We start from the raw sequence: 115,343 nt of genomic DNA on the forward strand, positions 1-115,343 counted from the left end.
GACCGTATTGGTATAGGGAACCGGCAGCGCGTTCTGGCCGAGGTCCGCGTCACCAGGGGTCGCGTGGTAGCTCACCGAATAGTCCGGGTCGCCCCCAGTTACCTCAGCGTCCTTAAGGCTCAGGTCCATCAAAGTGATCCCGTCTGGGACCCCGTCGTCGCAGACCTCTAAGGGCGTGGGGGCGTTTATAGATGGTAAAGGATTGACAGTAAATTGCACAACATTACTATTAGAACAGCTACCTGAGCTTATGTACTGTATTTCATATGTTTCTCCCGGTGTAGCGTTGGTAACTTCGCCGGTAGTAGGATCAATAACCGCTCCGTCAACGGGAGGGATGTTAAAGCTAAAGCTACCACCGAGAACACCAGTGACCGTAACAATTCCTCCGTCACATGTGGGTGTAACGTTGAAGCTTACATCATCTAAGGATAATGTATTAAACGTTACAACTTCACTAGATGCACAAGTACCATTCGTTGTATAACTCACCGAATAAGACGTATTAGGGCTTGCATTAGTAATTTCACCCGTATTTGTGTCAATTAATGCAGCATCGGTCGGAGCAACATCAAAATTAAAAGTGCCTCCTAGTTCACCTGTAATTGTCATTGTTGCCCCTTCACAAGTTGGATTTACAGTAAAAGACGCATCCTCTCTAGGACTGACGACTAAATTGAAAACTGGAGCTGCCGAAGCGTTATAACAATTAGCATCTGAAACACTTTCTATTCGTACATAAATTTCCTGAGGTGAAGCAGAATTTGTATATGACGTTGGTAATATTCCCGTACCTGCATCGGCATCAGCAAAACTCAAATGATAAGTAACATTAAATGCTGTTGAAGATTGTGCTCCTAAAATACCTAATGTTTGAAGACTTAAATCAAACTCCTCTACCCCATCATTCGATGGGTCGTCACATAATACTAAATCTGCAACAGGGTTAATAACTGGCTGACCAGATACAACTAAGGAAAAAGGTAAAACGTCGTAACAACCCGAGGTCTGATATTCAATCCGCACATAAATTATTTCACCATCAGCACCAGAATATGTTCCTGTCCCCGCAATAGGGGCAATACCTGCTTCAGCATCAGCGAGTGAGTTATGATAGGAGATTTGCAAATCTCCCGGGTTAGGCGCATCTGCCAAGACTACACTTGTATTGGAATCTAAATTGAAAATATAGGGAGGTGACCCTGCATCACAAACTACAAGGTCATTTGGTGCCGCCGTTATAATTTCAGGAAGCACATCTATACATACCTCTTCGGTATATTCACATCCAAAATCGTCCGTAACTCTATAGGTATAACAATACTGTCCTGCATCTGGTGGGGTAACTGTAATAATATTACCGTTTATATTAGTTATGCTTGCATCAGTATCCCAAGCTTCAGCTGTTATAACTGGTGTAAAGGATAATTCTGGTGGTTGTAAATTGGGATCAAATTCTATTTCCCATGAGAAAATATAACCATTATCAATACCCAAATTATCGGTAACTTCTATGGTCCAATCTCCATTTAAAGGGCTCCCTACTAAATTGGTAAAAGATTGCTCCGGCAAATAAGTTCCTGGAGCAATTGAAGGACCAGCGGGAGTTCCAGCTGTTATTGTTGGACCATTTACAAGGGTCTGGGTACCCGTCATGGAGAAGCAATAATCCGCACCTACGCCAGGTGTATTACTTCCATCATCGTTCGCACCACCGAGATAGGTTCCTCCTCCTCCCGGAAAATCCTTTAAAATAGCCTGTTGTCCATTTGGACTTATTATAGTGATTTCCAAATCTCCCAAATAGGAATGTTCTATATTTAAACAAATACTCACTATTTGTAATGGATCCGAAATTGTTGCCGCCGAATCGAAACAATCCACAGGTATAGATGATGTATACGATACCCCGTTCCCATCAGGTAAGAAAGTAGTGTCGGCTACCGGAGGCGTACAATCATTAATAAAAGGAGTAGGCTGAACCACCCCTGTTAAATCCGTGCTTTCCCCAAAACAAATGACCGGACTAGTCGCCCGAGTTCCCGTAAAATCAGGTTCTGTGGCTACCTGTATTACCTGATTAATTAAATTGTTATTTGTACAACCCAATGGGTCTTGACTAGTATTAGTATCCCGAATATTAAGATTAACTATATAAACACCTGGATTCGCATATGAGAAAGTCGCAGTCTGACCTGCTACTGTATTACCATCTCCCAAATCCCATTCATAAGTAGCGCCTGTTCCATCAATTGAAAAAGTTCCGCTACCTGATAGGGTAATATCTTCATTTGGACAAACTCTTATGTAACCATCGCCATTAGGTGCTGGAACAGCGGAGTCAAGCTGTGAATTAATAACCTGACAAGGCGTTAAACAGGAAATATCAGCAGCCCATCCTGCAGTATTTCCAGAGCCATTTGACGTGAACTCAATAGTTATGCATCCCGTTGCATTAGCCGAAGTTGCCTGAACCAAACCGGGACTGCTCCCCCCAGTAAATTGACCAAATGCTGGTGCAGCGGTTGAATCACCATTATAAATGGTCATAAAATCTAAATTCAATTGAATGGTAAATTCTGTAAAATTAATTTGCATACGCTGTCCCGGATTTTCAGGACAAAATGTGAGTACCAAATTTTCATCATCTTCATAATTTCCAAACTCTCCTCCTGAATCATAAAACACACCGCTACATTGATTTACAGTACCATTCTGCATCAACACATCCTGGCTCCATCCCAAACTCGACAAACTGCATAATATGATAAAAATAAAATTCCTCATGTTTCTGAATGTTTACTGGTGTTGGGATTTAATTAATATAACGTAGTCTGAACCGTCCACATTGTAGATTTTGGTTTCTAGGCTATAAAACTCCAATTGGTACTTTAATGGATTAAAATTCCTTGGGTCAAACAGTTCATCGCGACTTAACTCGGGAACATAATTATTGAACAACGGGACTTCAGATAATTTTGTGGCCTCATTACGTTTTTCAAAATTGGATTTTTTCTCTATTAGAATACGGTTTCTCAATAATTGCTTTATAGACTTAAGCATTTGGGGTTTGCTGAATACATATTGTTCTGCATAGTCACCATACGCTTCTATAATATAATTCCGTTCTTTTAATGTTAGGGGCGCACTCACATTATCATCAAAAACCGCAAGGGGAACAGGAACTTTTTTTGGACTTGAGTTTGTCTGGCCAATAGCCAAACCACCCATAAATAGCATAATGCTAATGGATAATATATATTTCATTGCTTAACCAAAATAATTAGTGGGGAAAATTAAGAAAATTTTAATAGAACCTCGTTGAGTTCATCAATGTTATCGGTGTTTTATCGGTTTTTATCGTTAAAGCCTTCGTATTATTATTCGGCTGCATAAAGCATACTATTTTTATTATGTATCTTTGCACCTCCTTTTATGTACATACGATTAAATTATTTTTAGAATGAAAATCGATAGTGATTTTAACGATATAGACGCCATAGGAAACGACCACTTAGGTTCATCAAGTGATACACCTATGCGACCCGATGCTTTTAAGCTTTCCAATACCGATAAAATAGATATCATTAAGGATGATGTTAGGCATATTATGGAAACCCTTGGACTAGACTTAAAAGACGATAGTTTAAAAGGTACGCCAGACCGCGTTGCCAAAATGTTTATCAATGAGATTTTTGCCGGTCTTGACCCTGCAAAGAAGCCTAGTGCATCAACTTTTGAAAACAAATACAAATACGGTGAGATGCTTGTTGAAAAGAACATAACGGTATATTCAACTTGCGAGCATCACCTACTACCAATTGTAGGTCGCGCCCATGTTGCTTATATTTCTAACGGGTCGGTCGTTGGCCTATCAAAAATGAATCGTATTGTAGATTATTTTGCCAAACGACCTCAAGTACAGGAACGATTAACCATTCAAATTGTAAAGGAACTTCAAAACGTTTTGGGGACCCAAGATGTAGCTTGTGTCATTGATGCCAAGCACTTGTGTGTAAATTCAAGAGGGATTCGTGATATTGAAAGTAGTACCGTGACCTCTGAATTTGGTGGGAAGTTTAAGCAAAAAGAAGTCAAAAGGGAATTCTTGGATTATATTCAATTAGACACTCAATTTTAAGCCAAAAGATCATCTCAAGTCATTATAAATGTACCTCATAGATTTTTAATAAGACTATGGCCTTGTATCAACAGCAAACGATTAAAATTTACAACTCACTAAGCGGTAAGAAAGAAGAATTTGAACCTATTCATGAGGGCTATGTAGGCATGTACGTCTGCGGCCCAACGGTGTATAGTAATGTGCACTTGGGTAATGTTAGAACCTTTATGTCCTTCGATGTCGTTAACAGGTATCTGAAGCATTTAGGCTATAAGGTTCGGTACGTGAGAAACATTACAGATGCAGGTCACTTAGAAAATGACGCTGATGAAGGTGAAGATCGTATTGCCAAAAAAGCAAGATTAGAAGCCATTGAACCTATGGAAGTTGTGCAGCGCTATACAGTAGACTTTCATAACATACTGAACAGCTTCAATTTTTTACCACCTAGTATTGAGCCAACAGCAACGGGCCATATCATAGAGCAAATTGAAATTATTAAATGTATTCTTGATAATGGTTTGGCTTATGAAGTTAATGGCTCGGTTTATTTTGATGTATTAAAGTATAACAACAAAAAAACGTATGGCATTTTAAGCAAACGTAATGTTGAAGACTTAATTCACAACACACGTCAACTAGATGGGCAATCAGACAAAAAAAATCCACAAGATTTTGCGCTTTGGAAAAAAGCAGAGCCACAACATATTATGCGCTGGCCTTCACCGTGGAGTGATGGCTTCCCGGGATGGCATTTAGAGTGCACGGCCATGAGCACCAAGTATCTCGGTGAGCATTTTGATATACATGGTGGTGGTATGGACTTAAAGTTTCCACACCACGAATGTGAAATAGCCCAGGCAGAAGCTTGCAATAACGAATCTCCTGTTAATTATTGGATGCACGCAAATATGCTTATTATGAATGGGAAGAAAATGGCAAAGTCTACTGGCAATTTCATTCTACCCAACGAAATTTTTACCGGAGATAATCCGCACATTTCCAAAGCTTATTTACCAAGTGTAGCGCGATTTTTTATGCTACAAGCACATTATAGAAGTATCCTAGATTTTACGGATGACGGTTTACAGGCAGCAGAAAAGGGATTCTTTAGATTGAAGGACGCCATTAATGATATTGATGATTTAAAAACTAGTTCAGCGTCTACCTTTGATGTTAATGCTTGGCGTCAGCGGTGCTTTGATGCTATGAATGATGATTTTAATACACCTATACTTATTGCTCAACTTTTTGAAGCCGTGAAAATAATTAATCAAATAAAAGATGGAAGCGCTACCGTTACTGCAGACGACCTAAACATTCTTAAAACAACCATGACGGAATTTACGTTTGATATTCTTGGTTTAAGCAATACGGCTAAAGAATCGTCAAGCTCTGATAAATTATCAGGTGTCGTAGAAATATTGATAAACCTAAGAAAAGAAGCTCGTCAAAACAAAGATTTTGCACTATCGGATAAGATAAGAGACGAATTGATTGAGGTTGGCATTCAATTACAAGACGGTAAAGATGGCACATCTTTTACGACTAACTAAAAGTGAAAAAACTGCTTATATATCCTTTTCTATTTTTAATAAAAGTCTATCAAACTCTTATTTCCCCTCTTTTTCCCGCGACATGCAGGTACCAACCCACATGTTCCCATTACGCTAAGGAGGCATTAGAAGTCCATGGCATCTTAAAAGGTGGCAAATTAGCTTTAAAACGGGTTTTTAGTTGTCATCCCTGGGGAGGCAAGGGTTTTGATCCAGTTCCCGAAAAGGATGACAACTAAAAATTTTCCCTTAGCGCCACCTCGCCCGTTCGCTAGATATGTACACCGTACATTTCGTTTTTCGCTCCGTCGCCCTGGGGAGGAAAGGGTTTTGATCCAGTTCCCGGAAAGGATGACAACTAAAAAGTTTCCCTTAGCGCCATCTCGCCCGTTCGCTAGAAATGTACACCGTACATTTCGTTTTTCGCTCCGTCGCCCTAGGGAGGAAAGGGCTTTGATCCAGTTCCTAAAAAGGATGACAACTAAAAAGTTTCCCTTAGCGCCATCTCGCCCGTTCGCCAGAAATATATACCGACATTTTATTTACAATTCGTGAGTCTGAGAAGTAAAAAGATTTTGCCCTACACTACTAAAAGGCCATTAATATTCCGTTAATCACGGTTTCAAAACCCTACAAAATAGTATATTTACCGCATAAATATGCAACTATGTTTTTATTACAAATGGAATGGGACCCTACCAAATTCATTGAAATAGGGTTTTTTAAACTTCATTTTTATAGTGTTATGTGGATTGTAGCTTTCCTATTGGGTTTCTATATTATGAAGCGCATCTACAGAAACGAAAAGCAATCCAACGAGTCCTTAGATTCCCTCTTTATTTATTCTGTGCTGGGCATTATGATTGGTGCAAGACTTGGGCATGTTATTTTTTATCAATCCGAACTTATAACAGAGGATTTCTTCAGCATTTTTTTACCGTTTAAATTTAAAGGGGGTATTGAGTTTACAGGGTTTCAAGGTCTTGCCAGCCACGGAGCAGCCATTGGAATGATTATCTCCATGTACCTCTACAACAAAAAAATCTTGAAAAAAACAGTTTTATGGATACTTGACCGTATTGTCGTTCCTGTAGCTCTCGGTGCTGTGTTTGTAAGAATAGGGAATTTTATAAATTCTGAAATCATTGGGAAGTATACCAATAGTGATTTTGGCGTTATCTTTAAACAACTTGGGGAATCGCAACCACGGCACCCCGCTCAATTATACGAAGCCTTTTGCTATATTTTTGTGTTCCTTACCTTATTTTATTTCTACTGGAAAACCAAAAAAGCTGAACAAGAAGGTTTTCTCTTTGGTTTGTTTTTAGTGCTCTTGTGGACCGTAAGATTCTTTGTTGAATTTGTTAAGGAAGCTCAAAACCCAGAACGTGCGGACTGGTTATTGAACACTGGCCAATTATTAAGTATTCCATTTATTGTATTGGGATTATACTTTATGTTTGTTTACCAACCAAAAAAGAAGTTAAAATAGTAATGCGAAGCGCCTTTTTACGATTATTACCCCTTCTCATATTTCTCGTTTTATTCACTAATTGCAAAGAAGATAAGGTTACTAAAACCAGTGAACAGGTCATTATTAAATTTAAGAAGGAAGGCAATCTAAACCTTTTTAAAGCGGATAACGATTCCTTAATCAAAAGCATTGATATTGAAATTGCAGATACGGACTATGAAACCCAAATGGGGTTAATGTATAGAACGGAACTAAAGGATAATCAAGGTATGTTGTTTATTTTTCCAGATGAAGACTATCGAAGTTTCTACATGAAGAATACAAAAATACCACTAGATATCATTTACATTGGCGAGGATAAAAAGATTGTAAGCATTCAAAAAAATGCTCAACCCTTTAATGAAAGTTCCCTCCCATCCGAAGCTCCAGCAAAATATGTGCTTGAAGTTTATGCAGGTTTATCAGAAAAATGGCAATTAGAGGTTGGGGACAAAATGAATTATTCTAAACTCTAATTAAAATTTCCTTTTATTTCAGATTCTACAACAAGGCTTGAAGGCTTCGAAATTACAGGTTATTTTTACCATAAAAAGGGCTATAATTTTAGACGTTACCTGGATATAAAAAGAGCCAAAGCAACCATCAAAATACCAGACCTAATGGTCATTATGATGAATCCCGGGTCTTCCAAACCGCTATACCCTATTATCAATTCTGTAGAAACTACAGCTATTCCCGACCGAACACAATTACAAATTATTAAAGTGATGAATAATTGCAATTTCAATTATGCCAGAATACTTAATCTATCTGATATCAGAGAACCTAAAAGCAAAATTTTCTTTAAGCTTATGAACGGCTTTAATAATGCCAACATACCACATTCTATTTTTTCTAAAACGTATAAGAAGGCGTTTAAAAGACTATTCATTAAAGATGTACCCGTTATTATCGCTTGGGGTGTAAACGAAAAACTAAGCCATCTTGCCAAGCTCGCCTTAAAGAATATAGATGAAAAAACTATAGTAGGCCTTAAGAAACCTGGATCCCTTTACGGCTATTATCATCCGTTACCTCCGAACCATTTCAAACAAAAGGCATGGGTAAATGCCATAACAGAACAATTACAAAATATCATATAAAAAATGCCTTTCTGTGCAGAAAGGCATTTTCATTTCTGAAACACATTCAGAATAAGTATCAAAAAGGCAAAATCTATGCGTCCTCCTCGTCTTTAGGTTTTTTCTTTAAGGACTCGGCCGCATCCCCTTTTTTAGCCGTATCATACATAATTGGCGTTGCAATAAATAGTGATGAATAGGTACCGACCAAAACACCAACGATTAAGGCAAATAATAATCCTCTAAGAGAATCCGCTCCAAAAATGAACATTGCCAAAAGTACTACCAAGGTGGTTACCGAGGTGTTTAAGGTTCTACTCAATGTACTGTTAAGAGACACATCTATGGTTTTATCAAATGTCCAGCTTGTGTGCTCATTTAAAAATTCGCGAATTCTGTCAAATACAACAACTGTATCATTTAATGAGTAACCAATTACCGTTAAGATAGCCGCTATAAAAGCTTGGTCAATCTCCATACTAAATGGCATAAATTTCCATGTCAATGAGAAAATTCCTAAAACAATTAAAACATCATGGAAAACTGCAGCTACAGCACCAAGTGAGAACTGCCATCTCTTAAATCTAAATAAGATATATAAGAACACCACAACCAGTGAACCTAGGATGGCCCAAACTGATGATTTTTTGATATCATCTGCTATGGTTGGGCTTACCTTACTAGAAAGCATTTTACCAATCTTGGCATCTCCAGACCCAGCTAGGAACTCTTCATAGGTAATGCCATCTGGTAAATATTTTCTGGTGACTTCAAATAGTTTAGCTTGCACCTCTTCATCAGCTTCCGTAGAGTTATCCTCTACTTTATATTTCGTAGAAATCTTTAACTGATTTGGACCGCCAATGGTTTTCACCTCGGCACTTCCAAACACTTCATTCAAATCTCCCTTTATTTCTTCCACACTTACCTCTTGGGCAAATCTAACCTGATAGGTTCTACCACCAACAAAATCAATACCTTGATCTAACTTGTTTGTGAATAAAGACCCAATACTTAATACTATTAATGCACCAGAAATAACATAAGCAATCTTGCGCTTTCTTAAGAATCCAATATTGACATTCTTAAACAGGTTTTTGGTAACTGCTGTAGAGAAGTCTAGTTGACCTCCTCGGTTAGCATACCAATCAATTAATAAACGGGTTATGAAAATGGCCGTAAATAATGAGGTTAAAATACCAATGATTAGGGTCGTTGCGAAACCTTTAATTGGCCCTGTGCCGAACACAAATAAAATTAAGGCTGTTAAACCAGTAGTGATATTGGCATCCAAAATAGATGATAAGGCATTAGAGAAACCGTCCTTAATGGACTCCTTCTGGGATTTTCCTTTAGCTATTTCCTCGCGTATGCGCTCAAAAATGAGCACGTTAGCATCAACCGAAATACCAATGGTCAGTACAATACCCGCAATACCAGGTAGGGTCAGTACCGCCCCCAAACTTGCTAAAACACCAAAAATCAATAAGATGTTCAATAACAAGGCAACATCAGCAAAAAGACCAGCTTTTCCGTAATAGAAAACCATCCATACCAACACAAAAGCCAGTGCGATTAAGAAAGATTTCATACCACTATCAATAGCCTCTTGTCCTAAAGAAGGACCAACTTCGTCTGCTTGAACTATTTCCGCTGACGCAGGTAGTTTACCCGCCCTAAGGACGTTTGCTAAATCTATTGCTTCCGTTAGTGAAAATGCACCTGAAATCTGGGAGTTTCCTCCAGAGATTGGACCATTTGACACGCTCGGCGCCGAATATACAATATCATCTAACACAATAGCAATATATCCTTGAGTCTCGTATGCCTCCTTGGTCATCGCTTCCCAAATCTTAGCACCCTTAGCATTCATTTGCATACTAACTGCGGGTCTACTTAACTGGTCGTAATCCTGTCTTGCATCTGTAATTACTGCACCGCTAAGTTGTGGCTCGCCATCTCGATTACCTTGAATAGCATATAATTCTGAAAACTCAGATTCTTCTTGTTGTATTCCCCAAAGAAATTTAACATAGCGCATTTCTGCTGGTAATAGTGATCTGTTTTTTGCGTCATTTAATTGCGCCATAACTTTCTCCCTATCCTTAGCTAAGAATACCGCTACCACGGAACCACCATTTCCATAACTTTGAATACCTAAAGGATTAACTTCAGCCACATTAGTAGAATCTGATTCTATTTGTCCTGTTAGGTCATCAATGACGTTTGAAGTTGAATCTACCACTTCAACAGCATCTTCAATTTCTGAAGCCGCCTCTTCTTTTTCTTTGTTTGCTTCGACTAAAGCTTGGTTAACCTGTAAAATATACGGAAGAACTTCTTGGGTTTTATAGGTTTCCCAGAACTGTAGTTGTGCTGTTTTTGTAATAATATCAACAACCCGTTCCTTGTCCTTTGCACCTGGTAATTCAATTAAAATTCGTCCAGAATTTCCCAATCGTTGAATATTTGGTGATGTTACACCAAATCCGTCGATACGGTTACGCAATACTTCGAACGCAGATACAATAGACTCATCAATCTTTTGCTCTAAAATACCTTTTACCTCGTCATCGGACATATCAAACTTAATGTCATCACTCAAATCCCTGTTGGCAAAAATATCTGGCGAAGCTAATTTGGTATCACCTTTAATGGCGTCCCAGGCTCTAAAGAAGGACTCTAAATAGGATTCTTGGGCATCTTTTTGTAGTTCTTCAGCATCATCGAGCGCTTTATTAAATACAGGGTCTTTACTATTATTAGCTAATCCTTTTAAAATATCTTTAACCGAAATTTGGATTATAGCATTGATCCCTCCCTTAAGGTCTAGGCCCAATTTCATCGCATTTTCTTCAACCTCTGAATAGGTATATTGACTAACACCTAAATTATAGACCTCAATGGGTTCAAATTTTTCACCTACTTTGATTTTAGATGTTTTTAAGGAATCGAGATAGTTGATTTCAGCCTGATTTCGTTTTTCCTGATAATTCTCTTCTGTTTCAGAAAACTGGCTTATTGCTGCCTGTTTTGCTTCATCTTCTATTTGGTTGGCCTTGAACGTGAATGATAACTGATAAATACTCACTAGTCCAAACAAAAGAGCAAAAAGCTTAATTAATCCTTTGTTTTGCATTGTTCTTTTTATTTATGATCGAAAATTTAAATCGCGCAAATATAGAGTTTACGTGATTATTCGACAATTTATTTTTAATGATATACGTCGTGATAAATTTTGAATGAATGAAAACCTCATTCGAAATAAGATGTTGTGAATTATCACTTTAAATAATTCAAGAGAAAAAAGGTCCTGCCCTAACCTGAGGAATTTTGTAGGCGTTTTTCTTTTTATAAACGGTTGAGGGATGGTAAGAAACCAAAGAACCCACTAACCGTTTATTAGAAGTGTCTGAAGGGTTTAGTCGTGCATAAGTCTTTAGCTTAATTGGGCTAAATCTATCACTTTTAAAATTAGGCGTTATTACTTCGGTAGCATCAAAATGCCAAGAAATACCGGTTTCGCCATTTAATTCTGAAATCTTTAATCTATAATCTGTATGGCCCTGCTCTTTTGATGTATGTTTAGAATGCTCTCTATTGTCATCAAGATTAAAATGAAAACCTATTTCACGAGTTAGGGCATTCTTTATCCTGTAAATATCAGTATTGCTATAATACGTAATTTTAAGCTGGCCATTCTGTAATTCACTAATTTGAATTTTTTCAGCACCTTGCAAACCGAGTACGACTTCTATATTCTCAATGGCACTTTTTGTGTCATAAGAAGATATATCAGTAGCGGTAAAATTTACCAAGATTTGCTGATTCGGCGGTGTTGAATGGTTTAGATAAGCACCTAAGCCCGATACAAGCAAAATTGAAAATAAAAACTGTAGAGTCGTTTTCATGTGGCAAATATAAATAAATAAAGGCTTTATCTCTAAAGCCTTTATTTAATGTGTACTCTTAAAATTACATGCCCTCCATCTTGGTATAACCTTCTGGTGGCGTCATGTTAAACTTATCTTCAGATACTGAGGTCTTGTCTAGTTTAGTAACCTCCATGGTCATGGTCATAGCCATACCTTGTTGGTTCATATTCATTACCATATACATAGGATAACCAGAAATTTTGTCGCCTAGCATAGAGGTTTGTTGGGTCATTACAGGTACAATTTCATCGGTTGTAAACATAGACATCTTCACCTCCACGCCATCTTGTACCATAGTGACGATCTTTTCTTTACATTCATATCCTAAAATCGTTTTTGTAGCACTTCCCTCCTCGACGGAAATATTTTCAAGCATTTCAGGAGTCACTTCAACCGTTTTAAGCATAAATTTCTTGCCCCCCATCATTGGACTATCCATCAAAGTTAAGGATTGCATTTTATCCTGATCTGATATCACAACCATATCACCTGACATAGGATTAGACATCTCTACGCGAGACTTAGTTCCCTTAAAATAGGTCGTGGCCATCATATCTCCCATCTGGTCGAATGTGGCTTGCATTTGAGCATTATCAGTAGATAAGGTTTGTTTAGTTGTAATTACACCTTCTGTAATTTTATCTTGGGCAGTTGTTACTAAACTAAACACCACAGCCAGACTAAGTAAGATTAATTTTTTCATTGTATAAATTTTATGTTGGCAAGATAAATACAAAAACCTTACCAACAATACTGCTAGTAAGGTTTTTATAATGATATATTAATTTAATTTTAAAATTCTAAAAGATCATTAGTCTTTTTAACCCCTTCTGCGCTTTCTGCCATATGTGCCTTTTCTGCGTCACTCAATGGTACGTCTACAATCTTCTCAATACCATTTTTACCCAAAATAACCGGCACGCCAATGCATAAATCAGACAATCCATATTCACCATCTAATAATGTTGAACAAGGGAACATTTTCTTTTGGTCACAGGCAATGGCTTGGACTAAAGCAGAAACTGCGGCCCCTGGCGCATACCACGCTGAAGTGCCCAGTAATTTAGTCAATGTTGCACCACCGACTTTGGTATCTTCTTTTACCTGATTAAGTCGTTCTTCCGACATAAATTCAGACACGTTGATACTGTTTCTTGTGGCATGTGAAGTTAAAGGCACCATACCCTTGTCACTATGACCACCTATAACCATACCATCAATATCACTTATTGGAGCTCCCAAGGCTTCTGCTAATCTGTATTTGAATCTAGCCGAGTCCAAGGCACCACCCATACCAATGATTTTATGCTTTGGCAAATCTGTAGTTTTATGCACTAAATACGTCATGGTATCCATTGGATTACTCACAACGATAAGAATGGTATTTGGAGAATGTTCCACCAAACTAGATGAAACCGTTTTAACGATACCGGCGTTAATACCAATGAGTTCCTCTCGTGTCATACCAGGTTTTCTTGGAATTCCGGATGTTATTACACAAATATCACTATTTGCTGTTTTAGAGTAATCGTTAGTACTTCCTACAATTTTAGTATCGAAACCATTTAATGATGCACATTGCATGAGGTCCATGGCCTTACCTTCAGCATAGCCTTCTTTTATATCTAAAATGACCACTTCTGAAGCAAAATTTTTAATTGCAATATATTCAGCACAACTTGCACCAACAGCGCCAGCGCCAACTACAGTTACTTTCATGTTATTTTAATTTTTAGTGTTACTTGAAATCGATTACAAAAATAAGGCTTTGCCTATAATTTACCATGATTTATGTCATGGTATTACCAAATAAAAAAGAGCAACAAGGATGCTGCTCTTTTAAACTATTTAATTCTAACTTTTTTTATCTAAAGCTGAAGGCTATACCAACTGAAGCTGTATTATATTCTTGAAAGGTGTAATCTGCAAAAATCTTAAAAAATCCAAGATTTAAACGAGCCCCAAGTGTTGCATTCATGCCACTTGCCTCAAAATCTAAATTTATAGGGTTAGTTATGGTTTCCTCCACAGAACCAATGGTATTTCCATTACTATCCTCAACATCATACCTCAAGGTATAATCTCCTTTCATTCTTGCCGTGGTTTGGCCGCTATTATAACCAACGCTTCCATACACGGTAACAAGTACAAAATCTAAGGAGCCTATGGCCTGTATGGTCCAAGTATTCATTTTAAATTCAGCTTCACCGTTACTCGTAGAAACGTCCTCATTTAGTTCTTCCTCAGATAAATCCGTGGTAACCTTCATGTTAGAGAAAGCACCCAAAATTGAAATATTCAAAGGCAACTTATCCATAGGTCCAAAATATTGGGTTAAATCATGTTGCAGGCCAAAACCAATTGAACTGGCTTCTACATCATCAAACCTTAAATTAGGTACAAACCTCGCTTTAATATCCGTTTTAAACGGCAAACCAAAACCAACTTGAACAGTAGGAGCGGGCACTGCATTTAAAGGCAAATCTTGGGCGATGCCACCGGGCAATTCAAAACTAGCTACTTTAAATCTATTATCCCCATCGGGAATACTTATATCAATTCTTGTTACTGTATCATCCTCGCTCATAACAGTTCGTATGCGGGTTTCACCGTTAGGCAATGACACAAACTCATAATCACCTGGGTTAAACGCAAAGGTTTGTGCACTCATTGGCACAAAGGATAAATTACCCCCAATGGTTAAATCAAAGCCAAATTTCTTATGTACTTTACCTGTAGTAAACCAACCACTATTCATACTATACATTAATCCCACAATCGCAGGGTTTAAGTAGTTTTCAGTTAACAGGCTCGCATCATCAGCGGCTAATAGAATACCGTCTAAGTCTTGGGCTTTAAGACTATTTATGGTAAAACAAACGGTAATAACAACTATAAGTTTTTTCATGATTAAGTAGATTTATAAGTATAAATCTATAAAAATATTATATAATGAGACTTAACTTCCTCATTATATATAAAAAAAGCAAGTCCAAAACTTGGACTTGCTTTTTTAAAATACCTAATACAATTTATCTAAACATCAATATTGGCGTAGATAGCATTCTTTTCGATAAATTCTCGTCTTGGCGGTACTTCATCGCCCATTAACATAGAGAATATCCTATCAGCCTCTGTTCCGTTGTCTATTTGAACTTGTCGCATTGTTCTGAACTCTGGGTTCATTGTTGTATCCCATAGTTGCTCTGCATTCATTTCTCCTAGACCCTTATAACGTTGAATTTTAGAATTTTCTCCAAATTCGGCTACAATACTATCTCTTTCCTTATCGGACCATGCATACTGCTTCTTGGCACCCTTTTTAATCAAATACAATGGTGGAGTAGCAATATAGACGTGACCTGCTTCAATCAACTCGCGCATATAGCGAAAGAAGAAGGTTAAAATCAAGGTTGCAATATGACTACCATCAATATCGGCATCACACATAATTACGATTTTGTGATAGCGCAGTTTACTAAGGTTTAACGCTTTACTATCTTCTTCAGTACCTATGGTAACACCTAGGGCCGTGAAAATGTTTTTGATTTCCTCATTTTCAAAGACCTTGTGGGTCATAGCCTTTTCAACGTTTAATATTTTTCCACGTAACGGCAAGATGGCTTGAAAATTTCTATCGCGACCTTGTTTGGCAGTACCTCCTGCAGAATCCCCCTCAACTAAGAACACTTCACATTTAGATGGATCTTCTTCGGAACAATCCGATAATTTTCCAGGTAAACCACCAATGCTCATCACGGTTTTTCGCTGAACCATTTCACGTGCTTTCTGAGCTGCATGGCGTGCCTGAGCAGCTAGAATGACCTTTTGCACTATTATCTTCGCATCATCTGGATGCTCCTCCAAATAATCGGTAAGCATTTCAGAAACGGCTTGCGATACTGAGGCCGAAACCTCTCGGTTTCCTAGTTTCGTTTTGGTTTGACCTTCAAATTGCGGTTCTGCAACTTTAACTGAAACGATAGCTGTTAAACCTTCGCGAAAGTCATCACCCGCGATTTCAAATTTTAACTTATCCAACATACCTGAATTATCTGCATACTTCTTAAGGGTATGTGTCAATCCTCGGCGGAAACCTGAAAGATGTGTGCCACCTTCATGTGTGTTAATGTTGTTGACATAAGAGTGTAGATTCTCGGCATATGAGGTATTGTAAACCATGGCTACCTCAACTGGTACGCCATTCTTTTCACCTTCAAAGGCAATGACGTCCTTCATTAAAGGTTCCCGGTTACCATCTAGATACCTCACAAACTCAGTGAGTCCATTTTCTGAGTGAAATGTCTCACCTTCAAATGAACCGTCTTCCTTTTTAAAGCGACGGTCTATTAAGTGAATCGTAATACCCTTATTGAGATAAGCTAACTCGCGCATACGGCTCGCCAAGGTGTCATAATTATATTCGAGGGTTTGGGTGAAAATGGTTGAATCTGGTTTAAATGTGACTATGGTACCTCTTTTATCGGTTTCACCAACCTGTTTTACAGGATATAACGTTTTCCCCCGCTCATACTCTTGCTCCCAAATCTGACCGTTTCTATGAACGGTTGCCTTAAGGTGCTCAGACAGTGCATTTACACAGCTCACTCCGACGCCGTGAAGACCACCAGATACTTTATAAGAATCCTTATCAAATTTACCTCCTGCTCCAATTTTAGTCATGACCACCTCAAGGGCAGATACACCTTCTTTTTTATGTAGATCTACCGGAATACCACGACCATCATCCTCTGTGGTAATTGAGTTATCCTCATTTATAGTAACGGTAATATTGTTACAATGTCCTGCAAGCGCTTCATCAATAGAGTTATCTACAACCTCATAAACCAAATGGTGTAAACCTCTAGTACCCACATCGCCAATATACATTGATGGGCGCATACGCACGTGCTCCATTCCTTCTAATGCCTGGATGGAATCAGCAGAATAATTATGCTTATTAAATTCTTCTTTCTTTTCGCTCATAAAAACGTTTGTTGTTTGTTATTAATTTGCTTGTTGAGCCCATATAGACTTCACAAAAAAAAGATGCTTTAGAGCATCCTTTTGAATACAAACAAATATACGAAATAACGAGGCTTTTTAAAAGCAAATTATTGCCTTAAAAGAATAATTATCAACATTTGTTAATTTCTTAAAAGTGGCTTAAATCGCCTAAAAAGGACCTTAAATTTGATTTTAAGGAATTTTTTTCAATTCAAAAATTAAAAAATCTGGAAAGTGCCTTAAAGACGTTTTTTTTGATTTTAAAATGCCAAAAATAAACTGATTTTCTGCTTATTTGTAGCTATCAAATCTTTTGAAAAAACAACTCAGAGATTCCAATAATTAAAAATTAGGGTTTTTATATAAGGCTTTGGTTTAATTATTCAAAAACTGATATTTTAGACGTTTTGCCAGATTAAATATTATTGAAAAATAACCGACTGGACCTTTAATCACTATGTTGAAAAACATAATAGTTGTATATTTATATTGAAAAAGATTACATATTTCAAAAATTGCTGAATGAAAAAGTGTTTACTTGGCTTCATAGCGTCTTTTATCGTAATTTTCAGTGTTAAAGGCCAAAGTAATTCTAAATTTACTGAGAGTAGACCTACCATCATTGGTGTATCTTTAGATTATGGATTCCTGATTAAACACACCCCCTCCTTACGTGAAATAGAAGATGCCTATCCTTCTGCTATTACGCTCGATTGGAGCAAATTATTATTAACTCAAAATGCTTGGGATTTTTGCAGTTGCTTTCCTAGAGTTGGTGTTGATTTAGCATATTGGAATTGGGACAACCCTGATGTTCTTGGTAATGGAATCTTAGCAATGGGCTATGTAGAGCCTTATTTTAGAACACAGAAACGAACGAATCTATTTTTTAGAATGGGCTTGGGTGGTGCTTACCTCACACAACCATACGATGAGCAAACTAATCCCTTGAACGAATCTTACAGTACCAACCTCAGCTTTGCCTTAGTGGTGGGATTAGGGGTAAATTACAGACTCACTGATTCTTGGAACTTACGCCTAGCAGCAAAATATAACCATACCTCTAATGGTGGAATTAGCACACCAAATAAAGGCTTAAACTTTCCATCCATAAGTTTCGGTGTCAATAAAAGTCTCAAAGACATAACCTATCCAGATTTGGAAAGGATTGATAAACGACATCCGCCAGAGCAAAAAGAACGTATATCCGTAGTTCATTTTTCGGGCTGGAGCAACGCCGCAGTAGGCGATAAGGATAAGTTTTATGTTTTTGGTTTTAATGGTAAATACAGCCGTTGGATAGGTGGACGAAGTGCCCTGACGGGCGGTACGGAGTTGATTTTTGATTATTCTAGAAGAGAACAGATTGAGCTTGATGGTGCTGATGCTGATTTCTTCCAAGCAGCTGCTTTGGTTGGGCATGAATTTTGGTTGGGCAAAGTAACATTTAGCCAAGAACTAGGTGTCTACTATTACAACGACTACCGTATTAATGATGATATTTACCAACGCTATGGACTCACTTATAATTTCAACAAGCACATTTTTGCAGGTTTTAGTTTAAAGGCACATGGGCATGTAGCAGACTTTTTTGATTTGAGATTAGGCTATACATTTTAAAACGCATCAATTAAGAGCTAATAGGCATCCTCATGGACCTTTGCCACAGCTCTTCCTGAGGGATCATTCATATTTTTAAAGGCCTCATCCCATTCTAAAGCAATTTTTGTACTGCAAGCAACACTAGGCTCTTGGGGTACGCTTAGGGCCGCTGCATCACTAGGGAAATGTTCTTCAAAAAGAGTCCTGTAATAATATTCCTCCTTATTCTGAGGCGTTTGTATAGGAAATCTAAAATGGGCACTTACCAATTGCTCATCGGTAATTTCTTTGTCTACCAATTCTTTTAAGGTATCGATCCAACTATAGCCAACCCCATCACTAAACTGTTCTTTTTGTCGCCATGCCACGGTTTCGGGAATCATGTGCTCAAAGGCTTTACGGACAACCCACTTTTCCATGCGATCGCCTGTAATCATTTTATCCTCCGGATTTATACGCATAGCCACATCCATAAATTCCTTGTCCAAAAATGGCACACGACCCTCAATGCCCCAAGCAGCCAAACTCTTATTGGCTCTTAAACAGTCGTACATGTGCAATTTGCTTAATTTCCTAACGGTTTCCTCATGAAAATCCTGAGCACTAGGTGCTTTGTGAAAATAGAGATAGCCACCGAAGAGCTCGTCCGCGCCTTCACCAGACAAGACCATTTTAATACCCATAGACTTAATAACGCGTGCCATTAAGTACATAGGCGTGCTTGCTCTAATTGTTGTAATATCATAAGTTTCTAATTGGTAGATTACATCTCTTATAGCGTCCAGACCTTCTTGAATGGTAAACTCAATTTCATGGTGTACTGTCCCTATATGGTCCGCTACCTTTTTTGCAGCCGCTAAATCTGGGGAACCTTCTAATCCTACGGAGAACGAGTGCAGTTGTGGCCACCATGCCTTTTCCTTATCGTCTGCCTCAATGCGACGTTCAGAATACTTTTTAGCTATAGCCGAAGTAACTGAGGAGTCCAACCCTCCTGACAGCAATACACCATAAGGCACATCGCTCATCAATTGACGGTGTACCGCATCTTCTAAAGCTTGTCTCACCTCAGCAATACTTGTCTGATTATCCTTTACTTCATCGTATGCTTCCCAATCACGCTTGTACCATTGCACCAATTGCCCATCGCTACTACTCATGTAATGCCCAGGGGGAAACAATTCTATTTTAGAGCACACACCTTCCAAGGCTTTCAATTCTGACGCTAGGTAAAATGTACCGTACTTATCCCAACCCATATACAACGGAATAATACCCATATGGTCCCTCGCAATAAAATATTCATCCTTTTCTACATCGTATAAGGCAAATCCAAAAATGCCATTCATATCATCAATGAAGTGAGCACCTTTCTCTTTGTAAAGTGCAAGGATGACCTCACAATCACTTTGTGTTTGAAAATTGTAATCAGGAAATTCAGAACGCAATTCTCTATGGTTATATATTTCACCATTTGCGGCTAAAATCAATTTTTTATCTGCACTAAAAAGGGGCTGTTTACCTGAAGCTGGATCTACAATGGCCAGTCGCTCATGCGCCATTATAACTTTACCGTCGCTATAAATACCACTCCAATCAGGGCCACGATGACGAATAGACTTTGCCATTTCCAATACCTGAGGTCTCAAGTCTTCCGATTTCTGCTTTAAATCAAACGCACATACAATTCCGCACATAATTTTTTATTTTAACATTAATTAAAAGACAAATATGTTAATAAACTTCCATTTATTAAATACATTAAACTATTTTGGTTTAAATTTATAACTATTAATTCTATTTTAATGATAAAACAAAACTTAACCTGCGTGAGATATAGCATTATACTATTGAATTGTAAATTTTAATAATTCTTTACGACAGAGTCACCATAATAACTTCTAATTTTAACCAAATAATTATAACAACACTTATGAAATTAACAAGACTTTTTACAGCAATGGCATTTTCTTTTATGATGCTTTTATCATTTAATGCTAACGCACAGGAATTTAAGGGCCTAGACAAGAGCCCAATGGATGTAGCTGCTTTTCCTAGCGACTACAAAGACGCCAATAAACTCATTAAGATTGTCTACAGCCGCCCACAATTAAACGGACGCTCTGTTGAAAAGCTAGCACCCAATGGCAAAGTATGGCGAACAGGTGCCAATGAGGCAGCAGAATTGACCTTATACGTTGATATGATGTTGGGAAAAACGAAAGTAAAAGCTGGCACTTACACCTTTTATGTTATTCCTGGAGAAAAGGAATGGACAGCTATTATTAATTCTGACCTGAATGTTTGGGGTAGCTATTTCTACAAACCGGAAAATGATGTGGCACGAATAAATGTCCCTGTAAAATCAGATGAAGACTCGCTTGAGGCCTTTTCAATAACGTTTGAAAAAGCTGATAATGGTGTCCATATGTTTTTAGGCTGGGGCAATACGCGCATTGCAGTTCCATTTGTAAAATAAGATCTACATTATTAAGATAAAAAAAGCCTTGAAAGATGTTCAAGGCTTTTTTCATTTAGGGTATATTCAAATACTTATGGGTTTGCAGCGACACCTTCCATTTTGGATTGGCCATCACATAGTCTACAATCTGTGGCATCATTTTATCGCGCTTGCTCCACTCAGGCTGCAGATACAAAATACAATTTGAATTAACTTTGGCCGCTTGCTCTTCTGCAAAACGAAAATCATCTTTATTGTAGATGATGCATTTTAGTTCATGCGCCTTTTCATAAACCTCTTCTGTAGGTAGTTTGTTTTTTTTAGGCGATAGACAAATCCAGTCCCAAACCCCTGTTAGTTTGTAAGCACCAGACGTTTCAATATGTGTCTGAAGGCCCTTTGCTTTTAACTGATCTGTGAGCGGATTCATATCCCACATCAGCGGTTCACCACCGGTAACTACAATGGTATTGCTATACTTCACCGCGTTCTCAACAATTTGTTCAGTGGCTGTCGGTGGGTGTAATTCGGCCAACCAACTTTCTTTTACATCGCACCAATGGCATCCTACATCACAACCACCTATACGAATAAAATAGGCTGCCGTTCCTTTATGATACCCTTCACCTTGAATAGTATAAAACTCTTCCATTAAAGGCAATAAAAGGCCTTTATCAATTAGCTCTTGTTGTTCGCGTCTTGTCATAAGTCGCAAAGATAACTTATATAGTTAGAAGTATAAAGCAATAATCTAAGGACCCCAACTAGAATAGTTTACTTGGCTGCTATAACATCAATCTCTATACTTGCGCCACCAGCTAAATCGGCTGCGGCAAATGTAGTCCTTGCTGGTTTCTTTGTGAAATGGGTGGTATATACCGAATTAAATGCCTTAAAATCATTTATATCTTTTAAAATGACCGTGCACTTTACCACATGGTCTAGAGATAAGCCATGGTACATCAAGACCTCTTGGATATTTTTAATAACCTGTTTGGTTTCGACTTCAATACCACCTTCTACTATTGCACCTGTTTTGTGGTCCTTCCCAATTTGACCTGTTAAAAATAATAAATCACCTGTTTCTACAGCATCACTAAAAGGCGCGTTAGCTCGACTTGTCTCATGAGATTTATGAAAGATTATCTTTCCCTTGGCCTTATTACAAGACAAAAAGAAAACAATACAAAACAAACTTAAAAATACGTGAGAGTACTTCATATACAATGGTTTTAATCTTGACTAAAATTACATTATTTTTATGCAAAATTTGGATGCATGAAAAACAAAGCGGATTTCATTAAACAAATCAACGAAGGCAATAGCTTTAAGGGTGATTTCATAACCTTAGGTGCCGCCATGCTCGAGGGTGAAACCATTACGAATGCCTATGTTAATGTTCCCTTGAAAACCATGAATCGCCATGGATTAATTGCCGGTGCTACGGGAACAGGCAAGACCAAGACCTTACAGGTTCTGGCAGAAAACCTATCTGAAAAAGGGATTCCCGTATTGTTAATGGATATTAAGGGTGATTTAAGTGGTTTGGCCAAACCAAGCCCAGGACATCCAAAAATTGATGAGCGCCACGAGAAAATTGGCTTACCCTTTGAACCAAAGTCCTTCCCTGTCGAAATATTGACCCTGTCTAAACAAGATGGGGTACGATTAAGAGCAACCATAAGTGAGTTTGGACCAGTCTTAATTTCTAGAATTCTAGATGTTACAGAAACCCAAGCCGGAATCATTTCAGTCATCTTTAAATATTGCGATGACCACAAATTACCCCTTCTAGACTTAAAGGACTTTAAGAAAATTCTTCAATACGCAACAGGTGATGGTAAACAAGAGTTTGAAGAAGCCTATGGAAGAATATCAACAGCCTCAACAGGTGCTATTTTGAGAAAATTAGTTGAAATAGAACAACAAGGCGGTGATTTGTTCTTTGGAGAAACATCTTTCGACACGCAAGACCTTCTGCGTATAGATGAAAATGGAAGAGGCTATATAAATATAATTCGACTGACCGACATTCAAGACCGACCCAAGCTCTTTTCGACCTTTATGTTGAGCTTACTTGCTGAAATTTATTCTACATTTCCTGAGCAAGGGGATAGTGGTAGGCCAGAACTTATTATGTTTATAGATGAAGCACATCTTATTTTTAACGAAGCGTCTGATGCCCTTCTCAATCAAATAGAAAGCATTGTAAAACTCATCCGTAGTAAAGGTATTGGACTGTATTTTGTTACCCAAAATCCAACGGATGTTCCAGAGGCTGTACTGGGTCAACTCGGGTTGAAAGTACAACATGCGCTTAGGGCCTTTACGGCGAAAGATAGAAAAGCAATTAAACTGACAGCAGAGAATTATCCAGATACCGACTATTACGATACTGCAGACGTATTAACATCCTTAGGAATTGGGGAAGCTCTAGTCTCTGCTTTAGACGAAAAAGGCAGGCCCACACCACTTGCGGCTACCATGATGCGTGCACCTATGAGCCGAATGGATATTTTAACGGAATCAGAACTTAGTAGTTTATTGTCAGAATCTCAACTCGCCAAAAAGTATAACAAAGAAATAGACCGAGAAAGCGCCTACGAAATGCTTAATGAAAAAATTGAGCAAGCTGAGGCTGAGGAAGCCAAACAAAAAGCCCTCAAGGAAAAAGAAGCTATCGAACGTGCTGAAAGCAAAAAAAGACAAAGCACCAGTAGTAGACAAAGCACACGTCAAAATCCATTTGTCAAAGTGCTTTCTAGTCCAACAGTAATACGCAGTGTTTTGGGCATACTTACCAAAATGCTTAAATAATCAAACCTCAATCTAACATGAAACATCAAAACGTAATTGTGCTTTTTTGCGCCATTTTATTAGCTAGCTGCACAAGGGAAAACCCGGTAAACCCATTTTTAATACAAAAAAATCGAATAGGTCTATTGACCGATTCAACTCAAGTTAAGGATTTAGATGTCATTTTTCCAATGGATTCTGTGGTTAGATATATCGCTGGCGATGAATTTGCAGGTTCTGTAAATATCATAGAGGTCTTTGAAAAAGGAGGTAAAAAGTTACTCGATTTATCGCCTGAAGAGGCTCTTGATTCAACCTCGTTGATTTCATCAGTGCGAATCATTGACCAACGTTACAGAACCGAAAAGGATATTTCGGTGCTCAGTACATTTAAAGATATCAAAGAAAACTACAAAATATCTAAAATCGATAATCTTATTAATTCCATAGTTGTGTCTGTGAACGACATCAACGCCTCTTTCACTATTGATAAAAAAGAGCTACCTGCAAGTTTACGTTTTGATATGGACTTAAACATAGACCCCATTCAAGTTCCAGAAAAGGCAAAAATTAAGTATTTTATGGTGCACTGGTGAATTAGGCAATATATTAAATAGCTATGAAAAAGAACTATACTATACAAAAATCCCCATTTATTGTACCCACTGATGATGGAAAGGAAATCAAAGAACATTTTGGACTAGCCTCAGATGGTACGTCTGAAATTAGCATTGCCCACATGGTGGCACCACCAGGCTGGAGTGAGCCCTTTCAAACACCGCAGTTTGATGAATACACCTTCATTATTAAAGGAAAAAAGCAATTCATTATAGAGGATGAAACGGTAGTTCTGGAAGCCGGGCATTCCATTAAGGTAGAAAAAAACACCAGACTTCAATACTCCAATCCGTTTACTGAACCATGCGAGTATATAGCCATTTGTTTACCGGCTTTTTCAATGGAAGCTGTAAATAGAGAATCGTAGAGCTATGACTAGTTTCGTTGTAAGGTCCATAGGAAATGTACTTAATGCCACTAGCCTTGTCTCAGCGCGTTATGCATCTGATAAAGCCTTAAAATTATTTGCGTCTCCACGAAAAGGAAGATATACCGAAAGCCAAAGAGAGGTCATCGATTCTGCCATTTACCAAGAGCTGAACTATCAAAATTTAAATATTGCTACCTACAGATGGGCTGGAAAGAATAAAACCGTTCTACTCGCACACGGCTGGGAAAGCAATACATCACGTTGGGATTACCTGCTTCACCACTTGAAAGCCGAAGACTATAACATTATTGCATTGGATGCGCCAGCACACGGCCAGTCGGATGGCAAACAATTCAATGCTCTACTCTATGCTGAATTCATAAACCAAGTGGCTCAAGAATTTAAACCTGAAGTTTACATAGGACATTCCGTAGGAGGCATGGCATGCGTATTTTGCCTAAATAAACATAAATTACCCTTTGCTGAGAAATTAGTTTTACTTGGGGCACCTGCCCATTTTACCGGTGTTTTCTCAAGATATAAATCTATGATGGGCTATAATAGCCGTATTTCAAAAGGCTTAGATAAAATTGTGATGGAGCGTTTCGGCCATTCTACGGATTATTTTTCTGCGGCAAACTTCTCATCCAAATTTACACTTAAAGGCCTTATTGTGCACGACAAAAAAGATCGGATAATTCCATATGAAGATGCCCTACTCTTTGCTAACAGGTTTAAAACAGCTGAACTGTTAACTACAGAAGGGTTTGGTCATAGTTTAAGAGACCCATCGCTAACACCAAAAATCATTGATTTTATAAACGGCTAAACTTTATCGTATTTTTACACTATGCCTGAACAGCAAAAACGCCTAAATAAGTATCTCAGTGAAGCTGGATACTGCTCTCGTAGGGAGGCCGACCGCTTAATTGAGGCTGGTCGTGTTACGGTGAATGACGCTGTGCCAGAAATGGGAACAAAAGTTACTTCCGAAGATGTTGTTAAAGTGGACGGAAAAATTATCGGTGAACGAAAACAAGATTTTGTCTACTTGGCATTTAACAAGCCTGTTGGCCTCGTTTGTACAACAGATACGCGTGTTGAAAAAGATAATATCATTGACTTTATCAATTACCCTAAGCGTATCTTTCCCATTGGGCGATTAGACAAACCGAGCGAAGGTCTTATACTTCTTACAGACGATGGTGATATAGTCAATAAGATATTAAGAGCCAGTAATAATCACGAAAAGGAATACGTAGTTACCTTAGACAAGCCCATTTCCCAGACTTTTATCGAGCGCATGTCTGGCGGTATTTATCTCGAAGAACTTGGCCAACGCACAAGAGAATGTAAGGTTGAAAAAATTGATCGCTTTACATTTCGGATTATTTTGACACAAGGACTTAATCGGCAAATTCGCCGTATGTGCGAATACTTAAATTATGAGGTAATAACCCTAAAGCGCATACGCATAATGAATATTGAATTAGATATTCCTACGGGAACCTACAGGGAACTTACAGATGAAGAATTTAAAACCCTGAAACGATTAATTCAAGATTCCACGAAAACCTTTCAACCTAAAACAAGAAACACCAGAAGATAACATGACTCAGCTTTCGCCTTTTCATTTAGCCATTCCCGTACATAATTTAGAAGAATGTCGACGATTTTATACAGATATTTTAAATTTTGAAGAAGGTCGGAGTAGTGACCATTGGGTAGACTATAATTTTTTTGGTCATCAACTGGTCATCCATTACAAACCTAAAATACAAGAGGATAACCATACCAATCTCGTAGATGGAAAGGATGTTCCCGTCCCACATTTCGGTGTAGTATTGCCATGGAGCATCTTTCATGATTTTGCCGAATTACTAAAAACCAAGGGGATTACATTCATTATAGAACCCTACACCAGATTTAAAGGTCAGGTGGGTGAACAAGCTACAATGTTTTTCAAAGATCCTTCAGGTAATGCCTTAGAATTTAAAGCATTTAAGGACATGCGTCAGTTGTTTGCCAAATAGGTAGCCTTACTGTTTATTCTTTCTATGTTGCTCTCTGGCCAATAGAGTATTTTTTAATAACATAGCAATAGTCATAGGACCAACACCACCAGGAACAGGAGTAATAAAACTTGCTTTTTTACTGACATTGTCAAAATCTACATCACCGGTAATATGATAACCTTTTTCTGAATCATCCGCAACGCGCGTAATACCAACATCTATTATTACGGCATCATCCTTTACCATTTCGGCTTTTAGAAATCCAGGAACACCCAAAGCAGAAATAATAATATCTGCTTGTGATGTAATTTGGGTTATATTTTTAGTATGACTATGCGTCAACGTTACGGTTGAATTACCAGGAAAACCTTTACGCCCCATCAGAATACTCATAGGTCGTCCTACAATATGTGAGCGCCCAATAATAACGGTATGCTTACCATCTGTTTCGACATTATAACGATCTAAGAGCTCTAAAATACCAAATGGTGTCGCCGGAATAAAAGTAGACATATCCAAGGCCATTTTACCAAAATTCATCGGATGAAAACCATCGACATCCTTATCAGGATTTACTGCCATTAACACTTTTCGGGTGTTAATCTGTGGAGGTAATGGTAATTGAATAATAAAGCCATCAATATCATCATTGTGATTTAATTCCTCTATCTTATCAAGAAGCTCAATCTCGCTTGTAGTGTTGGACATACGAACCATTGTAGACTCAAATCCTACACGTTCACAAGCTCTTACCTTACTACCAACATAAGTTAAGCTTGCGCCATCATTTCCTACGATTACAGCAGCCAAGTGAGGTACTTTTTCTCCATTAGCTTTCATCTTGTCGACTTCAGCCTTAATTTCATTCTTAATGTCACTACTGATTTTTCTACCGTCTAAAATTGTCATACTAATGGATTTATTCTATTTGATGCCTAACGCGGCATATTTTTCATCATTTGCATCATTCGCTTTCCGCCTCCGCCTTGCATCATTTTCATCATTTTGCTCATCTGGGTGAACTGCTTCAATAGTTGATTGATTTCTTGAACTGAAGTCCCTGAGCCTTTGGCAATACGCTTTTTTCTACTGGCGTTGATTACCGATGGGTTTGTGCGCTCCTCAGGTGTCATGGAATGAATAATAGCCTCAATGCCCTTAAAGGCATCATCATCTATATCGATACCCTTCATCATTTTACTAGCTCCAGGTATCATCCCAATAAGGTCCTTCATGTTACCCATTTTCTTAATCTGCTGGATTTGCTTCAAAAAATCATCGAACCCAAATTGATTCTTAGCAATTTTCTTTTGCAGCTTTCTAGCCTCCTCTTCATCGTATTGGTCTTGGGCGCGTTCAACAAGTGAAACCACATCACCCATACCTAAAATACGATCTGCCATACGTGAAGGATAGAAGACATCTATAGCTTCCATCTTCTCACCTGTACCGATAAACTTAATTGGCTTATCAACTACAGATTTAATAGAAATAGCAGCACCACCGCGGGTGTCACCATCTAATTTAGTAAGAATGACACCATCAAAATTTAAAATATCATTGAAGGCCTTTGCTGTATTAACAGCGTCTTGACCTGTCATAGAGTCTACAACGAACAAAGTCTCTTGTGGCTCAATTGCCTCGTGGATATTTGATATTTCAGTCATCATGGCTTCGTCGACAGCCAAACGACCTGCAGTATCTATAATAACCACATTAAATCCATTAGCCTTTGCGTGGGCAATCCCTGCTTTGGCAATTGCGACAGGGTCATTGTTTCCTTTGTCACTAAAAACCTCAACATTGATTTGATCACCAACGACATGCAACTGATCAATAGCCGCAGGACGGTAGACATCACAAGCTACCAATAGTGGTTTCTTGGTCTTTTTATTTTTTAGATAATTGGCAAGTTTACCAGAGAAGGTGGTTTTACCAGAACCTTGTAAACCTGACATCAGAATAACACTTGGGTCGCCTGAAAGGTCTATTCCTTCGGCATCACCACCCATGAGTTCGGTTAACTCATCCTTTACAATCTTAACCATTAACTGACTAGGTTGCAGGGTTGTTAACACATTTTGACCTAAGGCTTTTTCCTTAACGGTATTAGTAAATTCCTTGGCAATTTTAAAGTTAACATCAGCATCTAAAAGCGCTCGTCTAACTTCCTTCAAAGTTTCGGCCACATTTACCTCGGTAATACTACCATGACCTTTTAATACGTGTAACGCCTTATCTAACTTCTCACTTAAATTATTGAACATAATCTTGATCTAATTTAGAAGTTGCAAATTTAAGAATTTAAGAGAGATAAACGAATGAGGCAAGCGCAATTATGGGTCATTTTTTAATCGCCAAAAGGAAAGACAGCTATTTGGCTGAAAATAGTTCCATGTATTAATTTAAATTCTCTAAATCCTTTTTAAGCAAAAACTTACAATTCTCGTACCCTGATTTATTTAATTATTACATGTCAATCAGCAAATACAAATAATTAATGCTCACAGAATGCAAAAACTGCGTATTAAATCCAGCTAATCTCCTTAGCGTGTTTCATCTAATTTTCTGCTCTGGCTTTCTCTCGCTCTATACTTTTCTGAATCTTTTCTATCGCAGTCTCAATGGACTTGTCTGGTTCAATTAAATTATAGGCACCCCAAAAATCAGGATCGGAAAAGCCTGAAATGGCATCCGCAATTATCACTGAAGGTTTTAGCCTGTCTTTAGCCTTAACTTTTTTGTCGGTTGTATTAATCTCCCAATCTGTTATTGCCATTTCGCTTGATAGCGTATATACCTTATTGAATAATTGGCGTTTTTTATTGATCTTAAAAGTTAAATTGAGATTAGCATAATTGAAATGCCATTTGTTACCACTGATTTTATAATCAACTTTATAATTAGCCTCAAGTGGGTAGACCACAACATCTCTAGGCTTTCTCTTAACAAGAAGGTTTTTTGTCCTTGCCCTATTACTTAAATCCAGATAGTAATCGGCACTGACTAAAGCCAATGTTTTTGAATCGATATATAAGTTGCCATTGTAGTTGATATTAAGCCCACTATCTTTTGTTTTGAAGTACACCACGTAAACGTTCCTATTATCTATGTTTGTTGGATCTTTGAATTCAAAATCATAAAAAGGAATCGTTTCTTCAGTAAAAATATACTCTGGATACTTCATTAAATCTAAGTAGATTGTCGAATAGGGTCCTCCCTGTAGTTTTACAGAGACAGTATCCAATCGTTTATAGTCGGTACTTTTTCTTGCCTTGCTCAAAGCAATTATGTCTTCATCACGCGAGGTGTATGGCTCTTTGTAAATATCAACTACCGCTTCAGTTAGCGATACGTTTCGCTTTCGTCTTTTTATGGTCTCCCTGTAAAACGCTGTCATAATTACAGATTCATTCTGCAGTCTTTCGGCCTTATTTTCAAATACCCTTTCAACTAGGGCTTTTGCATTTTTAAATGCTGAAATATTAACTTCTGACAATTCGGTTACAGCCTTATAAAGCTCTATTTTGATTTTATTATCCTGAAGCTCAGATAGGGATATCATAAAATTCTTGTAGCCCAGATAAGAGGCAACCAAGCGTGGATTTAGTATTTGATTCGGGATTTTTAGAACAAATTCTCCCTCTGAATTTGTCACTGTGCTCAGGTTTTCGTTCAAAATAATTAAACTTACTGCCTCTAGAGGTTTTTTTGTGTTTCCGTCTATGACTATACCACTATATTCTGAAAATACTGTTTGAGCCGCTAGTATTGAGGAAAATACCAAACTAAGAATTAACAAATTAAGTTTTAAACCATATTTCTGATAATGAGTATTTTTCATCTTTCAAGTAAATCTTTTTTATAGCATAAGTAAATATAGTGATTACCAGCAAAAAAAATATTTGAAAACTGTTAAAATGAATTCACTTATTAGTGTAATTTATGCTGTCACTTACATTCTGGAAGGCACCTCAATACCTAATAGGCCAAAAGCGTTCTTAATGGTTTGTCCAACCACTTTGCAAAGCAGCACTCTAAAGGATTTTTCTTCTTTATTATCTGCGCCTAGAATAGACACATTTTGATAGAATGAATTAAAATCCTTAACAAGCTCATAAGTATAATTAGCAATTAATGCAGGACTGTATTGGGATGCGGAATTTTGTACGACTTCAGGGAATTGTTCCAATTGCTTTAAAAGCTGTTTCTCCTTTTCGTGTAATTTAAGTCCTTTGATTACTGTATCTGTAAGGTCAATATCAGATTTTCTTAAAATTGATTGAATCCTGGCATAGGTATATTGAATGAAGGGCCCCGTATTACCTTGAAAATCTATTGACTCTTTTGGGTCGAAGAGAATTCGTTTTTTAGGGTCAACCTTAAGGATGAAATATTTAAGTGCACCGAGTCCTATGGTTTTGTAAAGTAGCTGCTTTTCTGCTTCGGTATAGTCATCTAACTTTCCGAGATTCTCAGATATTTCTTCAGCAGTTGTCGCCATTTCCTCAATTAAATCATCAGCATCCACCACCGTTCCTTCACGGCTTTTCATCTTGCCACTTGGCAGATCTACCATACCATAGCTTAAATGAAATAGATTCTTAGCCCATTCAAACCCCAGTTTTTTTAGGATTAAAAACAAGACCTTAAAATGGTAATCCTGTTCATTTCCCACGGTGTAAACCATACCTCCCACATCTGGATAATCCTTTAGGCGTTGCACAGCAGTGCCAATATCCTGTGTCATGTATACTGCTGTACCATCACTACGCAGAACAATCTTCTCATCCAGTCCTTCATCCGTTAAATCGCACCAAACAGACCCATCATCCTTAGTAAAAAAAACACCCGTTTTTAATCCTTCAGCAATAAACTCCTTGCCCAATAAATACGTATCACTTTCATAGTAATACTTGTCAAAATCAACACCTATGTTTTTGTAAGTTTCTTCAAAACCCTCATAAACCCAAGCATTCATTTTTCTCCAAAGTGCCACAACTTCGTTATCCCCAGCTTCCCAACGTCGCAGCATGTCTTGAGCTTCAAGCAATATTGGCGCATTTTTTTTTGCTTCTTCTTCAGAAACACCCTCACGCATCATTTCAGTGACTTCAGCTTTGTATGCCTTATCGAAAGCTACGTAATAATTCCCTACCAACTTATCACCCTTTAACCCTGCCGATCTCGGCGTCTCGCAATTTCCAAAACGCAGCCATGCCAGCATACTTTTACAAATATGGATTCCTCTATCGTTAATGATTTGGGTCTTGTAAACTTTTTTACCGGAGGCTTTGAGAATTTCTGCCACACTGTAACCTAATAGCACATTTCTAACATGCCCTAAATGAAGCGGTTTATTGGTGTTTGGAGAGGAATACTCAACTATTATGGCCTTTTTGTCAATGTTATGAGAAAAACCATAATCCTTTAGGTCCTTTATGCCATTAAAGAATTGAAGGTAATAGTCATCCGAAATCTCAATATTCAAAAAACCCTTTACAACATTGAACTTTTCTACCAAGGGCATTTTATCGACCAAATATTGCCCTATTTGCTCTCCAATCACTGCTGGATTGCCTTTAACAATCCTTAGCATCGGAAATATCACAACAGTAATATCGCCAGGGAATTCCTTTCGTGTTGCCTGAAATTCGACAGACTCCAACTCTGCATTAAATATTGATTTTACAGCTTCCTTAACCTGAAATTCTAAAGTTTTCTGAAGTTCCATATGGGCTTATTACAAGATGTTTTTTAAACGTCTGCAAAGATAGAAGTTATTATTTTAATTCTTTCTTCAATACTGTGAATTCAACAATTTCAGAACTCTTGATTTTGAGACCAAAAAATTAATCCGGATATTGAAATTAGTGTCGGTCATATCAGTAACTTTTTAAATGTGGGCTACTCGTTTTTGGAAAACAATTCATTTACATACAATTTTCTGATTTTCAAACATTTAAACCATATATGCATTTCATCGAGAATAGTGTAGTTTTCCTATGTTTTTTGCCGTTTGTCGATACATCTTTTTTTTCGTGAATTTCATCTGTCAGTTTATCTAATTTATTGGTATTAAGTCCTAATAATTAGTGTATTTGAGTACATTATGGCATTTTTGGTAGGCTATTAATCAATGTCCCAAACATTAATGAGGCTTAATTATCAAACATTAACCAAGTTGTTATTGTTTTGTGTTAACTTACTTTTTATTTCCCTCCGTAAAAGTTTTTCACATCAAAACAGTGCAATTCATCTTACTGCTATTTTAAGATGAAGCAGCTACTGACCATAACGTTGGTTCTAATGTCTCTTTTCGTTTATTCTCAAAACGAAAAGATAGATAAACTTACCTTTGAATTAGCCTATCACAAACAAGACTCTATTAAAGTTGATCTAGCTTTGAAGCTTATTGAAGAGCTCTATAAGGTTGAAGATTACAAAAAAGCATTGTTATATGTAAATCAAACAACCAAACTCTCCCAAGATTTAAATTACGTAAGGGGCCTTGCCGAAAGCAGTTACTATAGAGCATTAATCTATGCAAAACGCAATGACTATTTCAATGCTATTGACAATTATAACAAATCTAGAAAGTACTTCACACAAATTAAGGATACGCTAGGAGTTGCCAAGGTTAGCAATAGTATTGGCCTCATTGAGATTAAACGTGGCAATTACAGTTTAGGATTAAAAAACTCGCTTGCAGCAATCACCATCTTCGAAGAACGCAATCTTCGCGATGAATTAAGTACCGCATACAATAATCTAGCCGAAGCCTACTTCAAAACAGGTCAACTGGACAAGTCTCTAGATTTTAATTATAAGGCTTTAGAGGTTAGAACACAGATTAATGATAAAAGAGGTATCATACAATCCAATAAGAATATTGCGGAATTATTCTCCATGAGAAAGGAGCACCGTAAAGCCATTGAATATTTTGAAAAAGTACTCAACCTTATAAATCCAGAAACCGATAAAGACCTAAGAGGGGAAATATTACCAAAGCTTGGCATTGAATACTTGGAGTTTAAAGAGTTTGATAAAGCCAGTGAGCTATTGGTAGAAGGACTAAAATACAATAGAAAGCAAGACAACCAAGAGGGCATTTTAAAAGCCCTTAACGCCATAGCAAATTTAAATCTTCAAAAAAGAAAAGTTAAATTGGCAGAACTTCAACTGAACGAAGCCTACGCCATTGCTAAAAAAATCGATAATAAAAAAGCCCTACTGGAAAACTACAAATTGCATATTGCCTTAGATTCCACGAGAGGTTATTTCCAAAACGCCTTCTTTTGGCAGAATAAATATTACGACCTGAAAAGCCTCATAGAACAAGAAGATGAAGATATTTTGAATGTTAGAAATCAAGTTAAGGAAATAGACGACATTTCTTTATTCGATGCCGTTGATAAAGACACCTCTAATCCTTCTAACAAAAATGTAAAGAGAACCTGGTATAGTAACTCCTATATATTTTATGGCCTTATTGCAGCGCTTATAATAGTGCTTGCTCTTCTTTTTTATAGCCTAAATAAAACAAAAGGAATTAAAGATGAACTTTTAAAGCAGGAAGATTTCCTTCGTCAAGAAAAAGCTAAAAATGAGACCATATCAGAACAAATCCAGCATCTTGAGGAAGTCAATCAAGTAAAGGACAAACTTTTCTCCATAGTTTCACATGACTTAAAGGATTCTATTTCCTCAATTAAAGCCTTCCTCGATTTACTCAAGGAAGATAGTATTTCAAAAGAAGAGTTTAGGGATTTAATTCCTGAACTTAGCGAAAATGCCGATAACGCCTCATCTCTTTTGTTCAATCTACTGAATTGGTCAAAGTCTCAAATGCAAAACCTTGAGCCTAAACCAGAGCTTTTTAATATCCAAGATGTATTTCATACTAAAATGGCTTTGGTTGAGCAAAAGGTTGAAGATAAACGCATTGTTTTGATTGACGAGTCACAACGTGACTTTGTTTATGCTGACCGAAGTATGATTGAGATTGTGATTCAAAATTTAATAACCAATGCCGTCAAATTCAGTAGAACCGGCGATGTTATCACCGTTTCTAATCAAGACGCCAAAGGAAAATCTCTCATTTGCGTCGAAGATACAGGAGTAGGAATATCTCCAGAAAATATTGAAAAACTATTTAACGTCAATAAAAACTTCACCACTGTAGGCACTAAAAATGAAAAAGGCACCGGACTCGGATTGACCATTGCTAAAGACCTTGTAGAACTCAATAAAGGCCGAATCTGGGTTGAAAGCACCCCTAATGTAGGCAGTAAATTCTTTATTGAACTTCCTAAGGCTGCACCACAAGCCTAATTATTTTTATTAAATATCCTTGTTCAGATATGAAACATTTATTTAGCAGAGAGATGCGGGGTTATCCTCGCACATATTGCTGCCAAACATTTTAAAGGCAAAACAAGAGATAACAACCGTAAACATTATGTGTTGTACCGCCTTTGCTCACTGTGAAGAAGAAATCTTCGAGGATAAAATAAACTTACAAGAGCATGGATTTAGCGCAGTTGGCCATTGTGTTTGGTAAGCCAAAAAATTAAGTAAATCTTGAATAAGCTCAACTAAGACCTTGGCAAAAATACCTCTGCCATCATGCAGCGTGCACTACCACCTCCACAGGTTTCAATGGTATCAAGTGAGCTATATATAACGGGGCAATGCTTTTCAATTTTAGTTATTTGCCCTTTATCTAAGCTCTTATAAGCCGATTCGCTCATAATAAGATATCGTTGTTGATCATCGCCTTGTAACTGAAGCATATTTCCAGCAAAATTTTGCATTTGGGCTTCAGAAATAGAAATAATTTCTTTCCCATCTCTCTTAAGATGTCCTACAACATTTTTTCGTTCCTTTTTATCATCAATGGCATCCAAACAAATAATCGCAAAGTTTTCAGCGATACACATCATTACATTTGTATGGTATATGGGCAAACGCTTACCGTCCGTAGTCTGATTGGCCCTAAAAATAACGGGTGTATATTCAAAATCCTCACAGAACTCAATGAACAAGTCTTCATCAGCTCTTGGAGATAGAGCACAATACGCTTTTCTATTTACTCGATCCAAAATCATACTTCCGGTCCCCTCTAAAAAAACACCCATGTTTTCGGCAGAGGTATAGTCGATAATATGCTCTATTATAAACCCTTCCTTTTCCAGTCTTATAAATACTTCGTCCCTACGCTCTTTTCTGCGATTTTCAGCAAACATAGGATATATGGCTACATCACCATTACTATGAAAACTTACCCAATTATTAGGAAAAATAGAGTCTGGCGTGTCCATTAGCTTATCATCTTGCTCAACTATGACTTTAATTCCAACCGCTTTTAGTTTGTCCACAAAATCATCAAACTCCTTTTGAGCTTTAGCATTTATTTCAGCGTTTTTTAAGTCTAAATCTTCTTGAAAATAATTATTTACGGCCGTTTGCTCATTCATCCTGAAATTAATAGGACGAATCATTAAAATAGTATCTGTAGTTTGCTGCATTTGTAGAATTTGAAAGATTGGGCAAAATTAATCTATTTTATAATCTCTAGACCTCTTGAAGTAGAGTTTTATAAGTTAAAATCTGTAAGTTTGAAAACATTTTAAAATACTAAAATCGCCAATACAAAAATGAATAAACTATTTCTTGCCCTACTGCTTTTGGCCTCTTGTGCTGAAAATTCCAACACGGAAAAAGAAAACGCGATAAAAAATGATTTCACCACTGTTTTTGAGAAAAGTGAAGGCTTTGAAACAGCAACTTATGAAGAAACCATCGATTTTTACGCACACCTGGCGAAAAACTACCCGGAAATAAGTCTGCAATCTATAGGTGATACCGACGCCGGCAAACCTTTACACATGATTACCTATAATCCGAGCAAAAGCGGCGATAACTTCTCAGAGCTTAGAAAAGAGCACCATATTTTAATGATAAATAATGGCATCCATCCAGGGGAATCAGACGGTATTGATGCCACAATGATGCTGTTTAGGGATTTGGCAAATGGCAAAATAAAAACTAACAATAACACCATTGTTGTGACCATTCCTATTTATAATGTGGGTGGTAGCCTCAATAGAAATTCAACGACTAGAACCAATCAAAATGGCCCAAAGGCATACGGGTTTAGGGGTAATGCCCGGAATTATGACTTAAACAGGGACTTTATAAAATCAGACACTAAAAACGCTAGGACTTTTGCTAAGATATTCCATTTGGTTAAACCTGATGTATTTATTGATAACCATGTTAGCAATGGCGCAGATTATCAATATACATTAACTCATTTATTTACACAGCACAATAAACTAGGTGGCGCTTTGGGACCTTATCTACATACTGAAATTATGCCTCAACTCGAAAGTAAGCTCAGTGACAAATCATGGGATATAACACCGTACGTAAATGTATTCAATAAGGTTCCAGAATCTGGATTCTCTCAGTTTTTGGATACACCGAGATACTCAACAGGTTATACGACTCTATTCAATACCCTGGGCATGATGGTAGAAACACATATGCTTAAACCATACAAACAACGAGTTGAAGGTACATACGAACTTATGAAAAGTATGATTGAAATCGTTGAAGAAAATGGGGCGACTATTAGGCAACTCAAAGATGGTTACAAATGGTCTGTGGGTGATACCTATCCATTATCTTGGGAAGTGGACACCACAAAACACAGTATGTTAAAATTTAAAGGCTTTGAGGCAGACAGGATTACTAGTGATATTACGGGTGCGCCTAGATTAAAATATAACAGGACCAAGCCATTTACCAAGGATGTAGTGTATGAAAATTATTTTAAACCTAAATCTCAAACTACAATTCCTAAAGCTTATGTTATTCCCCAAGGCTGGCACACTATAATTGACTTACTTCAACTAAACGATGTTGTTTTGCAAAGCATTGAAAAAGATACCATAATTAAGGTTGAATCATATCGCATAGCAGATTATGACACTAGAAAAAATGCTTACGAAGGTCATTATATGCATTATAACACAAAAGTTAAATCATCAATAAGGAACATGAAATTTATAAAGGGTGATTATATAGTTTATACCAATCAACCTAGTCTACGCTATTTAATAGAAACTTTAGAACCTATTGCACCAGATTCATTTTTTAACTGGAATTTCTTTGATACGATCCTACAACAAAAAGAGGGGTTTTCTCCATATGTTTGGGAAGATAAGGCTAACTTTCTTCTAAAAACCAACCCTAAGCTTCAAATTGAATACAACATTAAGATGAGTTATGATGAAGAATTTGCAAATAATTGGTATGCACAATTAGACTGGATTCACAAAAAGAGTGAGTTCTATGAAAAAGTGCACTTACTTTATCCCATCTTCAGAATTAATTAAATGGAAGAACCGATAAAATTTTATACATGAAATGGTTAGCTAAAAAATTCAAGGTTTTAAAAGGATGTTGTTTGCCGATAGCTTAAACCAAAACCTTAATGTTTGCATAACTATTTTCAAGTGCTTTTTTAGATGCATTTTTATCCAGCCACTGCACCTTGGTTATACCTTCGTTTTCTTGTGGAAGAAGCTCACCCTCAAAATTGGTTTTCATTTCAAACCAATAGGTCACCTTTATCCTATGTTTTCCATTGCGCTTAAAAATATGATAAGTTGTAGGTAAACTTTTAGTAATAGCCAATCCCTTCACACCCGTTTCTTCTTCAACTTCTCGGATTGCGGTTTCTTCAATAGATTCCTTGCGCTCGGCTTTTCCTTTAGGCAAATCCCATTTGTCGTTTCTATAGATAAAAAGAACCTCATTCTTTTTGTTATAGACTTTGCCTCCCCCTGCCACTACCACTGGGAGTAACTTAAGAAAATGCTTAAGAAGCTTTTCTGGGTTTTTGTGTACTAAATGAACCGCTTTTAAATCTGTTTTATTTAAGGTTTTGATAACCTTACCGATACTAACAGATTTTAGAAGGAACGATTTGAAATCAGTCTCAGGTTGTACTTCTGAGGTTAAAATAATAGGTTTATTACCAACGTAAACCGTGTACATCAATTAGGAAAATTACCACTTCATTAGTGTAAAAGTATTATTTTTTTTATTAAAAATGTTGAATTAAAAATTAATTGTATTTAAAATGAGTGAAGCTACAAAATTGTTTAATTTTGCCGTATGATTTTTAATAAGGAAACCGCCAAGAAAACCGCTGAAGTCTTATTACAGATTAACGCTATTAAATTACAACCTGAGGACCCATTTACCTGGGCGTCTGGATGGAAATCTCCAATTTATTGTGATAACCGAATTGTATTGTCTTTTCCTCTGATAAGGAATTACATTAGGGAAACACTTGCTAAATATATTGAGATCCACTATGGAAAGCCAGATGTTATTGCTGGTGTAGCTACAGGTGCCATAGGAATTGGGGCATTGGTTGCTGAATATTTGAATTTGCCTTTTGTTTATGTGAGACCTGAAGCTAAGAAGCACGGTCGACAAAATCAAATTGAAGGATATTTGGAGCAGGGCCAAAACGTGGTGGTTGTAGAAGATTTAATCAGTACTGGAAAAAGTAGCCTTAATGCCGTAAAAGCATTGCAGGAGGCTGAAGTTAATGTAAAAGGCATGGTTGCAATTTTTTCATATGGTTTTGAAATCGCCGAAAAAAACTTTGAAAAAGCTAATGTTCAATTGCATACACTGAGTAATTATGACAATCTTTTAGAACAAGCCTTGGACACAAATTATATTTCCCAAAAACAACGTTCTATTTTGGCAGATTGGAATGCCAATCCTAGTGAGTGGAACGCGATTTGATATAAACGTATTAGGACAGAAAAAACCAAGTCATGAAATTAGAATCTCCAAAAGTTGTTTTAGATAAAAGTGCAGAAGAAACATTCAATTTTTTGTCTGATGTAAAAAATTTTGAATCGTTAATGCCTGAGAATATTAGTAAATTCGAAGTACTTGACGAGGGGAAATTCTTATTTGCGCTTAAGGGTATGCCAGAAATAATCTTACAAAAAAAGGAAACTATACCTTTTGAAAAGATTGTCTTAGGTGCTGCCGGAGGAAAATTAGACTTCTCATTAACTTGTTTTATCACAAACGTTGATGATAATAAGAGCGAAGCAAATTTGGTGTTTGATGGTGAGTTTAATCCTATGATGTCCATGATGATAAAAGGGCCTATTTCTAAGTTTATAGAAACCTTAACCACGAATATGAAAACTGCCGTTTAATATAAAAGATTGACTTCCTTAAAGTTAAAAGATTTAATAATATCGTCCTCAATCAATATCCTAAGTTTTCCGTCATTATCTATACCTTTTATGATACCAGAAAAGGTCTCTCCTATTTGTGTTTTAAAAGTCGATGGTTTGTGTATTCTAAACAATTGAGACTGATACTCCTCCTTAATAGCGGCCAGTTCACCCGAATCTAATAAACCTAAATATAGTTTAAGCTTATTTAAGACCTCAGAAAGTACCTCATCCTTATCTTGTAAGACACCTGTAAGTAGATATAATGAACTGGCATTGGGTAAATTATAAAAGAACTTTTGATTCACATTTAACCCAAAACCAATAACAGACCCAACGTAAGAGTTGTTTTTAATGACATTCTCTATTAAAATACCACAAATTTTTTTGTCTTCTGACAAAATGTCGTTTGGCCATTTTATCTTAAGTTTAGGTAGACGAAATTTTTTAAGGCCCTGGCAAATAGCCAATGAAACAGCCATACTTACAAAGAATTGCTCATCTATATTTAATGTATTTACCCTCTTGAATACACTAACAGTTAGGTTCTTACCTTTTTCTGATTGCCAAAAAGTTCCCATCTGTCCCCTACCTTTGGTTTGAACTTCACTTGCAACTACCGTAAAATCTTTTGGTAAGGTAACTGATGTCATACTTTTTAAATAGGCATTAGTAGAGTCAATGGCATCAAGTTTGATTATATACATGCAAAGGGCATTTTATTTTATAGTTTTCTTATGAAATATAGGACTTACAAGAACTAAAAAAATAATAACTTTGCATAAAATTAAAACATTTTAATGACGGAACGAAAAACCAATGCTGACCAACTCATTACAACCATAATTAGTGGAATAGAAGACGTAAAGGGAAAAGAAATTACAGTTTTAGATTTAAGAGATATAGAAAACACAGTTTGCGATTATTTTATAGTTTGTGAAGGTACCTCTAACACACAGGTCAACGCAATCGTAAACTCAATCCAAAAACAAGTTAGCAAAACACTTAAGGATAAACCCTGGCATATTGAGGGAACCGATAATGCTGAATGGGTCCTTATGGACTATGTCAACGTTGTGGTCCATGTTTTTCAAAAACAGATAAGAGAATATTACGACATTGAAAGTCTTTGGGGAGACGCTAAGACAACCCAAATAGAAACAAGTTATTAAAAAGACAAAAGCTAAGAATGGCAAAAGACAATAAAAATTCAAATAAAAAACCTAAAGTAAATCCGTATTGGATTTATGGTGTTATTATAGCGGTATTCATTTCAATACAACTATTCTCAGGTGGTTTTGGAGGCTCCACAGGAACTCAAACAACTCCGGCCCAGTTTTTAGACTATTTAAGCAAGGGAGATGTTGAAAAAGTTGAGATTGTAAATAAGAGAGAGGCTCGAGTATACCTTACAAAAGAAGCTCAAGAACAAGAGGTACATAAAAAATCAGTACCCAAAACGATGTTTCCATCGGTAACTCCGGTGCCTAATTACAAGTTTGAGTTTGGTAGCCTTGAAAATTTCGAGGATGATGTAAATGAAACAATTAAGGAAAATAATCTAACTACTGAACTTACCTACGAGACAGAACATAATGTCTGGGGTGACTTTTTATTGACCTTACTGCCTTTTGTTTTAATAATTGGTGTTTGGATATTCATTATGCGCCGCATGTCTTCAGGCGGAGGTGGTGGAGCTGGAGGCCAAATATTTAATATTGGAAAATCCAAAGCAAAGCTTTTTGATGAAAAAACAGATACGAAAACCTCTTTTAAGGATGTTGCAGGTTTAGAAGGAGCTAAAGAAGAAGTTCAGGAAATAGTTGACTTTCTAAAATATCCAGAAAAATATACTGCCTTAGGAGGAAAAATACCAAAAGGTGCTTTATTGGTAGGGCCTCCAGGAACAGGTAAAACGTTATTAGCTAAAGCTGTCGCAGGGGAAGCTAAAGTGCCGTTCTTTTCACTCTCGGGTTCTGACTTTGTGGAAATGTTTGTTGGTGTTGGTGCTTCTCGAGTTAGAGACCTTTTCAAACAAGCTAAGGAAAAGTCTCCTTCAATTATTTTTATAGATGAAATTGATGCGATTGGAAGGGCAAGAGGTAAGAATAACTTCTCCGGCTCTAATGATGAGCGCGAAAACACCTTAAACCAGCTCTTAACCGAAATGGATGGTTTTGGCACCAATACCAATGTGATTGTATTGGCCGCAACTAACCGAGCTGACGTATTGGACAGCGCTCTTATGCGGGCAGGCCGATTTGACCGTCAAATATATGTTGATTTACCAGACGTTAGGGAGCGTAAAGAAATCTTTGAAGTTCATCTCAGACCACTAAAGAAGGAAGAGACACTAGATATTGAGTTTTTAGCAAAACAAACACCCGGATTCTCAGGTGCGGACATTGCAAACGTTTGTAATGAAGCTGCCCTAATTGCTGCTAGAAAAGGAAAAAAAGCGGTTAACAAGCAAGATTTTCTTGACGCCGTGGATAGAATCATTGGCGGTCTGGAAAAGAAGAATAAAATTATAACACCAGAAGAAAAAAGAGCCGTGGCTTTCCATGAAGCAGGTCATGCCACGATCAGCTGGATGTTAGAACATGCCGCCCCGTTGGTAAAAGTGACTATTGTGCCGAGAGGTCGCTCTCTTGGAGCTGCCTGGTACTTACCAGAAGAACGCCTTATTGTTAGGCCGGAACAAATGTTAGACGAAATGTGTGCTGCTTTGGGTGGGCGTGCAGCAGAGCAGGTTACCTTTGGTCAAATCTCTACAGGTGCTTTAAGCGATTTAGAGAAAGTTACCAAGCAGGCAAGAGCCATGGTCACCATTTATGGCCTGAGTAAAAAAGTGGGGAACTTAACTTATTACGATTCATCGGGACAATCTGAATATGGGTTTACAAAGCCATATAGCGAGCGTACAGCAGAACTTATCGATAAAGAAATTTCCGATATTATTGAAGAACAATATGTCCGTGCCGTCAAGCTGTTAGAAGAGAACAAAGATAAATTGACGCAACTAGCAGAAGTACTGTTAGATAAAGAAGTTATTTTTAAAGACAACCTGGAAAAAATATTCGGAAAACGTCCATTTGAAAAACAAGAAAGTTTCGAAGAGGCAGCAAAGGAAGAACCGAATCAGGATATCTCGGAAGAGGAGTGAAATACGCCAAACCTATAAAAAACTTAAATTGACAGTATGTTCGTTTAAGTTTTTTTATATTTGATAAATACCTAATTCCTTATAACAGCACCTATTGAATGAGCTTATTTCGTAAACTCTTCGGTAAAAAATCAGATAAAACTGAAGAAAGCATTCCTAATCAAGAGCGTGGCAAATATATGCCTGAGATTAAGTTGCCTGCAGATGAGCGATTTACCATAAACTTTAAAGCTAACGGAGGTAAATTTCTATATTGTGAAAATATGGATGAAATCAAGGATAGCTTTAATTCCATCTTAGAGGAAAATAACTGGCAAGATGAAAAGGTCTTTCTAATCGATGAGCGACTAAAGGCTCTTTTTAAGGATTTTAATATCAATACCACCAAGCTCGTTTCCGAAAGCGCCTATTTTTTATCAACTTGTGAATACTTAATTTCAGACGACGGCTCACTACTAATATCATCAAATCAAATCGCTGAAAAGAAATTACAAGAACTTCCTGATCATTTTATCATTTATGCCACTACCAGCCAATTTGTTGAAAATATTGGTGAAGGTCTAAAGGGTATCAAGGCCAAAAGTAAATCTACTATACCTACAAATATTACTACCATTAAGCATTTTAAGACGGTTGACGATAAAGACTTCTTAACTTACGGAAGCAGCGCTAAGAATTTGTACTTACTTCTACTTGAAGATCTGTAATGAAAGAGTTATTTACAAGAGCAATTTCTGGATTAATCTATGCCTTGTTATTGATTTGTTCCCTTTATTTTCAGCAAGGTTTATTCCTTGTTCTTTTTGTGTTTGGAATAATAAGCCTGATTGAATTTAATAAACTTATCTCTTTAAAATCTGTAGTTCCATATATCATTTTCACCATCTTTTATATTGTTTTCGGATATTTATGTGTCCAAAATTCAGGTTTACCCGAAAGTGATGAGGTAATTCAAATTTTATTGGTCATCACAATTTTTGTGAATCTTATCTTGATTAAAGATCTATTTACCACCAAGAAAATACCACTCTTTGAATCTAAACGCTTCATAACAACAACCTTTTACCTCTCAAGCGGCTTTATTTTTATGTTGCAAATAGGAAATTATAAAAATGAATTCACACCATTACTTTTACTAGGCAGCTTCATTCTTATTTGGGTCAACGATAGTGCGGCCTATTTGGTTGGTAAAAATTTTGGACATCAAAAATTATTTCCGAGTATTTCCCCTAAAAAAACGGTAGAGGGTTTTTTAGGAGGTTTGCTGTTTGCATGTATTTCAAGCTATTTTATTGCTTTATATACAGAAACATTAAGTTTTAATAGTTGGCTCATCTTAGCCATCATTGTAAGTGTTCTTGGAACTTTTGGAGATTTAATCGAATCAAAATTTAAGCGACAGGCAGGAGTTAAGGACAGTGGAATTATCATGCCTGGCCATGGCGGTTTATTAGACCGCTTGGATAGTCTTATATTTGCCGCACCTTTTATATATTTATTTTTAAGAATTTCATAGTTATGTTTCACAGAGAAGGGCATAAAATCATTTTTACTACACTAGTCTTCGTAGTTGGTTCATTTTTTCTAATAGACGAATTCATGACTATTGAATGGTTGAGAAAGGCTTTAATGATTGCTGTACTTATTATCTTTGTACTCATTCTCCAATTTTTCAGGAACCCTAAGCGACATACACATACTAATGAGAATAATGCACTGTCTCCTGTTGATGGTAAAGTTGTAGTTATTGAGGAGGTTTTTGAAAAAGAATTTCTAAAGGAAAAGTGTATTCAGGTTTCTGTTTTTATGTCCCCACTAAACGTGCATGTAACAAGATATCCTGTAACAGGCACAATTGTTTATAGTAAATACCACCCTGGGAAATATTTGGTAGCTTGGCACCCTAAATCTAGTGAGGAAAATGAACGGACTACCGTTGTAATTGAAAATAATCGTTTTGGTAAAGTGTTATACAGACAAATCGCCGGGGCACTTGCTAGACGCATTGTCAACTATGCAAAAGTAAATACTATGGCCACACAAGGCGCTGATTCCGGTTTTATTAAATTTGGGTCAAGAGTAGATTTATTTTTACCTTTAAATGCTGACATAAAAGTAGAAATTAACCAAAGCGTTCGTGGTGGCGAAACCATTATTGCCGAAGTGAAATGACACCTGAGGAACTCGAAATAGAATTTAGGGATGCCGTTGAGCGCGTTAATTCGCATACAGCTCCTTTTCCTGCTGACTTTTTATTACGATTATATGCCTACTACAAAAAGGCAACAAATGACTACGGTCGACCGAATAGTAAAAAGCAAATTATAAATGCTTTCAAGACCAATGCTCTTTTTCAAGTTCAAGATATTAGTCAAGACCAGGCAAAACAAGAGTATATCAACTTAGTCAAAAATTACTTCTTATATCGCAAATAAGTTAATGCTATCTAAAAAAAGAAATCACCAATTTTATTGGTGATTTCAAAATGATTATAAGTCAAAATAAAATTTATAGTGCGATATCTAGGCTTCAGACTTTGGTAGATTTATGCCTTGCTTTAACACAACAGCGCCCATAGCAATCAACCAAATGACTTTGATATGAAATAATGGTTTGTATATTTCAAAATTATCTGGGATAGCTAAGATGATACCCATCGCAGCAAGACCTAAAAGAGCAGTAAACCAACCCAACCATTTACTCACCATATGCCATTTAATTAAAGCATAGCCCAATAAGACCAAACCAACACCAGAAAAGATACGGCCAAACCTTATAAAACAGGTCACATACTGATTTGTGAACAATATGTCATGCATAAAAGCCTCTATTTCAACGGGCGTTTTCCCTGCAGTTTCTCCAACGCCCCAAGCTCCGAAATTATAGAAATATGCGTTTGCTATGGCCAAGGTAAACGTGCCAATGATTACCATACCTGCACCTGGCAAAATTACGACCCTATAAGGTCTTCGAGCTGTTACAGATACAAGAGCAAATAAAGCAATACCCATAGTCACCCAGCCAAAAATATGTATGCGATACATCCAAATCCAGGTCCATACATTTTCTCCAATCGCTTCAAAATCCGATGCCACGATGTATTCACCTATATGATGTGGGGATAAGGCCCAACCCAGCCATAATAATAATGCTGCCAAAATAAAGGCCCATCCTGTAAACTTTGTTTCGAAGTCTTTTTGTAAACTGTTCATGTTTATATTATTTAATAGATACTAACAATGTAGTAGTATCTATTTTTTTCTTATGTAACATATGTTACACGACTTCATGCCACGTAGCGTTTAAACTGTTCAATTATATAGGTAACTACTTACTAATTCCAATACACAAAAATGAATTATCTATTTTAATTCTATTCAAAAACCCACTTATATGGGCCTTACAAGATAATATTAGTATTTCATATCATTTAAAATATAGTAATGGAGTTGATCATTATGGAGTACTAACTAAAATACCGTTAAAAGGCCTATTTTAAATTCTATTACCTGTAAAATGAATACAAACCTATAACCTTCCAATTGATATTAAACCGATGTGTAACATTGGTTACAAAGACATATTTGAAAAAAATGTATCTTAATTAATTATTTAGGTAGCTTATAAATTCAATATTTTGAAAAGAAGAGATTTCGTTAAAAAAGGGACGCTTAGTTCTATTGCAGCGCTCATAGGAACAGAGGTGGTTTTTGGCTCTAATATGCTAAAAGGTTACACACCGTTAGCTTTACAAGATCCAGATCCTTTCAAACTCTTTAATAAGCACAAGGATATGGTTGTCCTTAATGATAAGCCGTGGAATATCGAATCTCAGGCACACCTATTGGACGATAATATTACACCTAATGCCTCCATGTTTATCAGAAATAATGGTTTGGTTCCAGAGGATATAGATGCTAAAAACTGGACATTGACAATTGATGGCGAATCGGTAAAAAACAAAAAGACTTATACGCTACAAGAGTTAAAGTCTAAATTCGAGCAACACACATATCAATTAACTATAGAATGTGGTGGCAACGGTCGTGCAGAATTTAACCCACCCGCTAAAGGCAACCAATGGACTGTTGGTGCTGTACACTGCGCTTCATGGACTGGCGTTCGTTTGCGCGATGTTTTACAGGATGCAGGCATTAGAAATAATGCTGTTTATATTGGATTTCATGCAGTAGATAAACATCTCAGTTTAGACCCTAATAAAGAACCAATTTCCAGAGGTTGTCCTATGTCTAAGGCATTACAGGATGAAACCCTTTTGGCTTTCAAAATGAATGGAAAGGACATTCCTCTTATCCATGGCTACCCCTTGCGCCTCGTGGCCGGAGGTTGGCCAGCTTCGGTATCTGGTAAATGGGTCAACCGAATCAGTATACGCAATAAAGTACACGACGGAACAAAAATGACAGGTACAGCCTATAGAGTACCTTGCGAGCCTGTGGCTCCAGGAGCTAAGGTCAAGGATGAAGATATGTGCATTATAGAATCTATGCCTGTAAAGTCATTGATAACATATCCTAAATCTGGAGCAATAATCAAAAAAGGTAAATCCTTAAATATAAGAGGGCATGCTTGGGCAGGAGAACTAGAGGTAACTAAAGTAGAGTATTCTATAGATTTTGGTTCAACTTGGAAGGATTGTAAGCTAGAAGCACCTGCAAATAGATTAGCATGGCAACATTTTTCAGCTTCTGTTGATTTACCAAAGTTGGGTTATTATGAAGTTTGGGCAAGAGCCACGGATACAAAAGGAAATGCGCAACCAATGGTATTACCAGGTTGGAATCCGAAAGGGTATTTGAATAACGCTTGTCATCGTATAGCGGTTAAGGTAAGTTAATGAATAAGGAAAGCACATTCAGAAAACAAGTTAGAAGGATATATCACTTATTAATGGTATTATTTGGCTTGTTTGTTGTTACTGGAGGGAGCTTAATTTATTATGTGAATAATCCAGGTGCTTTCGATTTTAAAGCAAAATCAGAAATAGCCTCTATAACCCCTGTTGAAGATGAAGATCGTATAGAAAATGGTATACATGTGAGGACAGGACTAATTGATAGTGAAGGGCTTATGGTAGTTGTTAATAATTGTACCAATTGCCATTCTGCTAAATTAGTCACACAAAACAGAATGACTAAAGAAGGTTGGAATACCACTATTAAATGGATGCAAGAGACACAGAACTTATGGGACTTGGGGGGTAATCAAGAAATTATAGTCAATTATTTAGTCACCAACTATCCGCCAAAAGCAAAGGGAAGACGAATGACTTTAACAGATATTGAATGGTATGAGTTGGAGGATTAATTTTTTAATTTTAGTTGTACTCTCGTGGGCATGTCAGAAAGAGAAGCAGGTCGTAATACCTAATCATAATGAAGGTAATTTAATTGAGGCTGCAGAACTAAAAGCTATAATAAACCAACCAAACATAAAATTGTTGGATTTTAGAAAAAAAGACGAATACGATAAGGGACACATAACTAAAGCTTTGAATATATGGCGAACAGATATAGAGGATAGTTCTTACCCTTATAGAGGAATGATGGCAAGTAAATCGCAGATTCAAGCTGTTTTTGGTCAATTAGGAATCAATTCTAACGATACTATTATAGTGTATGATGACAACGGCATGTGTGAAGCTGCAAGATTATGGTGGGTATTACAAAACTATGACTTTAAAAATGTAAGGATATTAAATGGAGGTATTTCAGCATGGGCGTTAAACAATGGTTCATTGACAACGCAAAAGGTTAAATTCAAGCCTTCCACTTTTGAGCTATCTGATAATGCTTCTATGGTTTATCATATATCAAAAGCGGAGCTTGAACAGGCTTTAAAATCGGACGTAACAGTTATAGATACAAGAACTTTGGATGAATATACCGGTAAGACCCACAAAAATGGAGCAACGAAATCAGGAAGGATTCCAGAAAGTTTACATATTGATTGGGCCGAAAGTATTAATTACGACGGGGACCAACGATTCAAAACAATAGAAGAAATTAAAAAAAAGTATAGAAAGTTAAACATAAAAAAAACAGATTTGATTGTTTTATATTGCCATACTGGTGTTCGATCAGCACATAGTACCTTTGTGTTGACTCAAATATTAGGTCATCAAAATGTTAAAAATTATGATGGCTCTTGGGTAGAATGGAGTTATTTTAACAATTTACCTTTTGAAAATGATCAAGTCTCTCTAATTAAAAAATAAAATGGAAAAGTATTTAGACGCATTCGTAAATGCCTTTGAAGGCACATTAACATGGACCTGGAAATCAATTATTTTTGAAGTGCCTTGGTATACAAATTACTTTTGGGGCCTTATTGCCATCTCCTTAGTTGTTTGGTTTTTGGAAATAGCCTTTCCATGGCGAAAAAACCAATCTATTTTTAGACGCGACTTCTGGTTAGATGCATTTTATATGTTTTTTAATTTTTTCATTTTCGCCATTGTCGTGAGTGGAGTATATGAAGTTTTAGGAGTACTATTTAGTGATATAAACATCACTGCAAAAAGTCTTGCCATTGTGGATATTTCAAATTGGGCACCTGGACTGCAATTATTTGTTTTCTTTATTGTGCTAGACTTTGTACAATGGTTTACACATGTATTATTACATCGTTATGGCTTCCTTTGGAAATTTCATAAAGTACACCACAGTGTTAAGGAAATGGGCTTTGCTGCCCATTTACGATACCACTGGATGGAGAATATTTTATATAAGCCTTTAAAAACCTTTGGGGTTATGATACTTGGAGGGTTTGAGCCAGAGCAGGCCTATATTGTTCATTTTATTGCCATTGCTATTGGTCACCTCAACCATTCTAATATTAAAATTACTTGGGGACCTCTTAAGTATATTTTCAATAATCCGGTTATGCACTTGTACCACCACGCTTACCATTTACCAGAGGGGAAAAATGGCGTTAATTACGGTATAAGCTTAAGTCTTTGGGACTATCTATTTAAAACTGATTATATCCCTGAAGATAGCGGTACTATAGAAATTGGATTTAAAGGTGATGATAAATTTCCTCATGATTTTATTGGCCAAAACACCTACGGGTTTAAAAAAGGTCAACATTAAGGGTTAAGTCTTAGAGTATATTCTTTGGCTCTTGTAAATGGGGATTGAACAACTAGGTTTAATCCCTTATTAAGGGCATAGTAGAGCAACGCAGCAAACCCTCTTGTTTTGCAATTTCTGCATAGGGGACTTCCTCCACAATAAATCCATGGGCTCGTAACCATGAGTTTAGTCTCGTAAAGTTGCGTTCTGAAACAATCACATCTTCTGAAATTGAGAAAATATTACTGTTCATATCGTACATTTCGTCTTTTGTGATTTCAAAAATATTATCCGCACCAAAGTAATCAACGAGCCATTGATATTCACTTTCAACTAAAAACCCATTTTTATGAATTATTGCCTTGTCCTTACCGATGGGCTGAAAGCAACAATCTAGATGAAGGGCATTCTCCTTTGGATCCGTGTTGGACTTCCTAAGTTGGAAGGCCTTTACTTTTTTATGCGGAAATAAGCCTTGTATTGCTCTAACCGCTTGAATATTGGTTCGAGCTGTGATGAAATCAGCATAATCCTCTCCAGTATACGTACCTACAAAAATATAATCATTCCAAGGCATAACATCACCTCCTTCAACATGGCAATCATCTGGTAAGATAATTCTATTGGATTTGTCCACATGAGTCCAAACATATTCGGTGGCCTCAATTTCACGTTTGCGATCTGGTAGGATATTGGCAATGATAATCTTATCTTCAATAACAAAAGAAATATCCCTTGCAAAAATCTGGTTATAGTCTTGTATAACTTTAGGGCGATAGACTTTAACGTCGTATTTTTTCAAGACCTCAGCAAATGCTGCCATTTCCCTTTTCATATCTTCTTCCTTAGGATAAGTACCTGCTAGAACATGTTGTAAACTTTTAGGATCGTAACAGGCTTCTGGTTTTGGCACTGGCCCGTTACTCTCAGCGGTTCCCAAAATTACAGCTCTTAGCCTTGAAGTCTCGTTTTGAATATTTAATTTCATATGTATTCTCATATAAAAAGCCTCATAAAATTATGAAGCTTTTCTTTTGTTTTATATATAAAGACAACTAACGTTTATCTAATGTTTTGAATGCTCTATAGGTCTCACCTATGTAAAGCTGACGAGGTCTTCCAATTGGCTCCTTTCGCAAGCGCATTTCTCTCCATTGAGCTATCCAACCTGGTAATCTACCAAGAGCAAACATTACGGTAAACATTTCTACCGGAATTCCCATGGCTCTGTAAATTATACCAGAGTAAAAATCTACATTTGGGTATAATTTTCTATCTACGAAATACGGGTCTTCTAGCGCTTCTTTTTCCAATCCTTTTGCGATATCCAATATAGGATCTTCAACACCTAAGTTTCCGAGTACTTCATCAGCTGCCTTTTTTATAATTTTGGCTCGTGGATCAAAATTCTTATATACCCTATGACCAAATCCCATTAATCGGAATGGATCATCTTTATCCTTTGCTTTAGACATATATTTCTTAGTATCACCACCATCTTCCTTGATGGCTTCTAACATCTCTAAAACAGCTTGGTTAGCCCCTCCATGCAACGGTCCCCAAAGTGCTGATATCCCAGAAGCTAAAGAAACAAATAAGCCTGCGTGAGATGACCCGGTAATTCTAACTGTTGATGTCGAACAATTTTGCTCATGATCTGCATGAAGTATCAATAACTTATCCAAGGCATCTACCAATATCGGGTTTTGCTCATATTCCCTATTTGGGTTTTTGAACATCATTTTCAGTACATTTTCAACATAGCCCAAGTTGTCATCTCCATATTCTAAAGGTAACCCGTGCTTTTTGCGCATGGTCCATGCCACTAAAACAGGAAACTTACCCAAAATCCGCACTATGGAATTATACATGTCCTCCTCTGAATTAACATCCACAGACGACGGATTGAAAGCTGTTAAAGCAGACGTCAATGAGGATAAAACTCCCATCGGATGAGCTGATTTTGGAAAAGCGTCTAAAATCTTCTTAACATCATCATCAACTACAGAGTGAGACTTTATATCTGTATGAAATTTTTCTAATTGCTCTTTATTTGGCAATTCCCCAAAAATGAGAAGAAATGCTACTTCTAGAAAGTCCGCCTTTTCCGCTAGCTCCTCAATAGAATACCCTCTGTATCTAAGAATACCCTTTTCACCATCAAGAAATGTTATGGCACTCTCACAACTACCCGTATTTTTATAACCAGGGTCTATTGTTATAATACCACCAGTAGAACTTCTTAAGGTTTTGATATCTATAGCAACTTCATTTTCCGTTCCCCTAATAACAGGGAATTCATATTTTTCACCGTTTACTTCTAAGGTAGCTTTGTCTGACATATTGTGAGTGTAATTTTTTGTTTCAAAGAGTTACAAAATTACGAAATCTCAAACGATTTCGAAACTAGAATTAGATTGGTTTTAACAATTGATTGCCAAAAAAACCCCTCACTAGTGAAGGGTTTTTAAATATTTCAATTTGAAGAATTAGTTCTGGACCTTAAATGCTTTTTTCTGTGGAAAATAAGCCACATCCCCAAGTTCTTCTTCTATTCTTAAGAGCTGATTATATTTAGCCATACGATCGCTACGAGATGCCGAACCTGTTTTTATTTGACCAGTGTTTAAGGCTACAGCTAGATCAGCGATAGTAGTGTCCTCCGTCTCACCTGATCGGTGGGACATTACACAAGTATACCCAGCATTTTTAGCCATATTAACAGCAGAAATTGTTTCTGTTAAAGATCCTATTTGATTTACCTTAATTAAAATTGAATTTGCGATGCCGTTTTCAATACCCTTTGATAAGCGGTCTACATTGGTCACAAACAAATCATCACCCACGAGCTGTACCTTATCCCCTATTCGCTCGGTTAAGTCTTTCCAACCATCCCAATCATTTTCATCCATACCATCTTCTATGGAAATTATAGGGTATTTAGAGGCTAGATCGGCCAAGTACTTTGCCTGTTCTGCACTTGTTCTCACAACACCTTTATCACCCTCAAAAATCGTATAATCATACTTACCATCCTTGTAAAATTCTGCAGCAGCGCAGTCTAGGGCTATCATAACGTCGTCACCCAGTTTATAACCAGCCTTTTCAACAGCAGTATTAATCGTATCTAAAGCATCTTCAGTTCCACCAGCTAAATTTGGTGCAAACCCACCTTCATCTCCAACAGCAGTGCTCAGACCTCTATCGTGTAATACCTTTTTCAAATTATGGAAAATTTCAGTTCCCATCTGCATGGCGTGGGTAAAGTCTTCAGCCTTCACGGGCATTATCATAAATTCTTGAAAAGCAATTGGTGCATCGCTATGGGAACCTCCATTAATTATATTCATCATGGGCACCGGAAGGGTATTTGCCGACACACCTCCAACATACCTATACAAAGGCATTCCTAATTCATTGGCCGCCGCTTTTGCAACGGCAAGTGAAACGCCTAAGATGGCGTTAGCTCCTAACTTGGATTTATTAGGTGTACCGTCTATCTCAATCATTAATTGGTCTATCATATTCTGTTCAAAGACAGAAATCCCTAAAAGTTCTTGAGCGATTATCGAGTTAACATTTTCAACGGCTTTTAGAACACCTTTCCCCATATATGTATCACCACCATCCCTAAGCTCAACAGCTTCATGCTCACCAGTGGACGCACCAGAAGGCACTGCCGCCCTTCCCATTATTCCACTTTCTGTGAGGACATCTACTTCTACTGTTGGATTACCTCTTGAATCTAATATTTGTCTTGCGTGTACATTAATTATAATGCTCATTTTTTATGGATTTTTATCGTTGAATACTTTCAAATTTACAAAAAACAAAAGGGTAAAACAGAAGAAAAATCATAAATGCGATTAATTTTTACTATAATGTTTTCGTAGAGCAAAAAACGCAATGATTTTTATTTTTCATTGCGCTTTTTTCCTAATTATTCTTGATGTTTTCAATAAATTGATCAAACAAATAGTCAGAGTCATGAGGACCAGGACTGGCCTCTGGATGGTATTGCACCGAAAAGCAATTTTTATCTTTTATTTTAATTCCCGCTACTGTATTATCATTGAGGTGCACATGAGTAATTTCAACATTGGGGTTGGCCTCAGTTTCTTCTCTGTTAATAGCGAATCCGTGATTTTGAGAAGTAATCTCCCCCTTTCCTGTTAATAAGTTCTTTACAGGATGATTAATGCCCCTGTGACCATTGTGCATCTTGTAGGTTGAAATTCCATTTGCCAAGGCGATAACCTGGTGCCCTAAACAAATACCAAATAAGGGTTTATTCCTTTTTATTATTTCCTTTGCGACCTCTTTAGCCTCAATTAATGGCTCTGGATCACCAGGACCATTGGATAAAAAATAACCATCCGGTTTAAATGCTTCTAAATCCTCAAACTTTGAATTATATGGAAATACTTTGACATAAGCATCTCGCTTAGCCAAATTCCTCAAAATGTTCTTCTTTATCCCAATGTCTAAAGCGGCTATTTTATAAGTTGCATTTTCGTCACCAACAAAATACGGCTCTTTGGTTGAAACTTTTGAGGCTAACTCCAATCCTTCCATAGAAGGCACTTTAGCCAACTGCTTCTTAAGGTCATCTATCTTATCTACCTCTGTAGATATCACCGCATTCATAGCTCCTTTTTCCCTTATGTAACTTACTAATGCACGTGTATCTACATCTGAAATAGCTAATGTATTATATCTCTCAAAAAATGCTTCAAGGGATAAATCTGCAGCAGGTCTGGAGTATTCAAAACTGAAATTTTTACAGATAAGCCCTGCAATCTTAATATCGTCTGACTCTACCTCATCGGCCTTTGTTCCATAATTTCCGATATGGGCATTGGTCGTCACCATTAACTGACCAAAATAAGACGGGTCTGTAAAAATTTCTTGATAGCCAGTAGTACCGGTATTAAAACAAACCTCACCGAAGGCCGTACCTTCTTTACCTATTGATTTTCCGTAAAAAATGGTTCCATCAGCCAATAGGATAATAGCTTTTTTCCGTTGTTTATATTTCATGTTTTTAGTTTGAATGACGTCCTGATCTGCAGGAAGTAAGTTTTACAAAATTCCAAAAAAAAAGGATAAACTTAAAAAGTTTATCCTTGATATTTATAAATGCTTATTAACATTATTCTTCTTCGTTAGTAGCTTTTGGTTCTACTGCCGGTGGTGTAGTTGCTGAGGATTTCTTTCCACCTCTTCTACTTCTACGGGTTGATTTCTTAGCCGTCTTACCAGCATTGTAAAGCTCGTTATAATCTACCAATTCTATCATGGCCATATCTGCGTTATCCCCAAGTCTGTTACCCAATTTAATAATACGGGTGTAACCACCTGGTCGATCACCTATTTTGGCAGCAACGTCTCTGAACAATTCTGCTACAGCTTCTTTTTGTCTTAATTTAGAAAATACAATACGTCTGTTGTGTGTTGTATCCGTTTTAGACTTGGTAATCATGGGCTCGATGAACTGTTTCAAAGCCTTTGCTTTTGCCGTAGTCGTATTGATTCTCTTGTGTTCTATTAAAGAACAGGCCATATTCGCCAACATTGACTTTCTATGTGCCGTTTTACGACTTAAATGATTGAATTTTTTTCCGTGTCTCATGACCTTTGTTTTAAACCTCTATCTTGCTACAACTCTTGTAAGGAGCAAAACTATAAAGGAGTTATAATTAATCTTTATCTAATTTATACTTACTTAAATCCATTCCGAAATTTAGGCCCTTAACACTTACCAGTTCTTCTAGCTCTGTTAATGATTTTTTACCAAAATTTCTAAACTTCATTAAATCATTTTTATTAAATGAAACCAAGTCACCTAAAGTATCTACTTCAGCAGCCTTTAAACAATTTAAGGCACGGACTGAAAGATCCATATCCACTAATTTGGTTTTCAATAATTGTCTCATGTGAAGAGATTCCTCATCATAAGTTTCAGTCTGGGCTATTTCATCAGCTTCTAGTGTGATACGCTCATCTGAGAATAACATAAAGTGATGTATCAATATCTTAGCCGCTTCAGTTAATGCATCCTTAGGATGTATGGAACCATCCGTGATTATTTCAAAAACCAGTTTTTCATAATCTGTTTTCTGTTCCACACGGAAATTTTCAATACTGTACTTTACATTCTTTATCGGCGTGTATATTGAATCTGTAAAGATGGTTCCCATTGGTGCGGAAGCTTTTTTATTTTCTTCAGCGGGAACATAACCTCTACCCTTTTCAATAGTTAACTCCATATTGATATTTACCTTAGGGTCCAAGTTACAGATGACTAAATCTGTATTTAACACTTGAAATCCTGAAATAAATTTTTGAAAATCACCAGCAGTGATTTGCTCTTGACCTGAGATTGAAATTGTGACAGTCTCATTGTCAATTTCATCTATTTGACGCTTAAAGTTAACTTGCTTTAAGTTTAATATCATTTCAGTTACATCCTCAACTACTCCAGGTATTGTAGAAAATTCATGATCTACACCTTCAATTCTAACTGATGTGATAGCAAAACCTTCTAAAGAAGACAACAATACTCTTCTTAAGGCATTTCCTACCGTTAATCCGTATCCTGGTTCTAAAGGTCTAAATTCAAACTTACCTTCAAAATCAGTGGAATCAATCATGATTACTTTGTCGGGCTTCTGAAAATTTAATATTGCCATATTGCGTTTTGTATCAGTTATTAATTATTTAGAGTAAAGTTCAACGATAAATTGTTCGTTGATTTGTTCTGGAATTTGAATTCGCGCTGGAACAGAAACATAAGTTCCTTCCATAGTTTCATTATTCCATGTAATCCATTCATACACATTGCTAGAGTTAGCTAATGCATTTTGAATAGCCTCAAGTGATTTTGATTTTTCTCTTACACCAACAACATCACCAGCATTCAATTGATACGAAGGGATGTTCACCTTTTCGCCATTGACTGTAATGTGTCTGTGAGAAACCAACTGTCTTGCAGCACTTCTAGACGGTGCAATACCCATTCTGTAGACAACGTTATCTAAACGTGACTCACACAATTGTAATAGTACTTCACCGGTAATACCTTGAGCAGCGGTTGCTTTTTTAAACATATTTCTGAATTGCTTTTCTAATATACCGTAAGTATATTTAGCTTTTTGCTTCTCCATTAATTGGATTGCGTATTCAGATTTTTTACCACGACGACGGTTGTTACCGTGCTGCCCTGGAGGGTAATTTCTCTTTTCGAAAGCTTTATCGTCTCCGAAAATAGGTTGCCCGAATTTACGAGCGATTTTAGTTTTAGGACCAGTATATCTTGCCATTTTTAATAAATTATGAGAGTGCTTGCAGAATTAAGGTCTTATTTGTTCTTATCCTTCTGCTTACGTTGACCTCTCGTTGATACTTGTTTATTTTTCAGTTTGCAAATTTACGCATAAAAACCTAATATCAACCATCTATGAGGTTGATATTATTGTAATTAAACGTCTTTTAAACTCTTCTTCGTTTTGGAGGACGACAACCATTGTGCGGTAAAGGTGTAACGTCAATGATTTCTGTTACTTCAATACCTGTATTATGAAGTGATCGGATTGCAGATTCTCTTCCGTTTCCTGGGCCTTTTACATAGACCTTAACTTTTTTAAGTCCTGCCTCTTTAGCCACACCTCCTGCATCTTCCGCTGCTAATTGGGCGGCGTAAGGCGTATTCTTTTTAGAACCTCTAAAGCCCATCTTACCCGCTGATGACCAAGAAATGACATCTCCTTTTTTATTAGTCAAGGAAATGATGATGTTATTGAAAGATGCCGTTATATGCGCTTCTCCAATTGCATCAACAATTACCTTACGTTTTTTAGTACTTGACTTTGCCATATTTTTTAGTTTATAGTTGTTAGCTTTTAGTTGTTAGAATCCTAAACTTTTACATTTCATACAGATTCATCTAACGTCTAATTACTAATGACTGTTGTCTTAATTAATTATTATTTAGTTACCTTTTTCTTGTTAGCAACTGTTTTTCTTCTACCTTTTCTTGTTCTAGAGTTATTCTTTGTGCGCTGACCACGCAACGGAAGACCCGCTCTATGACGAATTCCTCTGTAACACCCAATATCCATTAATCGCTTAATGTTTAATTGAGTCTCAGAACGCAATTCACCTTCAATTTTAAATGAACCCACAGCCTCACGAATGGCACCAATTTGATCATCAGTCCAATCCTGTACTTTTATTCCTTCGTCAACTTTAGCCGTAGCTAAAATTTCTTTGGCTCTACTCTTACCTATTCCATAGATATAGGTTAAGGAGATTACACCTCTTTTTTGTTTTGGTATGTCTACACCTGCAATTCTTGCCATAACTAGCCTTGTCTTTGTTTGAATCTAGGATTCTTTTTGTTAATTACGTAAAGTCTTCCTTTTCGTCGTACCAATTTACAATCGGCACTTCTTTTTTTAACTGATGCTCTTACTTTCATCTGTTTTAATTTTTTTTAAATACTATGATTAGTATCTATACGTTATACGAGCCTTAGTTAAATCATAAGGACTCATTTCTAATTTCACCTTGTCTCCTGGTAACAATTTAATGTAATGCATTCTCATTTTACCAGATATATGGGCAGTCACTATGTGACCATTCTCTAATTCTACACGGAACATGGCATTTGATAATGCTTCAATAATGGTCCCGTCTTGTTCTATTGCTGCTTGTTTTGCCATAGTATTTTTATATTAAGCTACTGCTTTCCTATTTTTACCAGTTTTCATCAAGCCATCATAATGCTTATTTAATAAATAAGAATTAATCTGTTGCATAGTATCAATGGCCACACCGACCATAATTAACAGCGATGTACCTCCAAAGAACAATGCCCATCCTTGCTGCACGCCCATTAACTTGACAATAAATGCAGGAAATACTGCAATCAATGCTAAGAAAATAGACCCTGGTAAGGTTATTTGCGACATTATTTTGTCTAAATATTCAGCAGTTTCTGTACCTGGTCTAATTCCTGGAATAAAACCCCCACTTCGCTTTAAATCATCAGCCATTTTATTGGTTGGAACTGTAATGGCCGTATAAAAGTAAGTGAATATTATAATCAACAGGGCAAATACTACATTGTACCACAAACCGAAGATATCGTTAAATTGTGCTTGCAACCATTGACCTGCCGTTGATCCTTCAGATAAAGAACGCCCTACTAGACTTGGCACAAACATAATAGCTTGTGCAAAGATAATAGGCATTACACCAGATGCATTCAATTTCAAGGGTAAAAACTGCCTTGAACCAAATACATTTTTTTCATAGCCTCCAGATGCCGTACGTCTTGCATATTGAACCGCAATTTTTCGAACTGCCATTACCAAAAAGACAGAGGCTAGAATAATGAGAAACCAAATCACTAATTCGATTAATATCATCATGAATCCTCCATTTCCTTCAGTCCTTGATAATGCATTTTGCATAAAGGATTGCGGCAAGGTGGCAATAATACCAACCATAATCAATAATGAAATACCATTTCCTATACCTTTATCTGTAATTTTTTCTCCTAACCACATAGCGAATACACAACCAGTAACCAGAATAATAACAGAAGAAAAGTAAAAGACCGTTTCACTAAAATTAGGTACCAATAATGAACTCAATGCTGGCGCACCAGACAGAGCCGGAATACTAGCTAAATAACCTGGAGCTTGAACTAAACAAATCCCGATAGTTAACCATCTGGTAATTTGTGTTATTTTCTTTTGTCCACTAGCACCCTCTTTCTGCAATTTTTGTAAATAAGGAATTGCAATACCCATTAATTGAACAACAATAGAGGCTGATATGTAAGGCATGATACCCAATGCAAATACTGAAGCATTCGCAAATGCACCTCCTGTAAATGCATTTAACAAGCCTAAAAGTCCACTATTAGTTCCATCTTGTAAACCACCTAGGGCATTAATATTGATACCAGGTAACACTACTTGAGCACCAAAACGATAGACCAACAACAAACCAAGGGTTAGCATAATCCTATCCTTAAGTTCCGTGATTTTCCAAACGTTTTTTAATGTTTCTATTATCTTCATCCTTATAATCTTATAAAGTTACGGCTTCACCACCAGCAGCTTCAATAGCAGCCTTTGCTGTAGCAGTAAATTTATGAGCAGTGACGTTTAACTTGGATTTTAATTCACCTCTACCTAAAATTTTAACTAAATCGTTTTTTCTAGCTAATCCTAAAGAGACAAGTGTTTCAAAATCAACAGTATCTTTTATTTTCTTAGCATCTACCAATTCTTGAAGGGTGTCTATATTCACCCCTTGGTACTCAACTCTGTTGATATTTTTAAAACCAAATTTAGGAACTCGTCTTTGTAGTGGCATTTGCCCACCTTCAAATCCTAATTTTTTAGAGTATCCTGAACGCGACTTAGCACCTTTGTGTCCTCTAGTGGCCGTGCCACCTTTACCAGATCCTTGACCACGACCAACGCGTTTACCTTGACTTTTTACTGAACCTTCTGCAGGTTTTAAATTACTTAAATCCATTTTAAGTTATTATTTTTAAGCTTCCTCTACAGAAACTAAATGTTCTACTTTCTTAACCATACCAAGGATATTTGGTGTGGCGTTGTGCTCAACGACTTGACCAATTCTCTTTAAACCTAGAGCTTCTAATGTAAGCTTTTGGGTTTTGGTACGATTGATTGCACTTTTTACCTTCGTTACTTTAATCTTTGCCATCTTATCCTTTAGATTATCCGTTAAAAACTTTTTCAAGCGAAATCCCACGCTCTTTAGCCACTGCTCTTGCGTCTCTTAATTGTAATAACGCATCAAACGTCGCTTTTACAACGTTATGAGGATTTGAAGAGCCTTGAGACTTAGAGAGTACATCATGCACACCAACAGCTTCTAGAACCGTTCTCACAGCACCACCGGCTATAACTCCAGTACCAGGGGCAGCAGGAATAATATTTACCCGCGCACCACCGTACTTGCCCTTTTGTTCATGCGGAAGCGTTCCTTTTATGATAGGAATTCTAACTAAATTTTTCTTAGCATCTTCTATCGCTTTAGCTATCGCAGTTGCCACGTCTTTAGATTTTCCTAATCCATGACCAACCACGCCTTCCTCATCACCGACAACAACTATTGCAGAGAAGCCAAATGCTCTACCACCTTTCGTTACTTTGGTTACACGCTGTACACCTACTAAGCGGTCTTTTAGTTCTAGTCCACCTGGTTTAACTAATTCTGCGTTTTTATACTTTTGATACATAATGTCTTAAAATTTAAGTCCTGCTTCTCTAGCGCCTTCCGCTAATGATTTTACTCTTCCGTGATATAAGTAACCACCTCTATCAAAAGAAATAGTCTCAACACCAGCCTTCATAGCCTTTTCTCCAACAGCTTTACCAACTAAAGCTGCGATTTCGGTCTTGTTTCCTTTAGCCTTTGCAATGTCTTTATCTCTAGAGGACGCTGCAGCTATAGTTTTTCCAGTTAAATCATCTACAACTTGAGCATAGATTTCCTTATTGCTTCTAAAAACAGATAATCTCGGTCTAGCTTCCGTACCAGAAACTACTTTACGAATTCTGTTTTTTATGCGTATTCTTCTTTCGTTCTTTGTTAGTGCCATAACTTAACTATTAAGCTGATTTACCTGCTTTTCTTCTGATTTGTTCACCAACAAACTTGATACCTTTTCCTTTGTAAGGTTCTGGTTTTCTGAAGCCTCTAATTTTAGCTGCTACCTGTCCAACCAATTGCTTGTCGTGCGATGTTAATTTCACTATAGGATTTTTACCTTTCTCAGTAACCGTCTCTACCTTTACTTCTGGAGCTATGTCCATAACGATATTGTGAGAGAAACCTATTGCTAAATCTAATTTTTGTCCTTGATTAGACGCTCTATAACCTACACCAACCAATTCTAATTGTTTAGTCCATCCGTTAGAAACACCTTCTATCATATTGGCAATTAAAGCTCTGTATAAGCCGTGCTTTGCCTTAAATTCATTTTTTTCTGAAGAGCGCTCTAATGTTATTGTACCGTCTTCTACTTTTATTTCAATTTCTGAATACTCTTGGGTTAATTCTCCTAACTTGCCCTTGGCAGTTATCATATTATCCTTAACCTCTACAGTTACACCTTCAGGAATTGTTATTGGGTTTTTACCTATTCTAGACATTTTTTCCTGTTTTTAGTATACGTAACACAATAGCTCGCCACCAACGTTTTCTCTCTCCGCTTGTTTTCCAGTCATCACACCGTGTGACGTAGAAACAATTGCAATTCCTAGACCATTTAAGACCCTAGGCATTTCGTTAGCACTAGCATATTTACGTAAACCTGGTTTACTGATTCTTTGAATTTTCTTAATGACCGACTCTTTAGTGTCTCTGTTGTATTTCAAGGCGATTTTAATAGTACCTTGGGCAGACGAATCGTCAAATTTATAACTTAGAATATAGCCCTGATCGAACAATATTTTAGTTATTTCTTTTTTTAAGTTAGACGCCGGGATTTCAACCACACGGTGGTTTGCTTTCACAGCATTTCTAACTCGCGTTAAATAATCCGCTATTGGATCTGTGTACATAGTTATTAATTTGCGGTAACGGTTTTCAGACGTTGGTACAGCCTGAACCTGAGACCAATTTATAATTTTACCAACTTGCTTTCTTAACTCCTGGAATCAGCCCTTTATTAGCCATTTCTCTAAACATAACTCGAGAAATACCAAACTGTCTCATATAACCTTTTGGTCTTCCTGTAAGTTTACATCTATTGTGCATACGTATAGGTGAGGCGTTCTTTGGAAGCTTTTGCAATGCTTCATAATCACCAGCTTCTTTTAAAGCTTTGCGTTTTTCTGCATATTTAGCAACCGTTTTAGCACGCTTAACCTCACGGGCTTTCATTGATTCTTTAGCCATAATTAATTCTTTTTAAATGGTAAACCCAATTCTGCTAATAACGACTTTGCTTCCTTATCCGTTTCAGCAGTAGTTACAAACGTAATATCCATACCAGAGATTTTATTGATCTTGTCAATATCAATTTCTGGGAAAATAATCTGTTCGGTTATACCTAAATTATAATTTCCTCTTCCGTCAAAACCTGTAGCCTTAATCCCATTGAAATCTCTTACTCGTGGCAAGGCTGAAGTTACCAAACGATCTAAGAACTCATACATACGTTCTCCTCGTAATGTCACTTTAGCACCAATGGGCATGCCCTTACGTAATTTAAATGACGCCACATCTTTCTTAGAAATTGTAGCCACAGCTTTTTGACCAGATATATTTGTAAGCTCGTCCACTGCATGATCAATTAATTTCTTGTCAGCAACAGCAGCACCCACTCCTCTAGATATTACTATCTTTTGAAGTTTTGGCACCTGCATTACATTTTTATATCCAAATTCTTCCGTTAGAGCAGGAATTACTTTGTCCTTATACTCTTTTTTTAATCTTGCAACGTAAGCCATAATTAAATTACTTCATTAGATTTTTTAGAAAATCTCACTTTTTTATCGCCTTCCATTCTAAAGCCAATTCTAGTTGTTTCCCCTTTATTGGTTAACAAGGATAGATTAGACATATGAATAGCTGCTTCTTTTTCAACAATGCCACCTTGAGGGTTCTGCGCACTTGGTTTAGTGTGTTTCTTAACCATGTTAACACCTTCTACGATAGCTTTGTTCTTATCTCTCAATACCGTAAGGACCTTGCCTTCAGAACCTTTATGATCCCCAGCTATGACCTGAACGGTATCTCCTGTTTTTATTTTAGACTTTATCATCTTATTTATCAATTAAAGCACTTCTGGTGCCAATGATACGATTTTCATAAATTGCTTATCGCGAAGTTCTCTTGCTACAGGACCAAAAACACGCGTACCTCTCATTTCTCCCTGTGGGTTTAATAATACACACGCATTGTCATCGAAGCGGATGTATGATCCGTCAGGACGTCTTACCTCCTTAGCAGTTCGCACAACAACAGCTGTTGATACAGCACCTTTTTTTATACTTCCGTTTGGCGTTGCATCCTTAACTGAAACAACTATTTTATCTCCAACTGAAGCATATCGCTTTTTTGTCCCACCTAATACTCGGATAGTTAATACTTCCTTTGCACCAGTGTTATCAGCTACTTTTAATCTTGATTCTTGTTGTACCATAATTACTTCGCTCTTTCAATTATTTCTACTAATCTCCAACACTTGGATTTACTTAAAGGTCTTGTTTCCATAATCTTTACAGTATCACCTTCGTTGCAGTCGTTTTTCTCATCGTGCGCAACATATTTTTTTGTCTTTAACACGAATTTTCCATACATAGGATGCTTTACTTTTTTCACCTCGGAGACCACAATTGATTTCTCCATTTTGTTACTGGTAACAACTCCTACGCGTTCTTTTCTTAAGTTTCTTTTTTCCATCTTTCAGCAGAATACAATTATTGTCCTTCTCTATTAGTTAATTCCGTCGCCAATCTAGCTACCGTACGTCTTACTGAACGAAGTTGAATTGGGTTTTCTAAAGGAGAAATTACGTGAGCCATTTTCAGGTCTGCATAACTCTTTTTAGTCTCACTAAGTTTTTCTTGTAACTCAGCCGTTGAAAGCTGTTTAATTTCTGATTGCTTCATAATTTTATGTTATTAAGCTTCGTAATCCCGAGCTATGATAAACTTAGTTTTTACTGGAAGCTTTTGGGCCGCCAAACGAAGTGCTTCTTGAGCAACTTCAATTGGTACTCCACTTACTTCAAACAATATACGTCCTGGTTTTACAACAGCTGCCCAATATTCAACGGCACCTTTTCCTTTACCCATACGTACTTCAAGAGGTTTTTTGGTAATCGGCTTGTCTGGAAAAATCTTAATCCACAACGAACCTTCTCTTTTCATGTAACGTGTAGCGGCAATACGTGCTGCTTCTATTTGACGCGCAGTTATAAAACATGAGTCTAATGACTTTATACCGAAGGTACCATTTGATAACAAATGACCTCTTCCGGAATTACCCTTCATTCGACCCTTTTGCTGCTTTCGAAATTTTGTTCTTTTAGGCTGTAACATTTTCTCTTTTCTTTAAAAAATTACTTTCTACGACGTGATTTATTTCCACCTCGTCCACCTTTTCCTTGCTTCTTAGAAAGGCCAACTAATGGAGAAAGTTCTCTTTTTCCATAAACTTCACCTTTCATAATCCACACTTTCACACCTAATCTACCATAAGTAGTATGTGCTTCAACAAGAGCATAATCTATATCTGCTCTAAATGTAGATAACGGAATACGTCCTTCTTTATAGTGCTCAGAACGCGCCATTTCAGCACCGTTTAAACGACCACTAATTTGAATTTTAATTCCTTCAGCATTCATACGCATTGCAGCAGCAATGGCCATTTTTATTGCACGTCTGTAAGAAATTCGGCTTTCTATTTGACGGGCAACACTTGCAGCTACTAAATGTGCATCTAGTTCAGGTCTTTTAATTTCAAAGATGTTCAATTGAACCTCTTTACCAGTAATTTTCTTAAGCTCTTCTTTTAACTTATCTACCTCTTGACCACCTTTTCCGATAATAATACCAGGTCTAGCAGTAGTGATAGTAACGGTTACAAGTTTAAGCGTACGCTCAATAATTACTCTACTCACACTAGCTTTTGATAAACGTGCGTGAACATACTTTCTAATCTTATCGTCCTCGGCAAGCTTATCTCCATAATCATTGCCACCATACCAGTTAGATTCCCATCCTCTGATAATACCTAAACGATTTCCGATTGGATTTGTCTTTTGTCCCATATCTCTATCTTAGCTTTGTGTTTTATTTAACGAATCTACCACAACTGTGACGTGATTTGATCTCTTTCTGATTCTATGTGCTCTCCCTTGAGGTGCAGGACGCAAACGCTTTAGCATGGTTCCTCCGTCTACACGGATTTCCTTGATAAATAAATCTGCCTGCTCAATATCAGCATCTTCATTTTTAGCCTGCCAATTAGCTATGGCAGATAAAACTAGTTTTTCTAAACGACGCGATGCTTCCTTTGGGCTAAATCTAAGAATCGATAATGCCTTCTCAGCCTTCTCACCTCTAATTAAATCTGCGACTAAACGCATTTTTCTTGGAGATGTAGGACAGTTATTTAGCTTAGCAAAAGCAATCTGCTTTTTCTCAGCCTTAATGGCTTCTGCCATCTGTTTTTTACGACTTCCCATGATTCTTATTTTTTACCTTTATTCTTAGCACCAGCGTGACCTCTAAAAGATCGTGTTGGTGAAAATTCTCCTAACTTGTGACCTACCATGTTTTCAGTTACATAAACTGGTACAAATTGACGACCGTTGTGAACTGCGATAGTCTGACCTACGAAATCCGGAGATATCATTGATGCTCTCGACCAAGTTTTAATAACCGTCTTTTTGTTAGCTGCAACATTTTCTGCAACTTTCTTTTCTAATTTATAGTGGATATAAGGTCCTTTTTTTAATGAACGTGCCATACTTTCTTAATTATTTCTTTCTACGTTCTACAATATACTTGTTGCTCGCTTTGGTCTTAGAACGTGTTCTGTAACCTTTAGCAGGTATGCCGTTCCTAGATCTTGGATGACCACCTGAAGACTTACCTTCGCCACCACCCATTGGATGGTCTACTGGGTTCATTACCACTGGTCTTGTACGTGGACGTCGTCCTAGCCATCTGCTTCTTCCAGCTTTACCTGATACCACCAATTGGTGATCCGAGTTTGAAACAACACCTATGGTTGCCATACAAGTTGCAAGAATCATTCGCGTTTCTCCAGAAGGCAATTTTACCGTTGCAAACTTACCATCTCGCGCCATTAACTGAGCAAAAGCACCGGCACTACGAGCCAATACGGCACCTTGACCTGGATGAAGTTCTATACAGGACACAATGGTACCCAATGGTATTTCACTTAGCGGCATAGCATTTCCAATCTCTGGAGCTATACCTGAAGTACCAGACACTACATTTTGCCCTACCTGTAAACCATTTTGCGCAATCACATATCGCTTCTCACCGTCTTGGTAATTAAGCAAAGCAATAAATGCTGTTCTGTTTGGATCGTATTCAATAGTTTTAACCTCTGCTGGAATTCCAGTTTTCTCACGTTTAAAATCTATGATACGATACTTTCTCTTATGACCTCCGCCTTTATAGCGCATAGTCATTTTTCCTTGACTGTTTCTACCACCAGACCTTTTTTTCGGAGCAAGTAAACTTTTCTCCGGCTTATCAGTAGTAATGCTGTCAAATCCATTAACTACTCTAAAACGCTGGGCTGATGTAATCGGTTTTAATTTTCTAACTGACATTCGTGTCTAATTACATGTTAGCGTATAAATCTATTGTTTCACCTTCCGCCAGCTGTACAATTGCCTTTTTAACGGCATTTGTTTTACCATGCTGAACACCCGTTTTTGTAAAACGGGTCTTTCGTTCTGGACGGACATTTATCGTACGAACTTTTTCAACAGAAACACCATAAGCGGCCTCTACAGCCTTTTTGATTTCTACCTTGTTCGCCTTTGTATTCACTTCAAATGCATAGGCATTTAGCAACTCGCTCTGCGTTGTTGCTTTTTCAGTGATAATAGGTTTTAATAAGATACTCATTGTTGATCTATTTACTTAAATTCGATTCAATCCCTTCTAATGCACCTTCTAAAAGAACCACTTTATTCGCGTTCATTATCTTGTATGTGCTTAATTCAGAGCTTTTTATAACTTCGGAGCCCTTGAAATTGCGGGACGACAAATATACATTATTATTTGTGTCACCCAATACAAACAAAGACTTTTTATTATCTATCTCCAAGGCTTTCAATACATCGATAAAGCTTTTAGTTTTTGGAGCCTCAAAATTAAAGTCCTCTAAAACTACTATTGATTTATCATTTGCCTTTATACTTAATGCAGATTTACGTGCTAAGCGCTTAAGGTTTTTATTTAATTTAAAACCGTAATTTCTTGGTCTTGGACCAAACATACGTCCACCTCCTTTAAATACCCCAGACTTGATACTACCTGCTCTCGCAGTTCCAGTACCTTTTTGTTTCTTAATCTTACGTGTACTACCAGTAATCTCTGCTCTTTCCTTAGCCTTATGCGTTCCCTGTCTCTGATTAGCTAAATATTGCTTAACATCTAAATAGACAGCGTGATTATTAGGCTCTATAGCAAACACTTCTTTAGAAAGCTCAGCTTTTCTACCCGTGTCTTTTCCGTTTATATCTAAAACTGCTACTTTCATTACTTCTCAATGATTACATAAGAATTTTTGTGTCCAGGTACACAACCCTTAACAACCAGTAAGTTCTTTTCAGGAACTACCTTGTAAACTCTTAAATTTTGAACTTTAACTGTTTCACCACCCATTCTACCGGCCATCTTCATCCCTTTGAATACTCTCGCAGGATAAGAAGCAGCACCAATAGAACCAGGAGCTCTTAAACGGTTGTGCTGACCATGCGTTGCTTGACCTACACCTCCGAATCCGTGGCGCTTAACAACACCTTGAAAACCTTTACCCTTAGAAGTACCGGAAACATCCACGAACTCTCCTTCAGTAAACTGCTCTACAGTGACAGCGTCACCTAATTTGTACTCCTTATCAAAACCATTAAATTCAACAACTTTGCGTTTTACAGAAGTACCCGCTTTCTTAGCGTGGCCTATGGCCGCCTTGGTAGCGTTTTTCTCTGTCGCGTCATCGAAACCTAATTGAAGTGCTTTGTAACCATCCACTTCTTCAGTTCTGACTTGGGTAACGATACATGGTCCAGCTTCGATTACTGTACATGGAATGTTCTTTCCATTTTCATCGAAAATGCTGGTCATACCGATTTTTTTTCCAATTAACCCAGACATATTTATTATTTATTAATTATTAACGTTTTGTTCTTTTAAAAACTCAAGGCCGAAAAATACGTTTCAGCCTTGAATTGTATTTTTAACCGTTTTTCCTTCGCGCGCAGCTCCGGACATGTTGTTGAGCACTTGACTCAGTTTTTCGTTACACCTTAATTTCAACCTCTACTCCACTTGGCAATTCAAGTTTCATCAAAGCATCAATAGTTTTAGAAGATGATGAATAAATATCAAGTAACCTCTTGTAAGAGCTTAATTGAAATTGTTCTCTAGACTTCTTATTTACGTGCGGTGAACGCAATACAGTAAAAATCTTTTTGTGTGTTGGTAAAGGAATAGGACCCGTTACAACCGCACCTGTACTTTTAACCGTTTTTACGATTTTATCAGCAGACTTGTCTACTAAGTTGTAATCGTAAGACTTTAATTTTATTCTGATTTTCTGACTCATTTTCTTAAGATTTACGATTCAACTCCTTTTGCTGCTTTGATTACTTCTTCCGAAATATTAGAAGGTGTTTCAGCATAGTGAGAAAATTCCATAGTTGATGTTGCTCTACCTGAGGATAAAGTTCTCAATGTGGTTACATAACCAAACATTTCTGACAATGGTACCGTAGCTTTTACAGTTTTAGCACCAGCTCTATCACCCATATCACTTACTTGGCCTCTTCTTCTATTTAAATCACCAACGATATCACCCATATTTTCTTCCGGAGTAATAACTTCAAGCTTCATGATTGGTTCCATAATTACAGCTTTTGCTGCTTTTGCGGAGTTTTTAAAACCTAATTTTGCTGCTAATTCGAATGATAATTGATCAGAATCCACGTCGTGATAAGAACCATCAGTTAAGGTTACTTTCATAGCATCTACCTCGTAACCTGCAAGAGGACCGTTTTGCATAGCCATTTTAAATCCTTTTTCAATTGAAGGGATAAATTCTTTAGGAACATTACCACCTTTAATTTCAGAAACAAATTCTAAACCTACTTTTCCTTCTTCAGCTGGTTCAAGTGTAAATACAATATCAGCAAATTTACCGCGTCCACCAGATTGTTTTTTGTAAACTTCTCTGTGTTGCGCTTTTTGGGTAATAGCCTCTTTGTACTCAACTTGTGGTTGACCTTGGTTAACCTCAACTTTGAACTCACGACGTAAACGGTCTACGATAATATCTAAGTGAAGCTCCCCCATTCCAGAAATAATCGTCTGTCCAGATGCTTCATCAGTTCTAACCGTAAATGTTGGATCTTCTTCAGCTAATTTAGACAATGCCATGCCTAATTTATCAACATCGGCCTTAGTTTTTGGTTCAACCGCAATACCGATAACCGGATCAGGGAAGTTCATTGATTCTAAGACAATTGGATGTTTTTCATCAGTAAGAGTATCTCCAGTCTTTATATCTTTAAATCCAACAGCCGCTCCAATATCTCCAGCTTCGATGAAATCGATAGCATTTTGTTTGTTAGAGTGCATTTGGTAGATACGAGAGATACGTTCCTTTTTTCCAGAACGATTGTTCAGTACATAGGAACCTGCATCTAAACGCCCTGAATAAGCTCTAAAGAATGCTAAACGCCCTACGAAAGGATCTGTAGCAATCTTAAATGCCAAGGCTGCGAAAGGTTCTTTCACATCTGGCTTACGAAGTTCTTCTTTTTCAGTATCTGGATTAATACCTTTTATACCCTCTTTATCTACTGGAGAAGGCAAATAGCGACATACAGCATCTAATAAAAACTGTACCCCTTTATTCTTAAAGGCAGATCCACATATCATTGGAATAATAGACATGTCCATTACAGCAGCTCTTAGTGCAGCATGCACTTCATCTTCTGTAATAGAATCTTCGTCTTCCATATATTTCTCTAGCAGATTCTCATCATAAGCGGCAACCTCTTCAATAAGCTTACCTCTTAACTCAGCCGCCTCTGCTTTCAATTCCTCAGGAATATCAACAACATCAAATGTTGCACCTTGAGTCTCATCATGCCATATAATAGCACGGTTCTTAACCAAATCTACAATACCTTTAAAATCGATTTCGTCACCAATATTCATTACAATTGGCACGGCATTAGAGCCTAACATGTCTTTAACCTGCTGACATACATTCATAAAATTAGCACCTTGGCGGTCCATTTTATTTACGAATCCAATACGTGGAACTTTATAATTATCAGCAAGTCTCCAGTTAGTTTCAGATTGAGGCTCAACACCGTCAACCGCACTAAATAAAAATACCAACCCATCCAATACACGTAAGGAGCGATTTACCTCAACGGTAAAATCTACGTGGCCCGGAGTGTCAATGATGTTAAAATTATAATCCTTGGTTTCTGGTAATGGCTCTGCATTTTCCATTGGGAACTTCCATGTACATGTTGTAGCAGCAGATGTAATAGTTATACCTCTCTCCTGCTCCTGCTCCATCCAGTCCATCGTTGCAGCACCATCATGAACTTCACCTATTTTGTGCGATACACCGGTGTAATAAAGGATGCGTTCTGTGGTAGTAGTTTTCCCAGCATCAATATGCGCTGCAATACCTATATTTCTTGTATATTTTAAATCTCTTTGTGCCATTCTAATTAAAATCTAAAGTGTGAGAATGCCTTGTTTGCCTCTGCCATTTTGTGAGTATCAACTCTTTTCTTAACAGCAGCACCTTCTTCCTTAGCAGCAGCTAAAACTTCTGCCGCTAATTTTTGAGCCATAGATTTCTCGTTTCTTTTACGAGCATAACTAATCAGCCACTTCATAGCTGTAGAAACTTTCCTGTCAGGACGAATTTGCATAGGGATTTGAAAAGTTGCACCACCTACTCGGCGACTGCGCACTTCTACGTGAGGCATCACGTTAGATAAGGCTTCTTTCCAAACTTCCAAAGCTGTTTTTTCCTCGTCATTCTTTTTCTCCTCAACGATATCAATCGCATCGTAGAATACTTTAAACGCCACAGACTTCTTTCCGTCCCACATCATCATGTTAACGAAACGCGTCACTAACTGATCATTGAATTTTGGGTCTGGTAAAAGAGGCCTTTTTTTCGCTTGTCTTTTTCTCATGTCTTCTTCTTAAAGTTTTTTAATTACTTCTTAGGGCGTTTGGCACCATACTTAGATCTTCGTTGGGTTCTTCCGGCTACACCTGCTGTATCCAAAGCACCACGAACGATGTGATATCTAACACCTGGTAAATCCTTTACCCTTCCACCTCTAACCAATACTATCGAGTGCTCTTGGAGATTGTGACCTTCACCACCGATGTATGCATTGACCTCGTTACCGTTTGTTAAACGAACCCTTGCTACCTTACGCATTGCTGAGTTAGGCTTTTTAGGTGTTGTTGTATAAACACGAGTACATACACCACGTCTTTGCGGACACGAATCCAAAGCAGCCGATTTACTCTTCTTGGTTATTTTGGCTCTTCCTTTTCGTACTAATTGTGAAATTGTTGGCATATATTTTTACTATATAATTTTGATAACCCTCTCTTTTGAGGGCTGCAAAGGTAGAAATATATATTTATAATTCAAATACTTGATAATTAATTTTTGAAAGAAATAAAACAATTGGTTTCCTGCAAATACAATTAGGTCTATTTTTACGTTACATTAAGAATGAAAATCAACACTATTTTATATCAGGTTTGAACCGCTGCACGATTATTTTTCTAATTCTTATTTTTCCTAATCTTAGTATAGGCCAAACCCTTTTACTCAATATAAAGACCGAAAAAAAAACAAACTCAATTATTATTGATTCTATAGGTTACGCCAAAAGATTCAACAACTATAACGCCCTAGAAAACGAAATAAATGAAATGGTTAATACCTTATGGAGAAGTGGATACATTGATACCACTATTGAATCTATTGCCAAGTCCAATGACTCCATATTCGTGGCAAACCTGAGATTGGGTAAACCACTTAAGCGTATCCAAATTTATTACGACAATAATTTTAATTCTGATTTATTGAAATTTATAAATCACAAACCGGGCGAGGGTTTCTTTGAATTGGCCATTAATGGTCTCGAAAACTCCTTAAATGAACTCAATTCAAAAATAGCCGAACTAGGTGACCCTTTTTCTTCACTGCAGCTTATTGAGATTGAAAAATACAATGACCTCCTTATTTCTGCGCGTCTCAAGATTGTGAGTAATCAAAAACGAAGAATTGATAAAATTGTAATTAAAGGCTACGAAAAATTCCCAAAATCTTATCTTAGATGGTTTTTAAAATTACAAAAAGGCAAATCCTTCAATTTAAATGAAATTAAGAAAAAGGTAGAACTTTTGGAAGACCTAAGGTTTGCTAAAAAAATAAAAGATCCGGAGGTGCTATTTACGTCAGACTCTACGACATTATATTTGTACATAGAAAAAAACAGAAGTAATAATTTTGATGGGTTTTTAGGGTTTGGAACCAATGAAAACACAAATAAAATAGAATTCGACGGTTATTTAGACCTAAGACTTATCAATAACCTTAACTATGGAGAAACCTTAAATCTTTTTTATAAAAGTGATGAGATAGATCAGCAAACCTTTAGAATTGATGCTGAGTTACCATATTTATTTAGGTCACCTGTTGGATTGCAAGTTGGGCTTAATATTTTTAGAAAAGACTCCACCTTTCTCAATGCCAGCCAATATGCCAAATTAAATTATCAAATAAATGCCCAACATAGAATTGGTGCAGGAATTAGTCTTACAAATTCTACTAACCTTTTAGAAAACAATACAACTGTTTTAAATGACTACACCACTAATTATTATACTGTAAACTACAATTACACCAAACCTCAGTTTTATGACCCTTTGTTTCCTATTAATTTCTTGTTCGACTTTTCCTTTGGTATCGGCCGTAGAGAAAATGACTTTGGCAAACAGTCACAAAACATAGCCAGCCTCAATACATATAAGATTTTTGTCCTCAATAATAGAAACAATATTTTTTTGCGGGCCAATGGTGCCATGCTCACATCAGACGACTATTTTGATAATGAACTGTTTCGTTTTGGAGGTATTAATTCCATAAGAGGTTTTGAGGAGAATAGCTTAGTAGCAAATATGTATGGGGTAATCAACACAGAATACAGGTATCGCTTGAGTCGCAGCGTATATGTCCACTCGGTTTTTGACGTAGCGTATTTTGAAAACGAACTAACAGATACTAAAGAGAAACTATTTGGTTTTGGATTTGGATTTGGATTACTCACAAACGCAGGACTATTCCGACTGAATTATTCTAGTGGCAAAACTGAGAATAGCCCTTTTAAATTATCTGACTCTAAAGTGCACATTAGTTTAACGGCGTCCTTTTAGTTTTTCTCATAATTTGTATTTAGGTTTGTAAAAAAATCTAAAAATGAGAAAGACATTTGTAAAAATCATTGCAATTGCATCGCTTTGGTTTTCTCATGGCCAAGATAATACGATAGGAACCATCAGTTTAACAGAAGATGCTTATGAAGGCCTAACCTTAATCACGGTTAACCAAAAGACCTATCTATTTGATAATTGTGGTCAAGTGATTAACGAATGGACAAGTCAATATCTACCTGGAGTTTCGGTGTATTTACTTCCAAATGGCAATCTCTTAAGGCCAGGTAGGTTAAATGATGGTAGTAGCAATATAGGTTTTGGCGGACAAGGAGGTATCGTTGAATTGTTTGACTGGGAGGGCAACCTTATTTGGTCATTCACAGATAATTCAATGGAATCCCGACAACATCATGATGTTTACCCAATGCCCAATGGAAACGTATTGATTTTAGCTGTTACGGTAGTAAATGCCGCCGATGCCATCCAAGCGGGACGAAATCCTGACTTATTAATTGATAATGAAATTTATAATGAACGTATTTATGAAGTTGAGCCTGTTGGTGCGAATGGTGGCAATGTTGTTTGGGAATGGAATGCTATTGATCACCTTATACAGGATTTTGATGCTACAAAAGATAACTTTGGTGTAGTACAAGACAATCCACAAAAAATTGACTTTAACTTTTTAAATGGCTTTGAACCCGAAAATAATTGGCTGCACATTAACTCTATCCAATACGATGAGGAATTTGATCAAATTGTCATAAGCTCAAGGCGTTTTAGTGAACTTTGGGTCATAGATCACAATACAACCACTGCAGAGGCTACCGGAACTGCTGGTGACCTTCTTTACAGATGGGGAAATCCTCAAGCCTATCGACAGGGTACGTCTGGTAATAGAGTACTTTATGCTCAACATACACCGTACTATATTCCTTCAGGATTACCTAATGAGAGAAAAATTATGGTATTCAATAATGGCTTCGGACGCTTACCTCTTTATTCTGAAGTAATGATAATAGATCCTCCTGTAGATGCAAATGGCAGCTATACCTATACGCCAGGGACCTCTTATTTACCTGAAAGTCCAGAGTATACATTCCCAGAAACACCTCCAACAGAGGATTCAGAATTTTATTCTGCCATTATCAGCAACGCACAACAATTGCCTAATGGAAATATATTGGTTAACGAGGGTAGAGAGGCGATTTTTTTTGAACTTGACAGCAACAACAATGAAGTTTGGAGGTATGTGAACCCTATTAGCAATGCTGATGGGTCTTCATATGAACAGGGCGGGCCACCGCCTATCAACAGTTTTACATTTAGAGCAATAAAATATGGCTTTGATTATCCTGCTTTTGTTGGCAGGGACCTTACACCTGGACCACCCTTAGAAACCAATCCTAATCTCACCGCATGTCTTGACGTGTTGAATGTTGACGACTTTACAAATATTGAAATGTCGGTATATCCAAATCCCAGTCATAATTTTATAACTGTAAGTTATGATGGCACAATTGACAAAATTGAAGTCTTCGCGGTAAATGGCGTGAAAGTGGCAGAGTTTGGGGCCACTAATACAGTCAATATCGAAGATTTAACTAAAGGAATATACTTTATAAAGGTTTGGTTTGGGGGTCGTTCCCAAAACATGAAGATAATAAAAGATTAAACTTTTTTTTGAATAAAAATTTACGTCGCAATTACAATTTCGGTTTAAAAATTAAATTTAAATGGATAAAGACACTACCATTTTTGGAATACACTCTATTATTGAAGCAATAAAATCTGATAAAACCATCGACAAGGTGTTTATTCAAAAAGGGTTAAGGGGTGAGTTATTTCATGAGCTCGAGAAACTTCTCAGGGCAAAAGGCATTAATTCCTCATATGTTCCTGTGGAGAAACTCAATCGTCTATCAAAAGGAGGAAATCACCAGGGTGCTGCTGCCCAAATTTCACCGATTGAATTTCATAACATTGACGATTTGGTTATGGCTTCATTAGAGAGCGACAGAATGCCATTATTTCTATTATTGGATCAAATTAGCGATGTAAGAAATTTTGGAGCTATTGTAAGAACTGCTGAATGCACCGGCGTGTCGGGAATCATTATTCAAAAAAAAGGTGGCGCCCCTATTAATGGAGACACCATTAAAACCAGTGCTGGTGCCATATTTAAAATTCCCATCTGTAAAGTAGACCATATAAAAGATGCTGTGTTCCACATGCAATCTTCGGGCATAAAAGTTATTGCTGCTACTGAAAAAGCCGATGACTATTTGTACGACTTATCCTTTAAGGAACCTTGTGCAATTATTATGGGTTCTGAAGGTAAGGGTATAAATCCATCCGTGTTAAAAGTTGTTGATGAAAAAGCCAAGCTTCCCATTTTGGGAGATATTGCATCTTTAAATGTCTCTGTTGCTTGCGGTGCCTTCTTATATGAAGTTATGAGACAACGTCTTTAATCCTTATTTTCTTTAAAAATATATTTTACGTCGGTAGTGTCCTCAGTTTTAGAATCTTCATCTTGAAGATGTTCAATGAAATTGCCATTTTCATCAAAATGACGCATGAACGGATCATCTTCCTCATTATAATTGGGTTTTTCCCAATGATACCGCTCTGGCTTTGCCACGCGCTTTCTGAAAATAATCGCAAAAATCAAACCTGTTATTAAACCACTGAGATGACCCTCCCAGCTCATACCGTCTTTTATTGGAAAGACATACCAAATCAAACTGCCGTAAAGAAAAATTACAATTAAGGATAGCGCTATTAGCCTATAGTGTTTGGCAAAAATACCTTTAAAAAAAATAAAACTTACCAGAACATAAATTAACCCACTAGCGCCAATATGATTTCCCTTTGATGCGATTAACCAAGTAAAAAACCCTGAAACTAAGATGCCATAAAAGATAACCTTCCATGCAATTTTATTGTAAAAGTAAAACAAAGCCAGAGACAAGACAAAAAGAGGAATTGAGTTATTATACAGATGCTCTATATCACCATGAATGAAGGGACTCGTAAACACCCCTAAGAGACCTTCTAATTTATGTGGTCTAATACCAAGGGATTTGATACCATAGTCAACTCTTACCTGATACCAAAAGACGAGCCAAACCATAAAAAGCATCAGGAGCGGATAGGCTATAACACTATTGGAATATTTAAATTGTTGAGTAGACATGTATGTAATATGTATTCAAAATCGCTTCCAATGTACAAAAGCATGCAATATTGTCATAACTACTAATAACCTTATCCGTATTAATCATAGACATTTTGTAATTTTGAAACATGAACATTCCCTTAGCAGAGCGACTTAGGCCTAAAAGTCTAGATGACTATTTGAGTCAACAACATCTGGTTGGGACTCATGGTATATTGTCACAACAACTTAAAAGTGGTGTAATCCCATCAATGATTTTCTGGGGCCCACCTGGAATTGGCAAAACCACATTGGCTAATATCATTGCCAATGAATCTGAACGTCCTTTTTATAAACTAAGTGCCATTAATTCAGGCGTAAAAGATATAAGGGAAGTTATTGATAGAGTAAAGAAGAGCGGTGGCCTATTTACATCAAAAAACCCAATTCTTTTTATAGATGAGATTCATCGATTTAGTAAATCCCAACAAGATTCACTTTTAGAGGCTGTTGAAAAGGGTTGGATAACCCTAATTGGCGCCACGACTGAAAACCCCAGTTTTGAAGTCATCTCTGCATTATTGTCCAGATGCCAAGTTTATACTTTAAACCCATTCAGTAAAATAGATTTAGAGGCTTTATTGCAGCGTGCTCTTCAAAAAGATACCCTTTTGTCCAAACGACATATTGAACTGAAAGAAACAGACGCGCTATTAAGATTATCTGGGGGTGATGCGCGTAAGTTGTTGAATATTTTTGAGCTATTAGTGAACTCTTTTGACGATGACCCAATTGTTATAACGAACGATATGGTCATGCAAAAAGTTCAAGATAAAACGGTACGTTATGATAAGACAGGTGATCAGCATTATGATATCGTTTCAGCGTTTATAAAATCCATTAGAGGAAGTGACCCAAACGCTGCGGTGTATTATTTAGCACGAATGATTGAAGGTGGCGAAGATGTTAAATTCATAGCTAGACGACTGTTGATTCTCGCCAGTGAAGATATTGGCAATGCCAATCCTACTGCACTGGTTATAGCCAATAACACGTTTCAGGCGGTGTCCGTCATTGGCCATCCTGAATCAAGAATTATTCTTAGTCAATGTGCTACCTATTTAGCCAGTTCACCCAAAAGCAATGCATCATATAATGCCATTAACAAAGCGCAGCAACTCGTAAAGCAAACCGGTGATCTTTCAATTCCGCTTTCCATACGCAACTCACCGACACAACTTATGAAAGAATTGGGGTATGGTGAAGACTATAAATATGCCCATGACTACGAAAATAACTTCGCAGAACATGAATTTATGCCAGAGGAGCTTATTAATACGACTCTATATAACCCTGGAAATAATAGCAGGGAACAGGCACAACGCAACTATTTGAAATCGCTTTGGAAAGAAAAATATGGCTATTAAAACTCAATATTTAGCTCTTTTTCAATTGTAGTTTTACCATCGTTTTCAGAATAAATCCATTTGCCATCCTTCTTAAAAACTGTGGCAGTCTTTCCCTTAACCATAAATACATTTTCGGCTGATGTTTTCAACAATATCATAACAACTTCCGGAACCGTATTTACGACTTGATATCCTTCAGGTATAGCTTGCGCATAGTAAACTATGCTTTGGCTCAATTGAGATTTACTTTCAGCCTTTCTAGTTTCGCTGCCAGTTAAATTGGCTCCTTGAATTAATTTAGATTTTGTTTGTATTGATTCTTCTTGTTGAATTACCTGATTGCTCGTCTTAACGTTCCCAGCTTCATTATTTACCTTTTGCATTGGTTCATACCTATAATTTAAACCCATAAAACTTTCAAATGCTTCCCTTACAGCTTCATTATAGGCCTGCTTATGATCTTTTTTCTTAGATTCACCAACCTTCGACAACATTACTTCTTTTCCCTTACAATTCAGCAAGGATATTTGCATTCTATTCTTTAAAAAGCCACCCTCTATCTTATTAACATCAACATAAAGTGCCAAACACCTATCCTTAAATAAATCTTCTGGTAGTTTTTCCTCATCAAAATAAACATTAAACCCTTCCTCTTTGAATAGGTAACGCACCAAGGTATTCAATCTCCAAGCATCTTTTCCATTTGAAAATTCCCATTGAAGCGGCACGACCAAATATTTATAATTATTGATGCTTTTTTGTGCAAACGTTGATAAGGTTGTTAGAAAGACGGTTAAAATTATTATTTTCTTCATTAGAGATAATTTTTTAATTCTTCTAAATGTGAAATTGTTGTGATATCGTCAAACAAGTTCTGCATTTCACCATTATTGAACAAAATACCGCTCATACCAACTTTATGGGCCCCTTCAATATCAGCCTCAAGACTATCACCTATCATGATACTTTCTTTTGGATCGGCCTTTGCTAATTCTAAGGCAAATTTAAATATTTTTGGGTTGGGTTTTTTTACACCTACCATTTCAGAATTGGTAATCGTTTTAAAATAATGCTTAATTTCTGAATTGGTCATTTTTCGCTCTTGGGCCTCTTCAAAACCATTGGTAATGATATGTAATTCATATTTTTGCCTTAAATACTCCAAGATGTCTTTGGTGCCATCAAAGAGATGTTTAAAAGTAGTCAAGTGACCTATGTAATCTACAGACAGTTTATTTATAGTCTCATCATCAACTTTAAACTCTAAATAGTCAAAAGCCTCTTTTAATCTTCCGTAACGCAAATCTGGTTTTGAAACTCGTTCCTCTCTGTAAAGCTTCCAGTATTTCAAATTTATGGGTTTGTAGACCTCTAAAAATTCATTCAGGTTGATATCAAGCCTATGGACTTCAAAAATTTTCTTGAATGTTAGTCCAGAATTTCTGTCAAAATCCCATAAGGTGTGATCTAAATCAAAAAATACGTGCTTTATAGTCTTCTTCATTCTGTTGATTCAAGTATAAGATTGAATAATGGTTTAAAATCTTTCCAACGGTCTAAATCACTAAAGGTGTAATTATGAAAAATAGGAATAAACGTTCCATTAACAGCTCTTATTTCGCTCATCAATTTTTCAAGGTGCTCTTTCTTATCCAAATAAGAATTGTATTTCAACAGGGCAAAATCCAAACATTGGTAAGGGTTTATTTGCAAGGGTGTCTGTATTTCATAGTCTAAATCATAAAATTGAAAAGGCGTACAGGTTCCCGCCCTAAATCCTAGGGTATCAATGTAACCCATTGAAAAATCTTGATGAATTTCCAATTCGACCAAATTTCTGTAGGATTTTGGTAAATTTAATTTTGAAAAAGAATTCCTCACTGCGACCAACTCTCTGTTGATTATCCCTTCCATCTTTATTTTTTCCTGTTTCAAAATACTGATGTCATCTAAAGCAAAGTAAGAAGCTTTGAGCCCGACATTACAATAATCAGCAACCGATTTGATTAAAGATACAAATGCCTTTTTATTGGTATTTATATTTTTATCATAGGTTGAGTAATTCCCTATCAAAAATAAGACTGTAAATTTAAAGTTATGTTGTTTTTGTTTGGTAATAACCCATTTAAATGTATCATACGGATCGCGTTTAAAGCCCATTAAAACCGAATACCGCTCATAGAGTTGCCTCAACTTAAATCTAGCAATATCATTAAGCGTTCCTCCTAGTGTCCTAAGTAAGCCTTTTTGCCTAAAATAATAGGCCATTGGCACATCTATTACCGGCCATACCTGATACTCTCGCTTTGAAAATTGAAATTCAGGAAATCGTTCTTTGAGTATATCTTTTAGCTTGTAGGCCCAAATATCAATTACCGGTTGATTTAAAAATCTGTTTTTATAAGCCACACTTTCCTTGACCGTATACCTGCCATAAGCATCCTTTACATGCGGTAGATACTCTTCATACCTGCTAAGAAGAAAAAAGGAAGCTGCAAAAATATCATAGGGTAAATCACTGCGCTCACTGGTCACAAAAAAGCCCTTGGTATTATCCCATTGATGCACATTGATATCAAAATCTGAAAGACCTTGCTCAAATAAGAGCTCATTACTTTTAACAAACAATTCATTGGATAGGGCTTGTTTGGTATAGGACATCTTAAGGCTGTCATGTGCAATAAAATCCTCCACTTTAGATGTAAACCTAACTTCTAAACCTAATATACGCTTGCATATATGCTTAAACGTATATGTAAGTCGCGGGGTAATTTTATGAGTATAAACTAATAACATGAATCTTCTATAGTAGGCCTTCGTCAGCGAAACTTAAATAGTCTTTCTCTGTAATGATAAGGTGGTCGAGAACTTTTATGTCCAAGCTTGATGATGCCGTTCTTAATTTTTGTGTAATCTCCTTATCGGCACGGCTTGGTTTTAAGGTCCCTGATGGATGGTTATGGCAAAGCACCAAAGCTGTTGCCCCAACCTCAAGGGCCTTTTTTAGCACCAACCTCACATCTACTAAAGTACCTGTTATGCCGCCTTTACTCAATTGATTTTTTACGAGTATTTTATTGGAATTATTTAAATAAAGAATCCAAAATTCCTCATGTGGTAATTCACCCAGAATGGGTTGCATAACCTCAAATACAGAACGACTCGATTGAATTTTTTTTAACCCAGAATTACTTTCATCTCGTCTGCGCCTGCCCAACTCAAGAGCTGCTGCAATAGTTATGGCTTTAGCCTCACCAATACCTTTAAAGGCCATGAGTTGTTTTATTGATAACTTACCTAAAGCATTTAAGTTATTATCAACACTTGCCAAAATACGCTTACTCAAATCAACAGCACTCTCCTCCCTGCTTCCGGAACCTATCAAAATCGCAACCAACTCGGCATCGCTTAGAACAGTTCTACCCTTATCCCTAAGTTTTTCTCTGGGCTGGTCATCTTGGGACCAATTTTTTATTGAAAACGACGATGTGTGTTCAGACATGGTCTAAAGATAAAAATTGTAAATTTAAGCCACCATATAATTTCACAAAATCGTACTAATATGACATCCTGCACTACGTTCAGGACAAGAACCATGAACTATCCACCACAACACCATCAAGATAACGACATCAATCACATGATTGAAGTTATGAAAACTTACCCATTAGCTACGCTTATTTCTGTAGAGAATAACGCTCCTCTGATAACGCATTTGCCATTGGTCTATGAGGAGGGTAAATTAATTGGCCACATTGACATCTATAATCCACAAGCTAAGGTTTTAAAGGATAATAAGGATGTGACCATCATTTTTGCCGGACCTGAATGCTACATTTCACCCAGCATTTATAGCACAACTCAATTACCTACCTGGAACTACATTAAGGTACACCTCAAAGGGACGGTAAGAGCCATTGAGAGCAAGGCGGCCTTAAAACAGTCCCTAATAACTATGACGGAATTTTTAGAGGCCCCAGACCATAAGTACGAGCTGAAACCTGATAATCCAAGACTTGATAAAAATCTCAATTATATTGAAATGTTTGAAATTACCATTACCCATTGGGAAGGTAAATTTAAACTGTCTCAAGATAAAAACCCAAAAGACAAAACAGCCGCAAGGGAAGAACTCATAAGAGCTAACCAAGAGAACTTACGGCAATTCCTAGATAAAGTATTTTAAAATCCGTAATTTCAACATCTATTTGTTTCAATCATTAGCAATATGAAAGACTTAAAAAAAGAAGACATTAAACAAGAGGTATTTGACCTCTATGATGACTACGCCCATAACAAATTAAATAGAAGACAATTTGTAGAAAAACTATCGCTTTATGCTGTAGGTGGAGTAACAGTCTCTTCACTACTAAGTTTTATGTCTCCTAATTATATAGATACATTACTCGTAAAACCCGATGATCCAACTTTAGATTCAGACTATATTACCTATGAATCTCCAAAAGGAGGAGGTACCATAAAAGGGCTTTTATCCAAGCCTAAAGATGCCACCATATTACCGGGAGTCATTGTTGTTCATGAAAACAGAGGTTTAAATCCATACATAGAAGATGTAGGCAGACGCACTGCCAAAGCCGGCTTTATTAGTCTTGCTCCTGACGCACTAACCCCACTTGGCGGATACCCTGGTAACGATGATGACGGCAGAGCCATGCAAAGAAAACGTGATAGAAATGAAATGCTTGAAGATTTTATTGCGGCCTATCACTATCTCAAATCACACAAAGATTGTAACGGTACTGTGGGCGTTGTAGGATTTTGTTTTGGTGGCTGGATTTCTAACATGATGGCCGTAAAACTGCCAGATTTAGGAGCAGCTGTTCCTTATTATGGAAGACAACCAGAAGCAGAAGATGCGGCAAAAATCAAAGCACCGCTATTACTTCAGTACGGGGAATTAGATACCAGAGTTAACGCAGGTTGGCCGGCATTTGAAAACGTTTTAAAAGCAAATGACATCACTTACGAAGCCTATATCTATCCAGGCGTAAATCATGGATTCCATAACAACACAACACCACGATATGATAAAGAGGCTGCTAACCTTTCGTGGGACCGCACCATTGCATTTTTTAAAACGCATTTAAAATCTTAGACCTTATTAGGATTCCTAATTCTAAAATATTGAAAATTTAACAATGCGCAGGAATGCAATTATTTTGGTCATAATTGTCATCGCCCAATTCTGTTGCACCTCACTTTGGTTTGCTAGCAATGCCGTCATAGATGCTATTGCTAATGCCTTCTTCCTCCAAGATAGTGCTATCGGTTATTTGACCTCGGCCGTGCAGTTTGGGTTTATCATTGGCACCCTTGTTTTTGCAATACTCACAATAGCAGACCGGTTTTCTCCGTCTAAGGTGTTTTTTATCTGCGCTGCAATTGGCTCATTTTTTAATCTTTTGATGGTGATGGAGAGCCATTCTTTACAGTCCTTGTTACTTTTAAGGGCGTTGACAGGCTTCTTTTTGGCAGGGATTTATCCTGTCGGTATGAAAATCGCTGCAGATTATTTCAACAAAGGCCTTGGATTATCCTTGGGGTTTTTAGTTGGAGCATTAGTGGTGGGTACTGCCTTTCCGCATTTGCTTTCAGACATAGTACCTTCAAGCCAATGGCGTTTGGTTGTTTATATCACTTCAATAGTCGCTATATTCGGCGGACTATTGATGTTAGCCTTTGTACCCAACGGGCCACATAGAATAGCGTCCAAAGGATTTGACTTTAAGGCATTTTCTAAGGTCTTCAGAAATGTGCCTTTTAGAGCAGCAGCTTTCGGTTATTTTGGTCATATGTGGGAACTCTATACCTTTTGGGCTTTTGTTCCGGCAATACTTGCGACGTATAATAATTTAAATGCTAATGCGGAATTCAATATCCCCTTGTGGTCCTTTATAATAATTGCTGTCGGTGGCCTCGCCTGCGTTATTGCAGGACTTGTATCAAAAAAAATAGGTGTAAAAACTACGGCATTTAAAATGTTACTTTTATCGGGACTGTGCTGTATGCTATCGCCACTAATGTTCGGTCTAGCAAATCCTATAGTCTTTATAGTGTTTCTTATATTTTGGGGTTTTGTGGTCATTGCCGATTCACCTCTGTTTTCAACTCTGATAGCCCAAAATGCAAATCCACACTTAAAAGGTACTGCATTGACTATTGTAAATTGTATAGGATTTTCAATAACCATTATCAGTATTTTACTTCTGACCACTATGAGTAAATTTTTCGATAATACCAACATTTACAGCATTTTGGCCATTGGACCCTTATTTGGCCTATGGGCCCTAAGAAAAAAAGATAATAAACTGATATAAATGGTATTATTGCAAGCATTCTTTACTATTGACATAAAGTTTGTCTATGGATAATATCAAAAGTGATACGTAAAACATTCCTAAGAAGGATTAGACAGGGGGCTTTAGTCAGTAGAACCACTCAGAATTGATTGAAATCATTTCTTAAGGCAACATCATCTAACAAAACATCCTATAAGCTTTTAATAAAAACCTTACTAATGTATCTTTACAAGTCATTAGTCAATGCTAATTATGACAGACAAAAAGATACTAGATTATATCAAAGATGTTTTAAAAAACGTACCGACCGATTGGTTGGGACTCACGACACATCGCCTAGATATTTACGATGAAAAATTGGCCAAAACTGAATTTACAGAGCAGTTTGACACCTTATATCAAAACGATAATTCAAAAACTTCTGCATTAGCTAAATTACCAACGGCATACGATTACATAAGATTAGGTCACCCATTATCATGTATACTGGAATGGACAATAGCTAAATTGAATCATCTCAAACCAGAACATGTCATCTGTTTTTCGTCTAGAACTATGCCTGTCTTAGCAGTTTTAAGAAAAAATTTATTAGATAACAAAAAGACGCGCATTGCCTATTCAGGTAAATTGCCAGATGCTTTGAATGTTTCGATTTTAAGGCGTGTTTATGGTTACAATTTTGAATTAAATAAAGTAGATGCCATAGAGCACATCACCAAGTTTGATGGTAGTACCATATTTATTTCACTACACGATGAAATTGAAATTTCAGATTTACACTCAAACGTGGACTTCTGTGTTAATATTTATTCGCATTTAGGAAGTGTTTTATTAGTTAATGGTATACAAAATAAAGATTACATCCCAGATATTCAGCATGTGCGCCGTCGAGAAACCATTGCCATGACGCCTATTAATTGTCTCAAGGCATTAGAGGCATTAACAACGTCTTCTGTTTTAGGTCAGCAGGATAAAGCTGTTTCGAACAATAAAGCGCAAGTTCTAAATGCTATACGAGACATAACTGGTACCACTTCCAAACCACTGGTTGGCTCTAGTGGATTATCTGTTCAATATGCTATTATGATGGGCTTAATTGATGATGCTCAAAAGCATCACCAAGGTAAGGCGATTAAATTTCTAGTGCCTCCGAATTGTTACGGTGGGACCAATGACCAAGCAAGGCGTGTTGCAGCATGCTCTCCTAATGTAGAGATTGTGGATTTACCAGTAGATGGTGATAACGATATGGTACAAAGCGTACATACCGTTTTGGACAAAATTGCTTTTGACGATGCCATCCCTTATATCATTGCTGAAATTCCAACAAATCCAAGAGTTGAAGTACCTAACCTTCAAGAACTTAAAGACGCTTTAACTAAAGAACGAAAAACATCAACTGGTGAGGTAGCCGTTGATCCAGTCTTTATTTTAGACCAAACCTTTTGTCCTAATGTTCACTTTTTAGGCGAGGGTGAAATACTTTCAATCCTAAGGGCTATTTCTTACGCTAGTGGCTCTAAATTTCCAAGTGGCGGAAAATGCACTGCAGGTTATTGTGTGGCAAATGATAAAGCCAACGCTTTGATGGGCTCTATAGAAGAACACTTGCTGCTTTGTGATAACGAGGCGACGGCACTTCAATATAAACTATTAGCACAACAATTGCCCTCTATGAACCAACGAATTATTGAGGCTTATAATAATACACGTGACTTCATTAACTTCATAAAAAAAACCTTACCCGAAGCTAAGATTAATTTTGTGTCAGAGGCTCTTGCGGCAAAAGGCTTCACTCCATCTGTGTTTTCATTGGATCTGCCCACTAAAGGCAACACCGCTGAGGAAAAAGAGGCCTATAAAAGAGCACTAAATCATAAATTAATCAATTTAATGATTACTGAAATCCCTAATGAAAGTAAGTACTGTGTTAGCTACGGACAATTAAAGGGCTGTTACTGGACCATACCTGCTACCTCAACCCAAGGCACCACAAAAGAAGGTGATAAAGACTATATTGTGCGCGTCTCACTATCACCTGATATGGATTTAGAACGCCACAAGGACGTCTTTTTAGATTTTGTTAAAAGTAATTAGAAATCAAGAAAAAGAGACGTTAGGTCTAGTTTTTATTGAATTCAAGAGCTGTTGAAAATAATGTAACATGAATAGATTGCCTAACTAAAATAAGGATGGCAATACAATTTTTTGAAAGAATAAATCACTCAAACTGAGGATAAAAACATAAACCTATAAAGTAATCAATTTTAATACAAATGGAAATTTTAGACTGGATACAAAATTGGTTCAAAGATAATTGCGATGGCGAATGGGAGAAAAACGACATAATTCAAATTACCACCTTAGATCATCCTGGTTGGGAAGTTGAAATTGATATTTCAAAAACATCAGTCGCCAATTTAGAAATAAAGTGGATTCTTAACGAAATCAATCGGCAAGATTGGTACGGCGTCAAAGTTGAAAATCAGAAATTTCTAGCAGCTGGAGATACAGGGAAACTCACCTTTCTATTAAACTTGTTTAGGCAGATGATTGATAAGGTTGAGAATGTGTGACGATGCCAAATAAAGACCCTGAAACACGTTGATGATGATGATATAAACCTAAAATAATTTTGTGACCTCATCAAAATCCAATCCGCCATAATTCCCTGAACTCATTAATAACAGAGATTTGTTATCAAAACTTTGAGAGAATAAGAAGTTTTTAAAATCATCTGGATTGGTGTAAATGATTAAATCATCACGTTCAAAAGCTTCAGCTATTTGGCCCTTTGTGACCTCTTCCAATTTCTTAATTTCAACGGCATGAGGTGAGTAAAACACCACAGCCACATCAGCTGCATCTAAAGCGCCTTTATATTCTTTTAAAAATTCTGCATTTAGGCTACTGTACGTATGCAATTCTAAACAGGCGACTAATGTCCTGTCGCTAAATTGTTCTTTCAAGGCTTTGGTAGTGGCTTTCACCTTACTCGGTGAATGCGCAAAATCCTTGTAAGCTATGCTTGTGGGAGATTCAGCTATTTTCTCCAAGCGTTTGCTTGCCCCTTTAAACGTAGCGATGGCTTCGTAGAAATCGTCTTCATCGATTCCCATATGCTGACAAATCCATTTGGCACCTGCTAAATTATTAAGATTGTGGGCTCCAAAGACCTCAATAGGCATTGGTCCTTCTGGTGTTTCCAATAAGGTCTGCCCATTTTCAACCGTATACTCAGGTGTGCCATATCGTAGTTTTCTTATCTGATTTTCTGAGGCTTCTACCACTCGTTTAACCTCTTCATCTTCTTCATTATAATTAATGCTTCCACCTCTAACAATAGAATCCACAAAAATGCTAAACTGCTCTACATAGTTGTCATAGGTTGGAAATACATTAATATGGTCCCAAGCAATTCCGCTCAACAGAGCAATATTGGGTTTGTATAAATGAAATTTTGGTCGTCTGTCTATTGGTGAACTCAAGTACTCATCCCCTTCTAGAACGATGAAGTCATTATCTTCTGTGAGCTTAACCATAACATCAAACCCCTCAAGCTGCGCACCAACCATATAATCTACATCCCTATCATGGTAATGCATAACGTGGAGAATCATTGAGGTAATGGTTGTTTTTCCATGACTCCCACCAATAACTACGCGTGTTTTATCTTTGGATTGTTCGTATAAAAATTCCGGATAACTATAAATTTTCAATCCTAGTTCCTGGGCTTTCAGTAACTCAGGATTATCAGCTTTAGCATGCATCCCTAAGACAATGGCATCTAAATTAGAATTAATCTTGTCTGGATACCATCCAAAAGCCTCAGGCAATAAACCCTTTGCTTCTAATCTTGATTTTGAAGGTTCAAAAATGGTATCATCACTCCCCGTAATACTGTAGCCTTTATTATGCAAAGCAAGGGCTAGATTGTGCATAGCTGCACCTCCAATGGCAATAAAATGTACGTTCATACGACAAATATCAATTTCGTAATTCCAAATTCCAAATGATTACATCAGAAGTTATAATCAAAAAAAGATGATTTTTTTATAAATCAGGATTTATAGCTAAGCTATTAAATAGCTTTGCTTTGGTCTTAAAGAATTTGTTTTGAATATCTATGGCTTTAAGCCTGCCATCAATCAATTTAGATTCACGCGAATTAACTAAGAACAATGAACTTTCTCCCAATCTGAATTTCTGTTCCTCGGCCTTTAGCAATTCGGCTAAGTCAGTCACCATTTCCTCAGTAATATCATTTTGATTCACATAAGAATTGAGCTCTTGCTTTAGCGCATCTATTTTATTGATTAAATTCACACGTGTTGAATTGATTTCAAACTCTGTGTCTTGAACCTTTAACTTAGCCAGCCTCAAGTCACCGCGTTCCTTTCTCAAAAATAAGGGAAAACTAATATTAACACCTCCTTTGTATTCAGCTGTATTAAATGTTCTAGCGATTTCAGGAGTTTCAGTTAGGAAATTATACTCTACATCAAATTGTGGCAAAAGTCGGTTGGCACTTAAGCGCCGTTCTACATCTAAACTCTGCAATTTATACTCGAGGGATATCATCTTTGGATGTTCATCAATAATTACCTCATCATCACGAAGTTGGTTAATATTAAATATGGCATCTACTATGGGTTCAGTGTAGACATCTGGAATCACATCTGGCTGTAACTCTACTGGGATATTATTCTCCAACCATAAAAAGGTCGATAATTCCAAAGAGGCATTAGTTAATTTAACAATAGCCTGTTCCAAGCTCAAGCGTCTGCTATTAACAGCAATACGTGCCTCTACAACATCAATTTGGGCGTTCTCACCAACTTCTTCACCTCGTTCTATACCGCGCAGTCTAAATTGCGCATTGGTTAAGAAATTTTCAAATAGTTTAAACTCATTATAGGCCTTTAACCACTCAAAATAGACCAGTGAGGCTTCAAACAAGATGTTGTTGACAAAAATATCCCGGTCTGCTTTAGCCTGTTCTCTGAAGAGCCTAGCTTGCTTTAAGGAGGCCATACGATCATTAATCAATAAATCCCTACCTATTGGGACTGATACACCGGCACTGTATAAGCCATTGTCTGGGACGAAAGCTTCAGGATTTAAAAATTCTCCTGTGTTTTCTTCAAAAGTGCCTTTGAGCTCAATACCAAACCAAGTAGGTACTTTGAAGGTGCCATTAAGCTGATCAAAATACTCTGTGCCCTTAAATTTTTTGCGGTCATAATCTACTTCTAACTTGGGATCGAAGGCGCCTCGAGATTTCATCAATTTAGCTTGGCTTTCATCAATAACAAGTTCGGCCTGCTTCACAATAGGGTGAAACTTTTTGACATAGCCCAAATACTCATCAAAGCGCAAGACGTTTTGTAAACTGTCCAATTGTGCAAATCCGGAAATACTGTAGACTAGAAGCACTATGCATAATAGACCTCTCATATTATTTCTTTTTAGCATTTTCAGCACCTGTAGGCTGGTAGTAATTTGGGGGGAATCCGTTGAGCTGACGCCATAACTCGAACCAGATAGGAACATCTTCCAACAAAGCCATTGTAAAGGCGCCAGAACCAGCTCTAATATCTTTTGGCCATGGATGATCTGTTGGATCTGGCTTTAACAAGATTCTAAATTTACCGTTATCACTAATAAAATTTTCTATAGCCACAACTTCACCCCCATAAGTACCATAGGACACATTGGGCCAACCGCTAAAAATTATGGCAGGCCAACCGTCAAACTGAATACGTACTTTTTCTCCAATATGCATTAAAGGTAAATCGATAGGCTCAATAAAGGTCTCGACCGCCAAGTCTACATTAGCTGGCATAATACCCACTAATTCTTCTCCTTCCTTAAAGGTTTGGCCCACCCCACCACGCAGCGCTTTGTTAATGTAACCGTCATATGGTGCGGTAATGTGTAAGAGCTTATTTCTTATAATATAATTTGAAACTTCATTTTGCAGTTTTTGTACTTGGGCCTCAGAATCGAATTGGCTTGACTGAGCCGAAAACTTCTCGCTTTGTGCTTTTGAAATCTTATCGGCGTATTCTGCATTTATTCTCGATATATCAATTTTAGCATTAATCACCTCGTTTCTACTCGCTAATAGTTTAGCCGCTTGAGAGACCTGTTTGGCTTGGGCTTCTCGCAACTTAATCCTAGCATCTTCAACATTCTTAAGAGCCGTATAACCATCTTTAAACAGTGTATCCGCACGTAAATATTTAGTCTGGGCAATGGTATAGTTGGTTTTAAAGGCTTCTAAATCAATACTATCTGCCTCCACTTTTAACCTAGACTGTAAAAGTTTATTTCTTGCTTGTTCTAATTTTAACTTGCGCTCTTCAATTAAGGCAGAAATACTTACCTCTTGTGCCTTGACCTTTTGTCCATAAGACTGCACGGCAAAAGATTTCGCATCACGCTGTTGCTCTGTGCGCTGAACCAAATTAGGGTCAAAGTATTCGCTTTTAACTTCAGCTATTTGCATAATTGTATCCCCTTTTCTAACAAAGTCGCCTTCGCGCACATACCATTCTTGGATACTCCCTGGAATAGGTGATTGAATGGTCTGGGGACGCTGGCCCGGGGTAAGTGTGGTTACATTCCCACGCCCAGATATATTCTGTGTCCAAGGCAGAAAAAGAATAACCAAACCCGCAATAGCAAATGCTGTTAAAAATCGCCTTCCGTATTTATAATAATCTTTAAAAAAGACATGCTTGGCCGATTTATAATGGGATAAATCTATTTTAGAGTTTATTGGATTTCGAGATATGTTTAGCATGATTCTGGGCTTTAAATAATTTCACCTTTTTTAAGTGTTATAACTTGTGAGCAGTTATTGGCCCACTCCTTATTGAAACTTACTACAACCAAGGACCAAGGTTGACTCGGGTCGGTTAAAAACTTAATAATGCGCTTGGCTTCAACTTCCTCGAAATGTTCCAACGGCTCCTCCAAAATTAAAAGCTTTGGCTTTTTGAGAATAGCCCTTGCTAGAATTATTTTCTTAGCAACGGTAAATGAAATTTGTTTGCCTTCAGGATAAATAACCGTATCAATACCACGCTCGGTTTCCTTTAAATAATTAATCAAACCGACTTTTTCAGTGATATTTTCTATATCCTCTGTGGTTATTGATGCATCGCCTAAAGTCAAATTATCTCGGATGGTCCCTTCAAAGGGCGTCTCATCTGCAAGTGACAATCCTAATAAGGATCGATAACTATTAATTTGAATATTGTTTAAAGCTTGGTCATTTAGAAATATACGACCAGTATTTGGTTTTAAAATTCCAGAAATAATCCTAATGAGACTAGATTTTCCAGAGCCACTTTCACCTTGAATTAATATCCTGCTTTTTTTATCAACCTTAAATGAAATATTATTTAAAATATGAAGGTTACGGTCTGGCACATTATACGACACTTTTTCTAACTCAATCACGAAATCATCGTCCATTCTAGCCATCTCTCCTGTCTGCGGCTCAATTTTTTTATCGACCACCTGACCCATTTTTTCCAATGAGGTTAAGACATCATAAAAAGATTCTAAACCAAGAATCAATTTTTCTACAGAGTTGATCACAAGAAGAATAATAATCTCAGCGGCAACAAATTGCCCTATGTTCATTTCTTGACTTAGTACCAAAAGACCTCCAATAACCAATAAGCCAGCTGTTACGATAACCTTAAATCCAATCATTTGGACAAATTGAAGGATTAAAATCTTAAAGTGACTTTCTCTGGCTTCTAAATAGCCCTCTACAAGTTTGTCGTTCTTATCTAAAGCGAGTGAAGTTTTTCCGGACACCTTAAAACTCATTATGGAACGTGCCACCTCTTGTATCCAATGCGCTACGATATATTTCTTTTTAGATTCTTTTAAACTAGTCTTCATACCACGCTGTATGGTGTACTTAAAGACGATATAAATGAGGACAATCAAGAGTATACCAAAGGCTATAAAAAATGGATGGTAAAATGACAGTAATATAAGCGCAAAAACAATTTGAAGGGTTGCTGTGGGTACATCCAACAATAGTTTTGCAAGGCCTTTTTGCACGGTTAGTACGTCAAAAAATCTGTTGGCCAACTCCGGTGGATAATAATTGTAAAGTTCGCTCATTCTTATTTTAGGAAACCTGTAGGTAAACTCAAATGAAGCGCGCATAAATAAACGTTGCTGAACGGTTTCTATGATGCGCATCTGCATAAGTTGTAAAACACCAACAAAAGCGACTCCGATAGTGACAAGTACAACTAAGACAATCCAAGAGGTACTTACCTGAGCACCTTGAATCAGGTTTATAATCGCTTGAATCCCCAATGGCAAGGTTAAACTTATCAAACCTGAAAATACGGCATAGTAAATAACCTGCAGTAAATCTTTCTTTTCTAGCCTAAGAAGGCCAAGAAAGCGCTGCCAAGGGGTTAATATTGGTTTATTATCGTCCATTTTTGGTTGAATTTAATAAAGTTAGGGTGAGATTGGTAAAAAATTGGGTCGGCGTTACACTTTCGTCGCAATCGGTTATAGAACTAAAATGTTCTTTTAAAAAGTGCTGATGCAAAGATCCTTCTAATATGGTACTGGCCAAACTGGCTGGATATTGGTAATCGGAATTTAATTTTGAAATCATATCCCTAAGTCGTTTAATCAAACGCTTATAAACTTCAAAATAGCCTTCTTTGTTTTCGCTATCCACCTCTTTGGTGAGGTAGGATTTTGAATATTCGTTTATTATAATCCTATTTAGCACGATTTCATTGATATGAGAAAAGGTCATATCCTGCTCTATTGTTCTTGTAAGTACCTCAATGGCTTTCAAAAGCTGTTTCTCCTTGTCAGGAATGTTGTAAGTGGTAAATACCATTTGATATTCAATCCAAGCCCAATACCACGACGTTAAATAAAGCAGCAGTTTATGCTTACTTTCAAAATAGCGATAAATAGAACTCTCATTAGAACCGATTTTTGCTCCTAATTTTTTAAAAGTAAAACTGTCGAAACCAATTTCATCAATCAGTAAAATACTGTGCTCAATAATCCGTTTGCCTAAATCCGAAGACTCCGGATCCTTGATGAAAATCTTATCTGGTACGGATATTTTTAAATTTGATAGTAAATTTACCATTATTAAAACATTTGTTTGCAAACATAATAGTAATACTATCATTTTTAAAAAAATTAACAAATATTTAGTACCCTAAACACTCTTGCTCTTGGTGACTGAACCTTAAGTTAAATTTTCGAAATGAGTAGCTTTTCTTTTAAGGCTTGTTTGAAGTCCGCTCGTATGGCCAAGGCTTTATCTATATATTCAAGTGCCTTTTCTTTATTTTTCCGATGCTTGTAAATTTGGGCTAATCTATAATAGGCCCATTCTTTGGGTACACCATCCGTTACCGCATAATTTGCAAGATAGGCCTTTAAACACTTTTCACCTTTATCGAGCTGTATGTTATAATCGGCACAGACTTTACCTATTTGATAATGCATAGCATTACGTTGATGTTTTTGCTGACCTTTTTCTAGAGTGCTTATAGCCTCAATTGGCTGATTTTGAGCTTCGTAAAAACCTGTTAGTTTATCATAACAGGTTACGGAACCACCTACTCTTATGGCCAATTTATAATACTTTTCAGCTAGTTTAGGCTCTTCATCGTATTCATATATATAACCTTTAGCCAAATAGCCATCAACCTCAGAAATCTTCTCCAGGCTATCTGCGTATTTAAGTGCCTTGGAAAAACTGCCACCAACAATTCCAGGCAATGTTACGTAAAGATCAACCAAGGCCCAGTGCGCATCAATATGAGCTGGGTCCAAAGCAACGGCATTTAAAAAAGAGCGTTTCATGGCACCAATAAGACCAAGTGCTTCAAGTTTGCTCCCACTTTGGGCTTTCATAGCCAAAGCTCCACCATATTTGTAGTGATAATTAGCTTTATCGGGTACCTTTTCTACTAAGATTTCATATTGTTCAATTGCTTTATCCCATTCTTTCTGATAACTGTAAGCGTCTCCCAAAAGCTCCAAAGCCTTGGAATCGTTTGGTTGCGCCTCTAGGTATTTCAACATCTCCTCCTCCGCTTGTTCATATTCCTTGATATCCATAAAAGACCTTGCCCTTTCCATATTAGACTGAGAAAAGCTTATAGAAGAGAACAGAAAAATACAGATAAACCTAACCATGGCTAAAACACTTTGTACAAAAATAGGACATAGAATCTAGTGCCAAAAACTTCTTCGCTTTACAAATACATTTGACACTTAAATTGATTAAATTAACTCAGTAAAATTTGGGGTTTTATATAAACATCCTATTTTTTGGAACACCTTTTGAAGGTAAGTTTGAACAAAGAGAATTTCTTATGAAAAATTATATACTAACTTCTGTACTTCTATGTTTTGCGATGTTTTCCAATTCTCAAAATAATTTAGACCGTCAATGGAAAAAAGTAGCAGAATTAGAACAGGAAGGGTTGACAAAAAGTGCAGCTCAGATAGTGGACAGGGTGTATAAAACGGCTAAAATAAATCATAACCACCAACAATTGATTAAGGCCTTACTTTATAAGAGCAAATATATGATGACGCTCGAGGAAGAGGCCCAGCTTAGCATTGTTAAACAATTTAAATCTGAAATTGACAGCACCCAGTCCATAGTCACCAAACATCTTTTAGAAAATATGCTAGCTACAATGTATTGGCAATATTTTCAACAGAATCGCTATCGGTTTTATAACCGCACAACAACCTTTGAAAAACAAGGCGATGATTTTAGAACTTGGGATTTAAAAACCTTGTTTAACGAAATTCACACCTATTACCAACGCTCTCTTGAAAATGGACTTCTATTACAGCAAGAACCTATAGGTAATTATAAAACACTCATTACTGAATCTAAAGGGTCTAAAGATTTTCGCCCTACGTTATATGATTTACTCAGCCACAATGCCCTGGATTTTTATAAGACGGATGAAAATAGCATCTCGCAACCCTCGTATAAATTTGTGATAGACGATGAAAACTTCTTAAAAGAAAGTGAGACGTTCATCATTTTAGATTTAGAAGCAAAAGATTCGCTATCTCTGCAACTTAACGCATTAAAGATTTATCAGAACCTCTTAAGGTTTCACGTTAAGGACAAATCCTCCATAGCATTTGTGGATGTTGACATCGAGCGCCTTCGGTTTGTGAACCAGAACGCCTCTTTTAAGAGTAAAATACAAGTCCTTCTTAAAACTTTAAAGACTAGTGCAGCTGCCCTAAAACCGTCTTCATTATCTGCTATTTACAATTTTGAAGTAGCATCCGTCCTTGCGCAACAAGGCTATCAGTTCAATCTCGTTGAAACCGATAACGAAAATAACATAGCCCTAAGATGGAAACTAAAAGAGGCTTATGACCTTTGTGACAGCGTTATAAAAGAATACCCAAAAAGCAACGGTGCTGAAAAGTGCAAGATACTGCAAAGCCAAATTCTGCAACCAGAATTAAGGTTGCTCACTGAGGGCTTTGTTGCTAACAATAAACCTTCAAAACTATTAGTTACCTATAAAAATTTAGAGGCCTTAGAAATCAGCGTATACAAGGTAACCAAAGCACAATTGGATACTTACAATAGCACTTACGGAAATAACGATCAAGCAAATTTTTTCGAAGATTTAAAGATTTACCAACAATTTAGTAGCGCTCTAAAAAATGAAGGCGATTTTCAAAGGCACAGTACAGAAATTGTCCTCCCTAAATTACCAAATGGTGTTTATCTCATAAAAGCACAAACAAAAACACCAAACAAGGTATTTGCAGCAGCTCATGTTCAAGTCACAGATTTTGCACTGGTTGAAAATTTCGAAAAAAATCGATATTACTATCAATTGATTAACCGATTGGATGGAGAACCCATTGCTGATGCCAATATCTTAATTGAATATGAAACTAATCGAGGAAAAACATTTTCAAAAAATTTGATTTCTAACTCGTATGGGAAATTTGAGTTTTTAAGAGACAACAATTATTACAGACGGATAAAAATAAAGGTGAACTACCAAAATGAAACAGCCTATTTTGGGGACTATTTCATCTCACGGAAATTTAGGGAGACAGACCAAAAAGATATAAGCTATAATTCATTTGTATTCACCAATCGCAGCATATACCGACCAGGTCAGACGGTCTATTTTAAAGGTATCATTACCCAAACCCACACAAAATCCAATAAAACCTCAATCGTGGCAGATGAAACCATCAAGGCCACACTTTATAATGCAAATGGAGAGGAACTAAATGAACAGCAATTTACAAGTAATACATTTGGCTCCATTCAAGGAGAATTTGTACTTCCTAACGACGGTCTAACCGGGCAATTCTATATTATGCTCAAATCTGATAAAATAGGTGAAGGCTCTGCTTTTTTTTCGGTTGAAGAATACAAAAGACCGAAGTTTAAAGCATCTTTTGAACCTATTTCAGACACCTTTAAAGTCAATGACAGCATTAGGGTGAAGGGAAAAGCCATAGCTTTTGCAGGTAGCACTATTACAAATGCCAAGGTGATTTATATGGTGAAACGTCAAATACAGTTTCCTCCATGGTATTATTGGAGAAACCCGTACTTTATGAGTGAACCTCAAGAAATTACCTTCGGAGAAACAAAAACGAACAGCAACGGTGAGTTTGAAATTCTCTTTAAAGCCCTACCCGACCAAAGTTTAGCAGAAGAAGAACTTCCTGTATTCAGATATGAAGTGACGGCTGATGTTACTGATATCAATGGAGAAACCAGAACAGCTGCAACAGTAGTAAATGTAGGTTACCACGCCATGACCATTAATGTATCCGCACCTCTTCAAATTGAGAAGACTGCAAATAAAACAAAATTAGAAATTTCAGCTAAGAATCTGAATGGCGAAACCATTAGTGCTACCGGTCGTTTAAAAATATTTAAACTCGTACCACCACAGGAAGTTCTGAGGCAGCGTCCATGGAATGCCCCAGATTATCAAACTATGAGCGAAGAGGAGTTTAAAACACTTTTTCCTCATGAGCCTTATACCAACGAACACCTTGTTACCAATTGGAAAAAAGGCAAACAAGTCTTTTCAACATCATTTAATACGGAAGAAAACAGTGTCATCATTATAAAAAGAATAAAGAAATGGGTATCTGGCAAGTATTTAATTGAAGTTGAAAGCACCGATAAGTTTGGTCAAGAAGTCGAAAATAAAACATTTACGAATGTCATTAGTAACAATGATAAAACTGTAGCCGATAATGCGCTTTTTGAAGCTCGTCTTGATAAGAAAAGCTATAAGCCTGGCGACGTAGCCATACTTACCGTGGGTTCAGCGGCAAAAGATATAACAGTTACTGTTGAAATAGGAAAGGATGATCAGATTATTTCAACACAACTTGTAAAGTTGAACAACTCAAAACAAACCCTTAGTATCCCTATATTGGAAAATGATTTGGGAGGTTTTGAAGTTTATTGCAGTTTCGCTGCTTTTAATAGTTTCGAGACACAAGGATTAAGAATCAATGTGCCTTTTCCTAAAAAAGACTTAACCATTGAAACTAAAACCTTTAGAGATATGCTCCAACCTGGTGAAAACGAAACTTGGAGTTTCACCATCAAAGGCGCAAAAGGCGATAAAGTTTCCGCAGAACTACTAGCGAGTATGTACGATGCTTCTTTGGATGAATTTAAATCACACGAGTGGCGTTTTAATCCTGTACGTACATCAGCATCCTTCAGTAATATTGTAAAGACTGCTAGGAATAGTTTTGGCATTACGGATTTCAGATTATTTCGACGTTTCTCGACACCACAAGACTACAACGTCCAAAGCTATGATCGATTAAATTGGTTTGGGTTTTATTTTGGGAGTTCCAATCGTTATTACTATGCCAAAGGTGTTAGGGGACAGGCTAGCGGCATAGTAGCCATGGAGGAAGACTCGTTAGAAGAAGTTGTCATGACCACTGGTGCCCCAGGGGCGTCTGAAGACTTAGAGAATGAACAAGCTGACCTATTGATGGAAAACACAATTGACCAATCCAATGAGGGTACAATTCAAATTAGAAAAAACCTTCAAGAAACCGCATTCTTCTTCCCAGAATTACGAACTGATGAAGAAGGCAATGTCAGTTTCAGTTTTAAGGCGCCTGAGGCTTTAACCAAATGGAAGCTGCAATTGTTAGCACATACCCAAACTTTAGAAAGTGGGATGACAACGTTAGAAGCCATAACCCAAAAAGAACTCATGGTCATACCCAATGCACCGCGATTTCTTAGAGAAGGTGATGAGATAACCATTAGCACCAAAATTGCAAATCTTACTAGTACACCAATTGTAGGTAAGGCAGAATTACAATTGAAAGATGCGTTATCTGGTCAATCTATAGATGCTCTACTTTCAAATACTGAGAACAGTGCTGAGTTTAGCATTGAGGCTACCGGAAACACCCAAGTATCTTGGACATTGAGTATCCCTCTGAGCATTCAGGCTGTGGAATATACCATAATCGCAACATCTGATGATTTTAGTGACGGTGAGCAAAACACAATACCTGTTCTATCTAATAGAATGCTTGTTACTGAGACCTTACCAATGTGGGTAAAGTCTAATGAAACCAGAACCTTTTCCTTAGATAAGCTGAAGACCAACACATCTTCTACGTTAAAACATCACATGCTGACCCTGGAGATGACTTCTAATCCGGCCTGGTATGCTGTGCAGGCTTTACCCTATTTGATGGAATATCCATACGATTGCAACGAGCAAATCTTTGCCCGTTATTATGCCAATACCTTGGCACATCATATCGTAAAATCAAACCCGAGAATAGAAGCGGTCTTCAACCAGTGGAAATCTCACGAATCACTTTTATCCAATCTTGAAAAAAATCAAGAATTAAAGTCTATGTTAATTCAAGAAACCCCATGGTTGCGCGATGCACAATCTGAAACCGAGCAGAAAAAACGTATTGGTCTGTTATTCGACCTCAACACAATGACTAATGCATTACAGTCAACCCAAAGGAAACTGAAAAACAATCAATTACCTTCTGGTGCTTGGTCTTGGTTTAATGGAGGTAGAGATAATCGCTACATTACACAGCACATTATCGCAGGATTTGGACATTTAAAACATCTTGGTATCCAACAGAGTAGCGAGAATATGGCTATGGTTCAAAGTGCCTTTAACTATTTAGATAAGGCATTTATAAAGACTTACGAGGATTTAAGAAAATATGATAAGGATGTGGATTTAACCAAAGACCACTTGTCTTACATACAATTACATTACCTCTATGTTCGTAGTTTTTATCCTGAATTGAAACCACAAAAAGAGGTTCAAGCTATTATAGATTTTTACAAGGACCAAATAAAGCGGTATTGGTTAAAACGGTCACTTTATGCTAAAGGGCTGATGGCCTTGACCATGAATAGAATGGAGCAAAACGCAACTGCAACAAAGATTTTGAAATCGCTAGAAGAAAATAGTATTACCTCTGAAGAACTCGGCATGTACTGGAAGGAAAATACGGATTCCTGGTATTGGTACCAAGCGCCAATTGAGACACAGGCCATACTGATTGAAGCCTTTTCAGAAATTGAAAATGACAAAAATATTATTGACAATCTTAAAATTTGGCTTCTCAAAAACAAGCAGACCAATCAATGGAAAACCACCAAGGCAACTACTGAAGCCGTTTACGCATTGTTGCTGCAAGGAAGCGATTGGTTGGATGTTACGGAAATGGTCGATGTAAAGGTTGGAAGCAAAACTATTTCGCCAAAAACTTTAGAAAATGTAAAACTTGAAGCAGGCACTGGCTACTACAAAACCTCTTGGGCAGGTACTGAAATAACTCCAGAAATGGGTACTGTGACCATCGATAAAAGTGGAGAGGGTATCGCTTGGGGAAGCCTGTACTGGCAATATTTTGAGGATTTAGATAAAATCACCTCGGCTGAAACACCATTAAAACTAAGTAAGACACTTTTCTTAAAATCAAATACTGACAAGGGTGAAATGATTGCCGAGATTACTCCTGAAACGACACTAAAGGTGGGTGATTTGGTGCGCGTTCGAATAGAATTGAGAACGGATCGTCCCATGGAGTTTGTACATCTTAAAGATATGCGCGCTGCAGGTTTTGAGCCAATTAACGTTTTATCTCAGTACAAATGGCAAGATGGTTTAGGTTATTATGAAAGTACCAAAGATGCGGCCACCAACTTTTTTATAGACTATCTGCCTAAAGGTATTTATGTGTTTGAATACGACCTTAGAGTCAATAATGCTGGTGACATGAGTAATGGCATTAGCACTGCTCAGAGTATGTATGCACCAGAATTTAGTAGCCATAGTGAAGGCACCAGGGTCTCTGTTGAATGATTAACTAGCCATTAATATGCAGCAGATACCGCTACATTATTTAATATTTTGGCATTTACTAAATCCTAAAGGCTTTTGGTATTTCTATAACTTTTGCTGTAGGGACTTACAGGCGATACGGATGTATTGTATTCTCCTTAAAGCCTAATAGCTAAACTATCTTGGCTATCTATTATAAGGAAACTCACTTATCCAATTGAATTCCCTTTCGGATAATATAAAATCTTTCTTGGTAAGTTTTTTAGTAAAGACATTAATTGTGTCATTTTTATCCAAGTATTCAAAATGGACACTAGCACTATCAATCTCTTTAAAATTCATGTAAAATGTCTCCTCTGGTGTGCCCCAACTTGTTAATTTAAATCTATCCTGTAAGCTATCCTTTTCTATACCGTAATATCTGGTTTTTGGGGCACTATATCTTTGTATTCTTAGAGAGCCTTGCCATTGTACACCAATATTTTTCCATAAACGATAATCCTTGTAATTATATAGCGTATCACCATTAACTGTTACTCCGGTCACCTTATATGCACCATACAGAATTGGTTTTTCTGATTTGGATCCGTATAGTTTTTCTGCTTCACGTGCGCTTATAAAACCATATATAAGAACATACCCAACTAAAAGAGCCTTAATACTATTTAAGGCAATACTAATACCTTTATTATATTTTGGTCTTTTTAAAACCGAAAGTGCTGTTTTAGTGTGAGAAAAGAAAAACAAAACCAATTTCTTAAGGTCCCTAGACAATAAAAACAGCGTCATTAAAACCAGATGGGTAGACACCAATTTAACCGGTACGTCAAAAAAGTAATTTACCGCCATAACGTTGAGTGTGGTCATTAAGGTTAGAATTGCACCGAAAGTTAATGTCCTTCTAAACAAAAGAAGACCAGCCAATAATTCCGCGATACCCATAAATATATTATAGCCCTTTGAAAAACCTAAGAAAGTCCAGGCCAAACCCATAGGTGACGTATTACCGATTTCACTTAACATTCTGTAAGGCCCAGGATATGCGAATTGTAGTTGAATAACTTTACTAAAACCGTAAGATATAAGCATCAACCCTATATAATATCTTAATGCTACTGTAAGCCAATAATAAAGCCTTTTATAGTTTAACGCTTTTCTGTCGATCAATGACCAAATTGCAGAACCTATTAAAGCAATAATAAATATGGTTAGGGTTGTAACATAATCAAAAAGGGTGTCCCCGCTTCCGGTATTTGCTCTATACGTTATTTCAGAAATACCATATATGTTTTCCCCCAACCAAGGAATGAGTTTTTGCACCCATTTTAGAGGAACTGAAAAAATTTTATACCAAAATGGGTATGCACCATTATTTTGGAATAACACGAATAAACCGAAGTAGATAAAAACAAATCTAAAACCTATCTTCTCAACGGCAGACCATGAAACTTTCGAAATGGATGTCAAGGTGAAAGAAATTAATTAATAACCCTATTCAACACGTTTGGTAATTAATGCCAACTGGCCCATGTGGTTGGCTTGGTGTTCCATAACGTGAAACCACGCCCAATGGTTACTCATAGTTCCATTATCTTCAGCAAACCACTCATCGTCTTTCTCCTTTAACAACATTTTGGTTTTTGCTCTAACCTTATCATAAATATCGAGATAATATTGTATGGGTTTACCTTTAAATTCTTCTCTTGCTTTATCACCCAAACTAAGTGCCGTCCCCCACATTTTTTCTTCTTCATCGTTAAATTGCCTACCTTCAAACGTATAGATTTGATAATAGGCCTCAGTTGCTGCTAAGTGATAAATTATTGCCCCCGGACTATTAGCCTTTTCATCTAACAAGTAATCGGTACCATCAACATCTAGGTTCTTTACGTTTCGCTCTACTCGACCTTTTAAATTATCTAACATAGATACCATATTTCCTATGTCGTTAGAATAGTCTTTCGGTGGCTCTATTTTGTATTGAGAGTAACTAAACGACGAGCTAAAGACCATAAAAATTACTGCAATTCTATAATACCTTTTCATTTGATGGGTTTTTAAGTTTCAGTAAATTAAGGGATTTTACTCAAAAGAAGCATTATGTTTAATGGAAAATTAAGGGTGAGGGTCTAAAAACTATAGAATTACTATTTTGAGGGTGGTGTAGTTGGCCTTACCTCAATTTTACTCGGTAAGGTTCTAGGATTCATCTTTAATAAGTCTACCACCAATTCTCCTATATCTTCAATCTGAATTTTCCATGCTCCCTTGTCACTTGGCTCGTTACCATTGAAATAGGTAGACACCGATCCTGGCATAATAGTGCTCACCTTTACACCATATTTACGCAAGTCTAACATTACTGCTTGTGTAAATCCAGTTACCCCAAATTTACTTGCATTGTAGGCAGAACCACCTGCAAAGAAATTTGTACCTGCTAAGCTAGAGATTGTGATATAATAACCTTTAGATTTTTTAAGTGCGTCTACACTTGCTTTTATAGAATTGAAAACGCCAGTTAGATTTGTATCAATAACGTCATTCCATTGCTGGGTTGTGAGCTCCTCTATGCTTCCAAAATGACCTAGACCAGCATTGGCAACTACAACATCTAAACTTCCAAAAATTTCCACTGCCTGCTTTACTGCATTTTGTTGACTTTCTAAATATCTAACATCAGCCTCAACCCCTAATATGGCATTCGCAGTGTTTGTTTTAGCGGCTAACTCCGACGCTGCCTTATTTGCTGCGGCCTTACTCCTACTGGTTATAATCACCTTTAATCCTTGATTGAGCAGGGCCTGTGCCACACCATAACCAATTCCTTTAGTACCTCCCGTAATAAGTGCTACTTTACCTTCTAAATTCCTCATAATTTAAATGCTTTAATTCGTATCAAAATTACGAAAGCTAAGCACAATGTCGAAGGGAAAACTGTTAGGAAATTGGTAAAATTAATTTTGAGTTTTGGGCGGGTACGCCGAGAATATCCTTTCAACTAAATTCTTAAAATCGAGTTCGCGTTTCTCTGGTGTTGCATCGGGTCTATATGAACTTTCTGCTATAGCTTGCCAAAACATACCGAGTTTACTGTCATCCACAAATTCAATAACAAGCTCTCGCGTATTTTGGTTTGTTCCCAAGGGAATCCCTACAGACACACCTCCACCTACATTAGAACCAGTTCCACCGACGCCAACACCAACATTCGAATTAGTTCTATTCATGATGTCCTGACTTTGGATATCGATATAAAAATCGGCATTATTGGTACGTTCAAAACCCATTGATTGCAATTTGGCATCAATAGCCCGAATTAAGCGCTTGGTATCGAGCTCACTTAAACCGGTTTGCATATCGTCAAAATAATTGTAGGTTTTGTACTGACTGAAATCAGTTGACTTTTCGTAATCGTAATTGATTACGGCGCCGCAGGACGATAGTAAAAATAAAATAAAAAGAGATTTAAAGGCTTTCATGTTTTTATTTTAAAGATATTAAAAAATTACCTGGATGGAAAGTTTTAACTATTCCCGCTCTGATTCTAGTTCAACAGCTTTCGTAAGAGAAGAAGATATAATGCCTGTTGGTACAGCGACAATTCCTAAACCAATAAGTAAAATAAAAAACGTAAAAATCCTACCACCTAAAGTAATGGGATAAACATCACCATAACCTACCGTTGTCAGCGTTACAATAGACCACCACAGACTGTCAAAAATTGATGCAAAATGATCTGGTTGGGCTTCGTTTTCAAAGTAATAAATGCCCACGGCGGCAAAGTAAATTAGCACTAGGGTTACCGCCATAAAGAGAATAATCTGTTCCCGCGCCATGAGCATGGCTCTTGTAAAATGCCGCATGGCTTTGTTGTAACGCACCAATTTTAACAGCCTAAACAGCCTAAACATTCTCAGAACCCGCAGAGAGCGTAAATCAACACCAAATGATAAATAAAATGGAAGGATCGCTAATAAATCTATAAGTCCAAAAAAGCTAAATACAAATTTTAGCTTTTTATCAGCAACATAAATCCTAGCTATGTACTCTAGTGAAAAAATAACGACACAAAAAATCTCCAAGGAATTTAAGATCTCTCTCGTTTGAGGTTTTAATTTAGGTAAGGTCTCAATGGAAAATGTGATAATGGATAGAACAATTAAAAACTGAATAAACAAAGCAAATATCCTGCTGCGCTTTGTGTTATTATATTCCACTATACTTTTTATAAAATCCTTCATGAATCTGGCAGATTAATCATTAAGCATTTGCCATAATTTATCTTTCAATTCGGTTAATCCCTGTTGGGCCACCGAAGAGATAAACATATAGTCCACTTCTAAATCTCTATCTAAAATAGTAGAAATTTCAGATTTTAGTTCCTCATCGAGCATATCCGATTTTGAAACGACCACAAAACGTTCCTTATCTAACATTTCAGGATTATAGCGTCGCAATTCATCAAGTAAAATCTCATACTGCTTTACAATATCCTTAGCATCAGCGGGAATCAGAAATAAGAGAATAGAGTTACGCTCAATATGCCTTAAAAAATAATACCCTAGCCCTTTACCTTCAGCCGCACCTTCAATAATACCAGGAATATCCGCCATTACAAAAGACTGAAAATCACGGTACTTAACAATACCTAAATTGGGCTTTAAGGTTGTAAATTCATAATCGGCAATTTTTGGTTTTGCAGATGTTAAAACAGATAACAACGTAGACTTACCTGCATTTGGAAAACCTACCAATCCAACATCTGCAAGTACTTTCAGTTCAAGTGTGATATCTTTTTCCTCCAAAGGAATACCTGGCTGGGCATATCTTGGTGTTTGATTGGTTGAACTTTTAAAATGCCAGTTTCCACGACCTCCTTTACCGCCTTCTGCAACAATTTTTTCTTCACCATCTTCTGTGATTTCAAAAAGGATATCGTTTGTATCGGTATCTCTTACTACAGTACCCAATGGCACTTCAATTATGGCATCTTCGCCATCAGCACCCGTACTTCTGCCAGAGCTACCATGCGCTCCATGACCAGCTTTTATGTGCCTTTTGAATTTTAAGTGAAGAAGGGTCCATAAATTAGAATTCCCTTTAATAATAACGTGACCGCCTCTACCGCCATCACCTCCATCAGGCCCACCCTTTGCGATATATTTTTCACGATGAAGATGGGTAGAACCTTTGCCTCCATTACCTGAGGTAACGTGCATTTTTACATAATCAACAAAATTTCCCTCAGTCATTTTTGAGTTTAAATTTTTAGATTTTAATATTAAATTTTAAACTCGTAGCAAAAATTAAAGCTTATCAATCACAGCACTTAAGCGCACTGTTATTTCTTCAATACTGCCCACACCGTTAACACCAAAGTATTTGTTTTGATCTGAATAGTAATCCTTTAAAATCGCTGTTTTATCGTAATATTCCTTAATCCTGTTTCTAATAATGCCTTCATCAGCATCATCTGCTCTACCACTTGTTTTTCCGCGTTCTAGAAGACGTTTAACCAAAACCTCATCATCGACCTCTAAGGCCACCATAGCATTAATCTGAGAGTCCTTAGAATCCATCAGCTGATCTAATGCTTTTGCCTGGGCGTTTGTTCTTGGGAAACCATCGAAAATAAAACCTTTGGCATCTGTATTTTTCTCAACTTCCTTATTGAGCATATCAATCGTAACCTGATCTGGAACCAATTCGCCCTTATCCATATACGACTTGGCAAGCATGCCTAGGGCTGTTTCATTCTTTATGTTATATCTAAAAACATCTCCTGTAGAAATATGTACCAAGTCATATTTTTCTTTTAGGAAATTTGCCTGTGTTCCTTTTCCTGCACCAGGAGGTCCAAAAAGCACTATATTAGTCATATGTTGTGTAGTTTTTAATTGATAAACGCTAGGTAAATCCCTACCCAGTCCATTGTAGTCCAAACCATAGCCCACAATAAACTTATTGGGAATTTCTTTACCCACATAATGGAGTTTAAAATCCTTGTCGTATGCTTCCGGTTTATAAAATAGTGTAGCTATACGAAGGTCTTTAACCTTCTCATTTTTAAAAATCCTGTGAACTTCTTCAAGGGTATTACCTGAATCAATAATATCTTCCAATATAACGACGGTCCTACCTGTTAAGTCTTGGGTTAGACCAATGAGTCGCTGTATATCTTCAGAGGACTTAACGCCTTCGTATGAGGCTAATTTTATAAAGGTGACTTCACAAGGTTTAGGGTACTTTTTAACGAAATCGCTAACCAACATAAAGGACCCATTCAAAATCCCAACAAATACAGGCATTTCATCCCCTAGGTCAGCCACAATGGCATCCACCATGCTCTGAACAGCATTTTGAATTTCTTCCTCTGAGATAAATGGTTTAAAATATAAATCGTGAAGCTTTAGCACCATCGTAATAATTATCGAAAAACAAAGATAAAAATTTGTTGCAGCTATGGCCACATTGTATCCACGATTTTAAACACACTTCTATTATTTACCTTATTTTTGTATGTATTTTCAAAAAAATGTTTAATTAAGTTCCCGTGTTTATGGGAAAGGAGTATGAACTATTTTTCTTCTAATTTTAAACTTGGTATTCTCGGTGGTGGACAACTTGGTAAAATGATGTTATATCACACCCGAAAGTATGATATTTACACCTGTGTTATAGACCCCAGTAAAGATGCTCCTGCTCGGTTAGCCTGTGACGAATTTAGGGTGGGTGATTTACTCGATTACGATACGGTACTTGACTTTGGAAAACATGTGGATGTCTTAACCATTGAAATTGAAAATGTTAATATCGATGCTTTAGAAACACTCGAGGATGAGGGCATTAAAGTATTTCCCTCAGCTAAAACCCTCAGGTCTATTCAAAATAAGGCGCAACAAAAACTGTTCTATCGCGACCATAATATACCAACCGCTGATTTTTCAAGATTTGCCTATACCTCAGAAATTGAGGAAGCTGTTGAAAATGGTGGTTTAAGTTATCCCTTTGTGTGGAAAAGTGCTCGTTTCGGATATGATGGGATGGGCGTAAAAATCGTTAAGCGTTATACCGACCTTATAGATTTGCCCAATGTAGAATGTATAGCTGAAAAACTTATACCATTTAAAAATGAATTGGCGGTTATTGTAGCGCGAAACAGAAATGGAGATTTAAAAACCTATCCTGTAGTTGAGATGGAATTCCATCCAGAGGCCAACCAAGTAGAATATGTGATTTGTCCAGCGAGAATAACCACTGAAGTCGCCAAAAAAGCAGAACTGATTGCCTTAAAAGCGGCATCAGCATTTAAACATGTTGGCTTACTCGCTGTTGAAATGTTTCAGACAGAAAACGATGAAATTCTTGTAAACGAGGTTGCCCCAAGGCCTCACAATTCTGGACATTATAGTATAGAAGCGAGTTATACGGACCAATTTGAACAACACCTTAGAGCCATCTTAAATTTACCACTTGGCAAAACCGAGAACAAAGTAGCTGGCGTTATGGTTAATTTAGTCGGTGCCGAAAACCACGAAGGCAATGTCGTTTATAAGAATATTGAAAAAATTATGGCAATGGATGGTGTGACGCCTCATATTTATGGAAAAAAACAAACGCGACCATTTCGAAAAATGGGCCATGTTACCATTGTTAATGCGGATATTAGTGAAGCTAGAAAAATTGCAGAAAAAGTAAAACGAACAATAGAAGTAATTAGTGATTAAATTATGAGTAAAGTTGGTGTTATAATGGGAAGCAAAAGCGATTTGCCTGTAATGCAAGACGCGATTGATATATTAAAAGGATTTGATATTGAGGTAGAAGTGGATATAGTATCTGCACATCGTACACCGGACAAATTATATGACTACGGTAAAAATGCACATGGCCGCGGTATAAAGGTCATCATAGCTGGCGCTGGAGGTGCTGCTCACCTGCCCGGAATGATTGCATCCCTATCGCCTCTGCCCGTAATTGGCGTGCCTGTTAAAAGTAGTAATTCTATTGATGGCTGGGATTCAGTTTTGTCTATTTTACAAATGCCTGGAGGTGTTCCTGTAGCGACCGTTGCTCTTAATGGTGCGAAAAATGCTGGGATTTTGGCCGCCCAAATCCTCGGTAGCTCTGACCAATGTATTCTCGATAAAATCGTGGTGTATAAAAAAGGACTAGAAGCAAAGGTTAATGAGTCAGCTCAAGACCTTTAAAAGCCCTGACCGAAGTCAAGGCTTAAAGCTATTAATCAACCTTATCCACACGATATTTGTGCTTTTAAAGATGCACAAAGGTAACTAAAATAGGACCACTTTCTGAGTTTTTAAATTCATAAAAATCCGTTAAAATTCAGAATATCAGTAATGTATGTAAGAAATTTATGACCAATAAAATCATGACCATTCTAAATAAACCTTTTGAAACGCCCTATAATTCGGCGCCTTTCAGTCAAATAAAAAATGAAACGTTTTTACCCGCCTTTCAAAATGCAATAGCTAAAGCCAAACTTGAAATTGACGCTATTGCATCCAATAACGAGGCTCCAACTTTTAAAAATACCATTGAAGCCCTTGATTATGCAGGTGAAGAATTAGATAGAATTTCAAGTATATTCTTTAATCTCAATTCCGCCGAAACCAATGACGCCATACAAAAAATTGCGCAAGAAGTATCACCTTTATTATCAGAGTTTAGCAACGATATCACCTTAAATGAAGCCTTGTTTAAACGCGTTAAAGCAGTCTACGATTCTAGGGCTACTTTACAATTGAGCACGGAACAAGAGACCTTACTTGATAAAAAATATAAAAGTTTCTCTAGAAATGGGGCCAACTTACCTGAGGATAAAAAGAAAACGCTTCGTGCTATTGATAAAGAATTGAGTCAACTAAAATTGAAGTTTGGCGAGCATGTCTTAGCCGAAACCAATAAATTTGAAATGCACCTCACTGAGGAGTCTGATGTGGAAGGACTACCAGAAGGGGCTAAAGAAGCTGCAAAACATCTCGCTGAAAGCAAAGGTAAAACTGGTTGGATTATTAGTCTTGACTACCCCAGTTACATTCCGTTTATGACCTATGCAGATAACAGAATCCACAGAGAAAATTTATCAAAGGCCTTTGGAAGTAAATGTTTTAAAAAAGACTCCTTAGATAATCAAGATATTGTAAAACGAATTGCCCAGTTGCGATTTGAGCGCGCTCAGCTATTGGGTTATAAAACCCACGCCCATTTTGTTTTGGAACAGCGAATGGCCGAAACACCAGAAAAGGTTACGGATTTTTTAAATGACCTGTTAGAAAAGGCGAAGCCTGCAGCGCTAAAAGAATTTGATAACCTCAACGCCTTTGCCAATGAGTTAGATGGCATTGACCAACTTCAAAAATGGGATTCGGCGTATTATTCCGAAAAACTGAAGCAAAAATTATTCAGCTTAGACGATGAACAATTAAAACCTTATTTCAAACTAGAAAATGTCATAAACGGTGCCTTCACAGTTGCTGAGAAGTTATTTGGACTAAGATTTGAAGAAATACATTCTATTGATAAATACCACAAAGAGGTGTCCACCTTTAAAGTTGTAGATGCGGATAACGCCTTGGTTGCTATTTTTTATGCTGACTTTTTTCCGAGAGCTGGCAAGCGTGATGGTGCATGGATGACCTCCTTTAAACCACAATATATTAAAAACGGCACTAATGAGCGACCCCATATTTCCATAGTCTGTAATTTTACCAAACCAACGGAAACAAAACCTTCACTATTAACTTTTAATGAAGTTACAACACTGTTCCATGAATTCGGCCATGCTTTGCACGGCATGTTAGCGAATACGACCTATCCTAGTTTATCCGGAACTAACGTCTACTGGGACTTCGTTGAATTACCAAGTCAGATTTTAGAGAACTGGTGCTATGAGGAAGAAACCCTAAAACTATTTGCTAAGCATTATGAAACGGGTGAGGTGATTCCAATTGCTTTAGTTGAAAAAATAAAGGCCTCTGCAAACTTTTTAGAAGGAATGAAAACCTTAAGGCAATTGAGCTTTGGGCTACTAGACATGGCCTGGCATGGTATAGACCCAAGACCTTATAATGATGTTAAGGCCCATGAGCTAGAGGCTTTCGGTGACACTAGTCTATATCCAGATATCGAAGAAAATTGCATGAGTACATCCTTTGCCCATATTTTTCAGGGCGGTTACTCTTCGGGCTATTATAGTTATAAGTGGGCTGAAGTTTTGGATGCTGATGCATTCGAGTACTTTAAACAAGAAGGTATTTTCAATAAAACGGTGGCCGATAAATTTAAGACTTATGTGTTATCTCAGGGTGGCACTGAAAATCCAATGACCTTATATAAAAAATTTAGGGGCCAAGAACCAAAGCCAGATGCCTTATTGAGACGTGCAGGCTTGTTAAAATAGACTACAGAATGTCGTTTATTTAATCTATTTTTGAAAAAGGAAGGACATTAAAATGCCAAAGCATCAACTAGACCCTAATACTTGGATACAGTTATATTCAGACTACCTCTTTAATTACACAATTTCTCGTGTCAACGACAAGGAAGTTGCTAAAGATTTGGTCTCTGAAACCTTCTTGGCCGCACTTAAGTCTATGAAAAACTTTAAGGGCGAAGCAAGTGAACGCACTTGGTTAACCTCTATATTAAAACGCAAAGTAATAGACCATTACCGCAAAATAAATTCCAAAAAAGGCAAAGCTGAAGTACGTATGGCCTTAAATGATAATCTTGAAAATGACGGAGGTGATTGGCTTGAAGAACGCGTTGCAGACCCTTTCGATAAAACTGCTGAAGATAAATTAGAAAATTCTGAATTGAAAGATGCTATATTTAATTGTCTTGGTAAACTTCCTGAAAAACAAGCAGAGGTATTTAAGATGAAGACAATCTTAGGATACGAAACAGAAACGATTTGTAATGAATTGGACATCACTGCGTCTAATCTTTGGGTGCTTATTCATAGGGCAAGAACATCCCTAGCTAGTTGCCTAGAAAAAAATTGGTTTTAATTTATGGGGTTATTTAACATAAAATGTAATCAGGCTGGACACATATGCGATAAGAGCCAATACGACGAGGCCAAATTTTGGGAGATCCTCAAACTTAAGATTCATCATCTCTATTGTGAGGTGTGCAGAAAGCATTCCAAGCGCAATGCAACATTGACCCAACTTGTCAAATCCTCTAAAATCGAGATACTAGACCAACAAACCAAAGAAGATATTCAACGTCAATTCCAAAAAGAATTAGCCAAGCATCAATAAAACTATAAGCCACAGTATAGGAAGACCCTCTACCCAAAATGCGCTGTAGTATTTCGATTGACTTTTATTAGAAAACACCAACAGCACAAGCGTGATTGCTGTTATCAGCACGATGGAGATTACATCAATTCTAGACAGGTTTTTTTTCAAAAATTCTAACATTAAAAACACCATTAACATAAAAACACCTATAATCTTCGTATTTCTTACACCTATTTTCTGAGGTATTGTGGCCAGCCTTAAATTATCATAATTTAAATCCCTAATCTCAAAAGGGAGCATTAATACCAAAACGAATAAAAAGCGCTGAACCATAGTTGTCACAATATTTGAATCGATTGCAACTGAGGCATTCATTACAGGTATGAGAACTGTAGCCATTGTCCAAACCAGGGCAATTACATAAATTTTGATACCACTTATTTCTCTCAAATTTCTATGATCGTCAAATAATAGTCTTTTAGGTATTAAAGGAATAGCATAAAGAAAAGTAATTATGCCCAAAACACCTATTAAAACAAAGGTTTGACTCTGTAGTCTAGCCAAGTAAAATAACATAGCACCCAAAGCCACTAAAGATAAAAATTGAATAGCCCCAAGCGAGGTGGCTAACTTTCGATGATGAAATTTTACAAAACCAAAATACTTCACAAAATTATAAGCCACAATAGTCGCAAAAAACACAAAATACAAGCTGTTTTCATCATAGGATAAATTAAACCGAATAAGGGTAATCCGCGTAAGCGCATAAACTGCTATTGCTACATGTATACTGCTATTGATATAAAAATTAAATAAGCCTTTCAAATACTTCACTTGGTAAAAGTAATTAAAGTGTTAATAAGAGCCGGTTTCGGTTAAAAACTTTAGTATTCCTTAACGAAATAAAATAGGTAAATGCGTATTTTTGCACTTTAAAAAATTAAGCGAATAAAAGGAATGGATACAACCTCTTTTGCATTAAGACACATTGGCCCACGTCGGGAAGAACAAAAAGCCATGCTCAACACCATTGGTGTTACTAGTATAGAACAATTGGTATCTGAAACTGTACCTTCTGAAATCCGTCTGAAAAAAGACTTAGACTTAGATGAGGCCATGAGTGAGCAAGAGTATTTAGAGCACATTTATGAACTGTCCCAGCTTAATAAAGTCTTTAAAACCTACATTGGACTGGGATATCATCCTACAAACTTACCCGCGGTAATCCAACGTAACATCTTGGAAAATCCGGGTTGGTATACGGCTTATACACCTTACCAGGCAGAAATAGCCCAGGGAAGACTTGAGGCTCTTTTAAATTTTCAGACCATGGTTATTGACCTAACTGGGATGGAAATTTCCAATGCGTCATTACTTGATGAAAGTACTGCGGCTGCGGAAGCCATGGCGTTGTTATTTGCTGTAAGAGAGCGTGATCAGAAGAAAGATGGCGTCAATAAATTCTTCGTTTCAGATACAATTTTACCACAAACGCTATCACTATTAGAAACACGAGCTACGCCTATAGGCATTGAATTAGTTATTGGTAATGAGACAGAGTTTGACTATTCTAACAAGTACTTCGGAGCTCTTTTGCAGTACCCGGGAAAAGATGGCCAGATTACAGATATTAAAACCTTTATAGAAAAAGCAAATGCTGCTCAAATTAAAGTGGCAGTAGCAGCCGATATTTTAAGCTTAATTAAACTAGAAGCACCAGGTAAATTTGGAGCCGATATCGTTGTTGGCACCACCCAACGTTTTGGGATTCCAATGGGTTACGGCGGGCCACATGCAGCTTATTTTGCTACAAAAGAAGCCTATAAGCGTTTCCTACCTGGACGCATCATCGGTGTTACACGAGATATGAATGGCAACC

118 protein-coding genes (1 of these 118 running past the window's edge) are annotated in these 115,343 nt (G+C 37.0%); 44 read left to right on the plus strand and 74 right to left on the minus strand.

The window, feature by feature from the left end:
• Positions 1-2,787, minus strand: a 2,787-nt coding sequence (locus tag CA834_RS13160; protein WP_133085505.1) for a PKD domain-containing protein, incomplete at its 3' end; no start/stop codon positions are given.
• 12 nt (positions 2,788-2,799) lie between these two features.
• Positions 2,800-3,267: a hypothetical protein gene (locus tag CA834_RS13165; RefSeq protein ID WP_133085506.1), complete on the minus strand. Its 468-nt coding sequence runs from the start codon at positions 3,265-3,267 to the stop codon at positions 2,800-2,802.
• A gap of 196 nt (positions 3,268-3,463) precedes the next feature.
• Here CA834_RS13165 and folE point away from each other — a divergent pair, with 196 nt between their 5' ends.
• From folE to CA834_RS13195, 6 genes are all read left to right on the plus strand, one after another.
• Complete coding sequence (gene folE, locus CA834_RS13170) at positions 3,464-4,141, plus strand: GTP cyclohydrolase I FolE (RefSeq protein WP_094969190.1); 678 nt, start codon at positions 3,464-3,466, stop codon at positions 4,139-4,141.
• A gap of 56 nt (positions 4,142-4,197) precedes the next feature.
• Positions 4,198-5,679 (plus strand): cysteine--tRNA ligase, encoded by a 1,482-nt coding sequence (gene cysS, locus CA834_RS13175; protein WP_094969191.1) that lies wholly within the window; start codon positions 4,198-4,200, stop codon positions 5,677-5,679.
• A 2-nt stretch (positions 5,680-5,681) separates the two neighbouring features.
• Positions 5,682-5,918 (plus strand): membrane protein insertion efficiency factor YidD, encoded by a 237-nt coding sequence (gene yidD, locus CA834_RS13180; RefSeq protein WP_094969192.1) that lies wholly within the window; start codon positions 5,682-5,684, stop codon positions 5,916-5,918.
• A gap of 428 nt (positions 5,919-6,346) precedes the next feature.
• Positions 6,347-7,171 carry a prolipoprotein diacylglyceryl transferase gene (gene lgt, locus CA834_RS13185; RefSeq protein WP_094969193.1) on the plus strand — a complete coding sequence of 275 codons (825 nt, stop codon included), beginning with the start codon at positions 6,347-6,349 and terminating at the stop codon, positions 7,169-7,171.
• Positions 7,172-7,173: 2 nt separating this feature from the next.
• Entirely contained in the window at positions 7,174-7,668 is a 495-nt protein-coding gene (locus tag CA834_RS13190; protein ID WP_094969194.1) for a DUF192 domain-containing protein, read from the plus strand.
• Between the two features lie 153 nt (positions 7,669-7,821).
• Positions 7,822-8,295, plus strand: coding sequence for a hypothetical protein (locus CA834_RS13195; RefSeq protein ID WP_165764804.1), 474 nt, complete (start codon positions 7,822-7,824; stop codon positions 8,293-8,295).
• 73 nt (positions 8,296-8,368) lie between these two features.
• Here the strand turns inward: CA834_RS13195 and secDF are convergent, their stop codons facing one another.
• From secDF to gyrB, 6 genes are all read right to left on the minus strand, one after another.
• A complete protein-coding gene (gene secDF / locus CA834_RS13200) occupies positions 8,369-11,413 on the minus strand; it encodes a protein translocase subunit SecDF (RefSeq protein ID WP_094969196.1) in 3,045 nt (1,014 codons plus the stop codon).
• Positions 11,414-11,570: 157 nt separating this feature from the next.
• Positions 11,571-12,185: a hypothetical protein gene (locus tag CA834_RS13205; RefSeq protein WP_094969197.1), complete on the minus strand. Its 615-nt coding sequence runs from the start codon at positions 12,183-12,185 to the stop codon at positions 11,571-11,573.
• A 64-nt stretch (positions 12,186-12,249) separates the two neighbouring features.
• Positions 12,250-12,912 (minus strand): hypothetical protein, encoded by a 663-nt coding sequence (locus CA834_RS13210; protein WP_094969198.1) that lies wholly within the window; start codon positions 12,910-12,912, stop codon positions 12,250-12,252.
• Positions 12,913-13,001: 89 nt separating this feature from the next.
• Entirely contained in the window at positions 13,002-13,928 is a 927-nt protein-coding gene (locus tag CA834_RS13215) for a malate dehydrogenase (RefSeq protein WP_094969199.1), read from the minus strand.
• 145 nt (positions 13,929-14,073) lie between these two features.
• Positions 14,074-15,117, minus strand: coding sequence for a DUF6588 family protein (locus CA834_RS13220; RefSeq protein ID WP_094969200.1), 1,044 nt, complete (start codon positions 15,115-15,117; stop codon positions 14,074-14,076).
• Between the two features lie 128 nt (positions 15,118-15,245).
• Complete coding sequence (gene gyrB / locus CA834_RS13225; RefSeq protein ID WP_094969201.1) at positions 15,246-17,195, minus strand: DNA topoisomerase (ATP-hydrolyzing) subunit B; 1,950 nt, start codon at positions 17,193-17,195, stop codon at positions 15,246-15,248.
• 543 nt (positions 17,196-17,738) lie between these two features.
• On the opposite strand from gyrB, the gene CA834_RS13230 reads away from it, so the two are divergent.
• The gene (locus CA834_RS13230; protein ID WP_094969202.1) at positions 17,739-18,836 is read left to right on the plus strand and encodes an acyloxyacyl hydrolase; all 1,098 of its coding nucleotides are present in this window, start codon (positions 17,739-17,741) and stop codon (positions 18,834-18,836) included.
• A 17-nt stretch (positions 18,837-18,853) separates the two neighbouring features.
• Here CA834_RS13230 and asnB read toward each other — a convergent pair whose 3' ends face one another.
• Complete coding sequence (asnB, locus tag CA834_RS13235) at positions 18,854-20,515, minus strand: asparagine synthase B (RefSeq protein ID WP_094969203.1); 1,662 nt, start codon at positions 20,513-20,515, stop codon at positions 18,854-18,856.
• A gap of 236 nt (positions 20,516-20,751) precedes the next feature.
• Here asnB and CA834_RS13240 point away from each other — a divergent pair, with 236 nt between their 5' ends.
• Complete coding sequence (locus CA834_RS13240) at positions 20,752-21,297, plus strand: DUF2911 domain-containing protein (RefSeq protein ID WP_094969204.1); 546 nt, start codon at positions 20,752-20,754, stop codon at positions 21,295-21,297.
• 55 nt (positions 21,298-21,352) lie between these two features.
• On the opposite strand, the gene CA834_RS13245 is transcribed toward CA834_RS13240, so the two are convergent.
• Positions 21,353-21,985 carry a 7-carboxy-7-deazaguanine synthase QueE gene (locus tag CA834_RS13245; protein ID WP_094969205.1) on the minus strand — a complete coding sequence of 211 codons (633 nt, stop codon included), beginning with the start codon at positions 21,983-21,985 and terminating at the stop codon, positions 21,353-21,355.
• Between the two features lie 68 nt (positions 21,986-22,053).
• On the minus strand, positions 22,054-22,500 hold the full coding sequence (locus CA834_RS13250) for a Rid family detoxifying hydrolase (protein ID WP_094969206.1): 447 nt from the start codon (positions 22,498-22,500) through the stop codon (positions 22,054-22,056).
• A gap of 57 nt (positions 22,501-22,557) precedes the next feature.
• Between CA834_RS13250 and CA834_RS13255 the strand changes: the two genes are divergently transcribed.
• From CA834_RS13255 to CA834_RS13280, 6 genes are read left to right on the plus strand one after another with little or no spacing between them, the layout of a single operon-like run.
• Positions 22,558-24,096, plus strand: a complete 1,539-nt coding sequence (locus CA834_RS13255; protein WP_094969207.1) for a helicase HerA-like domain-containing protein — start codon at positions 22,558-22,560, stop codon at positions 24,094-24,096.
• Between the two features lie 17 nt (positions 24,097-24,113).
• Positions 24,114-24,671: a hypothetical protein gene (locus tag CA834_RS13260; protein WP_094969208.1), complete on the plus strand. Its 558-nt coding sequence runs from the start codon at positions 24,114-24,116 to the stop codon at positions 24,669-24,671.
• A gap of 23 nt (positions 24,672-24,694) precedes the next feature.
• On the plus strand, positions 24,695-25,060 hold the full coding sequence (locus CA834_RS13265; protein WP_094969209.1) for a cupin domain-containing protein: 366 nt from the start codon (positions 24,695-24,697) through the stop codon (positions 25,058-25,060).
• Between the two features lie 4 nt (positions 25,061-25,064).
• Positions 25,065-25,892, plus strand: coding sequence for an alpha/beta fold hydrolase (locus CA834_RS13270; protein ID WP_094969210.1), 828 nt, complete (start codon positions 25,065-25,067; stop codon positions 25,890-25,892).
• A 21-nt stretch (positions 25,893-25,913) separates the two neighbouring features.
• Complete coding sequence (gene rluF, locus CA834_RS13275) at positions 25,914-26,672, plus strand: 23S rRNA pseudouridine(2604) synthase RluF (protein WP_094969211.1); 759 nt, start codon at positions 25,914-25,916, stop codon at positions 26,670-26,672.
• A gap of 1 nt (position 26,673) precedes the next feature.
• On the plus strand, positions 26,674-27,096 hold the full coding sequence (locus CA834_RS13280; RefSeq protein WP_094969212.1) for a VOC family protein: 423 nt from the start codon (positions 26,674-26,676) through the stop codon (positions 27,094-27,096).
• Positions 27,097-27,102: 6 nt separating this feature from the next.
• On the opposite strand, the gene CA834_RS13285 is transcribed toward CA834_RS13280, so the two are convergent.
• The 4 genes from CA834_RS13285 to argS all read right to left on the minus strand — a co-directional run bounded on the left by CA834_RS13285 (position 27,103) and on the right by argS (position 32,812).
• Complete coding sequence (locus CA834_RS13285) at positions 27,103-27,987, minus strand: bifunctional 5,10-methylenetetrahydrofolate dehydrogenase/5,10-methenyltetrahydrofolate cyclohydrolase (RefSeq protein WP_094969213.1); 885 nt, start codon at positions 27,985-27,987, stop codon at positions 27,103-27,105.
• A 26-nt stretch (positions 27,988-28,013) separates the two neighbouring features.
• A complete protein-coding gene (gene ffh / locus CA834_RS13290) occupies positions 28,014-29,345 on the minus strand; it encodes a signal recognition particle protein (protein WP_094969214.1) in 1,332 nt (443 codons plus the stop codon).
• Between the two features lie 293 nt (positions 29,346-29,638).
• Positions 29,639-30,922, minus strand: coding sequence for a carboxypeptidase-like regulatory domain-containing protein (locus tag CA834_RS13295; protein WP_094969215.1), 1,284 nt, complete (start codon positions 30,920-30,922; stop codon positions 29,639-29,641).
• 111 nt (positions 30,923-31,033) lie between these two features.
• A complete protein-coding gene (gene argS, locus CA834_RS13300) occupies positions 31,034-32,812 on the minus strand; it encodes an arginine--tRNA ligase (protein ID WP_094969216.1) in 1,779 nt (592 codons plus the stop codon).
• Positions 32,813-33,387: 575 nt separating this feature from the next.
• On the opposite strand from argS, the gene CA834_RS13305 reads away from it, so the two are divergent.
• Complete coding sequence (locus tag CA834_RS13305) at positions 33,388-35,412, plus strand: ATP-binding protein (protein WP_240507613.1); 2,025 nt, start codon at positions 33,388-33,390, stop codon at positions 35,410-35,412.
• Between the two features lie 263 nt (positions 35,413-35,675).
• On the opposite strand, the gene ctlX is transcribed toward CA834_RS13305, so the two are convergent.
• On the minus strand, positions 35,676-36,608 hold the full coding sequence (ctlX, locus tag CA834_RS13310) for a citrulline utilization hydrolase CtlX (RefSeq protein ID WP_094969218.1): 933 nt from the start codon (positions 36,606-36,608) through the stop codon (positions 35,676-35,678).
• A 129-nt stretch (positions 36,609-36,737) separates the two neighbouring features.
• On the opposite strand from ctlX, the gene CA834_RS13315 reads away from it, so the two are divergent.
• Positions 36,738-38,483 (plus strand): M14 family metallopeptidase, encoded by a 1,746-nt coding sequence (locus CA834_RS13315; RefSeq protein ID WP_094969219.1) that lies wholly within the window; start codon positions 36,738-36,740, stop codon positions 38,481-38,483.
• Positions 38,484-38,565: 82 nt separating this feature from the next.
• Here CA834_RS13315 and CA834_RS13320 read toward each other — a convergent pair whose 3' ends face one another.
• The gene (locus CA834_RS13320) at positions 38,566-39,147 is read right to left on the minus strand and encodes an NUDIX hydrolase (RefSeq protein WP_094969220.1); all 582 of its coding nucleotides are present in this window, start codon (positions 39,145-39,147) and stop codon (positions 38,566-38,568) included.
• A 120-nt stretch (positions 39,148-39,267) separates the two neighbouring features.
• Here CA834_RS13320 and pyrE point away from each other — a divergent pair, with 120 nt between their 5' ends.
• Positions 39,268-39,912: an orotate phosphoribosyltransferase gene (gene pyrE, locus CA834_RS13325; protein ID WP_094969221.1), complete on the plus strand. Its 645-nt coding sequence runs from the start codon at positions 39,268-39,270 to the stop codon at positions 39,910-39,912.
• Between the two features lie 32 nt (positions 39,913-39,944).
• The gene (locus CA834_RS13330) at positions 39,945-40,340 is read left to right on the plus strand and encodes an orotate phosphoribosyltransferase (RefSeq protein ID WP_094969222.1); all 396 of its coding nucleotides are present in this window, start codon (positions 39,945-39,947) and stop codon (positions 40,338-40,340) included.
• On the opposite strand, the gene CA834_RS13335 is transcribed toward CA834_RS13330, so the two are convergent.
• Positions 40,337-41,068, minus strand: a complete 732-nt coding sequence (locus tag CA834_RS13335) for a biotin--[acetyl-CoA-carboxylase] ligase (protein ID WP_094969223.1) — start codon at positions 41,066-41,068, stop codon at positions 40,337-40,339. The genes CA834_RS13330 and CA834_RS13335 overlap by 4 nt on opposite strands.
• Positions 41,069-41,161: 93 nt before the next feature.
• On the opposite strand from CA834_RS13335, the gene rsfS reads away from it, so the two are divergent.
• The 6 genes from rsfS (at position 41,162) to CA834_RS13365 (ending at position 45,962) form a co-directional block, all read left to right on the plus strand.
• Positions 41,162-41,533 (plus strand): ribosome silencing factor, encoded by a 372-nt coding sequence (gene rsfS, locus CA834_RS13340; RefSeq protein WP_094969224.1) that lies wholly within the window; start codon positions 41,162-41,164, stop codon positions 41,531-41,533.
• Positions 41,534-41,550: 17 nt separating this feature from the next.
• On the plus strand, positions 41,551-43,527 hold the full coding sequence (gene ftsH, locus CA834_RS13345; protein WP_094969225.1) for an ATP-dependent zinc metalloprotease FtsH: 1,977 nt from the start codon (positions 41,551-41,553) through the stop codon (positions 43,525-43,527).
• 98 nt (positions 43,528-43,625) lie between these two features.
• Positions 43,626-44,234 (plus strand): LUD domain-containing protein, encoded by a 609-nt coding sequence (locus tag CA834_RS13350; protein ID WP_094969226.1) that lies wholly within the window; start codon positions 43,626-43,628, stop codon positions 44,232-44,234.
• Positions 44,234-45,043: a phosphatidate cytidylyltransferase gene (locus tag CA834_RS13355; protein ID WP_094969227.1), complete on the plus strand. Its 810-nt coding sequence runs from the start codon at positions 44,234-44,236 to the stop codon at positions 45,041-45,043. The genes CA834_RS13350 and CA834_RS13355 overlap by 1 nt, the downstream gene beginning before the upstream one ends.
• 2 nt (positions 45,044-45,045) lie before the next feature.
• Positions 45,046-45,699, plus strand: coding sequence for a phosphatidylserine decarboxylase family protein (locus CA834_RS13360; RefSeq protein WP_094969228.1), 654 nt, complete (start codon positions 45,046-45,048; stop codon positions 45,697-45,699).
• The gene (locus tag CA834_RS13365; protein ID WP_094969229.1) at positions 45,696-45,962 is read left to right on the plus strand and encodes an acyl-CoA-binding protein; all 267 of its coding nucleotides are present in this window, start codon (positions 45,696-45,698) and stop codon (positions 45,960-45,962) included. Before CA834_RS13360 ends, CA834_RS13365 begins: the two co-directional genes overlap by 4 nt.
• Before the next feature lie 87 nt (positions 45,963-46,049).
• Here CA834_RS13365 and CA834_RS13370 read toward each other — a convergent pair whose 3' ends face one another.
• On the minus strand, positions 46,050-46,739 hold the full coding sequence (locus CA834_RS13370) for a hypothetical protein (protein ID WP_094969230.1): 690 nt from the start codon (positions 46,737-46,739) through the stop codon (positions 46,050-46,052).
• A gap of 425 nt (positions 46,740-47,164) precedes the next feature.
• On the opposite strand from CA834_RS13370, the gene CA834_RS13375 reads away from it, so the two are divergent.
• Genes CA834_RS13375 through CA834_RS13390 form a run of 4 tightly spaced genes read left to right on the plus strand, consistent with a single transcriptional unit; the run spans position 47,165 to position 50,642 of the window.
• Positions 47,165-48,385 carry a sulfite oxidase gene (locus CA834_RS13375; RefSeq protein WP_094969231.1) on the plus strand — a complete coding sequence of 407 codons (1,221 nt, stop codon included), beginning with the start codon at positions 47,165-47,167 and terminating at the stop codon, positions 48,383-48,385.
• Entirely contained in the window at positions 48,385-48,855 is a 471-nt protein-coding gene (locus tag CA834_RS13380) for a monoheme cytochrome C (RefSeq protein WP_094969232.1), read from the plus strand. Before CA834_RS13375 ends, CA834_RS13380 begins: the two co-directional genes overlap by 1 nt.
• Positions 48,839-49,765, plus strand: a complete 927-nt coding sequence (locus tag CA834_RS13385; protein WP_094969233.1) for a sulfurtransferase — start codon at positions 48,839-48,841, stop codon at positions 49,763-49,765. Before CA834_RS13380 ends, CA834_RS13385 begins: the two co-directional genes overlap by 17 nt.
• Position 49,766: 1 nt before the next feature.
• On the plus strand, positions 49,767-50,642 hold the full coding sequence (locus CA834_RS13390) for a sterol desaturase family protein (RefSeq protein ID WP_094969234.1): 876 nt from the start codon (positions 49,767-49,769) through the stop codon (positions 50,640-50,642).
• Between the two features lie 58 nt (positions 50,643-50,700).
• On the opposite strand, the gene CA834_RS13395 is transcribed toward CA834_RS13390, so the two are convergent.
• The 36 genes from CA834_RS13395 to rpsL all read right to left on the minus strand — a co-directional run bounded on the left by CA834_RS13395 (position 50,701) and on the right by rpsL (position 73,022).
• Complete coding sequence (locus CA834_RS13395; RefSeq protein ID WP_094969235.1) at positions 50,701-51,612, minus strand: dimethylarginine dimethylaminohydrolase family protein; 912 nt, start codon at positions 51,610-51,612, stop codon at positions 50,701-50,703.
• A 67-nt stretch (positions 51,613-51,679) separates the two neighbouring features.
• Positions 51,680-52,966, minus strand: coding sequence for a citrate synthase (locus tag CA834_RS13400; protein ID WP_094969236.1), 1,287 nt, complete (start codon positions 52,964-52,966; stop codon positions 51,680-51,682).
• A 147-nt stretch (positions 52,967-53,113) separates the two neighbouring features.
• Entirely contained in the window at positions 53,114-54,409 is a 1,296-nt protein-coding gene (gene eno, locus CA834_RS13405; RefSeq protein WP_094969237.1) for a phosphopyruvate hydratase, read from the minus strand.
• Between the two features lie 151 nt (positions 54,410-54,560).
• Entirely contained in the window at positions 54,561-55,664 is a 1,104-nt protein-coding gene (carA, locus tag CA834_RS13410) for a glutamine-hydrolyzing carbamoyl-phosphate synthase small subunit (RefSeq protein ID WP_094969238.1), read from the minus strand.
• Between the two features lie 112 nt (positions 55,665-55,776).
• Positions 55,777-56,256, minus strand: a complete 480-nt coding sequence (gene rplQ / locus CA834_RS13415) for a 50S ribosomal protein L17 (protein WP_094969239.1) — start codon at positions 56,254-56,256, stop codon at positions 55,777-55,779.
• A 67-nt stretch (positions 56,257-56,323) separates the two neighbouring features.
• Positions 56,324-57,316, minus strand: coding sequence for a DNA-directed RNA polymerase subunit alpha (locus CA834_RS13420; protein ID WP_094969240.1), 993 nt, complete (start codon positions 57,314-57,316; stop codon positions 56,324-56,326).
• 24 nt (positions 57,317-57,340) lie between these two features.
• Positions 57,341-57,946, minus strand: a complete 606-nt coding sequence (gene rpsD, locus CA834_RS13425) for a 30S ribosomal protein S4 (protein WP_094969241.1) — start codon at positions 57,944-57,946, stop codon at positions 57,341-57,343.
• 169 nt (positions 57,947-58,115) lie between these two features.
• Positions 58,116-58,499 (minus strand): 30S ribosomal protein S11, encoded by a 384-nt coding sequence (gene rpsK, locus CA834_RS13430; protein ID WP_094969242.1) that lies wholly within the window; start codon positions 58,497-58,499, stop codon positions 58,116-58,118.
• A gap of 110 nt (positions 58,500-58,609) precedes the next feature.
• Complete coding sequence (gene rpsM / locus CA834_RS13435; protein WP_094969243.1) at positions 58,610-58,984, minus strand: 30S ribosomal protein S13; 375 nt, start codon at positions 58,982-58,984, stop codon at positions 58,610-58,612.
• Positions 58,985-58,986: 2 nt separating this feature from the next.
• Positions 58,987-59,103 carry a type B 50S ribosomal protein L36 gene (gene ykgO / locus CA834_RS13440; RefSeq protein WP_008269159.1) on the minus strand — a complete coding sequence of 39 codons (117 nt, stop codon included), beginning with the start codon at positions 59,101-59,103 and terminating at the stop codon, positions 58,987-58,989.
• 28 nt (positions 59,104-59,131) lie between these two features.
• Complete coding sequence (gene infA, locus CA834_RS13445; RefSeq protein ID WP_007094967.1) at positions 59,132-59,347, minus strand: translation initiation factor IF-1; 216 nt, start codon at positions 59,345-59,347, stop codon at positions 59,132-59,134.
• A 12-nt stretch (positions 59,348-59,359) separates the two neighbouring features.
• Positions 59,360-60,715: a preprotein translocase subunit SecY gene (secY, locus tag CA834_RS13450; protein ID WP_094969244.1), complete on the minus strand. Its 1,356-nt coding sequence runs from the start codon at positions 60,713-60,715 to the stop codon at positions 59,360-59,362.
• A gap of 10 nt (positions 60,716-60,725) precedes the next feature.
• Complete coding sequence (gene rplO / locus CA834_RS13455) at positions 60,726-61,178, minus strand: 50S ribosomal protein L15 (RefSeq protein WP_094969245.1); 453 nt, start codon at positions 61,176-61,178, stop codon at positions 60,726-60,728.
• Positions 61,179-61,193: 15 nt separating this feature from the next.
• On the minus strand, positions 61,194-61,373 hold the full coding sequence (gene rpmD, locus CA834_RS13460) for a 50S ribosomal protein L30 (RefSeq protein ID WP_094969246.1): 180 nt from the start codon (positions 61,371-61,373) through the stop codon (positions 61,194-61,196).
• Between the two features lie 13 nt (positions 61,374-61,386).
• Positions 61,387-61,911, minus strand: a complete 525-nt coding sequence (gene rpsE, locus CA834_RS13465) for a 30S ribosomal protein S5 (protein ID WP_094969247.1) — start codon at positions 61,909-61,911, stop codon at positions 61,387-61,389.
• A 6-nt stretch (positions 61,912-61,917) separates the two neighbouring features.
• Positions 61,918-62,274, minus strand: a complete 357-nt coding sequence (gene rplR, locus CA834_RS13470; protein ID WP_094969248.1) for a 50S ribosomal protein L18 — start codon at positions 62,272-62,274, stop codon at positions 61,918-61,920.
• A 10-nt stretch (positions 62,275-62,284) separates the two neighbouring features.
• Positions 62,285-62,827 carry a 50S ribosomal protein L6 gene (rplF, locus tag CA834_RS13475; protein WP_094969249.1) on the minus strand — a complete coding sequence of 181 codons (543 nt, stop codon included), beginning with the start codon at positions 62,825-62,827 and terminating at the stop codon, positions 62,285-62,287.
• A gap of 12 nt (positions 62,828-62,839) precedes the next feature.
• Positions 62,840-63,238: a 30S ribosomal protein S8 gene (rpsH, locus tag CA834_RS13480; RefSeq protein WP_094969250.1), complete on the minus strand. Its 399-nt coding sequence runs from the start codon at positions 63,236-63,238 to the stop codon at positions 62,840-62,842.
• A 67-nt stretch (positions 63,239-63,305) separates the two neighbouring features.
• Positions 63,306-63,575 carry a 30S ribosomal protein S14 gene (gene rpsN, locus CA834_RS13485; RefSeq protein WP_076620346.1) on the minus strand — a complete coding sequence of 90 codons (270 nt, stop codon included), beginning with the start codon at positions 63,573-63,575 and terminating at the stop codon, positions 63,306-63,308.
• 2 nt (positions 63,576-63,577) lie between these two features.
• Positions 63,578-64,129 carry a 50S ribosomal protein L5 gene (gene rplE, locus CA834_RS13490; protein WP_094969251.1) on the minus strand — a complete coding sequence of 184 codons (552 nt, stop codon included), beginning with the start codon at positions 64,127-64,129 and terminating at the stop codon, positions 63,578-63,580.
• 2 nt (positions 64,130-64,131) lie between these two features.
• Positions 64,132-64,443, minus strand: coding sequence for a 50S ribosomal protein L24 (rplX, locus tag CA834_RS13495; RefSeq protein ID WP_094969252.1), 312 nt, complete (start codon positions 64,441-64,443; stop codon positions 64,132-64,134).
• A 12-nt stretch (positions 64,444-64,455) separates the two neighbouring features.
• Positions 64,456-64,824, minus strand: a complete 369-nt coding sequence (rplN, locus tag CA834_RS13500; protein ID WP_094969253.1) for a 50S ribosomal protein L14 — start codon at positions 64,822-64,824, stop codon at positions 64,456-64,458.
• A 2-nt stretch (positions 64,825-64,826) separates the two neighbouring features.
• A complete protein-coding gene (gene rpsQ / locus CA834_RS13505) occupies positions 64,827-65,084 on the minus strand; it encodes a 30S ribosomal protein S17 (RefSeq protein WP_094969254.1) in 258 nt (85 codons plus the stop codon).
• A gap of 17 nt (positions 65,085-65,101) precedes the next feature.
• The gene (rpmC, locus tag CA834_RS13510; RefSeq protein WP_094969255.1) at positions 65,102-65,293 is read right to left on the minus strand and encodes a 50S ribosomal protein L29; all 192 of its coding nucleotides are present in this window, start codon (positions 65,291-65,293) and stop codon (positions 65,102-65,104) included.
• 12 nt (positions 65,294-65,305) lie between these two features.
• Positions 65,306-65,725, minus strand: coding sequence for a 50S ribosomal protein L16 (gene rplP / locus CA834_RS13515; protein ID WP_094969256.1), 420 nt, complete (start codon positions 65,723-65,725; stop codon positions 65,306-65,308).
• 20 nt (positions 65,726-65,745) lie between these two features.
• The gene (gene rpsC, locus CA834_RS13520; RefSeq protein ID WP_094969257.1) at positions 65,746-66,456 is read right to left on the minus strand and encodes a 30S ribosomal protein S3; all 711 of its coding nucleotides are present in this window, start codon (positions 66,454-66,456) and stop codon (positions 65,746-65,748) included.
• Positions 66,457-66,465: 9 nt separating this feature from the next.
• Positions 66,466-66,873: a 50S ribosomal protein L22 gene (gene rplV / locus CA834_RS13525; RefSeq protein WP_094969258.1), complete on the minus strand. Its 408-nt coding sequence runs from the start codon at positions 66,871-66,873 to the stop codon at positions 66,466-66,468.
• Between the two features lie 5 nt (positions 66,874-66,878).
• Positions 66,879-67,157, minus strand: coding sequence for a 30S ribosomal protein S19 (gene rpsS, locus CA834_RS13530; RefSeq protein WP_094969259.1), 279 nt, complete (start codon positions 67,155-67,157; stop codon positions 66,879-66,881).
• A 10-nt stretch (positions 67,158-67,167) separates the two neighbouring features.
• Entirely contained in the window at positions 67,168-67,995 is an 828-nt protein-coding gene (gene rplB / locus CA834_RS13535) for a 50S ribosomal protein L2 (protein WP_094969260.1), read from the minus strand.
• Positions 67,996-68,005: 10 nt separating this feature from the next.
• Positions 68,006-68,296 carry a 50S ribosomal protein L23 gene (gene rplW, locus CA834_RS13540; RefSeq protein ID WP_094969261.1) on the minus strand — a complete coding sequence of 97 codons (291 nt, stop codon included), beginning with the start codon at positions 68,294-68,296 and terminating at the stop codon, positions 68,006-68,008.
• Positions 68,297-68,303: 7 nt separating this feature from the next.
• Positions 68,304-68,933, minus strand: a complete 630-nt coding sequence (gene rplD, locus CA834_RS13545; RefSeq protein ID WP_094969262.1) for a 50S ribosomal protein L4 — start codon at positions 68,931-68,933, stop codon at positions 68,304-68,306.
• On the minus strand, positions 68,933-69,550 hold the full coding sequence (rplC, locus tag CA834_RS13550) for a 50S ribosomal protein L3 (RefSeq protein WP_094969263.1): 618 nt from the start codon (positions 69,548-69,550) through the stop codon (positions 68,933-68,935). Before rplC ends, rplD begins: the two co-directional genes overlap by 1 nt.
• A 145-nt stretch (positions 69,551-69,695) precedes the next feature.
• Complete coding sequence (rpsJ, locus tag CA834_RS13555; RefSeq protein ID WP_026753806.1) at positions 69,696-70,001, minus strand: 30S ribosomal protein S10; 306 nt, start codon at positions 69,999-70,001, stop codon at positions 69,696-69,698.
• Positions 70,002-70,012: 11 nt separating this feature from the next.
• Positions 70,013-72,142 (minus strand): elongation factor G, encoded by a 2,130-nt coding sequence (fusA, locus tag CA834_RS13560; RefSeq protein ID WP_094969264.1) that lies wholly within the window; start codon positions 72,140-72,142, stop codon positions 70,013-70,015.
• 5 nt (positions 72,143-72,147) lie between these two features.
• Entirely contained in the window at positions 72,148-72,624 is a 477-nt protein-coding gene (rpsG, locus tag CA834_RS13565) for a 30S ribosomal protein S7 (protein WP_094969265.1), read from the minus strand.
• Positions 72,625-72,647: 23 nt separating this feature from the next.
• Entirely contained in the window at positions 72,648-73,022 is a 375-nt protein-coding gene (rpsL, locus tag CA834_RS13570) for a 30S ribosomal protein S12 (RefSeq protein WP_008269190.1), read from the minus strand.
• 362 nt (positions 73,023-73,384) lie between these two features.
• On the opposite strand from rpsL, the gene CA834_RS13575 reads away from it, so the two are divergent.
• From CA834_RS13575 to rlmB, 3 genes are all read left to right on the plus strand, one after another.
• The gene (locus tag CA834_RS13575) at positions 73,385-74,890 is read left to right on the plus strand and encodes a POTRA domain-containing protein (RefSeq protein WP_240507614.1); all 1,506 of its coding nucleotides are present in this window, start codon (positions 73,385-73,387) and stop codon (positions 74,888-74,890) included.
• A gap of 43 nt (positions 74,891-74,933) precedes the next feature.
• Complete coding sequence (locus CA834_RS13580) at positions 74,934-76,565, plus strand: aryl-sulfate sulfotransferase (RefSeq protein ID WP_094969266.1); 1,632 nt, start codon at positions 74,934-74,936, stop codon at positions 76,563-76,565.
• A gap of 61 nt (positions 76,566-76,626) precedes the next feature.
• Positions 76,627-77,364: a 23S rRNA (guanosine(2251)-2'-O)-methyltransferase RlmB gene (gene rlmB, locus CA834_RS13585; RefSeq protein ID WP_094969267.1), complete on the plus strand. Its 738-nt coding sequence runs from the start codon at positions 76,627-76,629 to the stop codon at positions 77,362-77,364.
• Here rlmB and CA834_RS13590 read toward each other — a convergent pair.
• Positions 77,361-78,089 (minus strand): rhomboid family intramembrane serine protease, encoded by a 729-nt coding sequence (locus CA834_RS13590; RefSeq protein WP_094969268.1) that lies wholly within the window; start codon positions 78,087-78,089, stop codon positions 77,361-77,363. The two genes, rlmB and CA834_RS13590, sit on opposite strands and share 4 nt — an antisense overlap.
• A gap of 110 nt (positions 78,090-78,199) precedes the next feature.
• Here CA834_RS13590 and CA834_RS13595 point away from each other — a divergent pair, with 110 nt between their 5' ends.
• The gene (locus tag CA834_RS13595; protein WP_094969269.1) at positions 78,200-79,477 is read left to right on the plus strand and encodes a replication-associated recombination protein A; all 1,278 of its coding nucleotides are present in this window, start codon (positions 78,200-78,202) and stop codon (positions 79,475-79,477) included.
• Here the strand turns inward: CA834_RS13595 and CA834_RS13600 are convergent.
• Genes CA834_RS13600 through radC form a run of 4 tightly spaced genes read right to left on the minus strand, consistent with a single transcriptional unit; the run spans position 79,474 to position 82,961 of the window.
• Positions 79,474-80,274 carry a hypothetical protein gene (locus CA834_RS13600; RefSeq protein ID WP_094969270.1) on the minus strand — a complete coding sequence of 267 codons (801 nt, stop codon included), beginning with the start codon at positions 80,272-80,274 and terminating at the stop codon, positions 79,474-79,476. The genes CA834_RS13595 and CA834_RS13600 overlap by 4 nt on opposite strands.
• Entirely contained in the window at positions 80,274-80,963 is a 690-nt protein-coding gene (locus CA834_RS13605) for a YjjG family noncanonical pyrimidine nucleotidase (RefSeq protein ID WP_094969271.1), read from the minus strand. The genes CA834_RS13600 and CA834_RS13605 overlap by 1 nt, the downstream gene beginning before the upstream one ends.
• Positions 80,960-82,255, minus strand: a complete 1,296-nt coding sequence (locus tag CA834_RS13610; RefSeq protein WP_094969272.1) for a polysaccharide deacetylase family protein — start codon at positions 82,253-82,255, stop codon at positions 80,960-80,962. The genes CA834_RS13605 and CA834_RS13610 overlap by 4 nt, the downstream gene beginning before the upstream one ends.
• A gap of 7 nt (positions 82,256-82,262) precedes the next feature.
• Positions 82,263-82,961, minus strand: coding sequence for a RadC family protein (gene radC / locus CA834_RS13615; RefSeq protein ID WP_094969273.1), 699 nt, complete (start codon positions 82,959-82,961; stop codon positions 82,263-82,265).
• 60 nt (positions 82,962-83,021) lie between these two features.
• Here radC and CA834_RS13620 point away from each other — a divergent pair, with 60 nt between their 5' ends.
• The 5 genes from CA834_RS13620 to CA834_RS13640 all read left to right on the plus strand — a co-directional run bounded on the left by CA834_RS13620 (position 83,022) and on the right by CA834_RS13640 (position 88,355).
• Entirely contained in the window at positions 83,022-83,645 is a 624-nt protein-coding gene (locus CA834_RS13620; RefSeq protein ID WP_240507615.1) for an FMN-binding negative transcriptional regulator, read from the plus strand.
• A 42-nt stretch (positions 83,646-83,687) separates the two neighbouring features.
• Positions 83,688-84,575 carry a dienelactone hydrolase family protein gene (locus CA834_RS13625; RefSeq protein WP_094969274.1) on the plus strand — a complete coding sequence of 296 codons (888 nt, stop codon included), beginning with the start codon at positions 83,688-83,690 and terminating at the stop codon, positions 84,573-84,575.
• 43 nt (positions 84,576-84,618) lie between these two features.
• Positions 84,619-85,797, plus strand: a complete 1,179-nt coding sequence (locus CA834_RS13630) for an MFS transporter (RefSeq protein ID WP_094969275.1) — start codon at positions 84,619-84,621, stop codon at positions 85,795-85,797.
• Positions 85,798-86,031: 234 nt separating this feature from the next.
• Complete coding sequence (locus CA834_RS13635; protein WP_094969276.1) at positions 86,032-87,876, plus strand: PLP-dependent aminotransferase family protein; 1,845 nt, start codon at positions 86,032-86,034, stop codon at positions 87,874-87,876.
• 179 nt (positions 87,877-88,055) lie between these two features.
• A complete protein-coding gene (locus CA834_RS13640; RefSeq protein WP_094969277.1) occupies positions 88,056-88,355 on the plus strand; it encodes an immunity 53 family protein in 300 nt (99 codons plus the stop codon).
• Positions 88,356-88,403: 48 nt separating this feature from the next.
• Here CA834_RS13640 and CA834_RS13645 read toward each other — a convergent pair whose 3' ends face one another.
• The 6 genes from CA834_RS13645 to CA834_RS13670 form a co-directional block, all read right to left on the minus strand.
• The gene (locus CA834_RS13645; RefSeq protein ID WP_094969278.1) at positions 88,404-89,756 is read right to left on the minus strand and encodes a UDP-N-acetylmuramate--L-alanine ligase; all 1,353 of its coding nucleotides are present in this window, start codon (positions 89,754-89,756) and stop codon (positions 88,404-88,406) included.
• 76 nt (positions 89,757-89,832) lie between these two features.
• Complete coding sequence (locus tag CA834_RS13650; protein ID WP_094969327.1) at positions 89,833-91,236, minus strand: TolC family protein; 1,404 nt, start codon at positions 91,234-91,236, stop codon at positions 89,833-89,835.
• 1 nt (position 91,237) lies between these two features.
• Entirely contained in the window at positions 91,238-92,587 is a 1,350-nt protein-coding gene (locus CA834_RS13655) for an HlyD family secretion protein (protein WP_094969279.1), read from the minus strand.
• 11 nt (positions 92,588-92,598) lie between these two features.
• A complete protein-coding gene (locus CA834_RS13660; RefSeq protein ID WP_094969280.1) occupies positions 92,599-94,260 on the minus strand; it encodes a peptidase domain-containing ABC transporter in 1,662 nt (553 codons plus the stop codon).
• Positions 94,250-94,939, minus strand: coding sequence for a TetR/AcrR family transcriptional regulator (locus CA834_RS13665; RefSeq protein ID WP_094969281.1), 690 nt, complete (start codon positions 94,937-94,939; stop codon positions 94,250-94,252). Before CA834_RS13665 ends, CA834_RS13660 begins: the two co-directional genes overlap by 11 nt.
• A gap of 107 nt (positions 94,940-95,046) precedes the next feature.
• Positions 95,047-95,943 carry a tetratricopeptide repeat protein gene (locus CA834_RS13670; RefSeq protein WP_240507616.1) on the minus strand — a complete coding sequence of 299 codons (897 nt, stop codon included), beginning with the start codon at positions 95,941-95,943 and terminating at the stop codon, positions 95,047-95,049.
• A gap of 236 nt (positions 95,944-96,179) precedes the next feature.
• Between CA834_RS13670 and CA834_RS13675 the strand changes: the two genes are divergently transcribed.
• On the plus strand, positions 96,180-102,215 hold the full coding sequence (locus CA834_RS13675; RefSeq protein WP_094969328.1) for an alpha-2-macroglobulin family protein: 6,036 nt from the start codon (positions 96,180-96,182) through the stop codon (positions 102,213-102,215).
• 165 nt (positions 102,216-102,380) lie between these two features.
• On the opposite strand, the gene CA834_RS13680 is transcribed toward CA834_RS13675, so the two are convergent.
• The 7 genes from CA834_RS13680 to CA834_RS13710 form a co-directional block, all read right to left on the minus strand.
• Entirely contained in the window at positions 102,381-103,661 is a 1,281-nt protein-coding gene (locus CA834_RS13680) for a hypothetical protein (protein ID WP_133085507.1), read from the minus strand.
• Positions 103,662-103,685: 24 nt separating this feature from the next.
• The gene (locus CA834_RS13685) at positions 103,686-104,240 is read right to left on the minus strand and encodes a mycothiol transferase (protein ID WP_094969284.1); all 555 of its coding nucleotides are present in this window, start codon (positions 104,238-104,240) and stop codon (positions 103,686-103,688) included.
• A 101-nt stretch (positions 104,241-104,341) separates the two neighbouring features.
• A complete protein-coding gene (locus tag CA834_RS13690; RefSeq protein WP_094969285.1) occupies positions 104,342-105,067 on the minus strand; it encodes an SDR family oxidoreductase in 726 nt (241 codons plus the stop codon).
• Positions 105,068-105,148: 81 nt separating this feature from the next.
• Positions 105,149-105,673: a DUF4136 domain-containing protein gene (locus CA834_RS13695; protein ID WP_094969286.1), complete on the minus strand. Its 525-nt coding sequence runs from the start codon at positions 105,671-105,673 to the stop codon at positions 105,149-105,151.
• A 48-nt stretch (positions 105,674-105,721) separates the two neighbouring features.
• Positions 105,722-106,435 (minus strand): ion transporter, encoded by a 714-nt coding sequence (locus tag CA834_RS13700; protein ID WP_094969287.1) that lies wholly within the window; start codon positions 106,433-106,435, stop codon positions 105,722-105,724.
• Between the two features lie 12 nt (positions 106,436-106,447).
• On the minus strand, positions 106,448-107,446 hold the full coding sequence (obgE, locus tag CA834_RS13705) for a GTPase ObgE (RefSeq protein WP_094969288.1): 999 nt from the start codon (positions 107,444-107,446) through the stop codon (positions 106,448-106,450).
• Positions 107,447-107,500: 54 nt separating this feature from the next.
• Positions 107,501-108,610: an adenylate kinase gene (locus CA834_RS13710; protein WP_094969329.1), complete on the minus strand. Its 1,110-nt coding sequence runs from the start codon at positions 108,608-108,610 to the stop codon at positions 107,501-107,503.
• A gap of 156 nt (positions 108,611-108,766) precedes the next feature.
• On the opposite strand from CA834_RS13710, the gene CA834_RS13715 reads away from it, so the two are divergent.
• The 5 genes from CA834_RS13715 to CA834_RS14720 all read left to right on the plus strand — a co-directional run bounded on the left by CA834_RS13715 (position 108,767) and on the right by CA834_RS14720 (position 113,482).
• Entirely contained in the window at positions 108,767-109,921 is a 1,155-nt protein-coding gene (locus tag CA834_RS13715) for a 5-(carboxyamino)imidazole ribonucleotide synthase (protein WP_094969289.1), read from the plus strand.
• A 3-nt stretch (positions 109,922-109,924) separates the two neighbouring features.
• Positions 109,925-110,404, plus strand: a complete 480-nt coding sequence (gene purE / locus CA834_RS13720; protein WP_094969290.1) for a 5-(carboxyamino)imidazole ribonucleotide mutase — start codon at positions 109,925-109,927, stop codon at positions 110,402-110,404.
• Positions 110,405-110,586: 182 nt separating this feature from the next.
• The gene (locus tag CA834_RS13725) at positions 110,587-112,617 is read left to right on the plus strand and encodes a M3 family metallopeptidase (RefSeq protein WP_094969291.1); all 2,031 of its coding nucleotides are present in this window, start codon (positions 110,587-110,589) and stop codon (positions 112,615-112,617) included.
• Positions 112,618-112,669: 52 nt separating this feature from the next.
• Positions 112,670-113,227: a sigma-70 family RNA polymerase sigma factor gene (locus CA834_RS13730; RefSeq protein WP_094969292.1), complete on the plus strand. Its 558-nt coding sequence runs from the start codon at positions 112,670-112,672 to the stop codon at positions 113,225-113,227.
• 3 nt (positions 113,228-113,230) lie between these two features.
• Positions 113,231-113,482: a hypothetical protein gene (locus tag CA834_RS14720; protein ID WP_094969293.1), complete on the plus strand. Its 252-nt coding sequence runs from the start codon at positions 113,231-113,233 to the stop codon at positions 113,480-113,482.
• Here the strand turns inward: CA834_RS14720 and CA834_RS13740 are convergent.
• Positions 113,465-114,298 carry a UbiA prenyltransferase family protein gene (locus tag CA834_RS13740; RefSeq protein WP_094969294.1) on the minus strand — a complete coding sequence of 278 codons (834 nt, stop codon included), beginning with the start codon at positions 114,296-114,298 and terminating at the stop codon, positions 113,465-113,467. The two genes, CA834_RS14720 and CA834_RS13740, sit on opposite strands and share 18 nt — an antisense overlap.
• Positions 114,299-114,421: 123 nt before the next feature.
• On the opposite strand from CA834_RS13740, the gene gcvP reads away from it, so the two are divergent.
• Positions 114,422-115,343, plus strand: partial view of an aminomethyl-transferring glycine dehydrogenase gene (gene gcvP, locus CA834_RS13745; protein ID WP_094969295.1) — the start only. It continues 1,928 nt past the right edge of the window; the window shows 922 of its 2,850 coding nt (coding positions 1-922); it begins with the start codon at positions 114,422-114,424; its stop codon lies off the right edge, out of view.

Source organism: Winogradskyella aurantia (assembly GCF_002266855.1).
Classification (GTDB): Bacteria; Bacteroidota; Bacteroidia; order Flavobacteriales; family Flavobacteriaceae; genus Winogradskyella; species Winogradskyella aurantia.

What these genes read in the sequence shown, in the direction of transcription:
- CA834_RS13685 (WP_094969284.1), bottom strand. Translation starts at nt 104,240, where the DNA reads ATGAAAAGGTATTATAGAATTGCAGTAATTTTTATGGTCTTTAGCTCG.
- rpmC (WP_094969255.1), bottom strand. Translation starts at nt 65,293, where the DNA reads ATGAAGCAATCAGAAATTAAACAGCTTTCAACGGCTGAGTTACAAGAA.
- asnB (WP_094969203.1), bottom strand. Translation starts at nt 20,515, where the DNA reads ATGTGCGGAATTGTATGTGCGTTTGATTTAAAGCAGAAATCGGAAGAC.
- CA834_RS13700 (WP_094969287.1), bottom strand. Translation starts at nt 106,435, where the DNA reads ATGAAGGATTTTATAAAAAGTATAGTGGAATATAATAACACAAAGCGC.
- CA834_RS13280 (WP_094969212.1), top strand. Translation starts at nt 26,674, where the DNA reads ATGACTCAGCTTTCGCCTTTTCATTTAGCCATTCCCGTACATAATTTA.
- CA834_RS13640 (WP_094969277.1), top strand. Translation starts at nt 88,056, where the DNA reads ATGGAAATTTTAGACTGGATACAAAATTGGTTCAAAGATAATTGCGAT.
- rpsE (WP_094969247.1), bottom strand. Translation starts at nt 61,911, where the DNA reads ATGTATCAAAAGTATAAAAACGCAGAATTAGTTAAACCAGGTGGACTA.
- CA834_RS13395 (WP_094969235.1), bottom strand. Translation starts at nt 51,612, where the DNA reads ATGAAATTAAATATTCAAAACGAGACTTCAAGGCTAAGAGCTGTAATT.
- rpsG (WP_094969265.1), bottom strand. Translation starts at nt 72,624, where the DNA reads ATGAGAAAAAGACAAGCGAAAAAAAGGCCTCTTTTACCAGACCCAAAA.
- CA834_RS13190 (WP_094969194.1), top strand. Translation starts at nt 7,174, where the DNA reads ATGCGAAGCGCCTTTTTACGATTATTACCCCTTCTCATATTTCTCGTT.
- CA834_RS13385 (WP_094969233.1), top strand. Translation starts at nt 48,839, where the DNA reads ATGAGTTGGAGGATTAATTTTTTAATTTTAGTTGTACTCTCGTGGGCA.
- rluF (WP_094969211.1), top strand. Translation starts at nt 25,914, where the DNA reads ATGCCTGAACAGCAAAAACGCCTAAATAAGTATCTCAGTGAAGCTGGA.
- ftsH (WP_094969225.1), top strand. Translation starts at nt 41,551, where the DNA reads ATGGCAAAAGACAATAAAAATTCAAATAAAAAACCTAAAGTAAATCCG.
- CA834_RS13625 (WP_094969274.1), top strand. Translation starts at nt 83,688, where the DNA reads ATGAAAGACTTAAAAAAAGAAGACATTAAACAAGAGGTATTTGACCTC.
- CA834_RS13365 (WP_094969229.1), top strand. Translation starts at nt 45,696, where the DNA reads ATGACACCTGAGGAACTCGAAATAGAATTTAGGGATGCCGTTGAGCGC.
- CA834_RS13665 (WP_094969281.1), bottom strand. Translation starts at nt 94,939, where the DNA reads ATGGTAAATTTACTATCAAATTTAAAAATATCCGTACCAGATAAGATT.
- CA834_RS13610 (WP_094969272.1), bottom strand. Translation starts at nt 82,255, where the DNA reads ATGTTATTAGTTTATACTCATAAAATTACCCCGCGACTTACATATACG.
- CA834_RS13260 (WP_094969208.1), top strand. Translation starts at nt 24,114, where the DNA reads ATGAAACATCAAAACGTAATTGTGCTTTTTTGCGCCATTTTATTAGCT.
- CA834_RS13675 (WP_094969328.1), top strand. Translation starts at nt 96,180, where the DNA reads ATGAAAAATTATATACTAACTTCTGTACTTCTATGTTTTGCGATGTTT.
- purE (WP_094969290.1), top strand. Translation starts at nt 109,925, where the DNA reads ATGAGTAAAGTTGGTGTTATAATGGGAAGCAAAAGCGATTTGCCTGTA.
- CA834_RS13360 (WP_094969228.1), top strand. Translation starts at nt 45,046, where the DNA reads ATGTTTCACAGAGAAGGGCATAAAATCATTTTTACTACACTAGTCTTC.
- rpsJ (WP_026753806.1), bottom strand. Translation starts at nt 70,001, where the DNA reads ATGAGTCAGAAAATCAGAATAAAATTAAAGTCTTACGATTACAACTTA.
- CA834_RS13590 (WP_094969268.1), bottom strand. Translation starts at nt 78,089, where the DNA reads ATGTCTACTCAACAATTTAAATATTCCAATAGTGTTATAGCCTATCCG.
- CA834_RS13315 (WP_094969219.1), top strand. Translation starts at nt 36,738, where the DNA reads ATGAATAAACTATTTCTTGCCCTACTGCTTTTGGCCTCTTGTGCTGAA.
- CA834_RS13575 (WP_240507614.1), top strand. Translation starts at nt 73,385, where the DNA reads ATGGTTAATACCTTATGGAGAAGTGGATACATTGATACCACTATTGAA.
- rpsQ (WP_094969254.1), bottom strand. Translation starts at nt 65,084, where the DNA reads ATGGAAAAAAGAAACTTAAGAAAAGAACGCGTAGGAGTTGTTACCAGT.
- carA (WP_094969238.1), bottom strand. Translation starts at nt 55,664, where the DNA reads ATGAAATATAAACAACGGAAAAAAGCTATTATCCTATTGGCTGATGGA.
- rpmD (WP_094969246.1), bottom strand. Translation starts at nt 61,373, where the DNA reads ATGGCAAAGATTAAAGTAACGAAGGTAAAAAGTGCAATCAATCGTACC.
- rplD (WP_094969262.1), bottom strand. Translation starts at nt 68,933, where the DNA reads ATGAAAGTAGCAGTTTTAGATATAAACGGAAAAGACACGGGTAGAAAA.
- CA834_RS13305 (WP_240507613.1), top strand. Translation starts at nt 33,388, where the DNA reads ATGTCTCTTTTCGTTTATTCTCAAAACGAAAAGATAGATAAACTTACC.
- CA834_RS13195 (WP_165764804.1), top strand. Translation starts at nt 7,822, where the DNA reads ATGATGAATCCCGGGTCTTCCAAACCGCTATACCCTATTATCAATTCT.
- CA834_RS13695 (WP_094969286.1), bottom strand. Translation starts at nt 105,673, where the DNA reads ATGAAAGCCTTTAAATCTCTTTTTATTTTATTTTTACTATCGTCCTGC.
- CA834_RS13350 (WP_094969226.1), top strand. Translation starts at nt 43,626, where the DNA reads ATGAGCTTATTTCGTAAACTCTTCGGTAAAAAATCAGATAAAACTGAA.
- CA834_RS13245 (WP_094969205.1), bottom strand. Translation starts at nt 21,985, where the DNA reads ATGACAAGACGCGAACAACAAGAGCTAATTGATAAAGGCCTTTTATTG.
- secDF (WP_094969196.1), bottom strand. Translation starts at nt 11,413, where the DNA reads ATGCAAAACAAAGGATTAATTAAGCTTTTTGCTCTTTTGTTTGGACTA.
- CA834_RS13650 (WP_094969327.1), bottom strand. Translation starts at nt 91,236, where the DNA reads ATGAGAGGTCTATTATGCATAGTGCTTCTAGTCTACAGTATTTCCGGA.
- CA834_RS13630 (WP_094969275.1), top strand. Translation starts at nt 84,619, where the DNA reads ATGCGCAGGAATGCAATTATTTTGGTCATAATTGTCATCGCCCAATTC.
- CA834_RS13730 (WP_094969292.1), top strand. Translation starts at nt 112,670, where the DNA reads ATGCCAAAGCATCAACTAGACCCTAATACTTGGATACAGTTATATTCA.
- CA834_RS13265 (WP_094969209.1), top strand. Translation starts at nt 24,695, where the DNA reads ATGAAAAAGAACTATACTATACAAAAATCCCCATTTATTGTACCCACT.
- ffh (WP_094969214.1), bottom strand. Translation starts at nt 29,345, where the DNA reads ATGTTCAATAATTTAAGTGAGAAGTTAGATAAGGCGTTACACGTATTA.
- CA834_RS13320 (WP_094969220.1), bottom strand. Translation starts at nt 39,147, where the DNA reads ATGTACACGGTTTACGTTGGTAATAAACCTATTATTTTAACCTCAGAA.
- CA834_RS13420 (WP_094969240.1), bottom strand. Translation starts at nt 57,316, where the DNA reads ATGGCAATATTAAATTTTCAGAAGCCCGACAAAGTAATCATGATTGAT.
- rpsK (WP_094969242.1), bottom strand. Translation starts at nt 58,499, where the DNA reads ATGGCAAAGTCAAGTACTAAAAAACGTAAGGTAATTGTTGATGCAATT.
- cysS (WP_094969191.1), top strand. Translation starts at nt 4,198, where the DNA reads ATGGCCTTGTATCAACAGCAAACGATTAAAATTTACAACTCACTAAGC.
- rpsC (WP_094969257.1), bottom strand. Translation starts at nt 66,456, where the DNA reads ATGGGACAAAAGACAAATCCAATCGGAAATCGTTTAGGTATTATCAGA.
- CA834_RS13715 (WP_094969289.1), top strand. Translation starts at nt 108,767, where the DNA reads ATGAACTATTTTTCTTCTAATTTTAAACTTGGTATTCTCGGTGGTGGA.
- CA834_RS13250 (WP_094969206.1), bottom strand. Translation starts at nt 22,500, where the DNA reads ATGAAGTACTCTCACGTATTTTTAAGTTTGTTTTGTATTGTTTTCTTT.
- CA834_RS13655 (WP_094969279.1), bottom strand. Translation starts at nt 92,587, where the DNA reads ATGCTAAACATATCTCGAAATCCAATAAACTCTAAAATAGATTTATCC.
- rpsL (WP_008269190.1), bottom strand. Translation starts at nt 73,022, where the DNA reads ATGCCAACAATTTCACAATTAGTACGAAAAGGAAGAGCCAAAATAACC.
- CA834_RS13230 (WP_094969202.1), top strand. Translation starts at nt 17,739, where the DNA reads ATGAAAAAGTGTTTACTTGGCTTCATAGCGTCTTTTATCGTAATTTTC.
- CA834_RS13595 (WP_094969269.1), top strand. Translation starts at nt 78,200, where the DNA reads ATGAACATTCCCTTAGCAGAGCGACTTAGGCCTAAAAGTCTAGATGAC.
- rpsD (WP_094969241.1), bottom strand. Translation starts at nt 57,946, where the DNA reads ATGGCAAGATATACTGGTCCTAAAACTAAAATCGCTCGTAAATTCGGG.
- folE (WP_094969190.1), top strand. Translation starts at nt 3,464, where the DNA reads ATGAAAATCGATAGTGATTTTAACGATATAGACGCCATAGGAAACGAC.
- rplQ (WP_094969239.1), bottom strand. Translation starts at nt 56,256, where the DNA reads ATGAGACACGGAAAAAAATTCAATCATTTAAGTCGTAAAACGGCACAT.
- rplP (WP_094969256.1), bottom strand. Translation starts at nt 65,725, where the DNA reads ATGTTACAGCCTAAAAGAACAAAATTTCGAAAGCAGCAAAAGGGTCGA.
- rpsN (WP_076620346.1), bottom strand. Translation starts at nt 63,575, where the DNA reads ATGGCTAAAGAATCAATGAAAGCCCGTGAGGTTAAGCGTGCTAAAACG.
- radC (WP_094969273.1), bottom strand. Translation starts at nt 82,961, where the DNA reads ATGTCTGAACACACATCGTCGTTTTCAATAAAAAATTGGTCCCAAGAT.
- ctlX (WP_094969218.1), bottom strand. Translation starts at nt 36,608, where the DNA reads ATGCAGCAAACTACAGATACTATTTTAATGATTCGTCCTATTAATTTC.
- rpsH (WP_094969250.1), bottom strand. Translation starts at nt 63,238, where the DNA reads ATGTACACAGATCCAATAGCGGATTATTTAACGCGAGTTAGAAATGCT.
- rplV (WP_094969258.1), bottom strand. Translation starts at nt 66,873, where the DNA reads ATGGGAAGTCGTAAAAAACAGATGGCAGAAGCCATTAAGGCTGAGAAA.
- ykgO (WP_008269159.1), bottom strand. Translation starts at nt 59,103, where the DNA reads ATGAAAGTAAGAGCATCAGTTAAAAAAAGAAGTGCCGATTGTAAATTG.
- rplR (WP_094969248.1), bottom strand. Translation starts at nt 62,274, where the DNA reads ATGGCACTAACAAAGAACGAAAGAAGAATACGCATAAAAAACAGAATT.
- rplB (WP_094969260.1), bottom strand. Translation starts at nt 67,995, where the DNA reads ATGTCAGTTAGAAAATTAAAACCGATTACATCAGCCCAGCGTTTTAGA.
- CA834_RS13660 (WP_094969280.1), bottom strand. Translation starts at nt 94,260, where the DNA reads ATGGACGATAATAAACCAATATTAACCCCTTGGCAGCGCTTTCTTGGC.
- rpsS (WP_094969259.1), bottom strand. Translation starts at nt 67,157, where the DNA reads ATGGCACGTTCATTAAAAAAAGGACCTTATATCCACTATAAATTAGAA.
- CA834_RS14720 (WP_094969293.1), top strand. Translation starts at nt 113,231, where the DNA reads ATGGGGTTATTTAACATAAAATGTAATCAGGCTGGACACATATGCGAT.
- obgE (WP_094969288.1), bottom strand. Translation starts at nt 107,446, where the DNA reads ATGACTGAGGGAAATTTTGTTGATTATGTAAAAATGCACGTTACCTCA.
- rplE (WP_094969251.1), bottom strand. Translation starts at nt 64,129, where the DNA reads ATGGCTTACGTTGCAAGATTAAAAAAAGAGTATAAGGACAAAGTAATT.
- lgt (WP_094969193.1), top strand. Translation starts at nt 6,347, where the DNA reads ATGTTTTTATTACAAATGGAATGGGACCCTACCAAATTCATTGAAATA.
- CA834_RS13670 (WP_240507616.1), bottom strand. Translation starts at nt 95,943, where the DNA reads ATGGAAAGGGCAAGGTCTTTTATGGATATCAAGGAATATGAACAAGCG.
- CA834_RS13600 (WP_094969270.1), bottom strand. Translation starts at nt 80,274, where the DNA reads ATGAAGAAAATAATAATTTTAACCGTCTTTCTAACAACCTTATCAACG.
- CA834_RS13210 (WP_094969198.1), bottom strand. Translation starts at nt 12,912, where the DNA reads ATGAAAAAATTAATCTTACTTAGTCTGGCTGTGGTGTTTAGTTTAGTA.
- rplO (WP_094969245.1), bottom strand. Translation starts at nt 61,178, where the DNA reads ATGGATTTAAGTAATTTAAAACCTGCAGAAGGTTCAGTAAAAAGTCAA.
- CA834_RS13620 (WP_240507615.1), top strand. Translation starts at nt 83,022, where the DNA reads ATGACATCCTGCACTACGTTCAGGACAAGAACCATGAACTATCCACCA.
- rplX (WP_094969252.1), bottom strand. Translation starts at nt 64,443, where the DNA reads ATGATAAAGTCTAAAATAAAAACAGGAGATACCGTTCAGGTCATAGCT.
- CA834_RS13690 (WP_094969285.1), bottom strand. Translation starts at nt 105,067, where the DNA reads ATGAGGAATTTAGAAGGTAAAGTAGCACTTATTACGGGAGGTACTAAA.
- CA834_RS13220 (WP_094969200.1), bottom strand. Translation starts at nt 15,117, where the DNA reads ATGAAAAAACTTATAGTTGTTATTACCGTTTGTTTTACCATAAATAGT.
- argS (WP_094969216.1), bottom strand. Translation starts at nt 32,812, where the DNA reads ATGGAACTTCAGAAAACTTTAGAATTTCAGGTTAAGGAAGCTGTAAAA.
- rplF (WP_094969249.1), bottom strand. Translation starts at nt 62,827, where the DNA reads ATGTCTAGAATAGGTAAAAACCCAATAACAATTCCTGAAGGTGTAACT.
- CA834_RS13390 (WP_094969234.1), top strand. Translation starts at nt 49,767, where the DNA reads ATGGAAAAGTATTTAGACGCATTCGTAAATGCCTTTGAAGGCACATTA.
- CA834_RS13580 (WP_094969266.1), top strand. Translation starts at nt 74,934, where the DNA reads ATGAGAAAGACATTTGTAAAAATCATTGCAATTGCATCGCTTTGGTTT.
- rlmB (WP_094969267.1), top strand. Translation starts at nt 76,627, where the DNA reads ATGGATAAAGACACTACCATTTTTGGAATACACTCTATTATTGAAGCA.
- CA834_RS13205 (WP_094969197.1), bottom strand. Translation starts at nt 12,185, where the DNA reads ATGAAAACGACTCTACAGTTTTTATTTTCAATTTTGCTTGTATCGGGC.
- CA834_RS13240 (WP_094969204.1), top strand. Translation starts at nt 20,752, where the DNA reads ATGAAATTAACAAGACTTTTTACAGCAATGGCATTTTCTTTTATGATG.
- CA834_RS13295 (WP_094969215.1), bottom strand. Translation starts at nt 30,922, where the DNA reads ATGAAAAATACTCATTATCAGAAATATGGTTTAAAACTTAATTTGTTA.
- CA834_RS13380 (WP_094969232.1), top strand. Translation starts at nt 48,385, where the DNA reads ATGAATAAGGAAAGCACATTCAGAAAACAAGTTAGAAGGATATATCAC.
- CA834_RS13645 (WP_094969278.1), bottom strand. Translation starts at nt 89,756, where the DNA reads ATGAACGTACATTTTATTGCCATTGGAGGTGCAGCTATGCACAATCTA.
- rsfS (WP_094969224.1), top strand. Translation starts at nt 41,162, where the DNA reads ATGACGGAACGAAAAACCAATGCTGACCAACTCATTACAACCATAATT.
- secY (WP_094969244.1), bottom strand. Translation starts at nt 60,715, where the DNA reads ATGAAGATAATAGAAACATTAAAAAACGTTTGGAAAATCACGGAACTT.
- CA834_RS13330 (WP_094969222.1), top strand. Translation starts at nt 39,945, where the DNA reads ATGAAATTAGAATCTCCAAAAGTTGTTTTAGATAAAAGTGCAGAAGAA.
- rplC (WP_094969263.1), bottom strand. Translation starts at nt 69,550, where the DNA reads ATGTCTGGGTTAATTGGAAAAAAAATCGGTATGACCAGCATTTTCGAT.
- CA834_RS13165 (WP_133085506.1), bottom strand. Translation starts at nt 3,267, where the DNA reads ATGAAATATATATTATCCATTAGCATTATGCTATTTATGGGTGGTTTG.
- eno (WP_094969237.1), bottom strand. Translation starts at nt 54,409, where the DNA reads ATGAGCATTATAATTAATGTACACGCAAGACAAATATTAGATTCAAGA.
- CA834_RS13635 (WP_094969276.1), top strand. Translation starts at nt 86,032, where the DNA reads ATGACAGACAAAAAGATACTAGATTATATCAAAGATGTTTTAAAAAAC.
- infA (WP_007094967.1), bottom strand. Translation starts at nt 59,347, where the DNA reads ATGGCAAAACAAGCAGCAATAGAACAAGACGGGACCATTATTGAAGCA.
- CA834_RS13725 (WP_094969291.1), top strand. Translation starts at nt 110,587, where the DNA reads ATGACCATTCTAAATAAACCTTTTGAAACGCCCTATAATTCGGCGCCT.
- pyrE (WP_094969221.1), top strand. Translation starts at nt 39,268, where the DNA reads ATGATTTTTAATAAGGAAACCGCCAAGAAAACCGCTGAAGTCTTATTA.
- gyrB (WP_094969201.1), bottom strand. Translation starts at nt 17,195, where the DNA reads ATGAGCGAAAAGAAAGAAGAATTTAATAAGCATAATTATTCTGCTGAT.
- CA834_RS13335 (WP_094969223.1), bottom strand. Translation starts at nt 41,068, where the DNA reads ATGTATATAATCAAACTTGATGCCATTGACTCTACTAATGCCTATTTA.
- CA834_RS13400 (WP_094969236.1), bottom strand. Translation starts at nt 52,966, where the DNA reads ATGTCAGACAAAGCTACCTTAGAAGTAAACGGTGAAAAATATGAATTC.
- fusA (WP_094969264.1), bottom strand. Translation starts at nt 72,142, where the DNA reads ATGGCACAAAGAGATTTAAAATATACAAGAAATATAGGTATTGCAGCG.
- CA834_RS13605 (WP_094969271.1), bottom strand. Translation starts at nt 80,963, where the DNA reads ATGAAGAAGACTATAAAGCACGTATTTTTTGATTTAGATCACACCTTA.
- rplN (WP_094969253.1), bottom strand. Translation starts at nt 64,824, where the DNA reads ATGGTACAACAAGAATCAAGATTAAAAGTAGCTGATAACACTGGTGCA.
- rpsM (WP_094969243.1), bottom strand. Translation starts at nt 58,984, where the DNA reads ATGGCAAGAATTGCAGGTGTAGACATACCAAAACAAAAAAGAGGTGTA.
- CA834_RS13355 (WP_094969227.1), top strand. Translation starts at nt 44,234, where the DNA reads ATGAAAGAGTTATTTACAAGAGCAATTTCTGGATTAATCTATGCCTTG.
- CA834_RS13285 (WP_094969213.1), bottom strand. Translation starts at nt 27,987, where the DNA reads ATGACAATTTTAGACGGTAGAAAAATCAGTAGTGACATTAAGAATGAA.
- CA834_RS13255 (WP_094969207.1), top strand. Translation starts at nt 22,558, where the DNA reads ATGAAAAACAAAGCGGATTTCATTAAACAAATCAACGAAGGCAATAGC.
- CA834_RS13215 (WP_094969199.1), bottom strand. Translation starts at nt 13,928, where the DNA reads ATGAAAGTAACTGTAGTTGGCGCTGGCGCTGTTGGTGCAAGTTGTGCT.
- CA834_RS13270 (WP_094969210.1), top strand. Translation starts at nt 25,065, where the DNA reads ATGACTAGTTTCGTTGTAAGGTCCATAGGAAATGTACTTAATGCCACT.
- CA834_RS13370 (WP_094969230.1), bottom strand. Translation starts at nt 46,739, where the DNA reads ATGAACAGTTTACAAAAAGACTTCGAAACAAAGTTTACAGGATGGGCC.
- rplW (WP_094969261.1), bottom strand. Translation starts at nt 68,296, where the DNA reads ATGAGTATCTTATTAAAACCTATTATCACTGAAAAAGCAACAACGCAG.